Raw genomic sequence first — 88,577 nt, forward strand, 5'->3', positions numbered from 1 at the left:
GGACTCCCGAAGGTACACCGGAAGGCACCCCCGAAGGTACACCGGAAGGCACCCCCGAAGGCACACCGGAAGGAACACCCGAAGGTGAAGGTGAAGGTACAGTAGAATATGCCATTGTTCCTTATGTAATAGGAGAGACATTAGCATCTGCGAATTCACAGATTTTAGATGCTGGTCTTACTGTTGGAAATATTGTAGAAGCATGCAGTGATGATTATCCGGCAGGTACAGTTATTTCGCAAGCCCCGACTGGTGGAAATACAGCGGAATTAGGTAGTCCTGTAGATTTAGTCGTTGCATGTGGTCCTTGTGTAACTATCCCGAATGTAGTTGGCGAACAAGTTACAAATGCGTTATCAACAATAATAGGCTATGGATTATCTATTGGTGATATTATTTCTGTATGTGATAATACAGCTCCAATAGGTTTCGTGTTGTATCAAGACCCATTACCTGTATCAAATACCTGTGTGTCTGAAACGACACCATCAATTACAGTGGATTTGTATGTAGTTTGTGGACCATGTATGTCTGTAACCTTCCCGTATGTAGTAGGGAATACCGAAGGGTTAGCAACGAGTATTTTAACAGGACTTGGATATAGCATAGATGATGTAGTTTATGTTTGTGATGATGTTGTCCCAGCAGGATATGTGATAGACCAATATCCTCCATCTGACTTAAATACACCACCATTGATTAATACATGCAATCTAGATGTAGACCTACTTGTTTCGACAGGTCCGTGTAAGTAATAACAAACTTTAGATATACTGGGTCTCTGGCATTGCGAAATGTCAGAGACCTTTAGTTTTTATGGTAATAAATTATTTTATATGTTATAATTTAATAAACTTTAGGAAGAAGAATATCAATGAAGATGAATTTTTTCAAAAGGTATGGAATTATATTTGTTATTTTATTTTGTATTATTTCAAAAATTGCTTTTTCTCAGGAAATGCAAGCTCTTATTGCATACTCAAATGGAACGATAATTAAATTAACAGAAGACAATAGAAAATCTATCTTTGGAGATGAAAATTTACAACAAAAGGATTTATTTACTGCTTATGGTATTACATTTAATATAAGTTATCAAGATGTTAATACAGGTTTTAATGACCCAACATTAGGTTCGCAAAGAAAATCCGTGTTGCAAAATGCGTTAGAATATGTTGCAAGCGTATTAAATACACCGGGAGGTAGGGTAGATATAAATGTTTCTTCTACTGTTTTAGCAGGACAATATTTGGCGAATGCTGGTCCTATAGTAGTTTGGTATTTACCTTTAACTCCGGGTATTAATAATGGGTGTGTATTCCAGCATTTGTTAAATGGAAGTGTTGATCCTAATGGTTCAGGTTATCCAGATATGCAATTAACCGTAAACTGGAATTATGACTATTATTTAGGGACAGGGGACCCGGGTCCTATGCAATTTGATTTGTTAAGTGTTCTTATTCATGAATTTACACATGGGATTGGTTTTTTATCTTCTATTGCTTATAACGATTCTGTATGCGGTAGGGGCTCAAGGCCTAATGGAACAGGTTGGACAGGTTCTCAACCGGATATTTATTCAGCAATGGATACATATCTGGTTACAGGAAATAACAATTATTTCATAAATTCCTCATTTTATTATATAGGTCAAAATAGTTACTTTGTTGGTAGTGATAATGGAGTATACTGTGCTGGACCTGAAGCAACATCTGTTTGGGGAACAAGACCTCGAATTTATTCTCCTTCCACCTTTGAGTGTGGAAGCAGTATCAGTCACTGGAATTCTTTGGGTGCAATAATGGACCCCAGTATTGCTCCAGGAGTAAAGAAAAGAGAATATTTACCTTTTGAAGTTGCTTTCTTACGAGATATGGGTTATACGAACGCAAGTTTGCCTTCAGGGGAAGGAGAAGGAATTATTGAAGGAGAGGGTATTACAGAAGGTGAAGGGACAACTGAAGGAGAGCCAGTGATATGTAATTATATAACAGATTGTCCTGATTTTGTGGGCGAAGGAAATCTATTTTATGCAGAACTATCAAATAGATTGGGAAATCCAACTCTTAACTGGAATACTTCTGACTTAGATGGCTCTGGTATTCCAGATTCTTGGGAAATAGCCTTATTAAAGAAAGTGTTATGTCAACCTGTCGTCTACTGGCGTTTAGATGCAACATGTGTATATTTAGAAAATTTAACAAAAATCAGAACAGAACCACAATATGAATTATGGTTACAGCCTTATGAACATGTTATTGCAGGATTGTTATCAATAAGTAGCGAATTCTAATCCGTATTTTCGGTATTAAATCTTGTTAATGAATACCAGACAATAAAAAGTACTGAAAAAACGGTTGATGAAATCTTGTCGGGTATAGGTGATGCAGATAGAGATAACTATTCTAATCGGACAGAATATAATAACTGCATTAATTTTGGATTAGGACTAAATGATTACTTAATTGTAGTATTGCATCCTGATTTAGATGGAACAGAAGCCCCACAGGATGCATTATCGGTTAGCCAGGGAATACAAATATTTCTTTATTTTCTATCTATTCTGATTCTGGGATTCGTTTTACTATTCAGCCCTCGATTATCTTTACATCGCAAATAAGATGCTGTTAAAAGTATCTATTTCTTGTAGTTTCGCAAGATATTAAGTATTTCTTGGGCAGTATTTCCCCATGAAAATAATTTTGCTCTTTCTTTGCCTTTAATAGATAATTGGAATCTAAGAGATTCATCTGTTAAAATTTTATAAAGGTTTTTAGATATTTCTGATATATCATAGGGATTAATAAGAATACCACTATCAGCAACAATTTCAGGAATAGAAGAACAATTAGAGGCAAGAATAGGGGTTTCGCAGTTCATCGCCTCTATGACGGGTAGACCGAAACCTTCCCATAAGGAAATAAGAACAAGTACCGAAGCAGAACTAATCAAAGCAACCTTTTCCTCTTCATTTTCAAGGTATCCTAAATAATGAATTTTATAAGCATACTTGCTTCCTTTTATCTTATTTAATATAGGCTCATATAACCAGCCTAAACTACCAACTATTACAAGATGATGTAAAATTTCCGAATGATTGTCACATAAATCTTCGTATGCTTCAATAAGACGAATTATGTTTTTTCGAGGCTGAATTCTACCCAGATAAAGGATATAAGGATTTACTATTCCATACTTTTCTTTAGTTTTATTTTGTTCCTCTTCAGTTGCTTTTGATACCTTATTACTCACTCCTAAATAAACTCTGTGTAATCGAGGTTCAATTTCAGGAAATAGTTTAAGTATAGATTGTTTGGAAGAATCACTAATGGTTATGAATAATTGATTTGTTCTGACGGCAAGATTTAGTTCAAGTTTTGCTTTGAATCGTGCAGACCATGTGAATTCAGTTGGGAAATCATAATAGGCTATATCAAAAATTGTGCATGATTTTGGACAATTACCCCAGCACGGTGTTTGTAAGGAAGGGGAATAAAAAATATCAGGAGGATTCGCATTTAGTTCTTTCGGTAGAACTGTTTGAGTCCAAAATTTTTTCTTCGGTAAAACCTTAATTTCAATATTTTTATTTTCTTTTAGAGGAAAAAAAGGTTTTGGAAAAGAATCTAAATATATTACTAATTTATCATTATTTAGTAAAGGCTCAATGGCTTTTAATAATTCATAACAAAATTGACCACTACCTACCTTATGAATGTCATTTGCTAATCTACCATCAAAACCGATAATCATTTACAGCCTCTTAAAAAATATTTCATTTATCATACGAAAAATGATAGAATTTAAAATGCGAAAATTAATATTTGATATTAATAAATTGTTTACAAACAATATTACAATATAATATTATAGTTATGGTAATTGAAGCAATGAGCATATTAGTGAAATGTCATTCAAAAAGGATATGAAATGTTAAGTTGGCGAAAAGATTCAGAAGTAGAGAAAAAAAATGTCGGCAAAACAAAAGCTCCAGTAGAGAAAGAAACAGGAACGAAAAATAAAAATCAGGAGGTTCAGGAAACCCGTGGAGAGATAGCCCATAAAAGACTGGGAGATTTACTTCTTGAAGAGAAATTAATCACTTTAGAGCAATTAGCAGAGGCATTAAAGATACAGTCAGAAGAAGGAGGTTTTTTAGGGAGAATATTGGTTGAAAAAGGTTTTATTAAACAGGAGGCTGTATCGGCATGTCTTGCTAAGCAATGTAAAATACCGCACATCAATCTTGTCGAATATGATATTTCACCTGAGGTTATACATCTTGTTCCCGAAGAAATTTGTAGAAAAAGATATTTGCTTCCTATAGATAAATTGGGTCGAATTTTGACTGTAGCTATGGTTGACCCATTAGATACAGATGCTCTGGAAGAGGTGAAAAATTACTGTTCGGATTTAAGAATAAAACCGATATTGTGTAGTTGGGATGATTTAAATCGGGCTTTTGAGAAGGCTTTTCATAAAAGCAAACAAAGCAGTGGTATGATGTCTGTCCTGACCTCTGATTCATTAGGTTTGGGGATGTTAGAAACGGAAACATCAGAAACAGAAAGTCCTGTCGAATCAGAACCTATTCTTCCAGAATCTGTTCTGGAAGAAGTAGAGAAAATATCAGAGAAAACAGAGGATACATTTCTCCACGAAAATCGGGTTTCCCCCGCTATCCGAGAAATTGGAGAAAAAACTACACAAACTCCTATTACCAAGGAGATAGTTGTTGATACCTCTGTTGTACAGGCAATACGCGAACTTCCAAAGATTCTTTCTGAATCTATTCGCGAATCTCTTACACAAGTAAATATTAATATTCCAATGCCTCCACCAACGCACTCCTCAACGCCGTCTATTTCTGAAGAGCGATTTGCTGAATTGGTGCAGGAACTAAGTACTGTGTATAGAGAATCTATTACTCAGGTGGCTCAGAATATTTACTTAAAAATAAATGAAGATATGGTTCAAGGGCAGACCCAAATAGCCAATGTTATTCAGTCCAATATCGCCGGTGTTTTCCAGCAAGCTATCACTACAATGATAACTCAATTGAAGGAAGAAATATCTTTAAGAGAAAAGAATTTCCAGACAAATACGGAACAGTTAGCAATTGTAATACGAGATGGCATAAGTGAATTATCAAATCAGTTGCTCAATTCAGTATCGAATGAGATACAGAATTCAACTCGTGTTATAGTGCAAATTCCAGAAGAGGTAGCTAAGACTGTAGAAAAGATTGTTGAGAAAGTAGATAATACAGACCAAAAGATTTCTTCGCAGATGGTTACCCCTGAGAAGACACAAGAAATTCTTGTGGCTGTGAAAGATTCTATCGTGAATGGACTTCAAACTACTTTGGAATCCACAATATCCAAATTGGTAGAAGAATTTAAACAAGGAGAAGAAACAGGAGAACCCGACCCTATTTTATTAAATCTTACGGAAGCAATTAGAAAATTAGATGAAGCCATTCTTGAAAATCGTAAAGTTCAGGAATCGCAAGTGCAAAAATTTGCTCAAATTACGGAATCAGTCCTTCAATCCGTTCAGCAGACAACGACTCAGGCAATCAAGGAAATCATAAAAGATAGAGAACGGGAGCGTCTGGAAGTAAAAGAAGAAAAACCAAAAACAGACCCCCCCATCATTCCTGAATTAAAAGAAGTTGTAGAACAGTTGAAAGAATCCGTACAAAAAACACAGGAAATACAAGGTGTCCAGACAGAAAAGATAGCCCGATTAACAGAGACAACCTTGGAATCCGTGCAACAAACTGCCCAATTAGTAGAAACGCTAACCATAATGGAGGGGAAACGAATAGAAACATTAGAAGAGAAAAAACGGAGATTATCTGCCGTTTCTCCCTTTGGAAATAGTCAAACAGCACCTCCGGAGGAAGTGGAGGAATCAGACAAAGAAGTTTGGAAAGCCCTTGAATCCGAACAACCGCTGGAAACGCTTACCTTTGATAATTTTTTCCCCGGTACTGTGAATGCATTTACATTTAAATTGAGTAAAGCAGTTGCAGAAAATCCGGGAACCGAATACAATCCCTATTTTCTTTATGGAAATGTAGGTATTGGGAAAACGCATTTAATTAGTGCTATTGGTAACGGGATACTAAAAAAACATCCCAAAATGAGAGTAGGTTATGTATCTGCCAGCCATTTTTCAAGGAGATTAACAGAAGCATTAAAAGAAGGAGCCTTAGACCTATTTCGTGAGAATTATTGCCACTGGGATGTATTAATTCTTGATGACATTCAATTTTTAGGAGGAAAGGTTGAAGCCCAGGAAGAATTTTTCCATGTATTCAATGTCCTTCATCAAAATAAAAGGCAAATTATTATTGCCAGTGATAAAGCCCCCGACCGTTTGGGTATGTTAGAACAAAGATTGGTTTCACGTTTTTCCAGTGGAATTGTAGCCGAATTAAAATCACCCGAATGGGAAACACGAATGCAAATTTTGCGAAATCAAGTTAAGGAAGCAGGGGTTCAGGTTCCAGAAGAAGTGTTAGGTTTAATAGCCATGCGTGTCCCCAATGATGTTCGCAAAATGATGGGTTCGTTGAAAAAGATTATTGCCTTTGCAAAATTGGTTGGACAAAGCATTACCTGTGAGATGGCAGATGAAATATTAAGTCATTTAGGAGTTGTAGCGGCGTGAATTTAAAGAAATATATATGTTGTAGATTTCGTTTATAATATAAATATAAAAGACAATTAGAGTATTCATATATTTAGGAGATTGAGTGTGAGAATAGCTAAAAAGCGATTACCTGAAATGCTTCTCGATTTGGGAGTAATTACAAAAGAGAAATTAAATGAATGTATAAAGATTCAACAACAGACCGGGAAGAATCTTCAGGATATATTACTTGAAAAGAAATATATATCAGAGGAAGAACTGGTAGAAACGCTTAGTGAACAACTTCAAATTCCCCATATCCGTGTCTCTAATTATGCAATACCCAAAGAGGTGCTTGCCGAAGTGCCAGAAGGGCTTGCAAAACAATATCAAGTTTTACCCATATCCGTGACAGGGGATATTTTAACACTTGCAATGGCAAATCCCTTAAATATCCTTGCTTTAGATGATATTCGGATGATTACCGGAAAGGAAATTGAACCTGTCATTGCTATGCCATCAGAACTTCATGATGTAATAGAAAAAAATTATAGCGGTGATAGAGCATCGGAAATATATGCTTCTTTATTAGCCGAGCATTCACAACAAGAAGAACTTGAAGAACTTAAATCTTCATCTGAAGAGGTTGAAGATGTTAGTAAAATAGAATCTGTTGAGGAAGATGAACCTGTAAAAAAGATGGCACGCCTCATTGTTTTAGATGCCCTGGAAAGAGGTGCCTCTGATATACATATTGAACCTTTTGAAAAGATTATTCGTATTCGCTATCGTGTAGATGGTGCTCTCGAAGAAGCAAAATCTCCACCAAAATCCATGCAATCAAATCTTGTTGCACGATTTAAAATTCTATCAGGTTATCGAATTGATGAACATCGTCTCCCTCAGGATGGGCGTTTTCGAATTAAATTTCGTAATAGAGAGATTGACTTTCGTGTTGCCTTTCTACCCTGTAAATATGGGGAAAAAATAGTATTGCGTGTATTGGATAAGAGTAATTTGGTATTGAATCTCGAAGATATGGGATTTGAACCCCAACCTTTACAAGCATTGTATCATGCGTTAGATTTACCTCATGGGATGATTCTTTTAACAGGACCTACAGGAAGTGGAAAAACCACCACTCTTTATAGTTGTTTAACTCGTCTTAACACCATTGAATACAATATCGTAACTGTAGAAGACCCTATAGAATATGAATTGTTTGGTATAAATCAGGTTCAAGTGCAACCTCGAATTGGATTTACCTTTGCAGAGGCATTACGACAAATTTTGCGTCAGGACCCTGATATTGTGATGGTCGGTGAAATCCGTGATGGAGAAACAGCCGATATTGCAGTGAAGGCTGCATTAACAGGGCATCTTGTTTTAAGTACATTACACACAAATGATGCTGCAGGTGTATTCCCGCGTTTGATTGATATGGGGGTAGAACCTTTCCTTGTCCAATCTTCAGTAGCCCTTGCGGCGGCACAGCGACTTTTGAAATGAGTTTGTAAAGATTGCAAAGAAAGTATATCTGTAGACCGTAGTGTATTAGAACGAGTACAATTTAAAGGCTTTCCGCATATTCCAAATCCTCAATTTGTCCGAGGACGAGGTTGCCCGAAGTGTAAAGAAACCGGTTACAAAGGACGAATTGCTTGTCTTGAGGCTATGTTGAACTGGCCAGAATTACAGCCTCTGGTTTTGAATCGTGCTTCAGGTTATGAGATTAAAAAACAAGCCATAGCATGTGGAATGAAAACGCTACGACAAAATGCACTTGCTCTTGCCGCACGAAGTTTTACTACGATTGAGCAGGTTCTTGAACATACCATTGCTGATTAATATCTACTACTCAGTATAAAAAGGTGTTCAAATGGAAAGGGAAAATCTTTTAATAAAGGAAGTATTGAATTGTTTTTTGTTTATTTCCTTACTTATATTTTTATCTTCATGTGAAGGAATTTATACAATTCAAGGGAAAGTATTTGCTATTAATGGAGAAGCCCTCCCCGGAGTGTGTGTTTCCAGTCCTGAGATATTTAGCCATGTAGTAACAAACACGAAAGGAAGTTTTGTCTTTCGCCTTTCAAAGCCTATTAGTAAGTTAGAGTTTATAAAATCAGATTACCTCCCTTTTACTGTTTCGATACATTTTGCTGAAAAAAAATATATTACATTAACAGATATATTTCTTACCCCAAAACCTTCAACCCCCGGTGTGTATTTCCTTGATAATGCAAAAAACAGATATTTACCCTTGATAAAAGGAAAAATAGAAAGAACACAGATAGAAAAACAAAATTCTGTTCCTTCCATAAAATTAAGTGAGATAACACAAGTTAAAGATACCTTCCCCAAACTTTATGTTTTCCGATTGCCTCAATACGATGTAACTATGTATCAAATGAAAGAATATGTCCCCAAAGTGGATGAAATGAAATCAGATAAAAAGGTAGATAAAACGGAAAAACAGTCTGATGGAAAAGATACCCCAGTGCCTCAAGAAAGAAAAATATGGATTCCTGATAAACCCGTTTTAACCCATACCAAATTTCTTTCAGAAATGGATACAAGTTTATTTCTATTGAAACCTGTAAGTGAGTTGAAACCGGGTGTTTATTGTATAAATTGGCGAGCTTTTGAAATGCCCTTTCCACGAATAAGCGAATGCTTTCTATTTTCTATTGTAGAAGAGTCTGAAATAAAAGAATCTTCGACGGAACCTGCTACATCGGATACAAAAAAGGAGGAAAAAGATAAAATGACGGGGATAGTAAAAAAAATAGCAGATAATTAGAAAATAATATTTTTCGAGTTAGTCTTATAAATGGTAAAATAATGTATTATTTTCGGGACTAAGAGGAAAAGAATATATAACGGGAAAATGCTGTAAATATTTGGATATGTAGTAATGAAAAAAACAGATACCCAAAATAATATTGACGATATATTATCAAAAGATACCTTAAAACTGAAATTAGAACAGTTTGAAGGTCCTTTTGAAATACTTCTTTATCTAATAAAAGAGCAAGAGATAGATATTTTTGATATTCCAATTGTTCAGATAACGGAACAATATCTCGAAATTCTTGATTTGATGAAGGAAAGGCAGTTAGAAATTGCAGGCGATTTTCTTGTAATGGCAGCCACGCTTATCCAGATTAAATCACGAATGCTCCTTCCTCCGGATACGGACGAAGAAGAAGAGGTCGAAGAGGAAGACCCGAGATTGGAATTAGTAGAGCGTCTCTTAGAATATCGGAAATTTAAAGAACTGGGAAAAAAATTAGGAGAGTTAGAAGAACAAAACGCTGATTATCTACCGCGACAATTTCCTTCTTATTTAGAACCTTCTGTCCAAGAAGAATGGATTGAAGTTACACTTGCGGATTTGATGAAAGCCATAAAGAAAGTTTTGCGTTATCTATTGGAACCTTCTGTGCAATGGATAGAACTTGAAAAATATACAGTAGAAGAAAAAATTACCGAAATATGGGATATATTATCAACACAACAAAGTATTTCCTCTGTAGAACTTTTAAAAGAATGCAAAACAACGATAGAAAAGGTTTGTGTAATTCTGGCAATATTAGAGTTGTGCCGACAAAGAAAAATATCATTTCGTCAACAACAGCCCTATGGGCAATTTTTTTTGTATTTAAACAAAAACTATAAAGAAACCCCTATTGAAATAAATGGTTAATTGGTTACTGAAAATATTTCCTTTTATAAAAATAGATAGAGAACTTACACCTAAAGATTTGGGTAGAGAAGGGGAAAATGAGGCTGTCCGATTTTTAAAAAATCAGGGATTAAAAGTGTTGGGAACGAATATGAGAATAGGTAAATATGAAATTGATTTAATTGCACGAGATGGGGAAGAACTGGTTTTTGTTGAGGTAAAAACATGTCGAAATGATAAATGGAGTTATCCCGAAGATAAAGTTGATTATAAGAAAAGAAAAAATTTAAAGAAAGCAGGAAACCGATATATTACTCGATATGCCCCACAAACGAAATACTTTCGTTTTGATATTGTTGCAATAACATGGGAACCTTCTATATCTATTCATTGGATAAAAAATGCTTTTTAACTGTTAGGGTTTTTCTGTCCATGATAGCCATTCAATTTTTCCTTGAGTATCAATCTTAAATTTTCTTGCTCTTAAATTAGATGAAGGTCCTTCTTCATAATAAACAATAAGTATACTATCATCTTTTAATGTTACCATAGACGGGTATGCACCTATACATGGGTCTACCAATATCGGTTCGTTCCAGGAAATAGCATCGTCTGTGCTTACACTTATACAGGTTCCTTTATTAGGGTAGCGAATACCCATTAATAAAACTCCCGACGGTGCCCGATGTAGATAAGGACAATGTCCCGGGAAAGGTAGTGCCTTACTGATTTCCCATGTTTTACCGTCATCAGCAGATATTGAAAATCCCATAGGCAAATGGCTATGTCCTCGTTGAGCAATAAATAAATTTTGGTTCTTTAATACACATATATCGGGTTCTGCGTCAAGTTTTAATGTTCCGTAATCAATATCTACGGGAGTAGACCAGGTATTCCCTTTATCTTTTGAAAAAGATACGGCTCCACATCCTTCTTTTCGCTCATCTGCATATAGACTGATTATTAATGTCCCATCTGAAAGCGTTCGTATCGGAGAACTGCAATAGTACTCAGAAGAAATTTGTTTAGGCTCAGACCATGTTTTCCCCCAATCTTCAGATAAAATCATCCATGTTCCCAATCCTTCCCAACGACTTTTCTGATTTTCAAGGGGCTTTAAAGAAAAGAAATTACAAACCAACTTGCTATTATCAATTACTGCAATAGATGGGTCACGGTCATCGTAGGGACCATCATAAATAATAAATGGCTGCCCCCATGTTTTTCCTTCATCTTCTGAAAATATACCAGAAATCCGCCCTCCCTTAGGGTGCGCTTCATTAGGTAATGATACATGTTCATAGCCATCATAAAAGACACAAAGCAATCTTCCATCAGGTAGTCTGCATACATCGGGGAAAGCCTCATAAGCCCCTCCACCTCCATCTTTGCATATAACAAGGTAGTCTTTGCCCTCTTGCAGTGCAACAGATTGTCCCTGTGCATGAGATAAAATAATTAAGAAAGCAAAAAGCAATGAACATTGTATAAAAATAAATTGTAATCGTTTCATGTTATGCTCCTTCTATAGGGTTTTGATTATAGGATATGTTAATATTATTACAATAGTAGTTTTAACAAATGAATAACAACTGTAAGGAGGGATATTATGAACAATTTACTTCAAGTAATTAAAGAACGCAGAACTATTCGCAAGTATCAGAATAAACCTATCTCTGATGAATTATTAAATACTGTTCTGGAAGCAGGGAGATGGGCTCAATCATGGGCAAATACGCAATGCTGGCATGTTATTGTAGTAAAAGATGGAAAAATAAAAGAAGAACTTCAAAAAACGGTTCCTTCTGGCAATCCCTCATATCAAGCAATTGTAGATGCCCCTATTTTACTATGTCTTTGTGCTAAGAAAAATATTTCGGGATTTTACAAAGGGAATGCATGCACTCCTTTTGGTGATTGGTTGTTATTTGATATGGGTGTCTTTGCTCAAAATATAGCACTGTCTGCTCATTCATTAGGTTTAGGAACTGTAATTGTAGGACTTTTAGACCAAAAATCGGCTCAAAAAATATTAAAACTTGATGATGACAAAGAATTGGTTGCATTAATGCCACTGGGATTTCCCGCAGATGTTCCTTCGGCACCACCTCGTAAAGAAATAAAAGACTTTGTGCAATATATTTAATCTTTCATTTCTTCTTCAAGTAAATTACACTCAAAAACTTTTTTTAGTAAAGTGTCAATATAAAAAGTCTTTATTTCAAAACCCTGAAAAGAAACCGAAAAACTTAAATCAAGGGGAGGAATATTTATATCTGTTTTCTGTGTATTCCCTGTGGGTTCAAATAATCGTAGAATATAACCATTTTTCTTTTCTGCTTTTTTGAATGCAGAAAGTATGATAGAAGGATTTTCTATTATAATTGCACTTGAATAAGGTTTTCCTTTTTGTGTAGGAGTAAAAGAAAGAAACATAGGTTTCTCGTTATGTGCTAATGCTTCATTGTCTATTACTTGAAATCTTTCCTGTGCATTTCCACCTGATATCCAAAAACGGAATATCCGTTCTCCTTGCTCCATTCGGGGAGTGAATCGGTCCTGAGGTACTAAGGGACGGTTCTTAAAAGGTAAAGAGGAATAAGCAGGTGAATGGAGAAGTGTAAGACGAATGGTATTGTTTATAAAATCAGAGCCGTAAATGCCATCATTGATAATTGTTAATGCCATATTCTTATCTGGACTGTATCCTGCAACCCATTTTTGTGAAACAGCTTCGTATTGCTCTCCGGGTAATTTATCCTTTCCAAAGACAACCTGCCCTATATATTCGGTATCATTCCATGGTAAAGGAATAGAAAGTTTTAACATACGGTCTTTTTCAAACCAAAAAACACGAACCTATATTTCTATTTCCGGGAATACTTTCGGTATCTTATAGTGAATAACTATATAGGAGTTGTTATATTTAAAAATAGCCTCAACAACAGTTCTGACCTCTCCATCTTCAATGACATGTACAGGCGGATATTTGTCTTTTTGAATGCCGTATATTTTTGGGACTTCTGTTTCTTCTAATAGAGAAAAAACGCCCTCGATTTCTTTGTAGTTTAAAACTTCACTTCCCCAAGGGTCTTCATTATCTTTAATTACCATAGGTAAGAAAGCGGAACTTTGAAGAAAATCATCGCCATTTATACGATAAAAATCCATAAGCCCTGTTTGGGTATTTATCCCTATATGTGTGTTGTCTCCTTTAATTTCTATAATTTCATTTTTGATTTTCACATCGGGTTGAGGTCTTTGGGGGAGTATTGTATCTGCCTTTATATCAATCTGTGTGATTTGTGAGGGAGGCAATGTGGCCATAAAAACCATTCTTTTACGCCAATCTACGGCAACATTCCCATATTCTTTTTCTACCTGAGAAGGAATTGATTTCCCGCGGATAGACATTACCGGTAGAACAAAAGAATCTTCAAAGTTAAAATCAGGAAGGCAAAACTCTGCTTCAAAAATAGATTTTACAGGGAATGGATGGGGATTATATGCAAATAAAGGGACAGTATCTGAAGGAGAATCCTCATTTAATTTACATAAAGAGAAAAAACAACGGGCTTTAACACGGGAAATGATATTCAATCCATGGTCTAAAATCTGTAAGGCTGTATCCTCTACAGGAGGAATGGAAGAGCCGGGTAGTATATCATGAAATTCAGCAAATAAAAGATTTTCCAATGCTTGATGAAATTCATCAGTAGGATACTCTAACAGCCCTTGAATGGCACATACACTTGCCATTTTTTCAGTCATATATAAATCATTTTCTAATTTCCTATGTTTTTGTTTTATTCGAATTTGCGAAGTATAACAACCCGGAGCCCACGGATTTAAGTCTCGTTCTAATTGGGGAAATATCCTTTGTTCTTCTTGCAATTCTTTGAAAAAAGAATCTGTTGTAGAATGAAAAATCTCTATTTCATCGGTAGATTGGATAAGTTCCCTTAAATCTTTACAATCCTTAAAAGAGGGACCTCCGCCGTGATTCCCCACACCCCATAAAACAAGCCCTATGGGATGGTCAGGATGTTTTTTTATCCATTGTTCTACTTTTTCTCGTGCTTTCCCTAAGGGGGCATTATACCAACCCATAAAACGATAGGCTATTACCTCAGAACCATCATATCCTTTCCAGATAAATCCTTTTTCGGGTAAAGAAAATATTTCTGCATGAGGTCTTCCAAAAAGATAGTATTTATATCCTGATTTTGCAAGGATTTGAACCAATCCCCGCGAATGTCCAAAGGGGTCAAAATTTATTGCGGTATCAGGTTCTACACCAAATTTTTCTTTGAAATAATTTTTACCAACAAGGACCTGACGCACAAAAGATTCTCCAGATGGCATATTACAATCTGGTTGTAGAAACCATCCCCCCATTATGTTCCATTTACCTTTTTGCACCTGAACCTGAATTCTTTTAAATAGATCAGGGGCGTATTGCTCTACCCATTTATAAAGAACGGCTTCATTATGGTTGAAAATGAATTCATCAAATTGTTCACATAATTCTACAGCCGTTTTAAAGGTAGAGAGGGTTTCCCCAGCACCTTCTTCCCACTCCCATAACCAACATGGGTCTAAATGTGCATTACAGAGAAGATGTATTCGTTGTTTGGACATAGAAAAAAATCCTTATTGCTTTTAATCATTAAGATTTTGTAGAAATGTCTTTTAAGTTAGTTTCAAACTGTTTACGAACTGCTTCGAGATGTCGTGTTATGAGTAATTCTGCCAAATCACCGTCGCGTTGTTCAAAGGCTTCTAATATGCGTTCAGCAAGTCGATCTAATTCTTGTTTCCCAATTAGAACAATATCCACCATTTCATTGATTTTAAGAAAGGCTTGCCACATTGTGTTGTATAAAAGTTCGTAAATCTGGTTTCGTGTCGCTTGTGAGAAAAGACGGAAAAAGCGTTCATTTAGTTTCTGTAATTCTTCTGGATTGTATATGGTTGTTTTTCTTTTTTGAAATAAATAACGAAGTTCGTCCAATTCCTCCTGAGTATGTCTTTCCGCCGCAAGATGAACAACTTGACGAACCATATTATCTCTGAATTCAAGAATGTCTTTTAATAAAGGTAAATTGACCATTCCATTTTCATCACAGATTAAAGTATCAAATAATTCAAGTCCTCCAATCAGGTCAATATCCTGCACAATAATGCCCGAGCCCTGTCGAATCTTGACCAAACCTAATGCCTCTAATCTTTTTAATGCTTCTCGTATGCTATGTCGCGTTGTTTTGAACTGTTCTGCCAGTTCCCGTTCTGTAGGTAATTTTTCCCCCGATTTGTATTCTTTATTAGCAATTTTCCTGCATAGTTCATCTGCAATTTTTTTTGAACGGGTTGAAGAAGAATTTTTGTAATTTTTTTTACTTTCCATAATTGTTCCACCAATTCCAGTTTTTTATTTGACAAATAAGTAATTATTTGATATATTATATAAATTGGTTCAACCAATTATAAAATTTAACATTATTTAAGGAGAATAAAAAATGAAACGAACTGGTTTTACACTCATCGAACTTTTAGTTGTTATTGCCATTATTGGTATCCTTGCTGCAATTTTACTTCCAGCGTTAGCTCGCGCTCGTGAGGCGGCTCGCCGTTCTTCCTGTGCTAATAATTTAAAACAATGGGGACTTGTTTTTAAAATGTATGCCAATGAATCCCCCGGAGGAAAATTCCCCCCCAGTGAATTGGAATTAGGTTGTGGTGCTCGTCCTTGTATGGCATTTGGTCCATTAATTAGTGCTATATATCCGGAATATCTTACCGACCCGGCAATAATTTTCTGTCCTTCCGATGCGAAAGATAAATTAGATAACTTTATGGACCCTCAGACGAAAGAATTCACAATGTTACAAAAGATAGACGGAAATCGTCAGCAAGGTGTAGAAGGGATTGATGCGAGTTATACCTATGCGGATTTTGTGTTTGACCGTTGTGGAAGTGAATATCCTAAAAAATCTACGGCTTCATTGCAGGCATTAGCGACTATAATTGGAAATCCTCTTGACCCTTCTATTACAGAAGGAGCAGCCCAATTTATTGAAGTAATGGAAGATATGATTGATAAATTGAGACCTTATTTTCTTTCCGGAGATGCAAATGGATTTATGCGAGAAGCGGATAATGACAGACAGGTTTCACAAGGATTAGGAAATGGTGGTGGAACGATTGTATATCGTTTAAGAGAAGGTATAGAACGATTTTTAATTACAGATATTAATAATCCTGCTGCAAGTGCAAAGGCACAGAGTTCCATTTTTGTTATGTGGGATAATGTCTCTGACCAGGTAGCAAAATTTAACCATATCCCGGGTGGTAGTAACATTTTATATATGGATGGGCATGTAGCCTTTGTTCGTTTTCCGGGTGAACCACCCATGGTTGCTGAACTCGCTGCAATTATGAGAGTTTTCGATATTGCAGAATAGGCAAAGATAGTAACAGTTTGATAATTCCAATCAGCATACAGAAATTTTCTGTATGCTGATTTTATTTTTTACTTTATGCAATAACAGTGTTCTTCAGAGTTCCTATAGATGAAATCTCTATCTCAACAATATCCCCCTTGGATAGAGTTATTTTAGGAGAGCGTGCCCAACCTACTCCCGAAGGAGTTCCTGTAAAAATAAGAGTGCCTGCTTTCAAAGTTGTATCCTGACTTAGAAAAGATACTAATTCAAAAGGAGAGAAAATCATATCGGAAGTATTTCCCGTTTGCATAATTTGATGATTTACCTTTGTTGTAATCTGAAAGAAATCCTTATTTTTTATATCACTTATAGGAAGCACAAAAGGACCCACAGGGGCAAAGGTATCAAAACTTTTTCCTCGAACCCATTGTCCCCCTCCTAATTCCATTTGCCATCTTCTCGCAGAAACATCATTCCCGATAGTAAAACCCATAATATAGTTATGGGCTTCTTCTACTTTTACATTTTTTATATCAGATTTTATGATAATTACCAACTCCCCTTCATAATCTACCTCATTATTGCAAACCTCAGGAATTTTTATAGGGTCAAGATGAGCAGTAATTGCAGACGGATTTTTCATGAAAACAACAGGGTATTCAGGTATGGGTTTATTTGTTTCTTTGGCATGTCCCTTGTAGTTTAATCCAATACATAAGATAGCCGGAGGATTAACAGGGGGAAGCCATTTCTTGGGCAAAATTTTTTTATCAGTCATCTTTAATGAGTTATCAAATGGGTTCCCTTCAAGTTCATATAGATTATTATCTTCTGCAATAGTTATGTACAAAATATTACCTTGTTCATTAATAATTCTGCCCCATTTCATAATGGTTCCTTTCTATAGCAGGATTTCCTTTTTAGTTTCTTTCAATGATTTGTTTTGGATAGAATTATAAAAATAAATCATAATAGATGTGAAATAGCACTTTTAAATAACATCTAACTATAAGGAGAAACTCAATGTCCTTAACAAGACGAAGATTTTTAAAAGTTACAGGAATAGGTCTTTCGGCTTTCGGATTGTCCCATTCTCTATTCGGTGATGAAAGAAAGATAGAATACTCTTTTGCAGCATGTGATTGGTCCCTATGGACTGAGGGTCCTTCGGCTCTTGACCTAGCTAAACAAATTGGTTTGAATGGTGTAGAAATTTCTGCAGGAAAACCAGAAGATAAAATTGCCATTGCTAATTCAGAATTAAAGGAACAGTATAAATCAAAAATGCAAGAAACGGGAATCGTTATTCCTTCTATTGCTATGGGTCTTTTGAACGATGCCCCATTAGCCAGTGAACCCCGAGCAATAAATTGGATTCTGGATACCATTGATTCTGCAAAGGAGTTGAATGCAAAAGTAATATTGCTTGCTTTCTTTGGTAAAGGGGATTTAAGAGATAAGAATGGATTGAAGAATAATGATGTAGCAGAAGTAATAAACCGTTTGAAAGAATGTGCTCCAAAAGCAAAAGAAAAAGGGATTATTTTGGGTATTGAAAATACTTTATCTGCCCAACAAAATATGGAAATTTTAGAGAAAATAGGAAGCGATGCATGCAAGGTATACTATGATGTTGGCAATTCTACATATAATGGTTATGATGTTCCTGCTGAGATACGAATGCTTAAAGATAAAATATGTCAAATACATTTCAAGGATGGTGCTTTCTATTTAGGTAAAGGGAAAGTGAAAATGGAGCCTATTGCCGAGGCTGTAAAAGAAGTTAATTACAAAGGATGGCTTGTTTTAGAAACAGGATTACCTACAATGAATAAAGTAAATGATTTTAAGAAGAATTTAGATTTTCTTCGTCAATTATTCGGTTAACAATTAACAGAAAAGGATGTAAAAATGAAAACAGAAAATTTTAGTAACAGTTCAAGACGGGAATTTATTAAAACAGTAGCCTTAGGAACAGGTGCAATTACCCTTTTGTCTCCCAGAGTTGTTTTTGGAAGTGAAACTAACGAAAAAATAAAATTGGGCTTGATAGGTTGTGGAGGTAGAGGTCGGTGGATAGCACATTTGTTTGAAAAAAATGCACCTTTTAAGATAACAGCAGTCCATGATGTGTTTCGTAAACGGGCTATGCGAGTAGCAGAGGAATGCCATGTTGCTGAATCAAATGTTTTTGTTGGATTGGATGGTTATAAACAACTATTAGAAACCGATATAGAAGCAGTTGCTATTGAAAGTCCACCGTATTTCCATCCTCAGCAGGTTCTATCGGCTATAGAAAAAGGGAAACATGTTTATTTAGCCAAACCTATTGCCGTAGATGTGCAGGGCTGCTTATCTTTGATAGATATTTCAAAAAAATATCAAGGCAAATTATGCATGCTGGTGGATTTTCAAACACGAAATTATGAGCTATTTAAAGAATGTGTAAAACGAATTCATGGCGGTATGATTGGTGACCCCGTTATTGGACAATGCTATTATTATTGCAGTAGATTAGGAAAACAAGCAGAACCAGGAACTCCTGGGGCAAGTTTGAAAAATTGGGTTTTTGATAAAGTTCTTTCAGGGGATATTATTGTTGAGCAAAATATCCATGTGATTGATATGGCGAATTGGTATTTGAAATCACATCCATTAAAAGCCTTTGGCACAGGTGGTAGAAAAGCACGAACGGATGTGGGTGATTGCTGGGACCATTTCTGCGTTCAATTTACATATCCCGATGATGTTATTGTTGATTTCAGTAGTGGTCAATTTACTTATGGTTATGATGATTTATGCATGCGACTTTATGGCTCTCTTGGAACAGCAGATACCCATTATGGAGGTATTGTGACTATTGAAGGAAAATCCGATAGTTGGGAAGGTGGAAAAAGTTCAGATATTTACGAAGCAGGTGCAGTAAATAATATCAAGGATTTCTATGAATCAATCAAGAGCGGTAAATATTTAAATAATCTTGAAGAATCTGCATATAGCAATTTGACGAGTATTTTGGGTAGGATGGCGGCTTATCAAAACCGAACTGTTACATGGGAGGAAATGATAAACTCAGGAGAAAAATTGGAGACACAAATAGAAATTTCGGAAGAAATAATTAATTCATAATTTAAGTCTAACAAACTTAGAAATTTAATCCCCTTGAAATTTTTCGAGGGGATTTTTTTGTAAAAAAATGGGAATAAAATATTTTAATAAAATTATTATTTTCGACTTGACAAAATGGATTCTAAGTGATATTATATAGTAATTAATTAGTAATTCTTTAATAATTTTGTGGAGTAAAATAGTGATAATATATCAGTCGGAATATCATGTCACTCTGGATGATAAGAACAGGATATTAATTCCTTCATCCTTAAAATCCATTATGTCTGATAATAACCATACGGTCTGGTATCTGACACGCGGATTTGAAAATAATCTTTTATTATTCCCTTCACAAATTTGGAAAGAGATAACGGATAAATTAGAGCAATTGCCAACATTAAATCCTAAGGCTCAACTTCTACGCCGTCGTTTTATTGGTGGGTCTGTTCAGGTTAGACCTGATGGACAATATCGCATAACATTACCGGCACCATTTCGCAATTGGGCAGAGATTTTGGATAATGCTGTAATAGCTGGTTGTGGTATGTATCTTGAAGTATGGAATGAAAAATTATGGGACGATTTCTTTAAAAACAATAATGTTCAAGCAGATATGAAAATTTTTATGGAGGAATTATTTCCACTAACAAATATAAATCAAAACCTATCACAATAGGAGCAAGTGGCTATGGACATGGAAAAACTTAATTATGGGCATGTAATCCTCTTCAGGATTTCCGGTAGTCTTGATGAGGAAAATGTGTGTGAACTGCGACTTGCCATCGCTGATTACATCAAGCATAGGAAAAGTTGTGTGGTATTGAACCTGCAAGATGTAGAGATGATGGACCAGGTTTCGGCAGGGTATTTATTAGAATGCCTTCAAATGGCAAGAAGAAAAGGTGGAGACCTAAAATTGGTCAAACCGAGCATCTTTATCGAGCAGTTATTCCGTTTTCTGGGTATATGGCATTATTTTGAAATATATGCAACTGAAACGGGTGCCGTTGACTCATTCAAATTAGCCGCATAAAATCAACAATTCTTTCCAGTAAATTTATTTACTGGAAATTTTTTAACTTATCATGTCAAGAATTTATGACCAATGAAACATATCATATTCCTGTAATGGCAAAGGAGGTAATAAATCTCCTCCAAGAGAGAGAGAAGGGTATTTTTGTTGATGCGACGATAGGTGCTGGTGGACATACTTCTTGCATTCTCGAAGCCCTCTCTCCCCGTATGGTTATCGGAATAGACAGAGACCCCAAAGCAATACAGATATGTTCTAAAAAATTTGAAAACGAGAAACGAGTAAAAATATATCATGCCAATTATGCAGATATGGATAAGGTAATTAATGTGTTAGGTGTTCAGGAAGTAGATGGAATTTTAATTGACGCAGGACTTTCCAGTTTTGCATTAGATGATGAAGAACGCGGATTTTCTTTTCAGAAAGATGGTCCTCTGGACATGCGTATGGATACAAATGAAAAGGAAACCCTCAGTGATTTTTTAGACCATACGGACGAACATGCTCTTGCAAAAACATTGAAAGAGTATGGAGATGTTGTAAAGCCATATCGTATTGCAAAAAAAATTATTATGCGTAGGAAAGAAGGAAAAATCAAAAAAATTTCAGATATAGTTCAAACTGTGTTGGAAGAATTTCCTCATGTTAATCGTATTCCCGATGAAGTCCGTAAGGTATTTCAAGCATTACGAATTGCAGTTAATAATGAATTATTTTTTCTGAGGAAAGGTTTATGGGCAGGATTGAAAATATTGGCTATAAACGGACGGTTTATAGTAATTAGTTTTCATTCCGGTGAAGATAGAATTGTAAAATCTGTGTTTCGTTTTGTATCACAGCCATTGCGGATTTTATCTCCAGAGGGTATTTTAAGAGAACAAATTTCTCCTGTCGCAAAAATTTTAACGCCAAAACCGTTGTCGCCTTCATCTGAAGAGACAAGAATGAACCCGAGAGCGAAAAGTGCAAGGTTAAGAGCCATTGAAAAAATTTCGGATACATATATTCAACATTATATTTCAAGAGAGAGGATAAATGAATGAGTAAAAAAGTTATACAAACACGAAAAGAGGCATTGTTTATCGGTTCGTTATACCTCATCCCTGTATTTATTGTATTTGGAGTGCTGGCAGTAGATTTATATATAAATGTCCAACGCTGGCATTATGACTATCTAACGATACAGGCAAAAAAGAATATTACACGATGGGTTAAAAATGAGAGGGGCTTTAAAGAACACGATAAATTAAGGGAAGTAAATAAGGATAACAAAAGCGAAGCCTCTGTAGAGACAATAAAAGATGAAAATGAACAAACAAAAGATACGAGTTCTACATCTTTTTTCTCAAAGCTAATCAAGAAAATAGGTTTTTTTGCAGAACCTAAAGAGCAAAATCAAACGCAAGAGGAAGAAACAGATACACAAAAAGAAGAGGATATAAACTATGGACTACAGGCGATGATGGCAGAAATAGAGGCGTTAAAAGTTGAAAAGGTAAAATTGGAAAACTTGCAGAATTTAACACGATTGGGATACCAGTTGGGCTTGGTTACTCCAAAACCCGAACAGGTAGTTCGGATAACATATAGTAAAGACGAACGAGATAAATTGGTGCAAACCGCATCTTCAGATATGTTATTTCCACAAAAACCTAAAAAGATAGAGATACCTTCTTATGAAATTAAATATGCAGAAGAAGAAAAAAGTTTTGAACAAAAGATAAAGAACTTAATGAACAAATTTGGAAATACTGTATATGATGAATTTCTGAGCGAAATTGTTCCCCCAGTCAGTGCACAATCGAAAAGCGGTGTTGTAGAAGAATCGAATGAAGGCAATGTTCCAAAAACGGATAAAAGTGAAAAGAATTTACAGTCGGATAAAAATAATGGCGACATAGACATTGATTCATCACTGGAGTTCTTAATAGAAAAACTGTAAGGGATAAGATGGTAAGCGATATATTCAAAAAATCGCCTTTTGATGTAGAAGAAAAAATTCCTCAAACAATCGAAATAAAACGATTGGCTATTTTGCAATTATGCTTGTTCCTTTTACTCTGTATAATTGTTGTCCGTCTTTTTATAGTATCTTTTTTCCCCAAGCAGATTGTTAAAGATTATGCTACCAAACATGATGGGAAAATAATGCGGGAAAATCCGCGAGGAATGATATATGATAGGTCACAAAATCCTTTAGCGTATTCTGTTCTAATGCCTTCGCTATTTTGTTCTCCTGCGGATATTTTATACCCGGACGAAATGGCAGAGAAAGTATCCAAAAAATTAGGATTGGATGTTGAATATATAAAAAAGAGAATGACACTTACAAACGATAAAGGCGATAAGTTAAAGTATGTATTACTCCGCCGAGGAATTGACGATATCCCAAAAGCAGAATTAGAGAATTTTGTTTCAGAAATTAATAAATGGCAGAAGGAACAATTAAAAAAATCCACAACCCCACAAGAAGAGAAAAAACAATCTTATAAAGAAATGTTGTTGTCCTATTTTAGTAAAAAACTGGATAAATCGGAAGATAATAGTAAACCTAAAGGAAATCCATTGTTTATAAATTATGAATGGTTTCGCCAATATCCTCATCATGATGTAGGCGGGAACATAATCGGCTTTGTAGCCATGAACAATGAAAATCGAGTAGGGGGCATAGATGGGATAGAAAAAGATTGGGATAAATATCTTTATGCAGACCCCACTGAGATTTCTGGGCGGAAAAATAGTTCGGGGAATATTCTTCCATCTACTTCGCACGAACAGAAAGGACAGTATCCGGGAGCCAATGTCCATCTTACAATAGACTTAGAAATCCAGCATGTTCTGGAAAAAGAATTAGACCGAAGGATTGAAGAGTGCAATGCGGTAGATGGAATGGGCATTATAATGGACCCTTTTAATGGGGCAATTCTGGCTATGGCTTCTCGTCCATCCTATGACCCTAATGTTCCGGAAACAAGGCAGGGTGATGCCCTAAAAAATAAAGTGTTATATGAACTTATAGAGCCAGGTTCCACCTTTAAAATTGTTACCGCCTCTGCGGGGATTGAAAAAGGAGGTATCGAGACAAATACGATTATTGATTGTGAAGGGGGGAGGTTCCAAGTCGGAAGGAAAGTTATCCGAGATGTCCATGGTATGGGGGCTGTGCCGTTCTGGAAATGTTTTGAACAATCCAGCAATGTGGCTATGGTAAAAGTGGGAAGAAGTGTAGGACTGGAAACTTTACGCGAATATGTAAAAAAATTTGGATTTGGAACAAAAACGCTCCAAGATATCTCTACAGAAAGAATAGGTGCTATTTCCACAAACAAAGCCGAGACAACTTTAAGTTCTATGTCCATTGGCTATGCCGTTATGGTTACTCCCATTCAACTTGCGAGGGCTTATGCCGTAATTGCTAATGGTGGATATTTGATAGAACCCTATATCGTGGATAAGGTAACTCTTCCAGATGGTGAGGTTTTGTATGAGCATAAAGCAGATAAACAACCCCAGGTAATAAAATCTGAAACTGCAGAAATTTTGAGGACCTTATGCCATCAGGTTGTATTAAAAGGAACAGGAAAATCAGCAAATATTCCGGGATATAAAGTTGGAGGAAAAACAGGAACGGCTCTTTTGGCAAAGTCTCAAAAAGAAGGTGGTGGATATGACCCAGATAAGATTATCTCCGTTTTTGCAGGTTTTGCTCCTATTTCACATCCAAAAGTTGTAGCCGTGATTGTGATTCGTTATCCCATGTCAAAGATTCGTTATGGTGGATATGTTTGTGGACCCGTATTCAGAAATGTTGTTTATTACACTTTGACCCGTCTAAAAGTTCCCCCAGACCCTACCTTTTCCAATGATTTGTTGAAACAAGAGGGATTTATTGCGGAAGAGAGTGTAGAAAAAGATAATGACTCCTTATATTTTGAGAATATAGACCCTCTATGGCTTCATGAGTTAATGGATGAAGATTCAACAGAAGTAAGCAAAACTATGTCCGCAGAAAACAAATCGGATAGGAGTAATAATAAGGAGAAGCAAAGCAAAACGGAAAAAAATGAATCTAAAAAACCTGTTTTTAACCCAATGTCTGAGGAAGAAATTATTAATATTGCAAAACAAACGGAAACTTTACCTGACCTTTCAGGATTAACAAAAATGAAAGTATTACATGTTTTAAATTCATTAAAAATAGACTATGAATGTCGTGGCTACGGAAGAGTTATATCTCAATACCCTGTAGCAGGAACTCCCTTAAAAGAAGTGGATATATGTTTGTTAGATTTTTCTGAAGATTTCCACTCCCCAAGGGAAATGGTTTCATTAAAAAAAGAGGAATAGGAAATGACCCTTAAAGAAATGGTAGAAAAGTGGAAATTAAAGTATTTTTCCTCTATTTCTGATGAAAACATTTTTGGGATAACCGAAGATTCACGAAGGGTTCAGAAAGGGTTCATATTTACAGCAATACCTGGGGAACATTCACAAGGTTGGAATTACATCCCGGAAGCCATAGATAAAGGAGCCATTGCAGTTATTGGCTTACCTCAGTTGCCCGAGGAATATCTAAATCTATTAAAAGAGAAAAATGTCCCTTATTTTGCTCATGAAAATCCGCGTTATATTTTAGGCGAAGTAGCACATTATCTTGCAGGAAACCCCACTCAATCAATGGTTGTAATAGGAATTACAGGGACAAATGGGAAAACAAGCACTACTTATTTAGTGGAAAGCATTTTGAAGGAAAAAGGAATTGTCGCGGCACGGTTTGGAACATTAGGCTATACTATCGGTGAACAAAGTATCGAAGCAGTTCACACAACCCCTTTCAATGAAGAACTGGTTTCCCTGTTTTCTAAAGCGAAAGATGCAGGTGTTACGCATGTGGTAATGGAAGTGAGTAGCCACTCTTTAGCCCAGGACCGTGTTGCAGGAATTCATTTTACAGTAGGGGCATTTACAAATCTTACACAGGACCATCTGGATTATCATAAAACAATGGAGGAATATCTTAAAGCAAAACTGAAACTGTTTGAAAGTTTAGAGGGAGGAAATGCCTTTGGTGTTATAAACAAATCCGACCCTAATGCAGACCAATTCATACAACATTGCAAATCAAGATATGTTACTTACGGTATGAAGGGAGATTATTGGGCAAGTGATATAGAAGTATCCATGAAAGATACACAATTTATCTTGCATACTCCAACCGGTGAAGGAGAAATAAAACTGTCTCTGATAGGCAAGCATAATGTTTTTAATGCGCTATGTGCTTCTGCTATTGCAGGAGAAATGGGCTTTTCTTTGAAAGAGATTCAAAAGGGGTTAAAAAATTTAAAATCTGTTCCGGGTCGTTTTGAATTAATTGAAGAAGGACAGGAATTTACCGTAGTGGTAGATTATGCACATACAGATGATGGTTTAAATCATGTGTTACAAACGGCAAGAAGTCTAACTCGCGGTAGAGTGATTGTGGTTTTTGGTTGTGGGGGAGACCGCGATAAAACAAAACGACCAAAGATGGGAGCAGTAGCAGGGAAGTGGGCAGACCTTATCATTTTAACTTCTGATAATCCACGAACAGAAGACCCGAAACGCATTTTATTGGATATTGAAGTAGGTGTCCAAAAGATGGGTAAACACAAAGGGGATGATTATTATGTTATCGAAAACAGAGAAGATGCTATACAGTTTGCTATTGACAAGGCAAAATCAAATGATATAGTAGTAATTGCGGGGAAAGGACATGAACCGTATCAGATTATTGGAACACAGAAATTGCCTTTTGATGATAGAGAAGTAGCACGTAAATTCCTGAAAGGAAAAATATAGATGCCCTGGAAATACTGCTTAAGAGATTTGGCAAAAGTTGTCGCTGGAAAATTACAAGGAGATGAACATATTGAATTTACCGGTGTTTCTATAGATACCCGAACTATTCAACCGGGAGATGTCTTCTTCGCTTTACCAGGAAACAGAGTGGATGGACACCAATTCGTTCCAGAAGCATTCAAGAAAGGAGCAGTGGCTGTTGTTGTATCGAAAGATAATGGTTTCCCTTCAATATGTGTGAGAGACACTTTACAGGCAATTCAAAAATTGGCTCGTTGGCATCGAACCAATATAAAATCTCAGGTTTTTGCCATTACAGGTTCCTGTGGTAAGACTACTACAAAAGAATTAATTTCAGCCGTTTTAGCAAAAAAGTATAAAGTGGTAGCATCCCGAGGGAATTATAACAATGAATTAGGTTGTCCACTTTCCTTATTACAAATGGATGAAGATACCGATTGGGGTGTAATAGAAATGGGTGCTGGCAAGGCAGGAGATATTGCTGAATTGTCTGCTATCGCATATCCGGATGAGTCTGTTATTACCACTATTGCTCCTGCACATATAGAAAGATTAGGAAATTTGGAGGGTATAGCAAGAGAAAAATCCAATATTGCCAAATGCCTTCCTCCCTGGGGATATTTCTATGTCAATATGGATAATCCCTATTGTGTTTCCATAGGAAACCGAATTATTGCTAATAGAATTTATTATGGTAAAAAAGGGGATGTAAGATTAAAATCTGTCCGTAAAATTTCGTTAGAAGAAATGGAGGTAGAGATAGAACCTGTTGGCAAATTAAGATTGCCTTTATGTTCTTCATCTTTACTATCAAACTTTTTGCTCGCTGTAGCAGTCTCATTGAAGCATAAAATACCTATAGACGAACAGACACTTGCAGAGGCATATTATAAAGCGGGAAGAATAAAAACCTATCAAGTTGGACATTTTACTATTATTGACGATAGTTATAATGCTAATCCTGCAAGTATGAAATCTGCATTAGAATATCTACAATTAACTGGTGTTGAAGGCTATCGGTGTGCCGTTTTGGGAGATATGCTTGAGTTGGGAGAGGAGAGTGAAAAATACCATTATTTATTGGGGAAACAAGTAGGAGAATGTGGTGTAGATGTTCTATTTCTATATGGGAATTATGCACAGGAAGTTCAGAGAGGTGCTTTCGAAGCAGGAGTAAAATCAGTGACAGTATGCTCAAATCATGACGAAATTGTAAACAAAATTATTGAAATGCTCCCTCCGCTAAGTCGAATATTGGTCAAAGGTTCTCGCGGAATGACAATGGAAAAGGTTATTCAGGGTTTGAAAGAGAAAATAATGAATGAATAGATATAATTGTTATATAATTTTATTTTTTTATGAAGGAGAAGGATTAATAGAGGTATAAATGCTATATTACATTGCCATTTTACTACTACCTTATTTCGGATTAATAAATGTTCTAACTTATCACACAGTTAGGGCTGGGGGGGCTGTTTTTACCTCCTTTTTAATAACTCTTGTAATAGGACCCTTTGTTATACACAAATTGCAAGAAATGAAAATTGGACAGTATATCAAAAAGGAATATGTTGCAGACTTACACCAACTTCATAAAGGAAAAGCAGGAACGCCTACCATGGGCGGTATTTTAATACTTATCGCAACTTTTGTTTCTCTTTTAATATGGGGTCGTCTTACCAATCGTTTTTTATGGCTTACAATGGGTGTTTTTTGTGCGCTGGGGATACTGGGTTTCTTAGATGATTACATTAAATTAAAACGAAAACATAATGATGGTTTACGGGCAAGAGATAAATTAATAGGACAAATCCTTACAGGAATCGTTTTTGGAGTTTATTTGTATTTCAATCCGATAACTCCCGGTGCTATTTATTTAAATCTATCGGATGTAAAAGACTGGACAAACTTAAAAAATCAATTAGTTCAAGGTTTAAATAAAAACGGAGATGAACAACTTGTTTATATTTGTTCACAAATTCCGTTGTCCTTAAAAGAACATTTGTTGCAATTAAATATGAAAAAGGAATTGGAAGTAGAAGAACAGTCATTACTTATTCGAAGTCTTAATCAGGTAATTGATAGGGACGAATGGCAGTATAATTCGTTATGGAATGGAAAAGAATTACGAACAGAAATTCAAACATATTTAAATAACAAAAATAAAAATAAGCCTTTTCAAAAACAGCGTCTGGCACGATTATTAATTGAGGATACTTTCAAAGACTCCTTTTATCTTTCTACCTCTTCGTTGCACACGAAAGTAGGAGTACCCGGATTCAAAAATCTTTTTATCCCCTTAGGGGTATTTTATATTTTATTTGTAGCCCTTATTGTAGTCAGTGTGTCCAATGCTGTAAATCTGACCGATGGATTGGATGGACTTGCCATAGGTTCTTCGATTATTTCTGTTATGGCATACGCCGGTATTGCGTATATTGTGAGCCGTGCAGATTGGAGTCGGTATCTTTTTCTTACTTATGTCCCCGAGGCAAGTGAATTGTTCGTATTTGGCTCTGCTTTGTTGGGCTCGGGTTTAGGTTTCCTATGGTATAATGGTCATCCAGCAGAGGTCTTTATGGGAGATACCGGGTCTTTATCTTTGGGAGGAGCCATAGCATCTCTTGCCGTCCTTACAAAACAAGAGTTATTACTTCCATTAGTGGCAGGTATTTTTGTCCTCGAAGCCGGGAGCGTTTTATTACAGGTAGCATCATTCAAACTTACAGGAAAAAGAATTTTCCGAATGGCTCCATTGCATCACCATTTTGAGTTGTTAGGTTGGACAGAGACAAAAGTTACACTCCGTTTCTGGATAATTGCTTTGTTGTTTGCACTTTTGAGTTTGGGAGCACTTAAACTGAGATGATTACCTCTAATTTCACACCTGAAAAAGTAAAGTTATTAAATCGCGTGCTAATTATTGGCGCTGGGAAATCCGGTCTGGCTTCCGTAAAGTTATTAAAAAAACAGGGAAAGGAAGTGATTATCAACGATATAAAGAAAGAAGGAGAAATCCCAGATGCTATCGAATTATTTAATAAATTAGGTATTGATTATGTTTTAGGGCAGCATCCCGAAAATTTGCTATCCAAAATAGATTTTATAATTGTCAGTCCGGGAGTTTCTCCTCAAATTCCATTATTAAAATTAGCAACAATGAACAATATCCCTGTTATTGGCGAATTCGAATATGCTTATTATTTTACACAGTCGCCTATAATTGCAGTAACAGGAACCAATGGGAAAACAACAGTTACTTCATGGATACATCACACCCTGAAAGAATTAGGTTTCAGTAGTGTTTTAGCAGGTAATAATGATACTCCATTGTCTGAAGTTATTGCCGAAAATATTCAAAAGGATTGGATTGTAGCAGAGTTAAGTAGTTATCAATTGGAATATTGTTATTATTTTCATCCTCATGTTGCGGTTGTTCTGAATGTTACTCCAGACCATATAACACGCCATCCTACCATGCAAGAATATGCAAATGTAAAAAGTAGGATATTTCATAATCAAGGTGAAAATGATTATGCCGTGATAAATAAAGATGATAAGTGGGTTTCTTCGATGAGTATTCCTCCATCTGTAAATAAATATTATTTTTCCCTTAATCAAAAAGTATCTCCTGGAGCATGGATTGAGATAAGAGATAAACGCTATATATGGTTCGATGAAACAATTTTGGATAGCGTTGACGGATTACCTTTGAAAGGCATGCATAATTTATCGAATGCCCTTGCGGTGTTGACTTCTGTAAATGTGGTATATAAACAGCCCGCACGAGTATTAAACGCAATGTCTTCTTTTAAAGGAGTTCCACATAGAATAGAATTTTTAGGAAGCAAAAATAATGTAGAATTTTACAATGATTCAAAATCCACAAATGTTGAAAGTCTCCGTGTTGCTCTGGAAAGTTTTCAACAACCCATTGTTTTAATTGCGGGCGGTCGAGGAAAAGGTTCCAGCTATTTGCCATTACGGTCTTTAATACAGGAAAAAGTCTATTTTTTAGTTACAATCGGTGAAGATGCAGAAAACATCGAAAAAGCGTTTTCTGATTTGGTGAGAACAGAAAGGGTTACCACTATGGAAGAGGCTGTTAAAGTAGCATGGAAAAATGCAATTCCCCAATCTGTTATTTTGTTATCGCCTGCATGTGCGAGCTTTGATATGTATTCTAACTATGAGGCTCGTGGGGACCATTTTCGAGAATGTGTGCAGAAATTATTAGCAGAGGAGTTATAAGAAATGCATAAGGATTCATCCGTAATAATTGTTATTACTGTGATTTTAGCCATACTGGGTATTTTAGTAGGGTATAGCGTTGAAGGTTTGAGAACTAATTTGCAATCTTTCCTGATAAAACAGTTTATTTTAATGTTTATTGGAGGAGGCTGTTTCATAGCCTTACTATTTTATGATTATCATAAACTTTTTAAACCCGTAAATTTATGGCTTTTGACTATTATTTGTTTTCTGGGGTTAATAGCCGTTTTATTTTTCGGAGAATTAAGAAATGGAGCTCGAAGATGGTTAAATATTTTTGGAGTTTTTTCTCTTCAGCCTTCCGAATTTGCAAAGATAGCCGTTTTAGTTACTATCGCATGGTATTTATCTCGTTTCTATAATATGTTAAAAGGATTCTATTTTGGGATACTATTTCCTATTTTGCTTGCATTAGTTTATTGTATGTTCATTGTATTAGAAAATGACCAGGGAACACCTACCGTAATTATGACTACGGTACTGTGTATGATGTTCGTTGCAGGAATACATAGAAAATATCTGTTGATAGGGGCAGGTATCTTTGGAGGTATATTTGCCTTTTTTGTAATATCGAAACCTCATCGAATTGACCGAATTATATATACTTGGTTTCCGGAATGGGACCCTTCTGGGAAAGGATGGCATATAATCCAATCGTTAGTTTCATTTTATCGCGGAAATTTATTAGGTGTAGGTATTGGCGCGGGAGAACAAAAATTGGATTACTTGCCCGAAGCACATCGTGATTTCCCATTTTCAATTATTGGTGAAGAAATGGGTATGTTAGGTGCCATACTCGTTGTAATTCTATTTTTATTATTAATTTACTATGGCTTTGAAATAGCCCGAAAATCTCCTGATTTGCAAGGTTCCCTTCTTGCTATGGGGATAACATGTATGATTGGAATTCAGGCAATTATAATGATGATGGTAAATATAGGAATTCTTCCTGTAAAGGGAATGTGTTTACCTCTAATAAGTAGCGGGGGGTCCTCTTTCATTGCAAATATGTTTATGTTGGGTTGCCTTGTAAACATCGGTTTTCAAGAGGTGCGAACAGAATCACCTTCTTATTGGAAGGCGTTTATTTTTTTAAATCTAAGTAATCCCATAAAGTAAGATACCAAGTATTATTTTATGTTAACTGAGGAATTGAATTATTTCTTACCCGAAGAAAGAATAGCCCAACATCCTGTTAAACCTCGTGATTCTGCCCGATTGTTAGTGGTAAATAGAAAAGATGCTTCTATTAAAGAGGATTTATTTCGTAATTTATACCGATATTTTAATCAAGGAGATGTCCTTGTCCTTAATGATACAAAAGTAATTCCTGCACGATTATTGGGATATAAAGAAAAAACAGGAGGGAAAGTAGAGGTTTTTTTACTAAAACAGATAAGTAAACAGGACTGGATAGCCCTTGTAAAACCTTCGGCAAAAGTGCCCATAGCAACGAGTGTTGTGCTTCACGATAAAATAAAAGTTGAGATTCGTGATTTTTTAGGTGAAGGGAAACGGATTGTACATTATCCGCAAGGGAATCTTTTATCAATCATTCATAAAATAGGTTTAGTCCCTCTTCCTCCCTATATTCGTAGAGAATCCCCAGAACCTGATGACCGCATTCGTTACCAGACGATCTATGCAAAGAAATCAGGTTCTGTTGCTGCACCAACTGCAGGCTTACACTATACGAATCGTGTATTTAAGAAACTAAAGGAAAAAGGAATTGATACTTGTTATATTACTCTTCATGTAGGTTATGGAACCTTTAAACCTATAACTACGGAGAGGGTAGAACAACATGTTGTAGATGCAGAAGATTTTGCTATCAGTGAAGAGACAGCAACTTTATTGAATAAGAAAAAAAGAGAAGGAAAAAGAATAATCGCAGTAGGAACAACGGTCACAAGAGTATTGGAAACTCAATATATTGAGGGAAAATTTCAAGCAGGTTTTGGATCTACAACAAAATTTATACATCCCCCTTACCATTTTCATGCTATAGATGTTTTACAGACGAATTTTCATCTTCCGCGCTCATCCTTGTTAGCATTGGTTTTTGCTTTTGCTGGCAAAGAATTGATTATGAAAGCGTATAATTATGCTATAGAAAACAATTTTCGTTTTTATTCTTATGGTGATACAATGTTAATTTTATAGTTTGAGGTTAATTCATGTTACAAATATCGAAGTATTTATATTTTGATTCTGCACATAAAAATGAACACAAAGGAGGAAAATATGCCCAGTTACATGGACATACCTTTTATGCAGAAATAATTGCTGAAGGGTCTTTACATCCCGATTATGGCTGGATAGTTGATTTTAGTGAAATAAAAAAAAGTATTGTTCCTATCATTAATATGTTAGACCATTCCTATTTAAATGAAATCAGTGGATTGGAAAAGGATACAACTATCCCCGCAATAGAAAATTGGTTTCGGGAACAACTTCAGGAAAAACCATGGTGGTTTAAAAGTATTCGTATTGGAATTATAGGAGACCTTGACTTTAAGCCTTGCAAACTCCCAGCCGAAAAAGACCTTCCTGAATTATGGCGTTTTTCTTTTGAATCTGCCCAATCCTTGCCCCAACTGCCCAATTCCCATCCCTGCCATCATTTACATGGACATAGTTATTTTGTGAAAGTAGCCTCAAAAGATATGAATAATCTCCCCTCTGTTTTAAGAAAAATATATGATTTATTAGACCATCGCTGGTTAAATGAGATTCCGGGACTGGAAAAAGCAACAAGTGAAATATTAACTCATTGGATTATCGAAAAACTTCACGAATTTAATCACCCGCCTGATATTGTTATCGTTCAGGAAACCCCTTCTTCTTACTGTATATGGCGAGATAAAAAATAAAGATTAATAAGGACTTTGTGAACTATTATTCTCTGTCCCAGTCGGATAAGTATCTTCAAATACTAAAATAGGTTGATTCTTAGTATTTCGCGATTCGTTGGCAGTGGTTATACGAATAGCGGCTTTATCTTGAAATACACAGGACCATTCACAGAAACCACAACCAATACACAGGTTAGGGTCAACTTCCGGTTGTTTTATTTTAACTACCCTGCCATCTCTCAGGGTTACATCTCTTTCCACAAGATAAATGGCTTTGGGGGAAAGTGGACAATGTTCTTCACATACAAGACACTCTCTTCCATAAGAGTAAGGAATACATCTACCCTTGTCGAATGTTGCCAATCCAATTTTTGTTTTTTGCTTTTCTAATAAAGGAATAGGCTGGATTGCTTGCGTTGGACATACCTGACCACACATATTGCAACTGTAAAGGCAATAACCTATTTTAGGCACGAGTTTAGGCGTCCATAGGGCTTCCCAACCTCCTTCTATTCCCGCAGGTTGTATTGCGTTTGTCGGACATACCCGCATACACGCTCCACACTGAATACATCGTTGCAAGAACTCTCGTTCGTTTCTTGACCCCGGAGGACGAATCAATGTTTCAGGAAAAGGCTGTCCTTGTTTTGATTGCGGAGCAACACGGAAACCTAACAACCCTACAGTACCGGTTGCCATTGCGGTTAAAACTGTTCTCCGTGGATAATCAAGTTTTCCCGTAGCGATTGCTTTTTTACCGGGAATCTGAAATTGAAATGAAATAGAGTCAGAACGGCATGAGGCTACACAATTCCAGCAAACAAAACATTCCGTTGGCAACCAATTCCCGCGTTGGTCAGGTTGGGCTCCTGCAGGGCATGCTTTACTACATTGCCGACAGTTAATACAAGTACTTTCATCATTTTTTAGACGCAATAAAGGTTTTTGAGAAATCAGCCCCAATAGCCCTCCTAACGGACACATATAACGACACCAGAAGCGGGGACGAACAAAATTCAGTCCTATTACAAGAAGTAGAGTAAAAGTAATAATTGTCCCTTCTGTATAAAAGGTTTTTTGAGACATTTTAAATACATGAGTTCGTAATTTTTGATAGATAGGTTCTGAAATTTTTGTAATAGGAAATCCCAATATTTTAGGGTCTTCTTTATAAAGGGCAGTGCTGGATTCTTCAATAGCTATATGAAATGCAGGAAATATCCCTGTTGATAGGGCTCGATAGAAAAAAGAAAATGGGTCAAAAATTCCAAACCAATGACCTCCAAACAGACTCATACCTAACATGGCAAAGAGAATAAAATATTTAACACGATGAGCCGAAGTCCGATTTTGATATTCCTTTTTCTTTTTTCCTGATTGGGCTAACCATGTAAAAAAAGTATGAAGAGTTCCAAAAGGGCAAAACCATCCGCAAAATACCCTACCTAAAAGAAAAGTAATTATTACAGTAGAAATGCAAAGCAAGGATAATCCTGCCAGTGTCCATGTAGATAAAAGTGTGAGCAAGAAAATAAGAGGGTCAAGATGGAAAAAGATTTTATAAATTCCTGTTGAATTACCCTCATCTAAAAAGTGTAAATTCCATGCCAGAATAATGAATAAGACAAAAAACACCAATTGACAAAAGCGCCTTATCCACTGCATCCAAGAACGAGGTTTTTTAAACTTCATGATTTTATACTACGATTTCCTGATACTTTAGTTTGTTTTTATAATCAATTTGACCCAAACCTGCTTCAAAAGCCTTTTTAACAGTTCCTATTTGATTCGGGTCGTGATTTAATATTTCACATCCGAAAGCATCTAACGCTACAATGTCTGTAGATATGGCAACAGTATTTACTCTTTTTACATCTTTTAGGTCTCCACCTTGAGGACCATTTGCAGTAAGGACACGGATAGCATCAAGAATAGAAACCTTGGGTTTCATATATGCGGTTATGTCTTTAATGCAGGTAGGCAAATCCTGATGAAACATTCTACGATTTTCAATTACACCCATATAATTTTTCATTGCAAGGGTTACTGTAGTAGAAGCATGATGTTTGGTAACAGGAACGCTAATTACAATATCTGATTCGATTATTTCGGGATATAGAGGTATCTTTTTTACTCGTTCTCCTCCTATTTCCATTTCTTTAAAGCGACTACGGTCTACATATACAAGTTCTGCTCCTGTTTCTTTTACAACGGCAGAGATACCACTGGTTACATAAGATTTAGTCGCATCGTTTACGGTATTATCACCTACTTTAACTGTTTTTGCTCCTGCATTAAAGCACAGTTCTATCAAAGCCCTTAACAAATCTGGATTTGTATTTGCAGATTGTTCAGGAGTTCTATCCCATGCTATATTGGGCTTAATCCAGACGACATCTCCTTTCTTAACGAAGCGTTCCATTCCGCCAATAGCCTCAGCGGCTTTTTTCAAAAGTTTTTCTGCAATTTCTCGGGTAGGTTCTTCAGGGACAGGGTCTCCTTTCCATTTACAAACGACCATGTCTAACGGAGAATTTGTAGTCTGTGCATTGCCCATAAAAGGCTGAAAGGCTAATGCTCCTGCACAACAACCTGTTTCAATCAAAAATTGTCTACGTGTCTTTTTTTTCATAATTCATTCTCCTAATCTTAGGTTTTAGCAGGCTATAGGATGTATTACATTATACTACATTTCAACGGTTATTTACTCCATATATTTAGACATATCTACATAGAAAAATAGTTTCGATATTACAAATCCTTGCTATGCATTCAATCTTCTTAAGAACCATTTTCCTAAATATTCAAAATCAATAGACATTTCTTTCCAGATATGAGGTGCATTTTTTTTGATTATTAATTCACAGTCCCATTGTAATGTTTTGATTTTTTTATAAAAATTCTCCGATTGCAAGAAAGGAACAATCATATCTTTTGTCCCATGAAATAACAATACCGAAGGTGGATTCTCAATTTTTTCCATTGGAAAATATATAGGAGAAAGTTCTCTTAAATTTGTTTCCAGTTCTGTCGGAGGTAAATTTAATTCTTCTTCAAGAAAAGTTTTTTTCTTGCAAGTCGGTTAAGAATTTCTTTTATATCAAAAGGCAGAGATGATAATGAATAAAACGACAACAAATCAGTTGGAGAACAAAACAGGGCGATTACAGGGACATGCTTATAAAAAGGCTTCTTCTCTGACGGTAAACTACCTATAAATTTGGGTTCCTGGAACAAAGCATTAATAGCTAAATGTCCACCTGCGGATATACCCATGATTCCTAATTGTTTTTTATGAATACCGAATTGCTCTGTATGAGATAGTATGTATTGAATTCCTGCTTGAACATTACGAATCATTTGCATACCATTAAAAATCTGTATGGAGCCGGGCGATAAAGCAAAAACACAATACCCCTGCTTACAAAGAACATCGTAAACACCCAATCCCATGTGTTGGATAAGTTGATGGCGGTCAGAAAACCAACCATTAGAAACAACATCAATTATTCCATAACCATTAGAATTCTCCAAAGGCTGGAATACATCCATAGTCAACCCGACGCCGTAAGCTTCTGCAAATACAACATGAGGTTGATGTTTATACAATCCAGAGGTTTTGGGTCTTATAGTTAACTTGCTTGCTGGGTTATATAATTCCTGAACAGGTCTTAATTTGATAGACGGTTTTTCTTCCGGGTTTCTTTCCATTTCCTATCATTCTTTATTAATAATCAATTAAGTATTTGTTCATGATAAAGATAGTTTATTAAAATATCTTTACTTTTTTATAATTTGATTAGAAATTAATAATAATGTTTACGAGTATCTCTTTTTCAATTTGTATAATTACCCTTTTTTATATTCAGGGACAGGTTCCTGTGGAAAGTCCTTTAACTACCCCTTTAATTGCTGAAATAACAGCAGACCATCCCTTATTTCTTTTTTCTTGCAATACCCAATCTTCAGAGATAGAAAAAATAAAAAATCAGTGGGATACTCTGGATAATAACTTAAAACCTTTCTCTGCCTTGTGGATAGATTTAGGTTCCAATATAGTAATAGACCCTGGCAAAACAGAAGATTTATTGAGTACCCTATTTCAGGATTTTAAGTGTCCCTTTGTTTTAAAAATACCGCAAATTATGAATAAGGAAACCCGTCCAGAATACCAGGAACTGGAGTCTCTTTTTGCCCGTTTTCCGAATATGCTTGGAGTGTCTATTCATGATTTCACATTAAATATGTATCCTTCCCCAAAATATGGGATTACCCCGGATTATTCTCATGTCTTATGGGTATCAAAACTCATACAGGTACTTGCTTCTTATGGCAGGTTCTTATATTGGTGTATGGATTCCATAGAGTGGGCTCATTTCTTTACAAATCCAGCAGGAGAACCTTTATTTAACACGGTTAAAAAATATGCTGAGTATGTAATCCCATCGTATCGTTATAACGGCGATTTTTCGATAGTTGGGCTGGGTGAGATGTTGGGGCTTTATACTTCCAATATTGTAAATCGTTTTGGAATTGTTTGTAGTTCTTCGTGGTATCACGACAATTTTATTATTGAACCTTGTTTGTTGGGAAAATCTCCAGAAGGTGCAATAAGTATTCATAGCCCAATTTATCGAGCAATGATATTAAATGGGATGCTTGCAGGGGCTGTGGTTTATGCAATTGAAGACGAAAATGCTTTATGGGGTGGGAAAGAACAAATTCACTGGGAAAAAGCAATACAACCAGCATTACGGGAACTTATCACCGTAAATTCCATACCTCAAAAAAATCTGATTTTGCAACGGGTAAATACAGGGTTACAATTATTCCCTTCCACAAATCCACTTGAGTTCCAACAAAACTTAAAAGAAATAGATTTACAAAGAAATGAAGGAAGAATGATTCAAGTTATTTATGGGGATACTTCACACGGTAAGTTGCCTGTCATTGTCCCTGAAAATGGAAGTTCTTATATTATTCCTATCTTGCCTTCTTTTTTGTCAAAAGAGGAAACAAATTTTCTCCCGAATATTGTTGGTTATAGACCTTCCCATCCCGAATGGACATGGACTCAGGTTTTATCCAATACTTCTCAACCTGTGGGAGAAGGAACTGCCTTTATTGCCAGTATAGGAAAAACTATTTTTGTGTTTAACTCAAACGAGTATGAAAATAATCAACAAACCTTCCAAATCACCAATTTGCCTGCACCTGTCCGAAAGTTTAGTGCAAATCGTAGTGCGGAAGGAGTTTTAATAAAATGGCCCTTTAGGGAAGGGGATATTTCATATCAGGTTTATCGCCGAATTCCTCCTGAAACTTCATTCCAGTTATTAGCTCGGGGTCTGGATACGAGAGAATGGAAAGATACATCTATATTGCCTCAACAAACCGTTACTTATTCTATAACAGCATTAACATCGGAACAAGAACCCTTTTCGGGAACTATAAATTATGGGGAATATTTTGTGTTTAGTTCAGTGGAAAGCCGAATTGTGGAAGAAGTTGTCCTTGCCCCGGAAACTTTTGCAGCGGAAAGTGTTCCTATTATGCAATCAACAGCTTTATTGAATGAACAGGCAAAATGTAATGACCCCGCAGATGGTTTAGAGTTGCCCCAAAAAGAGCAAGTAGATGCAATTAAAAAAACAATGGAACTATTTGAATCCGCATTTATTGGTAAAAATGTAGAGTCCATAGTAAATTTGTTTGACCCATCATGCAAAGATACTTTGGGAAGAGGTGTGGATTATATTCGGGCAGGACTGGAATTCTTTTTTAGTCAATGTCAATATCCTAAAGTTATCTGGCAAATTCGTAGATGGCTTTTTATTACAACTCCGGAAAATCAAACGCAGGTAAAGATGGTGGTCTTTTTACGCATGAAAGGATATAAGATTTCCGATAGTGCGGGTGTTAAAGGGAGTATCCCTGTCGAAATATTAGCAGGAATTGATGGCGAAACTACTTTTACATGGACTCTGCAAGATAATCAATGGAAAATAATTCAAATAGAACCCAATTTCCTGGAAATAAAGCAATTCAACACAAGTATTGGTTCCCCTTATTCCGAATAAAAATCAAATAATTTTCTTTACTAATTTTTCAATTTCTGTATATTTGATAAGTGAATTATAATCAAACAAGCAATTCATTGCTTTAGAAACTACCTCTACTCCATTTTCTGCTAAAACAGCAATTGGATTTAATCCTGCCAGAACAAGAATACCTGTTCTACCATAGGGAACGGACATATCCAGAAGGGGTTGATTCGGCGTTCCAAATGCAAGAATCCCTCCTAATAAACATTTCTCAACTTCTTTTGCCAATTCCTTTGCTTTGTTAAGAGAAACAGAGGGTATTTCACGGAAACTAACACCAATAACCCCATTTCCTGTTTTTGTTGCAGAGCCTACATTTGTCATTCGCCCTCGTATAAAGATTTCAAGCGGGTCTATTGTAGTTCCATCATAACTTATGATTTGAGTAAATCGTTTAGGTTCTCCCTGTTCTAATTCAACAAGTGAGCCAAAACGAGAAGTCATGGGAATTCCATGCCGAAGAAATATTCCATTCAGACTAACACTACAAATAGTTCCAATAGCTACATGGTTTTTAGGAACACGAAAAGAACCCAATGTTTGTTCTTCATCAGCGATGGTTAATAATTTTCCCATGCCCAGATTTTTTTCATAAACTTGATAGATTTTATTAATATATTTGGATAGATATTCTTTTTTTAGATAACTAATGTTTAATATTATTTTCCCCTGTTTTTTACTTAAGTCAAAATCCATACGAAACGCCAAATCTTCCACTTTGGAAGAAACAAAACCTACTTTATCTACCACGAGTTCCGTTTCTAATTCTTCTCTACCCCGATTGGTAATTCTTCTCCCTTTTCTTCCTAAATTCTCCGTCCAACCCATGCTATCAGTTAGTATCAAATAATCGCGGATAGCACGGTCTGTTAATTCAATCCCTGATAATCGTAATATTTCAGAGATTCGTTCGCTACCAATAGATTCTTCACTATTTGCTAAAACATGAAGAATCGCCTGAAGTTGCCTTTTTATTTTTATGTCACGAAAACTTTTCATAATAATCTCCCAAAAACTAAAAGCGGAAATATTTCCGTTTCTTTATTTGTATCAAATATCGCATAAAAAAGAACTAATTATCAAATTATATGAATTTAACAACTTATAATATAATTTGCAAACACTAAATTATTTGTATTATAGTATTGCAATCGGAAGTGTGATTCCGTATAACTTAATGTATATTTTCCAATAACAAAAACATTTACATAAGGAGCATATCAAATGTCATACATTGATGATGTAATGGAACTTGTATTAAAAAGAAACCCTGCTGAACCTGAATTTCATCAAGCGGTGAAAGAAGTATTAGATTCTATTAAACCAGCAGTAGATAGACATCCGGAATTTAAAGAAAATAGGATTTTAGAAAGGCTGGTTGAACCTGAACGAGTTATTATGTTTCGGGTTCCATGGATTGATGATAAAGGGAAGGTTCAGGTAAATCGTGGATTCCGTATTCAATTTAACAGTGCCATCGGTCCCTATAAAGGAGGATTAAGATTCCACCCGACAGTTTATCTGGGCATACTGAAATTCTTGGCTTTTGAACAAATCTTTAAGAACGCTTTAACAACGCTACCCATGGGTGGAGGAAAAGGCGGCTCGGACTTTGACCCCAAAGGGAAGTCGGATAATGAAGTAATGCGTTTTTGCCAATCCTTTATGAACGAATTATTCCGTCACATTGGACCGGATACAGACGTTCCCGCAGGAGATATAGGTGTTGGTGGTAGGGAAATAGGATATTTATTTGGACAATATAAGAAACTTAGAAATGAATTTACAGGTGTATTAACAGGAAAAGTCCTCAATTGGGGTGGCTCATTAATTCGTCCAGAAGCCACAAGTTATGGTTGTGTATACTTTGCTCAAAATATGCTTAAAACACGCGGAGATAGTATAGAAGGTAAAACATGTTTAGTATCGGGTTCCGGGAATGTTGCTCAATATACAGTTGAAAAATTAAATCAATTAGGAGCAAAAGCCATTACTCTCTCTGATTCAGATGGAACTATTTATGACCCTGCTGGAATTGATGCGGAAAAATTGGCATTCGTTCTGGAACTCAAAAATGTTCGTCGTGGAAGAATAAAGGAATATGCAGATAAGTTCAAAGGTGTTCAATATTTCCCAGGTAAAAAGCCGTGGAAAGTTGCTAAATGCGATTGTGCTTTCCCGAGTGCAACCCAAAATGAAATAGATGCCGATGACGCTCAAGCATTAGTTAAAAATGGATGTTTCCTTGTTGCTGAAGGTGCCAATATGCCATCCACTCCCGCCGCGGTTGATATTTTCCATGAAAATGGCGTTCTGTTTGCCCCTGGTAAAGCGGCAAATGCAGGTGGAGTGGCTGTTTCTGGTTTGGAAATGGCACAGAATGCACAGCATACAAATTGGACTCGTGAAGAAGTAGATAGGCGTTTGCAGGAAATTATGAATGCAATACATCAACAGGCTTATGAAACTGCCGATGAATATGGCTATCCCGGTAATTATGTAATAGGTGCGAACATCGCAGGTTTTATGAAAGTAGCTACTTCCATGTTAGACCAGGGCGTTGTTTAATTCCCATTTATTGTAGGTAACTTACTATATGTTAATAAAAATCAGGGGCGTAATTCATATACGCCCCTGATAATTTTAAATAATGTGTTGTATTAACTAAAAAGGTTTGTCCTCGTCTTCCTCATCGTTATCTAAATCTTCTCCATGTTCCCCTTCATGTTCATCACTGTCTTCAACCTGGAATTCAATTTCACGACTTGCCGTATCCATAACCTCTTCTGCTACAAAGATAGGACATCCAATCCGTAAAGCAATAGCAATGCTATCACTCGGGCGAGCATCAATTTTTAATATTTGTTCTATTTGTCCTTCCGCATTCTTCTGTTCAATATTCATGTGAGCAAAAAAGGTGTCATTTTCTAACTTGTATATAGTTACCGATTGTAATCGTGCTTTCAGACCCGCAAGTAAATTGCAAATCAAATCATGAGTTAAAGGACGGACAGGTTTCTCTCCCATTTGTGCCATTTGAATAGAAACGGCTTCAGGAATTCCTACCAGAATAGGTAAAATTCTACCATCGGATTCTAATAAAACCAAAGCCCCACCGGAGTCATTGGGCGTTTTCGTTACCGCGAGTAATTTAACTTCTATCATCAAATTATCCTTTTCAAATTAGAATGTTTGTCTTTTCATTATAACATGTATCTTATCCATTTTTTATCAATATTTTTTCCTTTTTATTTAAAATCCGTGATTATGGTAGATAATAAATTTACTTGGATTTTTGACGAATTTCCTGAAAAAATTTTGTAAGAAGTGAGCCACATTCATTGGCACAAATACCAGACACAACAGTAGGTTGATGATTAAATCGAGTATCTGAAAGAAGATTCATCAAGGTTCCACAACAACCTGCTTTAGGGTCCATGGCGCCAAAATATACTTCTGGAATTCGGGATAATATAATAGCCCCTGCACACATAGGGCAGGGTTCTAATGTTACATACATTTTTGTATTTTCCAAACGCCAACTTCCCAATGCGGAAGAAGCAGAAGTGATGGCTAACATTTCTGCATGGGCTGTAGGGTCCTGCAACTTTTCCCTTTGATTATATCCGCGGGCTATAATCGAATTGTTATATACAATAACGCAACCAACCGGAACTTCTCCCTGTTCGTATGCTTTCTGTGCTTCTGATAGAGCCTGTCGCATATAATATTCGTGAGATATATGGAACATACGCTAATGAATATTATCTCCTATAATATCTATTTGTAGTAAAACTTTCATATTTTAACATAAAGAGTAACAGATGAAATATCCTCAACAATTAGAATTTTGTTTTGAAGATGCTGTAATAAATACCACAAAAGATAAATCTATTGCAATACCTGACATCATATCCGAGGAATCTCCCAAAGATACTAAACAGTTTGAAATATTTGAAAAAAAACTTGAAACAGTCCCGTTTATTAAAAAAGTGTCTATAAAACATATAGGTAAGAAAATAGAAATTAACATTAAATATTATAAGGGGAAAGACAAAACTTATTGGGCTTTCCCTTCTCTTTTGAACGCCAACAATGAAGAATTTGAAGTTATAAAAGGAATATTTACTCAAAAACACATACATTCTTCTCTCTCTACACCAATAATAAAAAAATATTTAATTTCTCGTCCCTGTCATTGGAAATTAAACTGGATACCTCAGGGAAAATATTATCATCTAGAACATTATTTTAATGAACTCAATCATAAATATTTTATGGGAAAATTGAATAACAAGATTTACTGGTCTAAAAGGAAATTTTCATCGAATAAAAGAAAAAATATCGGCAGATTTTGTTTGGGTTTTTTTTGTAAAGGTTGTTCGCAAATATTTATCAGTCCTTTACTTGATTCCATGAAAATACCTAATATGATATTAGAAGTAATTGTATATCATGAGATGGTTCATGCATATCTTTTTAATGAAGTTCCTTCCTGTAATAAATCACACGGCAAAGAATTTAAAAAACTGTATTTGCAACATCCCTATGTAAATGAAGTAGAAAAGATTCTTAAAACACATGAAATTTATAAAGTGCTAAAAAAAGAGGCTACTCAAAAAAATTCATAGGTTAATTTTAATAATGAAATATAAATTTGTACTATCTGTTATTATTTTACTTTCAATGATTGGTAGCGTCTATGGAGGATATAAAACTACAAGGTTTCTTTTTGCTAATTATGCCCAGCCTTTTTCTATACCTGCGGAAGAATTAAAAGATTACGAGGATTTGTGGATATCCGTATCAATTTTATGTGATATTCTGACAGAATATAATAAGCGTATGAAGGAAAGAGGGAGTAATTTTGTTTTGAAAGAGAGGGACTGGATAGTTCATACAGCCCAGCCGACGCTTCAAAAAATTAAGGAAAAATTATTGGAAAAAAAATATTCAAAAAGCCAACGCCAAGAAAAGGCAGAGATATTATTTAGACAATTCCAATATTTATGTGAGCGAATAAATACTATGTTTCAATTCCCCGGGGATGATGCATTAAAAAAAGCAGTTTTTGCTGATTTTTATCAATATCTTCAGTTAATGAATGAATATATAGAACAGAGGAAACTCCAGAAACTTATTCCTATAAGTAGAGTTATGGTAAGATTTCAAAAAATGTTATAGATTATGGAAGTCTTTATATGTAACGAATTTAAGTAATAATTGTATTTCTATGTAAAGAGAATATATATGGAATAACGAATGACAAAACCATCTGATAATAAAGCATTTGATAATACTCCCCGTTCTTCCTATTCGGATGAAGCACTAATGTCGCTTCTTGCCCGTGGAGAGGAGATGGCTTTAACAGAACTCGTTCAGCGGTATCAGAACGAAGTGTTTCGTTTCTGTTACCATTATCTACGGGATATAGAAATGGCAAAAGATGCTGTCCAGGAAGTGTTTTTGCGCCTTTATATTGCAAGAGACCGCTATGATAACGAAAAAAGTTTCAAGCCATGGATATTATGTATTGCCAGAAATTTATGTCTGAACGAATTGAAACGACAAAAATTAGTGCATTTTGAAACCTTTGAAGGATATGTTGAAAATCAGAATCGTGAGAACAAGGGAGAAAAGGAAGGAATAGAGGCTCCTAAAACATTAACACCGTTTGAGCAACTTATAATAAAGGAAAAACAGAAAATTTTGTGGGAAGAACTAAATGACCTACCCGAAGAAGCAAGAGAAATTGTCGTGTTGCGATATTTTGAACAGTTACATGCAAGAGATATAGCCCAAATAATGGGTTCTACAGAAGGAGCCGTACGAACGAGGCTTCACAGGGTTTTGAAATACTTGAAAGAGCGTCTGGATGCAAGGGGTGATTTTAATGAGTAGCGAATGTGAGAAATATAGAAATCTGATTTTAGAAAATCTTGAAAATAATTGTGAAGAGATTTATTTGCCAGAACATATCCATCTTTGTCCTTCCTGTTTAAATTTCTATAAAGGTGTGCAACAACTAAAAAACAATCTGGAAGCACTTGGACTTGTAATTAAAGAGGCAATTCCCAAAATAGATATTAGTGAAAATATAAAAAATGAGTTAAAAAAGATAAAGAATGGTGAAATAGTGGTTCGGGAAATTATAGAGCGAGAAGATAATATCCCGGAACTGGCAGAATGGCATTCCTACATTGAAAATGAAATGGATGAGGTAGCACGATATCGTTGCGAATTAAAAATGGAAAAATCTTCCTATGTAAAACAAGAAATAGAAGATTTAATAAATATCCACCATGCAATAGATGAAATAGGTAGTGTTTGGGAATGTCCTGAATTAGATGAAGATTTGATGCCCCGTATTATGGAGAAAATTCAGGAATATAAGTTATTCGCATCGGTAGAAAAAAGTTACAGTGAAATAGATGCCATCAAAGAAGAACTCTATAACCTTTCTCGAGTAGTTTCGGATTCTATTCAAGATATAGACCTTACCCTTAAAGTTACAAAAAAGGCGAGAGAGATTTCGCAAGAACAACCTAAAAAAGACAAATTACCTCAAAATATAGTTAGCATTCGTTCTGTTCGGGAAGAAAAAGAAGACAAGAAATATTCTTTCAAAAACTATGCTATTCCTATTGCTGTTGCGGCTGTTTTATGTCTTACTCTTGTAGGTGTTTATCTAAATAACTATTTTACTCAAGTTGCTGAAATTAAGCAGGTTCAAGTTGCTACGGGTGATTTAGGAAAAGACAGAGAATCTTCAAGGACGGATTTTTATGAAAAAACGCAACCTTTTTATATGAATGATAATTTGTCTTCCGAAGAAAAAGAACCAAATACAGAAAAGAGAACAAGAAATAGAAAAAATAATTATGCCGAAGGGTTATTAAGTAATTGGACAAAACAGTTGAAAGATAATGCATTAACAAATGCAGGTAAATTAATGAGGATGGGAGTTTGGGCGACTCTGACACCAGAAGAAGCCCGTGAATTACTTCAAAAATCAGGACTTTCGCCCGAATCCGTGTTGGGTGCTATTCAGTTTCTTCCCCCAGATGAAGCACGGGTTGTTCTTCAGGCAGCCATAGACAACAATCCTAATGACGCTTATTTAAGATATGCAATGGTCCAAACTTTGAGGAAGATGGATAATGTGTCTGAAGATGAATTGTATGCACATTTGACAACATGGAGCCAATTAGACCCGGGAAATGCTCTTCCTCATTTCATAGAAGCAGAGTTATATTTTCAGAATGGAGAAAAGGATAAAGCACTGACTTGTGTTACCGATGCGGGAAATACCTCTAATTACAATTCTTACGCGACAATAACGGCAAAAGCATATATGGAAGCATTATTGGCAAAAGGTGTAGACCCGGAAACAGCAAAACTATTGGCGTCCGCATCTATGGGACTTCATGAAGTTCAAACAATAGAGGAAATTGCGCAAACTTTAATGGATTACGGAAGGGCTTATGAAGAAGCAGGAGATTATAATACGGCCTTATTGATATATGAAGCCTTACGAAGTCTGGGAATTAAGGTGGATATGAGCTCTGCTTTAATTCAAGAGAGATTGGCAGGCTTAAAATATACTCAGGAGGCTATTAACGCTATGTTCCGACTGATGAATACTACAAACTCACTTTCAGATGCGCAATCTCTCATTGACTTTACCCAAACCCTTAGTGAAATGATAACTAATTACAATTTAGCAATGGATAGTTTTTATAATCTGTTTGATAGTTCAGACCCTACCGAAATCCTTCGAATATTGAACCTTTACCTTTCCAACGGGAATGTCTCTATTCCTGTCAGTCCAAATAATAGATAATCACCTAAGATTTTATGTATGGGGATAGCGCATATTAGGTCCCGTATAAATCTGGCGGGGACGATGTATCCTTGTATCCGGGTCGTTTCTCATTTCTAACCAATGGGCAATCCAGCCCGGTATCCTGCCTAATGAAAATAAAACGGTAAACATAGGAGTGGGAATGCCCATAGCACGGTAAAGTATTCCACTATAAAAATCAATATTGGGATATAGTTTCCTTTCGATAAAATACTCATCATTTAAGGCTACTTCTTCAAGATTCTTGGCAATTTCTAACAGCGGGTCATTTATTCCCATTTCCGCAAAAATAGCATCCACGGCACCTTTTAACAATTTTGCCCTTGGGTCATAATTTTTATATACACGATGCCCAAAACCCATAAGTCTGAAATCAGAGTCCTTTTTCTTTGCTAATTCAACATATTTTTTATAGTTTGCTCCATCTTTATAAATCATGTCTAACATTCTTAATACAGCTTCATTAGCACCACCATGCAAACGACCCCATAAAGCACTGATACCGGCAGAAATACTTACATAAAGATTTGCCATAGAACTACCTACCATACGAACTGTAGATGTGCTGCAATTCTGTTCATGGTCAACATGTAAGATAAGGAGCAAATCAAGAGCCTTTTCAAAAACTTTAGGAACAACATATTCTTCCGCAGGGGAAGCAAACATCATACGAAGAAAATTGGCACAATAAGAATGGTCTGTTTTAGGGTATATGTAAGGTTCACCAATAGATTTTTTATACGAAAAAGCGGCAATTGTTTTTGCCTGACCGATAATTCGAACAATAATATTATTTATATCCTCTTTTTCATAATTTGGGTAAAACGATGGCATAGCCGCTATCATAGAACTCAAAATACTCATGGGATGTGCATCAAAAGGGAAAAATGAAAAGAAGTTAACCATGCCTTGATGGATAAAACTATTTAATGTAAGTTGTCTTCTCCATTCTTTGGCTTGTTCAGGAGTTGGTAAATCACCATAAATCAGTAAATAAGCAATCTGAGAAAAAGGAAATTTTCCTGCAAGACTTTCTATAGGATAGCCTCGATACCTTAAAATTCCATTATCACCATCAATATAAGTAATACCACTTTTACAAGAACCAGTATTTGCATAACCCGGGTCGTATGTTAGGGCTCCTGTTGTATCTCTTAATTTTCGTATATCTATCCCGATTTCGTTTTCTGTACCTTCAAACACAGGGAGTTCGTATTCTTTTCCTCGAAGGATTAATTTACATGTTTCTGTCATAATTTTTCCCTTTCATTATAATTTTATTCAGTAATTATTGCATTAAGTTTTTTATAAAATATTTAATTTTTGATGTTAAATTTTCGATTGATTATTGATAAAATTTGTTTCATTTCTTTGATATTTAATGCCCAGGCGCTTACCAAATATGTCAGGGAACAAACCAACCCTGTAACGCAAATATAAAGACTTAATTCTATCACTCCATTTACATTTTTTTTGTTAAAAAGTAAGTTTACCAAAAAGAACATACAAATTACAATAAAAATTGAAATCCCGTATTTCAATATATCCAATAAATACTTTTCATTAACAAGGTTTCCTACTTTGAAACTGATAAGAGTAAGTAAGATGAAAAAGTTTGTCCAGAAGGATATTGTTGTGGCTATAACCAAACCAGAATAGTCTAAAGGTCTAACCAAAAGAATATTTAAGATAATATTTAGTATCATGCTAAAAGATGAAGTAATAACCGGGATGGTTGTATTGTTCATAGCATAAAAGCCCTGAGCCAATACTTTTACACCCGAAAAACCAATTACCCCAATTGAATAGATAAAAATCGCATTGGCTGTTTTCTGAGTTAATTCCTCTCCAAAATGTCCTCTTTCAAATAATAATTGAACGATAGGTTTTCCGAGAAGCATTAGCATGACCATAGCGGGTAATATCATGAATAAAGTTTGTAAAAGTCCTTCCTGTAAAGCCTCTCGAATTTTTTGATGTTCTTTATTAGCAAAATAACGAGATAACTCTGGTAGAATGGATACTGAAACTGCCGTACCGAAAATAGCCAGGGGTAGTTGTATTAACCGATTTGCATAAAAAAGAGCAGAAACCGTTCCTTCGGACAAAGAATACGAAAAAAAACTATCAACCAGTTTATTAACTTCTCCTGCTGCCTGTCCAAAGATTACAGGGATGAGTAAAATAAAGGCTTTTTTCACTTCTCTTTGTTTCCAGTCTGTAGTAAAGCCTAAACTTCCTAATTTTTTCCGTGCTTCAAAATATAACATTCCTGCTTGTAGTATTCCCCCTAACCAAAGACCAATCACCAGAGCCCATATTATATTTATGGCGAAAAAATAAGGGATAAAAACAGAAACAATTAAAGCAATATTAAGTAATGCAGGAGTTATTCCCGGTGTTTTATAATCTCCCAGAACAAATAGGGGAGCCATCATAAAAACAGCAATTCCTATCCAGAAAAGGTAAGGAAAGGTCCATTGCAAAACACGAACGGTTAATTGGAGTTGTTCTTCTGATTTTGGTAATTCTTGGGTTAATGTGCTTAATGACCCTAATAATTGTGGAACAAATGGCATAAGTAGGACACCTACTAAAGATACTACCAGAAGAATTAAAAACATGATGGAAAAAAGAGAACGAACCAAGTGTTTCATGGCATCTCTACCATGAGTCTCATCACATTCAGAGAGGATAGGGACAAAAGAAGCATTAACCGCACCTTCACCTAATAAGTCTCTAAATATATTGGGTAATCGAAACGCAAAAAGAAATGTATCTCTTGAAAAATCAGGGACAAACCAGCCTATTAAAATATCCCTGACTAATCCTAACATTCGACTTAACATAGTTCCCCCGGCAAAAATCAAAGCATACTTCCACCTTGAAATAGATGTTTTATCCGTTTGTTCCGTTTTCATTTGAAATTCTTCTTTTCTTTAAGAGAAGTAAAATGTAAATAATAAGTCCAGAAAGGCTTAAAAATAACGAAATCAAATCGGGATTAAAAGGCAACATATACTTGGATGGTTGTGGAACCTTATAAATTCCCCCTGAACGCAATCGGATACCAATTTCTGGATAATCCGACATGGGTTCATATACAAGAGTTTTATTTTTACCGATAATTGTATTTGCTGGAAAGAATGAACCAGATGGTGTGAACAATCCCGATATACCCGTATTCGTGCAATGTATAATAGGAAGTCGCGTTTCAATAGCACGCATTCGGCATATTTCTAACTCCTGGCTTAGTGCATTTGTTGCTCCGAACCATGACAAATTTGTTAAAACGGCTATAAGATTTGCCCCCTGTTTTCTTAAATTGTAAGCCATATTACTAAACAACACTTCAAAGCAGATAAGAGGTCCAACAGTTAATTGCTCATTGATGGTAAATACCTTTTGTTCTTTACCAGCAGTTACATCATAAGGTAGAATACTTCGTAAGAAAGGGAGAAATTGAGATAAAGGTAGATATTCTCCAAAGGGTGCTAAATGGACTTTATCATAAAAGTTTACAACTTCCCCTTCTGTATTTACCCAGATACAGGAATTATAATCATTTCCCTCTGAATCCATTCTTGTTGTGCCCGTAATAAGATGTAGTGATTTTTCACGGGTGAAGTTTTGGATTAAGGTTAATATTTCTTTATCTTTATAATCAGACATAATCAGTGCCTCAGGCCAGAAAATAACCTGAACATTTTTATTTTCAATCAGACTGTTCGTATACTGAATAGTCCATCGAACCATATCCTCGTACCATATAGGGTCAAACTTCATTTCTTGAGGAAAACAAGGTTGTACAATGGCTACATGGATATCATATTCTTTTTGATTTTTTGTATTTGCTAAAAGGTAGGAACCCAAGAAATGGACTAAAAATAGAATAGCTACTGCGTGAAATAAATACTTCCATCTTCCTTGTTTGCTTAAAATTGTAAATGAGATAAGCATATTTACAGTCAGGATAAAAAAGGAAAGAAGCGGGACACTTCCTATGGCTACCCATTGAGAAAAATAAATATCAGGGCCCTGGCTATAACCCAAATTGCACCAACCGAAACCTGTTAAGGCATGTCCCTGTACCCATTCCATTCCTACCCAGAGAAGTCCCGAAGTATATACTTTTGAAATAACCGATATATTTTTTCCATATTTTGAAAATCCGTAACCATATATAGCCCATAAAATAGAAAGACCTGCTGATAGGCACTGATACCCAATGAATGCAGGACCACCAACCCAAAACATATTTGTGATAAGCCAATTAAGAGTAAGCGAATGGAAAACCCATCCACTTATAAAGAAATATAATGATACCTTTGACAAACTTTGTTCAGGAATTACGATAACAAATAAAGGAACAAAAGCAATCCATATTAAGAAATAAAGATGAAATTTAGGAAAACATAAAAACAGAGTAATCCCTGTTAAAATAGAAAGGGAAAAAGGGTTCTTTATTATTTTTTTAATTTTTTGAATAAAAAATGGAATCTTATTCATGGGTAATTTTGATTAGTATGCTGTTAAATAAGATAAATTTTTTGTAAGTATACAACATATTATCAGAATAGGATTGGTTTTTTCAGACTGTAAATTATAAATCGTCCTGCATGGCTTTAATTTCTTCTTCAATTCGGTCTTTGTTTTGCCATTTATCACCTCGTTTTTCCCAGAACCGAATTGCACTTGACCCTTCTTCCGAAAGTGTTCGCAGGTCAACTACTGTAGGTTGGACAAATATAAGGAGGTGGGTGATATCTGATTGGGCTCTTCGGGAACGGAAAGGAATTCCCAATAAGGGAAGTTTTCCAATTCCCGGAACACGATTTTCAGATTTTCGAATATTACGGCTGGAGAGTCCTCCGATGACCAGAGTTTGACCGTTAGGAACGACGACAAAACCTGTTTGAGAACGTTTTGAGAATACAGGTAAATCAATTCCTCTGAGACGGTCAATGCGGCTAATATCGGTAACATCTAATTGTTTAATTTCCAGTTGTATCATGTTATTGGGTAATATGGTTGGGACTAATTCTAAATTTACTCCTATATCTCGCCATGCAACACTTAGATTGGGGACAGCAGATTTTGTAATTGATTGATAAGGGATTTGACCACCGGCTTTAATTACAGCAGGAGTTCCATTCGTCACTAAAATCTCGGGTTTGGAGATAAGGTCAACATCGGATTTCGTTTCCAATGCACGAAAAACCCCATCTAATGTTCCATAATCCCATGTAAGTAGACTGAATGTTAAACCTCCTCCTTGTAGAGATTGTATTCCGGGAAGTGATGCGTTTTCATCTCTTCGGATAGGTTTTTCACTGAAATCGGGATTTTTGTAAGGAACTGCGAAAGGCGGTTGAGAAGGATTTGCAGATGGCGCAGGTAAGGTAACAGAAGAAAAGTCCTGAGAAAAATCGGTTGTGTTTGTAGTTATTTGGGGAATTTTTAAATGTTCATTTTCTTTTTCTCTATAAAAACGGACAAAATTTAAATTGGTTCCTAATCTTCTCATTCCGTTTTCATTAGTTTCACTAATCCATACTTGAACCTGCACCTGACGGATATCCACAGGTGGAGGGGGCGTTGGAGGTGGTGGAGGAGCAGCAGGTTGTTGTTCGGCAGGGGCTGGAGCAGCAGGAGCGGGTGCAGGTTGTTGGGCGTCCTGTGCAAAGAGATGAGTTGTAAAAAATAAAAAAAGTGGTAATATAAAAAATATCATGAAATATATGTATGTAAAATATCTATTTTTCATTTTTTATTAATCCCTTTATCCAGGTCGGATTCCACTCCATTTTCATCTTTTTTAATTTGAACACCTGTTATTCCTTCGGCTATACCTTCGGGTATTTCCTTCAGTCCTCCTAAAACATTTGTAATGATTTCAGTGGGTGAAATTTTTGTGGATTTCTTTTCTTCTTCCGAGGTGAAGCCATACTGGTCTGCTACGGTATATGAGGGTCTCCATAATTCTGCTTTTAATAAAAATACAAGTTCTCTTCTCCCTTCATCTTTTTTCTTATTACCTATCCCCTGAGTTAAGGGTATTTCAGGTGCCTTAAAAGGTGTAACTCTTTGAATTAAACCATTGGCTAATTCCTCTCCCTGTATGAGCCAAGGAACAGAAGAAGATGTTCTTGTTCGGGTATTTCGATACAGTCCTCCTAAAATTAACACCTGTCCATGTCGAACCCAGATAGTAGTAGTAATACTACGAGAAATAAATTCGGGGACACTGATTGTGTTTGCAGTATTTCCTGCAACAGACACATTGAGGCGTTGTCCTTCTTCCGTAATTGCTGCGGTAATTGTTAATTGAATGTAAATATCCTCTGTTGTTCTTGGGTCTCCATCATCATCAATGACCTTATTTGCCTGAACGCTTAAATTGACGCCTGTGGGTTTAAATTCGGTTACTTGTTGTGTAACTACACCAACGACAATCGTATTTTCATAGGGTATTTCTTGAACCGTTTGTATTACAGTAGGGGCTGCAGCACCTACCGGAACTAATGCTTTGGGACGGGATAAAATGAAGGCTCGGTTTTGACTTACCAATGCTTGAAGTACCGCTTCAAAATCGCCCCATTTGCTTGTCATTCTATCCAGAAAAACGGTTATGGTTGGAGATTGTGTCGTTGGAAAAGTTAAGTCTCCGGTTGTAATGGCTGGATTTCCTAAGGATACTCTACCATAAGGACGCGGGTCTGTTTTTTGACGGAAGTAACCAGAAAGTCCTGTTTCACTCCCAATATGTGTTTGGAATTCAATGATTTTAACAGATACATTTATCTGTTGAGGTGCCGGATTTTGAGCTAAAGAATTAAAAGTCACGGTTAAAAAACAGATAACGAAGAAAAAAAGATATACCCTATATTTTTTGACATTAAAAATATTTCTTTTCAATAAATGATACATATATTTTCTGAGTGAGTTTTGTTTCATTTTATTCATCATAATAAGCCATATAATCATAATGGTCTATATTTTCTATATTATCAAAGTTTGTGAATTGAGCACTAAATGGTTTAATTTGCCCTGAATTTAAGTTTCCGAGTGAAATAGTTCGTGTGTCGTAAACTATCCCGCTAAATCCATAGATAGTTAACTGAACAGTTACATTTCGCAATGTTCTTGAACTACGATTTCGAACCTGCCCAGATACATTGTAAATATGATGTTTGAAGTCACTCGACCAGCCTAATGAACGACCACTTCGGAAAGAAGTTACATTAAAGAAAATAATAGGATTTTTTTCCGCTTCGCGTTTGAGTGCTTCTTGTGGTGTTAATATTATAATTTCACCATTTGCTCCTTTTTCAAGCCTACTGGAAATAACAGGGTGAGACCAATAATTGGAATCTAAAGAAATTATAGATTTGTATAGATTTCCCGCCTTAGAAAAATCTTGATTTATCCAATACCAATTGGCTAACTGTAACATAGTATCAATATTTTTTGGCTCTTGCTGTAATTTTTGTTCAAGAGTCCGAATCTGGTTTTCTATTGTATCTACCTTTTCAATTTGGTGTATTGGTGAGCCTATCAATGTCCCTATTTGTTTACGGGAATGTTCAGCATAAATGCCCTTAGGTGCTATTTGTAAGTATTTAATATAATAATTTAAAGCATTTTGAGGACTTCCTAATTCTTGATATACAACTCCCAAGAAATAATAAGCAGTAGTATCTTTCTCTCCACTTTCTACAACCGATAATAATTTAGGAAGAGCCTGAGCAAACTGTCCTTTTTCGATTAATTGCTGAGCCATTTTTATTTCTGAAAAGGTTGTATTTGTGTTGTAAAGATTTCTATGACTTAAATCTAAAGAATCCTTATCTCGTTTTGTGAAAGGGTTTCCTTGACAGCTGCTTAGATATAAAAGGAGGGTTAATCCTACTATTGTTTTATAAAAATTTGCCATGCATTACCTTTTTTATCTATATATAGAAAAAAACAATTATTTAATATTATAGACTTTGCAATATTATCTTTTAGCAAGTCGTTCTAAGACTTTGGATGTAATATCTTCTGCAGGAATTTGTTCACCAGTGTTTTGCCAATAATTAAATTCTGCCACAAGGTCGAACTGGCTTTCTTGAGCAACCTCTTGTATTGTTTTTACTGCCCGTTCACTGGCTTTGCTTAACATTATCCAGTATTTTGCTGTGCCTGCCTCTATTTTCCTTTCTTTAATACCTGTAAATTCTGGTGTTGCTTGAATAACTTCTTCAAATTTAACCAGACCCGGTTTATTAAATTTGGAGGCAGTTCCCCAAAAGATTTTCTGCTCATCTACCTTATCAGGGGATAAAGATAATGGGTCGGCTAACGCCCATACATTACTGCACAGAAGGGCGAGGCTTATTATTAAAGCTGTGCTTATCCGCATATTATTCTCCTTTCCTTATGTGCATGTTCTTATTTTAAATTTGTTTTACTAATTTACCAATATTAAACTATACTTATTTAATCTTTCTTCATATATAAAAAGTTTCATTTCTTTTGAAAAAAATTAAAAAATTTTTTTAAAAAATACAATATGTTGAGTATCGTTCTGTTTATAGTATATATATAGTATATCTTAGATTCAAGAAAAAACATAAGAAAGATACAAATAAACACAAAAATGGAACATAAGATTTATGACAATATAGTTTTTTCCATTTCCTGTACTTTTCAATAGGACTACTGGAGATAGATGTTTTATCATGTATAAGACGAAGTGAAATTCAAGTTATATCTAATAGGATTGTATAATATCATAGTAGATTATTCGTTTAATGATAGTTGTTTGTATTAAAATGGTGATAAATATTTTAATATCAAAAAAGGATAAAATATGGATTATAAGTTCTGCAGATTTTTTGTTTATGCTTTATTAGTTGGACTATTATTTTGCCTTTCCCCGTTTCCCTCTTATGGGGATGAAACAGGTGATGAATATTCTGCCTTTCGGTTGTTAAATAAATCAGTTATACCTGGAAAAAATATTTCATTGGAAATTTCTTTTGGTAATTTAATGGAAAAAGAAGGAGAATCATTAGTTCCTCTTATATGTGAGATAGAGGCTAAACATAGTTATTCTTATGTTGTTGCCTCTCTTGATATTTCAGAGGGAAAAGATAAAGAAACTCAAGTTCCTATTAATACTACTCAGACGGTTTCTTTAGTAAAGGGATATAATCGTATTCTATTTCTGTTACCTCTTCGAAAATTGAAAGATGGTATCTATTATGGAATTTTGCAGGTTAAATATACCACAGAGGAAAAACCTGCTATTGTTGAGTTCCAGATGGAGAAAATATCTTCTCAGGGACTGAAAGAGCAATTAAATGTTGTATCTCAAGAGGTTGATAATATTTTATCCTTAATTAAAGATAGAAGGGGTGATAAGGCTGTTGAACTTAGTTTAGTAAAAAATTTATTATCACAAGCCCAAAATGAATTTAACAATAAACATTGGGAAGATTTGTCAGATACACTGAATATATTGCAAGAGCAAATTTCGAAGGTAAAAGTTTCGCTTTCGGAAAATAGTGAAACAGTTCCTGCCCAACAAAAAGATAACCTATCTTTATCAATTACTGCTGAAGGCGTATTTTCAGGCAAAAAACCTGCAAATGTGATAGGGCTATATTTGAATGAACCAACAATAGATAATGCGAAAATGGTTATAGACTATGCAATTCCTGTGGTAGTTTTCCCAATTACACTGGATAAATTATTCCCGACGGAGACAGGAGAAGAATTTTTATCCGAAGATATTACAGGAGTATTGAATTATTTATTTGAGAATAAAGTTTATGTTTTAGTTCAGATGGTTCAGGAACAACTTCCCCCGTGGTTTTATGAAAAGAACCCGGACATACATAAAGATAGTTTTGTAGATTTATCTCAAAGGACTGTGTGGGACTTAATTGAAAAGGGATATAAGAAAATAATCAATTATTGTAAAGAAAAGCCATTTTTCCTTGGAATGAGTTTAGTAATTGAGCCCAAATTTAAATTTGATGGAGATTTAGTGCGTCAGTCGTTTATTGAATGGGTTAAGGTCAATTATCCGGACAGACAAACATTAAATCAGGTCTGGCATGCACATTTAGCGAATTATGATGAAATCACCATTTGGGATGAGGTCGCTCCTCATTGGAGTTATCAAAATCGAAGAGCCTATCAATACGATTGGCAGAATTTTCATCGCGAAATGATTTCCAATTTGTGTAAAGGGGTATTAGAGCAATTCCGCTCATACTCATCCAATATCCCTGTTTCAATTACCTTTCCATCAAAAGTTTTTGAATTAGATGAGACCCAATTTACCCCTAACCGTGAACAAATGATTCCTTATCTGGATTTTATTTCTATGAATGTTTCATACAGCACAGAAGATACCGTATATGCTCAAGGATATCCTGACCCTACAGTAGATATTATCTGGATGCGTTCTGTGTCTAAGGGGAAACCCATTGTTATATCCTGTGCTGATTTAAATTTCAAGGAAGGTATGACAAATTCTGAGAAATATAAACATACACGAAGTTTCTTATGGGAAATGGTATTAGCAGGGGCACAAATTGTTGCTGTTAATGTTGTAGGGGATTTGAGGGATAATGTAGAAATATGGAAAGCTATTAACGATACAAACTTTTTGTTTTCTAAAATTAGTTCGGAACTTAGACAATTCCAATTATCAAAATCAACAGTGCGTGTTTTGTTTAGTGATTCCTCTAAAATTTTAGATGGAGGGGCGCCTCATTTAAAATCGGCAAGGTTTGCTTATGAGGGTAGTTCCTTTGCAGGGTACGATGTATGTTTTGCAACAGAGAAGGAAATAGAATCGGGGATATTACAGGATACAAAAGTCCTCATTATGCCTCAAACATTATCTCTGGAAGATGATGTTTTCAATATGATTACGGATTTTATTCGTAATGGGAGTTATGTGATTCGCGTAGGAACACAGATTCCCTATGACCCCAAAGGAATGTCTCGTCGGGATGTAGTTCAACCTACCAGTAATACGGTGCTGGTGCGTGGAATGAATCTTCCAACAGAATACCTTCAAGGTATGGATGCCGTAATTTCTAAGAAGGCTTTAGCATCTATTCCGAGACCTGTAAACAAAGTCGGATATCCGTTGGAAGGAGTGAAGTCAAGATTTATCCCTACGGAAGATGGAGGAGGGTATTTATATTTGCTTAATTTAAGGAAAGAGGATGTTCTCTGCCGACTCACAGGATATTTACAGAAAGGTCTTAATTTGATGGACAACACAGAGGTTGAATTTCCAAAAGATTTACAACCCTTAGAATTAATGTTTGTAAAATTGGTTCCGCCAAACTATGAGAAAATTGTTCAAACAGAACCATCGCCTACAGAGAAAGTAGAAAAGAAAAAGCATAAATAAAGGAAAAAACAGCTTTGACAGGAACAGAAACAGGAACTACTTCACCATTCTCTCAAAATGTTATTGCTATAGTGTGGGATTTTGATTTTACATTAACCCCTAAAAATATGCAGGTGCCTCTTTTTACTGCTTACGGAGTAAATGAGGAAAAATTCTGGAAGGAAGTAAATGCTTTACCAGCCTACTATAAAAAGGCAGGGGTGCGGGTATCCGAAGAAACTGCTTATCTATGGCATATTATTTCTTATATACAGGCAGGGAAATTTCCCGATTTGACCAATCGGAAACTACGAGAATTGGGAAAAAAGATAGAGTTTTATCCCGGGTTACCCGAGTTTTTTCCAATGATTCAGCAGTTGTTAGAGAGAGAACCTTTTACAGAATATGATTTGAAGGTAGAACATTATATTGTAAGTAGCGGTTTAACAGAGATGATACGCGGGTCAAAGATTGCCCCGTATATTTCAGGGGTATGGGCTTGTGAATTTATAGAAGTGCCGGCAGGTCCTGATGAGGACTTTTCCCAAAATCCCAAGAGTGGATTAATTAGTCAAGTCGGGTATATTATTGACCACACTACAAAAACGAGGGCTTTATTTGAAATAAACAAGGGAGTTAATAAAGTGGAAGGAATTAGTGTTAACGATTCTATTCCCGAAAATGCAAGACGAGTTCCATTCAAAAATATGATTTATGTAGGTGATGGACCAAGCGATATCCCTTGTTTTTCTGTAGTGCAAAAACATGGTGGTTTGACTTATGCCGTCTATCCTAAAGGAAATGAATATAAATATCAACAGGTTATTGACCTTCTGGAATCAAAGAGAATAGACGCATACGGACCTGCGGATTATCGGGAAGATAGTGAAACTGTTCTCTGGATGCGAAAAAAAGTATTAAGTATTGCCCAACGGATTATTGATGAAAAGAAAAGTGCTTTATATTCACAAATAAAATCAGGTCCTAAACATACCAGTTAGTAAGTAAGATTTTTCCACTTACTTTGTTTTTTTACTCCAAATACCGGGGATAGATGTGTTGCAATAAGGGCATTTCCCGTCAGAGAGTTTATTAGAGTAAATAGAAAATCCTATTCGTTCGATAAGTAATTCATTGCAATGGGGGCAGTATGTATTTTCCATTGTTTTAACGGAACCAGGACGGTTACCCACATAAACAAAGTGTAATCCTGCTTCTTTTGCTATTTTATAGGCTTTTTCTAATTGATATGTGCTGGTAGGGAAACTGTCATTCATTTTGTAATTAGGATAAAAACCTGTTACATGCCATGGAATATTGGGATTTGTTTTTGCTATGAATTTTGTTAATTCATGTAGTTCTTCATCACTATCATTGAAACCCGGAACTAACAGGGTAACTATTTCTACCCAATAGTCTAATTCCATAAGTTTTTCAATGGTTGAGCATACAACCGAAAGTTTTCCACCTAATTTGTCATAATTTTTTTGCTGGAAGGTTTTCAGATCTACCTTGAATAATTGCATAACCGGTCGTAAAAATTTTAATACCCTTTCAGAAGCATGTCCATTGCTCACATATCCGCAAATAATCCCTTTTTCTTTTGCCAGAGAAAAAATTTCGTAAGCCCAATCGCTTGTTATAAGAGGTTCGTTGTAAGTGCTAACCATTACCGGACAATGATGTTTTAATGCGAGTTCTACTATAGTGGTTGATGAGATAGGTTCAAAACGAATAAGTGAATTAGGGTCGCGGAGGGTTTGACTGCTTAACCAGTTTTGGCAAAAGGGACAGTGAAAATTGCATCCTAACATGCCAAAGGAAAGAGCCGTTTCACCCGGGAGCACATGAAAAAAAGGTTTTTTTTCGATGGGGTCAATGGCCAGACCTGCTACATAATTGTAAGGGGCATAAAGGACACCCTCTTTATTAAATCTTAATTTGCAGATACCTGTTTTCCCCGGAGAAATAAGGCATTGATGTCCACAGGAATAACAACGGACTTTGTCCTTTTCCAATTGCTCATAGAGTTCCTGATGGGCTGGTCTTGAATATTGCTCTTTTAATATCTGTTCAGCATTTTCCATAGTTATCTATTCAAATATGTAAATTTTATCTTACTAATTATTGTATATCTCCTATGCCAGGGGTTTCATCAAAAAAAACAAATTTTTCTTCTATTTTTGAATATTCTGTCGATTCGGGAAGAGGTTCTTTAGGAATAGTTATTACAGGCCAAATTTTGGAATATCTTGCATTAAGAGAAATATAATGTTTCCATTTATCAGGGACATTCTTTTCAGGATATATTGCATGAACGGGACAAGGGTCAACACATGCTCCACAATCAATACAATCATCGGGGTCTATTACCAGCATATTTGCCCCTTCATGAAAACAGATAACAGGACAGTTACGGAGGCATTCTGTATATTTGCATTTAATACACGGTTCGGTTACGACATAAGCCATATCAATCCCTTTATTTTTATGATATATTATATAACGGTTTATTATTCATTTGAACAAGAAATAAAGGAAAGGAAAGGGATATGGTGTTTCAGAAAAATCATGTAGTAGAAACGAAAAAGTATGGTCAGATGACAGACCTAACACCATGGGTACAATTGGCTGTAGAGGAGTCCCAATTAAGAAATGGAATAGTAAATGTGTTTAATGTGGGGAGCACAGCCTGTATTGGAACAATAGAATTTGAGCCGGGATTGATGGAAGATTTGCCGGAACAACTTTCGCGATTATTTCCACCGGGGCGTCATTATGCTCATGAACAAACATGGCATGATGGGAATGGACATTCTCATTTGCAAGCAACTTTAATGGGTCCCGGAATTACAGTTCCATTTAAAGATAAAAAACTTGTATTAGGAGTATGGCAGCAGATATTTCATCTGGAATGTGATATAAAGCCTCGAAAAAGGGATATTGTGATTACAGTAATGGGTGAGTAGTTTTGGGATAAGAAGACGAATAGATATAAAAATGTTTATTGTCCCTATACATTTCTTTTTTATATAATTTTAACCTGTCGCCCCGATAGTTCAGTGGATAGAACAAGTCCCTCCTAAGGATTAGACCCGCGTTCGATTCGCGGTCGGGGCGCCATTTTTTTTTGGGGGAAGGTATGATTATTTATTTCTTCCAAGCAAAATGGTATGATAATAGTAAAAATTTTACGAAGGAGGAAGTGTCGTGGGATTTTCCGTAGGAATTGTAGGCTTACCTAATGTAGGTAAAAGTACTTTGTTTAATGCTTTAACACAAAGTAAACATGCGCAGGTAGCCAATTATCCTTTTTGCACGATAGAGCCCAACCATGCGGTTGTAAAAGTTCCTGACGAGAATTTGGAACATTTATCTGCCTTGATTAAGCCTAAACAGACTATTCATGCAACGATAGATTTTGTAGATATTGCAGGATTGGTAAAAGGGTCCCATAAAGGGGAAGGGCTTGGAAATCAGTTCTTATCCCATATTCGAGAGACGGACGCTTTAGTCCATATTGTTCGTTGTTTTGAAGATGAAAATATAGTCCATATTAATGGTAAGGTGAATCCAATTGAAGATATAGAAATTATTAATATAGAACTGGTTTTTGCAGATTTACAACAACTGGAACGAAAAATTGAAAAGTTACATAAAAATATTAAGGGTGATAAAAAATTACAGCCCTTGTTGGAATTATGTGAAAGGTTAAAACAACATTTCGAAAAAGGATTTCCAGCACGAACTTTTGCGGAAAGAGATAGTGAATTATTTCAGGAACTGAATGAAGAAATGCGGTTTACGACTGGAAAAAAGATAATTTATGTGGCTAATGTGGATGAAAAAGGACTGGAACACGAACCCCCTGTAATAAATGAAATTCGGCAACTGGCGGAAAAAGAAGGGACGGAAGTTGTTAAAGTTTGTGCTCAATTAGAAATGGACCTAGCAGAAATGAGTGAAGAGGAAAGAAAAGAATTATTAGCTATGGATGGGGCTATGGAATCAGCCTTAGAACAGGTTGTTCATGCAGGTTATCGTCTATTGAATCTGGTAACTTTTTATACAATGGCACCACCGAAGGAGATACGGGCATGGGCTATTAAAGAGGGCACGCATGTTGTAAAGGCAGCAGGAATGATACATACCGATTTTGAAAAACACTTTGTGTGTGCAGAAGTAATCCCTGTAAAAGAATTTCTGGCACATGGTTCTGAAGCAGGAGCCCGACAAGCCGGTGCCTGGCGTATTGAAGGTAAAGATTATATTGTTAAGGATGGAGATTGTATATACATAAAAGCAAACGCCTAAAAATTTAATTTGCAATAAAAATTATCAAAAAGGAGAGATGATTATGAAATTCACACTACTTACCCAAGCACTGGTTATAACTACTGCCTGTTTGTTTTTCGTTTCCTGTGGAGGTGAAGATGTCAATAAGAACGGAGGAACAAAAAAGGTTGTTTCTCAGCAACAAAATGTAGTTAAAGAAGCTCCAAAAACATCGGAACAGGAAAAACAATATCTGGTTCAAGTATCCCAGTATCCTTTGCCGGGTGACCCAATAGAAAAAAAGTTTATTTTAACCTTTGACAGAAATATACATTTTCCACCTGAAGTCCCAGTTGATGAATATATTAAAACCGAGCCGCCCTTGAAAGGGATTACAGAATGTGTAGATAACAAAATCATTTTTGATATATTGCAGGTTATCCCCAAAGATGTAGATGAAATAACTTTTCATATCCATCCGGAGTTACAGTCGGAAGAAGGGATAAAGATAAATCCTCAACAGTTGAGTTATCGGGTTCCTGTAATAGGAGTGCAAGTAGTAGAAGGGAGTTTCAGTGAGGTGAGTAAAGATTATTTCGTATTTTCTTTGGAATTTAACCGCTGTATGGCAGCAGATAGTATAAAACCTTTTGTTTCCTTAAAAGACCAGAATAATGCAGATGTTGAATTTGAGATACAAGCACCGGAACGCTATTCAAATATAGTTGATTTACATGTAAGATGGACAGGAACAGAGTCCTATAAACTTTTAATTAAACCAGGATATACGGATTGTAATAGGAAATACAAAGGGCAGGGAACTTATTTTGAGTTCCCCATAAAGGAGAAATTAGAAGTAGTAGAGTGTAAGAAATTAAACAATGCGCAATATCAAATTGTATTTTCCAGGCCGATTTCGTCCAAAGCAATTTATAAATGTATGAATGTAGCGTCAGCCGTTCAAAGTTCTATTTCTTACCTTGTTGTTCCTGCGGATTGGGGAACGTTTCAGGAAATGGCAATAGATACGCCACAGAATTTAGAAAAACTTGCAGAAGGAAAAAAATCTAAAGCATGGATGATATATTTGAGAAATCCATTATTTCCTATGTATTCGCTCTTAATAAGTTTAAAGCAGTTCACATGGTCTAACGATATGGCTTTTCTCCCTGAGGAATACCGATGGGAATCAAAGGAGGAGGACGGGGTTGGCTTTCGGGTTTCTTACTCATATTGGAGAAACGATGGTTTTAATGGTGTTGCTTGTGTTTTAAATATGACAAGAGTGAATAAAGAGACATTTATGAATTATTTTGAAGTCGTACCGCCTGTAAATAATCTTTCTATTCAGGATGGCCAATGGAATGAGATGGAGATAAAAGGGGACTGGAAATCGGGTGAAAAATATCTTTTAAAATGGAAAGCAGGTCTACAATGGGGGGAAAATAATGGAACTAATGAGAACCCTAAATATATGACTTTAGAAAAAGATTATGTATATACATTAAAAGAGGTCCCGAAATTTAAGACACTGGATTTTGATAATAAGGATAAGTTTTATATTATTCCTTTTCATGAAAAGAATTTTATTCGTATTGGTTCTCGTAATGTTCCCAAAGGATATATCCATGTTTATCAAGTTATACCTGAAAACCTTTCTGTTTGGTTAGGGAATGTTTCAGAGAATACAGTGCCTTTTGAAATTAATGAAAGGACTACAAAATATTTCACCTCTATCCCTGTGGAATTCCCCGATAGTAAAGATAAAACAAGTTATGTTGATGTGGATTTGACAAATTATTTATCCAATGTCCCTAAGGGAATATTTACATTATGTTTATCAGATAATAGTAATCCGGGTAGATTACGAGCAGGTTGGGAGCCGAAAAAGGAGGAAGAAGTATCCGAAACAGAAGATTATGATAATGAGTGGCGAGAGGAAGAATATGATAATTATGGTTCCTATGATAGTTCGGATGGTAGAGATTTGTTTTATCAGGATGTAAAAGGGACAAGAAGTGCAATCCGATATATATTGTGGACTCGTTTGGGTGTCGTTTCTCATTGGGATGATACAAGTTTAGTAGCCTTTGTTCATGATTTAATAGATTTGACTCCACAGGCGGGTGTTTTGGTATCTGCATATTCTATAAAAAATCAAAAAGTAGCGGAAGGGGTATCGGATAATAATGGTATCGTAAGGTTGGCGTTAGAACGAGAAGATTTAGGTTCTCCAAGATTACTTATTTTAAGGACAGATAAGGATTTTTCATTTATATTGTTAAAACCTAAAGAATTACCTACATTAAAAGACCTTGAAAAGTATGATAGTTTTGATAAAGATAAATACGAAGCATTTATTTATGCGGATAGAAATCTTTATCGTCCGGGTGAATTGATACACTCTCGCTGGATTGTTCGTAAAAATTATGGTGCGGAAATTGTTAATGCTCCTTTAGAATTACGCTTTATTAATCCACAAAATAAAGTTGTTCATCGCAAAGTTGTAAATTTGTCTGAATGGGGCACAGGAGGTGAGGATATAAAGACAGAGTCCACTTATTTGACAGGTGCTTATACTTTGGGTTTATATGTTCCCGGAGGAGAACGGTTATGTGGTTCTATCCCTATTTATGTAGAAGATTTTGTACCCGATAGGATTAAATCTGAAATAACGGTTCCTGATGAGTTCTGGGTTGTGGGTGATGAACAGAGTTTTGAAGTTTCCTCTCAATATTATGTAGGACCACCTGCAGTAGATTTACCTACTAAAGGAAAGTTAATCATTACGCCTACTGAATTAGAACATGAAAATTGGAAGGGATACCGATTTGGTAATGATGAAATATTAAAAACTATGGTTATGGATTTAGGTGTCCAGAATACGAATGAAGAAGGTAAATCTACTTTTAACTTTAATTTTAGTACCCCGGAACCTATCAATAAACCGGTAGAAATCTCTATAGTAAGCGAAGTTTCTGAAATAGGAGGTAGAGCCGTTTCATCCGTGAAAAAAGTTAAAGGATATCCAGAAAATGTTCTTTGTGGTCTGGGTATGGAAAAAGTTGAGGATAAGTTGCAGGTTGTCGCAGTGTTGGTTGACCAAAATTTTGCTCCTGCTGCGGATGAAGAAGTAAGTGTGTATTTAGAGAAAATAGAATGGCGTTATGTAAACCGCTATTATGGTCGTGGAAGAACTACCCCCCAATGGGACCGTTACTTTACATTAATTGAACAAAAGAAGATGAATACAAGTGGAGGGAAAGCCATTGTCCAGTTTAATATACCTCCGTATTATTCTACATATCGAATAAGGGCTCAGAGAACCAATGGAAAAACTTTTTCAGAAATTTCTTTTTATTGCATTCCGAACAAGATGATAAATCTTCAAGGAGGACCTTCGGAATTAATAAAAATCCATGTTGAGGATAAAAGATGGATAGCCGGGGAAGTAGTGCCCGTAAATATTGAGGTTCCTTTTGATGGGAAAGCCGTAGCGGTGATACAAGGGGATAAAATATGGGATATGAAAGTTCTGGATGTAATTTCCGGAAAAGGTAGTTTTTCTTTTGATGTTAAGGAAGAATATTTCCCGAATGTTTGGGTTGGAGTTTCTGCTCTACATGTTCCTACCAAAGAGGAAACGATTAGCCCTTATTCTACATTTTCCTTTACTAAGGTGGAGGTTGATAAACCCACCCTAAAGATGAATATTGCAATTTCGGATGTGCCGAAAGAGGTTAAACCTCAGAATACGGTAGATTTCGGAGTTAAAACAACCGATGACAAAGGAAATCCTGTTTCTTCAGAATTAACAATTGCATTGGTTGATGAGGGGATACATTCTATTTTAGGTTATACTTTGCCCAATCCGTATGGTTGGTTTAGCAGGTCACGGTATTCGCCCATTCGTCGTGTGCATTACTATGACCATGTAGCGTATGAGTATGACCCATCATCGCCATCAGGAGATATGATAGCCCGACAATTATCCGCTGGAAAACCAGAGATAGCCGAGTCATGGATAAAACCATTGGCATTGTGGTCGGGAATTGTTAAAACGGACGAACAGGGTCAGGCAAAAGTTTCTTTTAATCTCCCCGAATTTAATGGAACCGTCCGATTAGTTGCCGTAGGTGCAAATAAAGAGTTAGTAGGTTCTTCTGAAACAAAAATGTTCGTAAGACGACCCTGTGTTATTCAAACACATCTTCCCCGATTCCTGCGACCAGATGACCGTGCTGTGATTTTTGATAGAGGATTGAATTCACAGGATAATCCCTTGGATATAAATCTTTCGTTAACACATAATGATGTTGTCAATATTGAGCCTTCTCAGATACATTGGGAAGCCATTCCTAAAAATATTAGCCTTTCTCCCGAAATAATTTTGTCATGTTTGGCAGGGACAAAAAATGCGGAGTTAAACTGGAAATATAATGTTGTTGACAAATCAGGAAATGTTGTTGATGAGTATTCAGAAAATACAGTTATTCCCATTTACTTGCCATCTGTGTATGAACAAAGGTCTAAATCGTATGTTGTTCCTATCGGAGGAACCCTGCAATTAGATACATCGGAATTTGTGAATAATCCATTATTAGATACGGAACTCAAAGTAGGTAGCACTCCTTTCCTTCGAATAGAACCTGCTTTAAGATGGTTATGGAACTACAGTTATTGTTGTTGTGAGCAAAAAATATCGCGACTCTATCCTTTGTATATGTTCCGCAATTTTTTGATGGAGTCTATGGAAGATATTATTTCTAAGGAGAGTTATGACCAATTAATATTAACATTGGTGGATAGCTTATTTTCACATCAACAGGCCAATGGAGGCTTCTCACTTTGGCCCTATAGCAATTCTACAGATATAAAGGCCTCACTGCATGTTGCTTTCCTGCTTACGATGATTAATCGGGATAAAACATTGCCTTTACCTGAAAAACCCTATCGGCGAATGCTTGCATTTTTACAAGATGTATCTTCAAAGGGGAATGAAGAGTCTCCTGTTAATGACCAATTTAAGGCTTATGCTACATTAATCCTTGCATTGAATGGAGACCCTTCCGCATGTGAACGGGTCAATAATATGCTAAAAGCGGATTATCCACGAAATTTGAAGGTATTATTACTGTTAACCGCAGACATTTGCGGAATGCCTCGTGAAGAGTTGAAGAAATATGTTCAATTACTCCAATGGGAGACATCTGCAGAAATTAAAATAGGTTCGTGGGAATATGGTGTTTCAGAAATTCGAAACTCTGCATTAAAACTTATTTCAAAAGTAATTGGTGATGAGCCCCTGGAAAGTATTCAAGAAGCACAAAAACCCCTTTTAGATTATGTATCTGATTATACCAATTACACGACCTATAATTTATCTATGGTATTGCTGGCATTAGATATGAGTTTTAAGAAGATGAATATCCAGCCTTTAGAATGTCAGGCAGAAGTAAAAATAGATGATGATGTCCAGAATGTTAAAGGGACGAAATTGCTTAATCGAAAGAAACAAGGTCCTACGCGTATTGAAATAACCAATCAAGGGAATTCCCCGTTATTTGTTAATTGGATTATACGCGGGGTCTCAAACAATCCCCCCAAAGATGCCAAATCAAAAGACATAGAAATGTATCGGTCTCTTTACAATGTCCGTGATAAGACAAGTGCTGTAAGTCCTTATTCACAAGGTAATGTCTATATTATGGAGTATCGAATAAAACCCCAAAAAGATGCCCAAAACTTAATTTTAACTCAATTATTGCCAGCAGGATTTGAGATAGAAAATCCGAGACTTAAACAGGAACAAATGTCGGAAATATTATCAACTATATACAAAGGTTCTGTAAATATAATTAGTCCTGAACATGTGGAAATAAGAGATGATAAACTTATTATTGCTCTTCCGTCGTTAAGTTCGAATACAGAATATTTTTATGTATGTGCTGTTCGTGCAATAACAAAAGGCAGTTTTGAGTTTCCGGGTGCCTATATTGAAGATATGTATAACCCCGAAATTTTTGCCCGTCTTGCCACAGGACAGATAGAAATAAAATAAGTTTATATGAAAAAGAAATTGCCAAAATATTTTTATAAATATATTTTACCCGTCATTTTTATCTTTCTATTGGTGACCTATTATTTCTATATGTTATGGACCCAGGGTCCTGATAACCCGCGTGAGTTTCTGAATGGTTCTTACTCACCACAAGTTTTGTCGAGAGATGGAAAATTGCTGTGGGTGGGCTTAAATGAAAGTGATAAATGGTGTTTGCCTGTCAATATTGATAAGGTATCTCCGAACTTAATTCAAGCAACCATTGCTCTTGAAGACCAGCGTTTTTGGAATCATCGTGGTGTTGACTTAGTGGCAATATGCAGGGCGATTATTCAGAACGCACTTTCGATGCGAGTTGTTTCCGGGGCTTCTACAATTACGATGCAGGTAGTAAAACAATATTACCGAAATAACAAAGACCTTATTCCTGATTCTGTTTATCGTAAATATTACTTTAAACTGTTTCAGATAGTTCAATCTTTGCGTTTGGAGAGATATGCAACTAAAAAAGAAATATTGCAAGCCTATTTAAACAATGTTTCTTACGGAGCTAATTTAGTTGGCGTTGAATCGGCTTCTTATCGTTATTTTGGGAAAAGTGCAGAAATGTTGAGTATTAATGAGAGTGCTCTTCTTGCGGGTATTCCTAAGGCACCGGAGAAATATCGCCCTGATAAAAATCTTTCACAGAGCCTTCAAAGAATGCGGTTCGTATTAAAGAGAATGAATGAGGAGGGCTATATTGATGAAAAGCGATTTGTAGAAGTAGTGAAAAGCAGGGTAAATGTTAATTATTTTCCTTTTCCTGCTTATTGTAAACATTGGGCAGAGGGAAATGAGAAACTTTGGGACAAAAAAAAGACTATAAAGACTTTCATAGATTATGATATTCAGGTTCAGGTAGAAGATTTGTTAAAGAAGAAAGTTCAGCAGTGGAGTCCGGAGATTGCTATGGCTTCTGCTATGGTTGTGGATATTTCTTCTGGAGAGATATTGGCACGAGTGGGGGGTATATCAAGAAGACCAAGAATTCCCGTCAGTTATTTGGATTTTTGCAGTATACCGCGTTCTCCGGGGTCTGCGTTGAAACCTTTTTTATATTGTCTGGCAATGGAAAAAGGACTGTTGTTTTCTGAGGAAGTTCTATATGATTCTGATTTTGATGTAGGTAACTATACTCCTAAAAATTTTGATGAAATATTTCACGGTTTTATAGATGCAACTACTGCTTTGAGATACTCATTGAATATCCCCGCTGTTATTCTTATGCAAAGGACAGGAACGCTTCCATTCATAGATAAATTAGAGAAATCAGGGCTTAATTTACTGAAATATAATTCGAATATCTTTAAATCAGGCTTAGGGGTTGTATTAGGAAATTGTGAAGTAAATATGGAAAATATGATGCAAGCATATTTCTGTTTAGCCAACGAAGGACTTTTTAAACGGATTAAATATTTTGATGATGGGCAGGAAGATATATCTGTTCAAGTATTTGACCGTGGGACTGTTTCTGTGCTTTATAAGATGCTGGAAAACAAGTTAGTAGGTGAAGTATCAAAAGATACAGTTCGGTTATCAAGAGAGCCTGTTCGTATATGTTGGAAAACGGGAACATCTTCGGGACGGCGTGATGCATGGGCTTTTGTATTTAATAAACATTATCTTGTTGGTGTGTGGATGGGGAATCCCCAATTTACGGGAAGTGCAAAATTGGTTGGTGCTTTGACGGCATATCCTACTGCCTGCGATATATTCCGATTGCTTCCAGAAAAGAAAGGTTATGAGTTTCCCGATTTCCCAAATGAGGATGTTCGCCCTGTAGAAGTTTGTAGTTTGAGCGGATTGCCTGCAAATCCCTATTGCAAATCTAAAAAGACTGTTTATGTTTCAAAAAATGTGCCGTTATCTCGTATATGTGATGTTCACTATTATGATATGTATACTGCCCAAGTCAAAGAAAGGTTCCCCTCACAAAGCAAAAACTGGGATTTAGCAAAGGTAGGTGTTATCTCTAATGCGGGTGATGTTCTAGAGACGAAACTTCCCCTGAAAATAATATCTCCTTCGGATGGTTCTAAATTTATATATAGTTCCACTGCCAATCAGAATAGTATCCGATTGAGAACATCAAGGGATAGCTCTCATCAGATATATTGGTATGTGGATGACCGTTTTATTGGGGAAAGCACCTACGAACAGCCCTTATGGTGGAATTTAACACTTGGAAAACACAAGATTTATTGTCTGGATACTACAGGGGATAATGATACGGTATATGTGGATGTGAATTTGCCTGATGGGGTTATGAAAATCGCAGATGCAGATAAATAACTACCAATAGGTGTAGAATAAAGCTTCTGTTAATACCGTTTGAAAGATTAAGAAAAGAATAATCACGCCCAGAGTATTGCTATTGTTAAAACGATTATGCCAGAAGTGTAATGAGGGGACAAGGAAGAAGGGGAATACATATAAAGCAGAGCGTTCTCCTTCTCCGGGGGCAATGTATGCAAGAGTTAAGATTAGTAATGTAGTTAAAAATAAGACAACCTCATATTGTTCTTGTCTGTTTTTTGTCCCTATTTGTCTCAAAAAACCAAAGAGTATAGGAATTCCTGTGAAATATGCCCAGGTTAGAGGAGTAAATAACTTGAACCACCATAAAGAGTAACGAGGAGCAATAATTTGGAGAGATTGTATGTCTTCTTGAAACATTTTTTGTGCTTGAAAAAATACCTGAATAGGTCTGTAACCTGTAATGAAATAGAGGATAAAATAAAACGAAAAAAAGCCTATAAGCATACAAACAGCCCATATGATTAGTCGGGAAAAAGAAGATTGCTTTTTAAGAAAAACAATGATACCACGAAGAAGAAAGTATATCCCTATTGAAAGCAAAGTAAATTTGAAAAGGGATAAAATAGCAAAGGATATACCGGATATAAATATAAAAGGGATGGAAGATTTATTTATTGATTTTTCAAATGTCCATAAAGAGAGAAATAGAAATGGCATATATAAAATTTCGGTAGATGTGGCACAAAAGAGCACTAATGAAGGAATAAGAGTATAGAGAAATGTCCCTATGATTGCTGTTTTCGTATTATTGTATGTTAATTCTTTTATCCATAGGAATAATGGGAATATTGCCAGTCCACCAAAAAATATAGTAAAAAGCGAGAGGGACATCGGAGATTTTCCTATGAGATAAGAGCAAAACCAGAGTAAAGATAAAGGTCCCGGTGGTGCCAATCTTCCATGTAAGGATAAATGAGGTTGTATCTCATGATAACGGCTAAAAAGTTCAAAGATATTTTTGGTAATTCCGATGTCTCCAATATATTCATATTTTGTCCGTTGGTATGGTTGGGCTATTGCCGTTAATCCATCACGGATACTCGCTACTTCTATGGAAAATAAAATGTAAAACAGGTATATTCTCAGGAGAATAAGTCCTATTTTTTTATTCTCTTCTAAGTTTTTATTTGATATAACTTTTATGAAAAGTGACATGGAAACGGTTATAAGAAGAAATAAAAAAATATTGTTGAAAATTTGAAAAGAAAGTGTTTTATCCTGAATATAGGAGGAGCATAATAAAAAGATAGAGCAAAAGAGGGCAACCATTATTTTGTAGATTTTATGGTTTAAGTAGAGGACAGAAAAACCTCCAATTATTATAAAAAAGGGTAATTGTAATGAACGAAGAAGAGAGGGATAAATAGGTTTCCATAATGCATAAAAGGGCGTAATATGACGATAAATAGGCTCAATTCCCACTAAATAAAATAGAGAAACCATTAGGAAATAAATTAAAAGTAAGGACAGAAACATAGGGAGATAAATTATTTCATTCTCTATTTTCATATTTTGCCTTATATCCCAAATATATTTTTGTATTTGTTTCTAATAGGTGTCTATGTTTCACTTGAAATTTTTCGTTTATATAAAAATCATATATTGTGTTTTTATATACCGATAAGAACTTTTTTTCAGAAATAAACATAAATACTATAAAAGAAAAAAAGGAAACAAGTAAAAAGCAGTTATTTTATGATATTATAATGTTCCCAAGGAGGGAAGATATTATTAGCGATGCAACGGTTATATCAGGAATATTGGAAGAAAAACAAAGATTCGAGAAGAATTCGCCAGGCGTTTTTGTTCTCGATACTTTTCCATATTGTTATATTTGTTCCATTTTATTTTTATAAATTTAAGACACCAGAACCGATACCTTTAGTTTTTCAAGTTTCGTTAGAAAATCCTGTCCCGGATAAACCTATAACACAAGAAACCCCACCGGAACCTCCGAAACCGGAACCACCGAAGCCAGAGCCACCTAAGCCCGAACCACCGAAACCCGAACCGAAACCCGAACCTAAACCCGAACCACCCAAACCTGAATTAAAACCTGAACCCAAGCCAGAACCAAAACCTGAACCGAAGCCCGAACCCAAACCGGAGCCGAAACTGAAACCCAAACCAGAGAAAAAACCTCCTGAAGAAAAACCGAAGGAGAAACCCGAACCCAAGAAGGAGCAACCCCCTCCCAAAAAACAAGAGCCAACTCCTAAGCCTGAACCTACCACTGCTCCTTCTGCTCCCAAAGCACAGGTAGCCAATCCTTTACCTCCGGAATTAGAATGGTGGGCGAGACAGGTGCAAAGAAAGATAGAATATGCATGGGAAATTCCGAGTGGTGTGAAGATTGATAAGGAAAATAATGTTGCAGAGGTTTCTTTCTGGGTAAATAGGAATGGTGAACTGATTGAACAACCCGTGGTTACAAAACAAGCCAGTGACCCTGAATTAGGAGCATCCGGAGTAAGGGCCATACTACTTGCGGCTCCCTTTCCTCGTTTCCCAGATGGTTTTAACAAAGATGAACAACTCGTTGTTTATGCCTTTTCTTTAGAGTAGTTGAGATTATAATAGGGACACAAATCTTAAATGTAAACAGGGTTTATTTTTAGATATAATACTTCTGAATAATAATTTATTAGATTTAAGTAAAGGAGTTGCCAATGAGAAATAATCAATTATTTATCATAATGTTATTATCTTTTTTATTAGTTGGAATAATATTTGATGTAATGGCACAGGACGCAATTCGCCTTCAATCTGTTAGAGGAGTGGATAGAAGGATTTTGGTTGCGGTTCCACCTTTTTGTCCAGATACTCCTGATTTGAGTGGTGTTGCTGTGGAATTGTCAGAAGTAATGGCTTATGACCTTGAATTTTCAGGATTATTTATTTTACTGCCGCGGGAACGCTATCCAGTTGGATTTGTTGCTTTGGACAAAGATGTGGCAAGCATTAATTTTGATGCATGGCGTGCTACGAAAGCAGAATTTTTATTGTATGGTTTTGTCAAGAAAGAAGACGGGAAATATGTATGCCAATTTCGTCTATTAGACCTTCTTTCAAGTAATCAGGTGGTAGGGAAAGAGGTTCGTGTTGATATTTCTAACTCTCGTTTGGCATCGCACCGATTTTCTGAGGAGGTAATTGCTTTTGTTGATGGAATCCCCGGGTCGGGAACAAGTCAGATTTGCTTTACAGGTATTGTAGGGAAAAATAAAGAATTATTTATCGCAGATTATGATGGAGCCAATGTAAAACAAATTACAGAACATGGGTCTATTTCAATAAAACCTAAAGTTTCTCCAGATGGAATGAAGATTGCATATCTTTCCTATAAAGATAGGTATTCCTTTCTTTATGTCTTTGACCGTTTAACAGGCAAGGTTACGCCATTATCAAAAGAGGTGGGATTGAATTCAGCGCCATCATGGTTTCCTGATGGCAATCGGTTGGCGATGACTTTAAGTAAAGACGCAAATATGGAAATTTATATCCGTAATATGGATGGGAGTAATCCCGTTCGTATTACAAGAAATAAAGATGCAGACACTTCTCCGTGTATTTCTCCGGATGGGTCAAGAATTGCATTTGTCAGCGACCGGGGTGGAAATCCCCAGATTTATGTTATGGGCGTTGATGGTAGTGATGCCCGTCGTATTTCCTATCAAGGAGGAAATTCGTATGACCCCGCATGGTCTCCAGATGGAAAAATGATTGCCTATGTTGTGGAGCAGAGGGGTGAAGGTTTTGAAATTTATGTAATGGATGCGGATGGTGCTAATCCGCGAAGATTAACGAATTCCTATGGTAATAATGAGTCTCCTACATGGTCACCAGACTCGCGACATGTGATGTTTTGCTCTACAAGAAATGGACGATGGGAATTATGGGCTGTAAATGTGAAGACAGGGGAAGAACGACATATCCCTAATTTAAAGATGGAAGCCCAGGGACCGTCTTGGGGACCCCGCATGAAAAGCGATAGCAAATAGGATTGGTAAGAGATAATAAATAGTAAAGGTTTAGATTATGCCACGGCACAGTGGAGAAAAATTAATCGTTCAAAATCGCCGTGCTCATTTTGATTATGAAATATTCGAGCGATATGAAGCAGGAATTGCATTAAAAGGCACAGAGGTAAAGTCTCTAAGAACATCGGGTAGTATGTCCATACAGGATGCTTATGTGGATTATGAAGAAGGCGAATTATTCCTTGTTAATGCTTATATTCGTCCCTATGAACAGGGGAATATCTTGAATCATGACCCCCATCGTAAGAGAAAATTATTACTTCATAAACGCGAAATCCTTCGTTTAGGCAAGAGGATTGAAGAAAAAGGGCTAACTCTCATTCCGTTACGAGTTTATTTTAAGAATGGTCTGGTAAAAGTAGAGATAGGATTGGGGCGTGGTAAGAAGGTTATTGATAAACGAGAAGATATAAAAAAGAAGGAAACACAGCGAGAAATGGAACGGGTTGTAAAAAGATACCGATGAATGTTTGTTTGATGTTTTTAAACTGATGGAGGTTAACTATGGAAATAAATGAACAGAAAAGAGTAAATCCGATTAAGTGGGAACCTAAAGATTTCTGGGTTCAGTATATTGGTTCTATGACCCCTTCAGCATTCTTAAAAATCTCCGGAGTTTATAGCCCTTATAGAGCAGTTGAAAAACATTTACGGAAGTTATCTACTTTTTATGGTATTGTGCGGAGGAATACATGGAAAGAAACATTCAGTGAACCTTTGCAATTTAATTATGAAGAGGTGTATTGGGGTATTATTGCCTATTTAAAAGAGACGGAAAACGAATGGAAACAGGAATGGAAAGAGTTCTGGCTTGCTCAGGATGATGATGACCCGTTGAGTATTAACAATGCTCCTAAACCATCAGAAAACCCATAACTAAATAATATCAGTAATTAAAAAATGAGCCATCAACGACATCGGGGAAAAAACCCGGAAGATGAAAAATTATTTTCTCCCGAACAGATGGTTCTATTGAGAAAAGCCGTAAAAGACCTATCCTATCTCTATACACGGGGTTACTCAGAAAAAATAGCGGTGAAAGTAGTTGGTGACCATTATCAACTAAAAAGTCGACAAAGACTGGTAATTCAAAGGGCGGTATGTTCCGACACTTCTTTAGAAATTCGTAAAAGGAATGAAGTTGGAGAGTATGTTAAAAAAGGCGAGCAATTTCTTATTGACGGATATAATCTGTTAATTACTGTAGAAAGTTTATTATCGGGTGGAATATTAATTTGTGGGAGAGATGGTTGTATTCGCGATATAGCCAGTTTGCACGGTACTTATCACAAGGTTGAAGAGACTGTTCCTGCTATTCATTGGATAGGAGAACACTTATCTATTTTTGAGCCTTCCGATGTAATCTGGTTTTTAGATAAACCTATATCTAATAGTAAAAGATTAGCCCAGTTAATTGAAGGGAACTTTAATGAAAGAGGATGGAACTGTAAAGTAGAAGTTGTGAATAATCCGGATTACGAAATTGTAGAGAGAAAGGGTATTGCTATTTCTTCAGATAGCTGGATTCTTGATAGGGTTTCTTGTTGGTTGAATTTCGTTTCACGAAATATAAAAAATTTGTGGGGAGCATTAAGAATACTTGATTTTTCGACAGAATCTAAGTAGGAATGGGGTTATTTTAAATAATTTTTTAAATTTTTGATAAGAGTAGTGATATTATAGGGTTTTGTCATAAAACCTTGAATAGGGAAGTCTAAATCGCCTTCGTTGAGTGTATGATGTGAAAATCCTGAGCTTAGGAAAATGGGAAGATTGGGGAATTCAGAGCGAATGGTTCGGGCAACATCGGTTCCATCTAAATGAGGCATTGTTATATCCAAAATGACGGCTGAAAGTTTATTTTTATGTTTATTAAAGAGTTGAAGTGCTTCACGACCATCTCTGGCTGTAATTACAGTAAATCCAAGTTTTTCAATCATTTTAGTGGTAACTTGTAAAACAGTAGGTTCGTCATCTGCAAAGAGGATAAGCCCTGTTCCTTTCCATGAGGTTAAATCCTCTATTTCCTCTTGCTGAGGTTTTGCTATTTCTTCTATAACAGGGAAGAATAGTTTAAATGTAGTCCCTATTCCTACTTCACTATAAACCTTGATTGTTCCGTTATGAGAACGAAGAATGCCCAAAATAGTGGATAAACCTAAACCTCTACCCTTCTCTTTTGTAGTAAAGAAGGGGTCAAATATTTTTGATAGGGTTTCCGGAGACATTCCAATTCCATTATCAGATACTTCGAGGTATACATACTTTTTCTTTTCAATTTTTTCCTGAAACCAAGTGGTGCGAATATAACTTTCTGTAAAATCTATGACCCCGGTTTTTATTCGAATGATACCACTCCGATTTCCTATGGCATCAGATGCATTAATAACAAGATTAAGAAGCACAGAACGCAGTTGTCCCGTTTCTCCATTGATAAGGGGAATATCCGGAGCAAGAGATATATCTAATAATATTTTTTTGGAGATACTGACTTTTAATAAATTTTCAGATTCCTTGATAATAAAATTTAGGTTACAGGGTTGATGAGATTCTTGCTTTTTTCCGGCAAAAGTAAGTAACTGTCGGCATAATTCCCCTGCATTTTTTATGACTTCTTCCATGTGCAGGAGATAATTTTGGATGGCAGAGGGATTATTTATTTCTTCCTTGGCTAATTCCGCATGTCCCATAATTGCCATAAGGTAGTTATTAAAATCATGGGCTACAGAACTTGATAAGATACCTAAACTTTCTAATTTTTGTGTGTATTGAAGCTGCTTTTGGAACTGTTCTTTTTCTTCCTGCATTTTTTTGATTTCTGAAATATCCCTAAATAGTATAAGAAGCAGAGGACTTCTATTCGAGAAACGAATAACACGATGGATAACTCGCAAAGTCAACGGGTTCCCTTGTCTGTTTTTTTCTATTACTTCAATTTCTAATAAGGGATGGGTTTCTTCACTTTGAGAAATCTGTTTATTTAATTCAGGGGCAAAATTTTCTATAGACTTGGACATAACTTCGTCTATATTCCATCCTAATATTTCTTCACTGACTTTATTCCAGAATTCAATGTTCCCTTCTTCGTTGATTGCAATAATTCCTATGGGTGCAGAATCTATCAAAGTCTTTAATAATGACATGGTTTCATTGAGGGTATTTATTAATGATTTGAATTCTGTTATATCCTCATATATCCCTAATACGCCATAGGGGATACCTCCTGAACCTAAAAGGGGTATTTTACTTGTCCGTAACCAAATTTGTTTTCCATCAGGAGTTGTTTGTGGCTCTTCATAAAATATTTTAGGTTTACCCGATTCGATAACCTCACGGTCATCTTTTCGGTAGAATTCTGCTTCGGGTTTCCACGGTAATTCATAATCTGTTTTACCGATAATTTCTTCTGGACTTTTTTTACCTGCATCTTTTGCAAAAGCAAGATTACAACCTAAATAATGAAGATTTATATCTTTCCAGAAAACACGAACGGGTAATAAATCTAAAACAATCCGTATAAACTTCATTGTTTCTTCTATTTCATCATCTTTTTTTCTTCTTTCATCTAAATTCTCAAAACAAACGAAAAAACCATAAAGTGAATCCGAGTTGCTTTCTGGAATTGGGACTAAATGAACAAGAGCCCTAAAAGGAGAGCGGTCTTTTTTTATATAATATTTCTCGAATGTGAATGTTTTGTTAATGGATGAAAAAGGTTGATTGATTACTTCTTGAAAAAGAGTTAGTTCCTGGTCAAGATTTTCAGGTGTCGTTAAGTCTTGCCATGTAAGTTTTGATAATTCTTCTTTTGTATATCCAAATAAGGAACATAAAGCAGGATTCGCCTCAACCCAATAACCAGCTATATTAGTAATACCTATTGGGATATTAAATTTTTGTATAAAATTATATATTATGGGGTGTTGATGAAAGGGTTTTATAGGTTCTGGTAGAAGGTGAGTGTAATCATACAAGATAAAGTTTTCTTTTTGGGAATTTAATTCGGGTTTTGTAATAGATAATTGACACCAAAAATACTTGTTTTTTCTATTATGGAACCAGAACCCTAAATGTTTGTCAGATGGAATATCCTGATTTTTGTAACTTTGTAAGAACTTCTTAAATGTTTCTTTTTGGGGTTCAAAGACATAGTCTATAAGATAAGTATTTTCAAATTCTTTAAAATCTAAATTTAGAAAATCCGGTTCGTCTGATTTTATCTGCTTTATTCTTCCTTCCTCGTCTATATCTATCGAAAAGAATTTAGGTAAAAATGGAGTTTGCATAAAAAGCCAACTTATTTAATTGTGTTTCTTACTATTATATATGAATATAGGAAGAAAATTATAATTTTTATTTGATTTGGAATAGTTAAGTATTTAACTATTGACATAGGTATCAACTGCTTGTCGAAGTGTTTTCATAATCCAGTTTCGTTTGGTATCATCTGTTTCTAATAATGTTATTCGGAAGCCGGGGTAATTGGATTGGAAACCGCTAAGGGGAACAACTACAATGCCTGTCGAACCCATGAGATAATAAACAAATCGTTTGTCAGGGGGTGCTTTTTCTACAATGGTTTCTATGTATTCTTTAACCTTTTTGTTTTCGATAGGTAGGGTTTGATGACTATTCAAGACATTTTCTTTAAACATGATTGTTGCATAGAATGCACCGCCGGGTCTGTTTAAAACAATGTAAGGACACCCACGAAAATTTTCCATTAATTCATCGGCTCTGTTACTAAATATAGAAGCACGCTGACGGAGATGTTGGGGGTATCTGGAGTCGCCCATGACTTTGGGAATAACCATTTGAGGAAATGTTGTTGAACAAACTTCCAATCGTTTCGCAGCAAGTAAACTATCTACATATTCAGAAAAATTAGGGTCTTTTTTACGGTTTAAAACTTCAATCCATCCACAGCGAGCACCAGGCCAGGGAAATTCTTTGCTTATTCCTCTCATAGCAATTCCCGGTACATCTTCAATCCACTGACTTAAATGAATTTTGGGATAACCTGGGAAAACGATATGACTGTAAATTTCATCGGTAATAATAAATAAATCATATTCTCTGGCAATTTTTAAGATTTCTTCCAGCACACTACGAGGATAAACAGCCCCCGTAGGATTGTCGGGGGAGAGAAGTAGAATACCTGCAATAGAATCATTATATTTTACTTTGTTCCTTAAATCGTATAAATCAGGCATCCAATTGTTATAAGGGTCTAATTTATATGTCAAATGATTATAACCAGAATGGGCTGCTTCTGCGGAAGAGTGTGTGCTATATGCTGGGGAGGGACCTAAAACCCGTGCTTCTCTTTTTAAGAAGCCATAAACTTTGGCTACAGCATCACCAATCCCATTAAAAAAGATTATATCGTCAGGACTGATTTTTGTTCCACCACTTCTCTGATTTACCATTTCTGTAAGAAACATCCTTGTTTCGGGAACACCTGCGGTATCACAATAGCCATAAGTCCGAGAATCATCAATAGTTTCGTGGACAATTTCTTTAATCCATGGGGCAATTTCTTCCCCTTTTTCAATGGGGTCTCCAATATTTTCCCATGTGATAGGTTGTCCTAATTCTTTTACTTTATTGGCAATAGCAACAATTTCTCGGATTTCGTAACTTAAATTACGAGAACCTTCATGAACGATATTTCTACGCATATAAGCCTCACTTTAAAAATAAAAGTAATTGAATAAATTAAATAGATTTTTATTGGTTGAGGAAAGATTTAAGAATGTAATAGTTTACAACTTTGGAGAGTAAAAATTAAAATGCGCAAGCAAGGGATTTATCTTCTGCAATTGATACAGGATATGTATTCATAAAAGAATTACGACTTACAGTGGGTTTGTTTATTATAAACTCGTCTCTTTGAGTTCCTTCCTTATCAAAAGAACGATATATAAGCCGATTGCTTGTGCCTTTTTCTATAGTAATAATTTGATAAGTTGGGGTTTTTTCAAATGCTGTTTCAATAATTTCGGATTTCTCTTGTTGTTCATAGGCTTTTGTTCCCGAGACAGAGATTACATAATAGGTTCCTTCCGAAGGAGAAACTTTTTGGTCATTTTTTAATGGATAGGTTCGCCAATAAGAATGATCATGTCCTTGGAATACGATGTCTACATGGTATTGGTCTATTAATGGAAGCCAGGCATTTTTTAAGTGTTTGTTATCTCTTTTTGGAGCGGCACTATAAAGGGGTTGATGGAATAGCAAAAATTTCCATAAAGATGAAGACCCTGAAAGTTGTTGCTGAAGCCAGGAAACTTGCTGTTCCGGATTGTGGTTAGCATTTAGAATAATAAACTGTGTATTCAGATATTTGAATGAATAACAAAATTCACTGGTAATGTTTGTAGGCCCATTTTGAGGTAGGACAAAATAGTCGAGGTACATTTTAGGTAAAAGTGGGTTAGATTTGTATTCATGATTACCAATAGTTGGAACTATAGGATATTGAGCAAAAACATTATCTGCGTAGTGGAAAAATGCATCCCAATCGTCCCTTTCGTTTCCTCGATTTACAAGGTCACCTGCCATCAAGATGAAAGAACAATCGGGACATTTTTCAATAGATTTTTTTAGCAATTGTCCCCATTCATCCAGCCCGTTCTGGGCATCTCCTAAATAAATAAATGAAAAGGTTTTTGCCTGAGTAGGTTCTGTTTTAAAAGTATACCAATCGCTCCAAATTTCTAAATGGGGATTACCTACACGATATTCATAACTTGTATCAGGTTCCAGTGTATTTATTGTAACAAACCAACGATATATTTCTGGATTATTTTTTAATGGAGGGTCAATAATGGAAATGAAATTTGCAGATGTTTTTATAGTTGGTTCATTATTTTTTGCTGTTTTTTTATGCCATTCAACGACCCCTTCTTTGACATCCGATGATGTGCTCCATTGAATGCTCATAGAGGTTGATGGAGTTTCAGTAAGTGTAAGCGTGATTTGTGATGGAACTTGAGTAACAGGAAAAGGAGTTTCCCTATCAGGGGGAGTTTTTACATCTGCAAATATAGATAAGGTAGTTGTCAGAATAATGAGACAAAGAATGAAGGGAAAAAGAGAAATACTAACATTGAAGTTTTTGATTCTTTTCATGTTAAATCCTTTTCTATAAAGGTGGGAATTAAAATAAGAACTAACTTATTCATTAGATACAGGGCAGTTAAAAAAGGTTTCAAAAATTAATGGTAGTAATTGGGAATAGGCATGGAAAGAAATGTTCATTGAAGGAGGTTTTAAAATATTTTGTTTTTAAAAAAGTTGCGCACGGGCATTTTCTATCGGAACAGGCATAGGAGGGGGGGATAGCAGCCCGTGCGCTGGGAAGGGTACTGTGCAGGGTAGTGAGGGCTGTGTGTGTGGTAATAATTTGATTGTACCTGTGGTCTGGGTTGGGAGGAAGGCCAGATTTAGCAGGGCAAAGTTTAATAAACTCACCTCACTTTCCTCACAGGAAGATATTCAAATTTCAAAGAGCAATCATCTATTTTATTTATACAGTAAACGCCCAAAAAGTTTCAAAAGTTTACAAATATTTTGTGTAAAAATCCATAAAAATCAAATAACACTAATTTTTATTCAACTTTCACTCCATATTATAGCACAAAAAAATCATAAAATCAAATTTTTTAACAAAAATTTACATATCAATTATAGTAAAATAATTTGGTAGTTTATTCTTAAAAAACTTCTTATTTGGTTGAAAAATATGGTTGAAAATAAATTTATGATAGGAGATTCGTATAGGTCAGAAAGGCTTTATATTGAATTTAAGATGATGTTTATTCATTATTTTTGTTCAGCATTTAAAAACCCACACAAGACCTTGAAAGGAATATTAATAACATAGGGATAATAATCAAAATAATTGGATATAATAAAAATAGAGACATTAAATGAATGAATATTTTATAATCAATTTTATGACAGTAATTTATTTCAAAAATAGAGTAGTTTTTAGTTATAATCAAACAAAAGGATTATTATAATGGCAGATATTTTGAGCCAGGAAGAAATAGATTTGTTGTTAGGTTCCGTTACTACAGGAACTATTGATACAACAAAAAAGGAAGAGCAAGAGAGCGAGCAAAAAATCAGTGTTTATGATTTTCGCAGGCCGGAACGGGTTTCAAAGGAACAATTAAAGGGGTTGCAAAGTATATTTGAATCATTTGCTCGCGAACTTACAATTGTCCTTCCACCTTATTTTCGAACCATAGTCCGTGTGGACTTAATATCTATTGACCAGTTAACTTATGATGAGTTTATTCTTGCCGTTTCCCGTCCTACCTGTCTCATTGTAGTCAATATGTCGCCATTAGATGGAGCGGGAATTTTGGAATTAAGTCCCACAGCTGTTTTTCCTATCATTGACCGTGTGTTGGGGGGTAAGGGGAAGATAATACCCGAATTGAGAGAATTGACAGAAATAGAAGAGCGGATAATTGGGCGTATTGTGGAAATGATGTTAGGCTGTCTTAAAAGGGCGTGGGAACAGGTTATTGAATTGAACTCTCGTGTTGAGTCTATAGAAAGTGATCCATTGATAGTTCAAATTGTTACGGGTAGTGAAATGACCATTCTTGTTAATTATGAGATACATATTGGCGAAAATACAGGGACTATAAATTTTTGTATTCCTTTGATGGTACTAAATCCTCTTTTAGACCAAATTTCAAAGATGGCTCATTATGCCCATCGAGTCAGTCCCGAAGAGGCAGAGATGACACGAATTATGTTATTAAAACATCTATTAAATGCGCCTATTAAATTAGATACTATTTTAGGAAGAGTAAATATAGAGATGAATGATATACTTCAATTAAAAAAGGGGGACCTTTTAGTATTAAACAAAAATGTAGAAGAGCCTATTGTTGTGGAAATTGAAGGTTTACCGAAATTAAAAGGGATAATAGGTAGAAGAGGAGAAGAAATGGCATTGCGTATATGTTCCATAATTCGGGATGAGAAAAATCCTGAAAGTTATTTGTAAAGGGAGATTTTCAATGAAATTAAAAGAAATCATTGATTTATTTTTCAAAGGTTTTGATGATGTCCTGTTATCTTTAGGAACGAGTGGAAATAAGTATAATGTTCAGGAAACAAAAATTATCGGAATAGAGGATGTTAAATCTATTATAGAAGAACAGAATATTACACTCTGGGGAAAAATTGAAAAAAATCAAGGTGTTTTATTGTTATGTCTCCATAGTAACGATGCTCGGGCATTAGTAGGGTCTATTGAAGGAACAGTCCCTGAAGAAATAAATGAAACTGTTATCCGTACCTTAAAAGATTTAGGAGATGCTTTTTTAGGAGGCGCTTTAAGTTCCCTGTCGCAATCAGTCGGGAAAGGTGTAGTGCAGTTCGAATCTACAAGAATATTTAAAGATAAAGAGATATTTGATTCATCGGTTTATTCCCAGATTCAAGAACCCGTTATCTATGGCTCTGTTACTGTAGAAAGTAGTATAAATTTTTCGTTTCCTTGGATAGTATTATTAGATAATCTTCTGAAAGCATGGTTTCCTATAGATGAGGAAAAGATAGATGCCAAAGAGACAATGTTGACACAGGAAGAAATAGAATCGTTTATTAACAAGGAAGTTGTAAGAACAGCAACAAAGAACGAAACACCAACTACAGGAGTAAGCCCCGTGAGTAAAAAAACAACAGATTCGGGATACCGTAATTTAGATGTTATTTTAGATATTCAGGTAGAAGCCACAGCCCGGTTAGGGAGTGTAGAAATGCCTTTAGCAACGGTATTGAGTTTAGGTCCCGGGTCTGTAATCAATATCGGGCATGAGGTTGACAGTCCTATTGAGTTATATGTAAATAATAAGTTGATAGCCAAAGGAGATGTGGTTATTGTTGATGAAAAATTCGGTATTCGAATAACAGAAATTGTAAGTCCACAAGAACGGATAGAAAGTTTACAATGAGTATCAGCGAAGAAAAAATACTCTGGCAAAAATATAAAGAAGACAATGATGAATCAGCACGCGAGGCATTAATATTCAAATATATGCCTATGGTCCGATTTATTGCAGGCAGGATTGCCATTCATGTGCCTCCCTCCATAGATTTAGATGATTTGATTGGCTGGGGAATTGTGGGGTTGCTGGATGCTATGGAACGATATGATTACAAGCAGGAAACGCGGTTTAATACCTATGCGTCTATCCGCATACGCGGAACAATTTTAGACCAGATACGGTCTCTGGATTGGGCACCGCGTTCTTTGAGAAGCATGGCGCGTAGGGTAGGTGCCGTTTCTGAAAAGTTGAGACATGAAAAAGGAGGGGAACCTACAATCCAGGATATTGCTGAGGCTTTGGGAGTAAGTTCGGAACATATAGAAGAAACAGTTGCTAATTTGCAAACAGTTCAAGTCCTTTCTTTAGACCATTTTGCTATTTCGGAGGATGATGGAGCCGAGCGGACAAGAGAAATAAATACAGATGCGTTCTACCCTTCTCCGGAAGAAGTGGCTCGTCAAAAAGAATTACAGGAATTGCTTGTAGAAGCGATTATGAAACTCCCGGAACAGCAGCAAAAAGTGCTCCATCTATATTATTATGAGGAATTAACTTTGAAGGAAATTGGTGAAGTCCTTCAAGTTTCCGAATCCCGAGTTTGTCAAATTCATGCCAATGCCATTAAAACATTACGCGAATTAGTAAAATCGTGGGTGTGATTTTATGCCAATGCCTATAGACCCCAATACAGAGATTTTGCGAGCAAATCTCGCAGAACGAATTCAACAAATTTCCGACAGAGCTTCTTTATTAGGGCAGGTTCGTCAATCCTTAAATGAGGAACAACATCGGGTGGTTGACGAAACACAAGTGAAAGAGATGCAATAGAAAAGTGAACAGGTAGAGACAGAACTCAAGCGAAAAAATCCTTTTTTAGGTCGTAGAAAAAAACAGACCAAGGAGGAAAGGAAAGAATTATCTCCGAATGAAGAAGTTATGGAAACTTATGAAGATAAAAAAGGTGATGGTTATCATCTGGATTTACAAGCATAACTACAAAATTGAAAATACAGGTTAATAGTAATGACATTATTGGTTGTAATTACATGGTTGGGTGTTTTCATTGTTGTATTATGCTTATTTTACTATGTATATAACGACCGCCATACAAGAAGACTTCAGGAACATCGGCGGATAGAAATCAGCGAATTAGCCATGGTTTTCCAGACTTTGAGGGATGTGGTTTCGGAACAAAAAATCTTAGCAAAAGAATTCAATGGACAAATAGAAGAAAAATTATCATTGGTTCGGGGTGTAGTGAATGAAGCCCAGAATAAAATGAAGCAAATACAACAGGAAATATGTGAGCAATCTCAAAAACTTAAAGAATTGCAGGAACAAATTGATAGGATTGTCTGCCAAAAAAATGTATTATCAGATACTTCTATAAGAGATGTTAAATCTGTAGGAACAATTTCTATTATAGAGGCAGAATCTGTGTGTGAAGAAATAAACGAGAAAATAGAAGATAACAAAGACAAATTACAGGAAATTCCATCAGAGGAGATTAAAGAAATAAATGAGAAAGAAGATAATGAGATTTTAATAAGTTTAAGTAAAGAACAAGAAGATATTCAAAATGCATATCATTCTTTAGTAGGTTTGTCAGGTAAACAAAATCAGATAGAGGAAGAGAAATCACAAATATCTGTTCGAAATAATATGGATAGGAAGGATGAATTAACCCCTATTCAGAAAATGGTGCTGGAATATCATAATGCAGGAATGACTACCAGTGAAATTGCTAAAGAGTTGGGAAAAACCAAGGGGGAAGTTCGTCTCATTTTAAGTCTTGCAATTTCTAAAAGCAGTAAAGAATAAAGAAAGAGTAAAAAAAAATATTGAAATTATTTTTCAGGTATAAAAAATGCTGAATGAAATACCTCTTACTCCACTAAGTAATACACCATCTCTGTATTCGTGGATAAAAAATTTTGAAAATGAAGTGATACAGGGTATGGTCCGTAGTAGTAATGAGGGGAAATGGGTCGAATGGAAAGGTGTTCGTATCCCTTTGCCTAAAGATATAGAATTGGCTGAAGGTAGGTGGATTCAAATCCGAATTTTACCAAAATCTCGGGGATATGAAATGAAAATTGAGTTAATGGAAGAACCTGTAACAGATACTTTACCCACACAAGCCTCTGATATATCCTTACAGAAACCGATTGATTTTTCAGATAAAAATAGTGTTATTCAAGAACTTGTTCAAAAGATTATTAATCAAAATCCTGAACTAATAGGTAAGGCAGATTTTATAGTTAAACTATTTAATGAATGGTTTAGTGAAGAAAATACTGTAAGCCATTTGCTTTTTCGTATAAATAAGATTATTCAAGAGGCCGTAGATAAAGGAATTTTAGACTTTTCATGGTTGAAAGTATTTCCTGAATATGTTACTTTTTCCTCAGGGGGAAAGATAGAATGGCAAGTCATTAATGATTATTTAAAACAACAAATACAATATATAATTTTTGAAAAGCAGTTGT

At 35.7% G+C, this 88,577-nt stretch carries 74 protein-coding genes and 1 tRNA gene; 49 read left to right on the plus strand and 26 right to left on the minus strand.

The window, feature by feature from the left end; all coding sequences use genetic code 11:
- The 3 genes from PLA12_02720 to PLA12_02730 all read left to right on the plus strand — a co-directional run.
- On the plus strand, nt 1–755 hold a 755-nt coding region (locus PLA12_02720; protein HOQ31404.1), incomplete at its 5' end, for a PASTA domain-containing protein.
- Between the two features lie 119 nt (nt 756–874).
- Entirely contained in the window at nt 875–2,293 is a 1,419-nt protein-coding gene (locus PLA12_02725) for a hypothetical protein (GenBank protein HOQ31405.1), read from the plus strand.
- A 75-nt stretch (nt 2,294–2,368) separates the two neighbouring features.
- A complete protein-coding gene (locus tag PLA12_02730; GenBank protein ID HOQ31406.1) occupies nt 2,369–2,620 on the plus strand; it encodes a hypothetical protein in 252 nt (83 codons plus the stop codon).
- 17 nt (nt 2,621–2,637) lie between these two features.
- Here the strand turns inward: PLA12_02730 and PLA12_02735 are convergent, their stop codons facing one another.
- On the minus strand, nt 2,638–3,753 hold the full coding sequence (locus PLA12_02735; GenBank protein ID HOQ31407.1) for a glycosyltransferase family 1 protein: 1,116 nt from the start codon (nt 3,751–3,753) through the stop codon (nt 2,638–2,640).
- A gap of 177 nt (nt 3,754–3,930) precedes the next feature.
- On the opposite strand from PLA12_02735, the gene PLA12_02740 reads away from it, so the two are divergent.
- From PLA12_02740 to PLA12_02765, 6 genes are all read left to right on the plus strand, one after another.
- On the plus strand, nt 3,931–6,678 hold the full coding sequence (locus tag PLA12_02740) for a DnaA/Hda family protein (protein HOQ31408.1): 2,748 nt from the start codon (nt 3,931–3,933) through the stop codon (nt 6,676–6,678).
- Nucleotides 6,679–6,765: 87 nt separating this feature from the next.
- Entirely contained in the window at nt 6,766–8,148 is a 1,383-nt protein-coding gene (locus tag PLA12_02745) for an ATPase, T2SS/T4P/T4SS family (protein ID HOQ31409.1), read from the plus strand.
- 165 nt (nt 8,149–8,313) lie between these two features.
- The gene (locus PLA12_02750; GenBank protein ID HOQ31410.1) at nt 8,314–8,487 is read left to right on the plus strand and encodes a hypothetical protein; all 174 of its coding nucleotides are present in this window, start codon (nt 8,314–8,316) and stop codon (nt 8,485–8,487) included.
- A 31-nt stretch (nt 8,488–8,518) separates the two neighbouring features.
- Nucleotides 8,519–9,442 carry a hypothetical protein gene (locus PLA12_02755; protein HOQ31411.1) on the plus strand — a complete coding sequence of 308 codons (924 nt, stop codon included), beginning with the start codon at nt 8,519–8,521 and terminating at the stop codon, nt 9,440–9,442.
- Nucleotides 9,443–9,556: 114 nt separating this feature from the next.
- Complete coding sequence (locus PLA12_02760) at nt 9,557–10,348, plus strand: segregation/condensation protein A (protein HOQ31412.1); 792 nt, start codon at nt 9,557–9,559, stop codon at nt 10,346–10,348.
- Nucleotides 10,341–10,739 (plus strand): YraN family protein, encoded by a 399-nt coding sequence (locus PLA12_02765; GenBank protein ID HOQ31413.1) that lies wholly within the window; start codon nt 10,341–10,343, stop codon nt 10,737–10,739. The genes PLA12_02760 and PLA12_02765 overlap by 8 nt, the downstream gene beginning before the upstream one ends.
- A gap of 3 nt (nt 10,740–10,742) precedes the next feature.
- Here PLA12_02765 and PLA12_02770 read toward each other — a convergent pair whose 3' ends face one another.
- On the minus strand, nt 10,743–11,840 hold the full coding sequence (locus tag PLA12_02770) for a sialidase family protein (GenBank protein HOQ31414.1): 1,098 nt from the start codon (nt 11,838–11,840) through the stop codon (nt 10,743–10,745).
- Nucleotides 11,841–11,936: 96 nt separating this feature from the next.
- On the opposite strand from PLA12_02770, the gene PLA12_02775 reads away from it, so the two are divergent.
- A complete protein-coding gene (locus PLA12_02775; protein ID HOQ31415.1) occupies nt 11,937–12,473 on the plus strand; it encodes a nitroreductase family protein in 537 nt (178 codons plus the stop codon).
- Here PLA12_02775 and PLA12_02780 read toward each other — a convergent pair.
- Genes PLA12_02780 through PLA12_02790 form a run of 3 tightly spaced genes read right to left on the minus strand, consistent with a single transcriptional unit; the run spans nt 12,470 to nt 15,734 of the window.
- The gene (locus tag PLA12_02780; protein ID HOQ31416.1) at nt 12,470–13,156 is read right to left on the minus strand and encodes a glycosyl hydrolase-related protein; all 687 of its coding nucleotides are present in this window, start codon (nt 13,154–13,156) and stop codon (nt 12,470–12,472) included. The two genes, PLA12_02775 and PLA12_02780, sit on opposite strands and share 4 nt — an antisense overlap.
- Nucleotides 13,157–13,186: 30 nt before the next feature.
- Complete coding sequence (locus PLA12_02785) at nt 13,187–14,968, minus strand: alpha-mannosidase (protein HOQ31417.1); 1,782 nt, start codon at nt 14,966–14,968, stop codon at nt 13,187–13,189.
- Nucleotides 14,969–14,996: 28 nt separating this feature from the next.
- Entirely contained in the window at nt 14,997–15,734 is a 738-nt protein-coding gene (locus tag PLA12_02790; protein HOQ31418.1) for a FadR/GntR family transcriptional regulator, read from the minus strand.
- 112 nt (nt 15,735–15,846) lie between these two features.
- Between PLA12_02790 and PLA12_02795 the strand changes: the two genes are divergently transcribed.
- Nucleotides 15,847–16,791, plus strand: coding sequence for a DUF1559 domain-containing protein (locus tag PLA12_02795; GenBank protein ID HOQ31419.1), 945 nt, complete (start codon nt 15,847–15,849; stop codon nt 16,789–16,791).
- 73 nt (nt 16,792–16,864) lie between these two features.
- On the opposite strand, the gene PLA12_02800 is transcribed toward PLA12_02795, so the two are convergent.
- A complete protein-coding gene (locus tag PLA12_02800; GenBank protein ID HOQ31420.1) occupies nt 16,865–17,662 on the minus strand; it encodes a fumarylacetoacetate hydrolase family protein in 798 nt (265 codons plus the stop codon).
- A 134-nt stretch (nt 17,663–17,796) separates the two neighbouring features.
- On the opposite strand from PLA12_02800, the gene PLA12_02805 reads away from it, so the two are divergent.
- The 14 genes from PLA12_02805 to PLA12_02870 all read left to right on the plus strand — a co-directional run bounded on the left by PLA12_02805 (nt 17,797) and on the right by PLA12_02870 (nt 33,921).
- Nucleotides 17,797–18,660, plus strand: a complete 864-nt coding sequence (locus tag PLA12_02805) for a sugar phosphate isomerase/epimerase family protein (GenBank protein HOQ31421.1) — start codon at nt 17,797–17,799, stop codon at nt 18,658–18,660.
- A 24-nt stretch (nt 18,661–18,684) separates the two neighbouring features.
- Nucleotides 18,685–19,902 (plus strand): Gfo/Idh/MocA family oxidoreductase, encoded by a 1,218-nt coding sequence (locus tag PLA12_02810; GenBank protein HOQ31422.1) that lies wholly within the window; start codon nt 18,685–18,687, stop codon nt 19,900–19,902.
- A 181-nt stretch (nt 19,903–20,083) separates the two neighbouring features.
- A complete protein-coding gene (locus PLA12_02815; GenBank protein ID HOQ31423.1) occupies nt 20,084–20,560 on the plus strand; it encodes a hypothetical protein in 477 nt (158 codons plus the stop codon).
- 12 nt (nt 20,561–20,572) lie between these two features.
- Nucleotides 20,573–20,917, plus strand: coding sequence for an STAS domain-containing protein (locus PLA12_02820; GenBank protein ID HOQ31424.1), 345 nt, complete (start codon nt 20,573–20,575; stop codon nt 20,915–20,917).
- 65 nt (nt 20,918–20,982) lie between these two features.
- Nucleotides 20,983–21,960, plus strand: coding sequence for a 16S rRNA (cytosine(1402)-N(4))-methyltransferase RsmH (gene rsmH, locus PLA12_02825; GenBank protein HOQ31425.1), 978 nt, complete (start codon nt 20,983–20,985; stop codon nt 21,958–21,960).
- Entirely contained in the window at nt 21,957–22,859 is a 903-nt protein-coding gene (locus PLA12_02830) for a hypothetical protein (GenBank protein ID HOQ31426.1), read from the plus strand. The genes rsmH and PLA12_02830 overlap by 4 nt, the downstream gene beginning before the upstream one ends.
- 8 nt (nt 22,860–22,867) lie before the next feature.
- Nucleotides 22,868–25,264 carry a penicillin-binding protein gene (locus PLA12_02835; protein HOQ31427.1) on the plus strand — a complete coding sequence of 799 codons (2,397 nt, stop codon included), beginning with the start codon at nt 22,868–22,870 and terminating at the stop codon, nt 25,262–25,264.
- Nucleotides 25,265–25,267: 3 nt separating this feature from the next.
- Nucleotides 25,268–26,755, plus strand: coding sequence for a UDP-N-acetylmuramoyl-L-alanyl-D-glutamate--2,6-diaminopimelate ligase (locus PLA12_02840; protein HOQ31428.1), 1,488 nt, complete (start codon nt 25,268–25,270; stop codon nt 26,753–26,755).
- Complete coding sequence (gene murF, locus PLA12_02845; GenBank protein ID HOQ31429.1) at nt 26,756–28,105, plus strand: UDP-N-acetylmuramoyl-tripeptide--D-alanyl-D-alanine ligase; 1,350 nt, start codon at nt 26,756–26,758, stop codon at nt 28,103–28,105. It abuts the gene before it with no gap.
- Nucleotides 28,106–28,163: 58 nt separating this feature from the next.
- A complete protein-coding gene (gene mraY, locus PLA12_02850) occupies nt 28,164–29,645 on the plus strand; it encodes a phospho-N-acetylmuramoyl-pentapeptide-transferase (protein HOQ31430.1) in 1,482 nt (493 codons plus the stop codon).
- Nucleotides 29,642–31,027: a UDP-N-acetylmuramoyl-L-alanine--D-glutamate ligase gene (murD, locus tag PLA12_02855; GenBank protein ID HOQ31431.1), complete on the plus strand. Its 1,386-nt coding sequence runs from the start codon at nt 29,642–29,644 to the stop codon at nt 31,025–31,027. The genes mraY and murD overlap by 4 nt, the downstream gene beginning before the upstream one ends.
- 3 nt (nt 31,028–31,030) lie before the next feature.
- On the plus strand, nt 31,031–32,167 hold the full coding sequence (locus PLA12_02860) for a putative peptidoglycan glycosyltransferase FtsW (protein HOQ31432.1): 1,137 nt from the start codon (nt 31,031–31,033) through the stop codon (nt 32,165–32,167).
- Between the two features lie 18 nt (nt 32,168–32,185).
- On the plus strand, nt 32,186–33,211 hold the full coding sequence (queA, locus tag PLA12_02865) for a tRNA preQ1(34) S-adenosylmethionine ribosyltransferase-isomerase QueA (protein HOQ31433.1): 1,026 nt from the start codon (nt 32,186–32,188) through the stop codon (nt 33,209–33,211).
- A 14-nt stretch (nt 33,212–33,225) separates the two neighbouring features.
- Complete coding sequence (locus PLA12_02870) at nt 33,226–33,921, plus strand: 6-carboxytetrahydropterin synthase (protein ID HOQ31434.1); 696 nt, start codon at nt 33,226–33,228, stop codon at nt 33,919–33,921.
- A gap of 3 nt (nt 33,922–33,924) precedes the next feature.
- On the opposite strand, the gene PLA12_02875 is transcribed toward PLA12_02870, so the two are convergent.
- From PLA12_02875 to PLA12_02890, 4 genes are all read right to left on the minus strand, one after another.
- Nucleotides 33,925–35,595, minus strand: a complete 1,671-nt coding sequence (locus PLA12_02875; protein HOQ31435.1) for a 4Fe-4S binding protein — start codon at nt 35,593–35,595, stop codon at nt 33,925–33,927.
- A 4-nt stretch (nt 35,596–35,599) separates the two neighbouring features.
- The gene (locus PLA12_02880) at nt 35,600–36,535 is read right to left on the minus strand and encodes a DUF362 domain-containing protein (GenBank protein ID HOQ31436.1); all 936 of its coding nucleotides are present in this window, start codon (nt 36,533–36,535) and stop codon (nt 35,600–35,602) included.
- A gap of 132 nt (nt 36,536–36,667) precedes the next feature.
- Entirely contained in the window at nt 36,668–36,928 is a 261-nt protein-coding gene (locus PLA12_02885; GenBank protein HOQ31437.1) for a prolyl oligopeptidase family serine peptidase, read from the minus strand.
- A gap of 17 nt (nt 36,929–36,945) precedes the next feature.
- A complete protein-coding gene (locus PLA12_02890) occupies nt 36,946–37,614 on the minus strand; it encodes a hypothetical protein (protein ID HOQ31438.1) in 669 nt (222 codons plus the stop codon).
- A 170-nt stretch (nt 37,615–37,784) separates the two neighbouring features.
- Here PLA12_02890 and PLA12_02895 point away from each other — a divergent pair, with 170 nt between their 5' ends.
- Nucleotides 37,785–39,983 (plus strand): hypothetical protein, encoded by a 2,199-nt coding sequence (locus tag PLA12_02895; protein ID HOQ31439.1) that lies wholly within the window; start codon nt 37,785–37,787, stop codon nt 39,981–39,983.
- 3 nt (nt 39,984–39,986) lie between these two features.
- On the opposite strand, the gene PLA12_02900 is transcribed toward PLA12_02895, so the two are convergent.
- Nucleotides 39,987–41,006: an NrpR regulatory domain-containing protein gene (locus PLA12_02900; GenBank protein HOQ31440.1), complete on the minus strand. Its 1,020-nt coding sequence runs from the start codon at nt 41,004–41,006 to the stop codon at nt 39,987–39,989.
- A 225-nt stretch (nt 41,007–41,231) separates the two neighbouring features.
- Between PLA12_02900 and gdhA the strand changes: the two genes are divergently transcribed.
- A complete protein-coding gene (gdhA, locus tag PLA12_02905; protein ID HOQ31441.1) occupies nt 41,232–42,575 on the plus strand; it encodes an NADP-specific glutamate dehydrogenase in 1,344 nt (447 codons plus the stop codon).
- Nucleotides 42,576–42,671: 96 nt separating this feature from the next.
- Here gdhA and PLA12_02910 read toward each other — a convergent pair whose 3' ends face one another.
- Both PLA12_02910 and tadA read right to left on the minus strand, forming a co-directional pair.
- Complete coding sequence (locus tag PLA12_02910) at nt 42,672–43,172, minus strand: bifunctional nuclease family protein (GenBank protein ID HOQ31442.1); 501 nt, start codon at nt 43,170–43,172, stop codon at nt 42,672–42,674.
- A gap of 118 nt (nt 43,173–43,290) precedes the next feature.
- Nucleotides 43,291–43,758 carry a tRNA adenosine(34) deaminase TadA gene (tadA, locus tag PLA12_02915; protein ID HOQ31443.1) on the minus strand — a complete coding sequence of 156 codons (468 nt, stop codon included), beginning with the start codon at nt 43,756–43,758 and terminating at the stop codon, nt 43,291–43,293.
- 73 nt (nt 43,759–43,831) lie between these two features.
- On the opposite strand from tadA, the gene PLA12_02920 reads away from it, so the two are divergent.
- The 4 genes from PLA12_02920 to PLA12_02935 all read left to right on the plus strand — a co-directional run bounded on the left by PLA12_02920 (nt 43,832) and on the right by PLA12_02935 (nt 47,850).
- Nucleotides 43,832–44,638, plus strand: a complete 807-nt coding sequence (locus PLA12_02920) for a SprT-like domain-containing protein (protein ID HOQ31444.1) — start codon at nt 43,832–43,834, stop codon at nt 44,636–44,638.
- A gap of 13 nt (nt 44,639–44,651) precedes the next feature.
- Nucleotides 44,652–45,191, plus strand: a complete 540-nt coding sequence (locus tag PLA12_02925; GenBank protein ID HOQ31445.1) for a hypothetical protein — start codon at nt 44,652–44,654, stop codon at nt 45,189–45,191.
- Between the two features lie 78 nt (nt 45,192–45,269).
- Nucleotides 45,270–45,908 (plus strand): RNA polymerase sigma factor, encoded by a 639-nt coding sequence (locus tag PLA12_02930; GenBank protein ID HOQ31446.1) that lies wholly within the window; start codon nt 45,270–45,272, stop codon nt 45,906–45,908.
- The gene (locus PLA12_02935; GenBank protein ID HOQ31447.1) at nt 45,901–47,850 is read left to right on the plus strand and encodes a hypothetical protein; all 1,950 of its coding nucleotides are present in this window, start codon (nt 45,901–45,903) and stop codon (nt 47,848–47,850) included. Before PLA12_02930 ends, PLA12_02935 begins: the two co-directional genes overlap by 8 nt.
- Before the next feature lie 12 nt (nt 47,851–47,862).
- On the opposite strand, the gene PLA12_02940 is transcribed toward PLA12_02935, so the two are convergent.
- The 7 genes from PLA12_02940 to PLA12_02970 form a co-directional block, all read right to left on the minus strand.
- Nucleotides 47,863–49,125 (minus strand): citrate synthase, encoded by a 1,263-nt coding sequence (locus tag PLA12_02940; GenBank protein HOQ31448.1) that lies wholly within the window; start codon nt 49,123–49,125, stop codon nt 47,863–47,865.
- Between the two features lie 62 nt (nt 49,126–49,187).
- Nucleotides 49,188–50,792 (minus strand): murein biosynthesis integral membrane protein MurJ, encoded by a 1,605-nt coding sequence (murJ, locus tag PLA12_02945; protein HOQ31449.1) that lies wholly within the window; start codon nt 50,790–50,792, stop codon nt 49,188–49,190.
- Complete coding sequence (lnt, locus tag PLA12_02950) at nt 50,770–52,380, minus strand: apolipoprotein N-acyltransferase (protein HOQ31450.1); 1,611 nt, start codon at nt 52,378–52,380, stop codon at nt 50,770–50,772. Before lnt ends, murJ begins: the two co-directional genes overlap by 23 nt.
- A gap of 94 nt (nt 52,381–52,474) precedes the next feature.
- Complete coding sequence (locus PLA12_02955; GenBank protein ID HOQ31451.1) at nt 52,475–53,638, minus strand: type II and III secretion system protein; 1,164 nt, start codon at nt 53,636–53,638, stop codon at nt 52,475–52,477.
- Nucleotides 53,635–54,717, minus strand: coding sequence for a hypothetical protein (locus PLA12_02960; protein HOQ31452.1), 1,083 nt, complete (start codon nt 54,715–54,717; stop codon nt 53,635–53,637). Before PLA12_02960 ends, PLA12_02955 begins: the two co-directional genes overlap by 4 nt.
- Nucleotides 54,718–54,829: 112 nt before the next feature.
- Nucleotides 54,830–55,807 (minus strand): FxLYD domain-containing protein, encoded by a 978-nt coding sequence (locus tag PLA12_02965; GenBank protein HOQ31453.1) that lies wholly within the window; start codon nt 55,805–55,807, stop codon nt 54,830–54,832.
- A gap of 63 nt (nt 55,808–55,870) precedes the next feature.
- Complete coding sequence (locus PLA12_02970) at nt 55,871–56,275, minus strand: hypothetical protein (protein HOQ31454.1); 405 nt, start codon at nt 56,273–56,275, stop codon at nt 55,871–55,873.
- Between the two features lie 450 nt (nt 56,276–56,725).
- Here PLA12_02970 and PLA12_02975 point away from each other — a divergent pair, with 450 nt between their 5' ends.
- Both PLA12_02975 and PLA12_02980 read left to right on the plus strand, forming a co-directional pair.
- Entirely contained in the window at nt 56,726–59,293 is a 2,568-nt protein-coding gene (locus tag PLA12_02975) for a beta-galactosidase (GenBank protein ID HOQ31455.1), read from the plus strand.
- A gap of 14 nt (nt 59,294–59,307) precedes the next feature.
- The gene (locus PLA12_02980) at nt 59,308–60,273 is read left to right on the plus strand and encodes an HAD family hydrolase (GenBank protein ID HOQ31456.1); all 966 of its coding nucleotides are present in this window, start codon (nt 59,308–59,310) and stop codon (nt 60,271–60,273) included.
- An 18-nt stretch (nt 60,274–60,291) separates the two neighbouring features.
- Here PLA12_02980 and amrS read toward each other — a convergent pair whose 3' ends face one another.
- Nucleotides 60,292–61,359: an AmmeMemoRadiSam system radical SAM enzyme gene (gene amrS, locus PLA12_02985; GenBank protein HOQ31457.1), complete on the minus strand. Its 1,068-nt coding sequence runs from the start codon at nt 61,357–61,359 to the stop codon at nt 60,292–60,294.
- Between the two features lie 37 nt (nt 61,360–61,396).
- Nucleotides 61,397–61,744 (minus strand): DUF3470 domain-containing protein, encoded by a 348-nt coding sequence (locus PLA12_02990; protein ID HOQ31458.1) that lies wholly within the window; start codon nt 61,742–61,744, stop codon nt 61,397–61,399.
- A gap of 80 nt (nt 61,745–61,824) precedes the next feature.
- Between PLA12_02990 and PLA12_02995 the strand changes: the two genes are divergently transcribed.
- From PLA12_02995 to pbpC, 5 genes are all read left to right on the plus strand, one after another.
- Nucleotides 61,825–62,241: a secondary thiamine-phosphate synthase enzyme YjbQ gene (locus PLA12_02995; protein HOQ31459.1), complete on the plus strand. Its 417-nt coding sequence runs from the start codon at nt 61,825–61,827 to the stop codon at nt 62,239–62,241.
- A 79-nt stretch (nt 62,242–62,320) separates the two neighbouring features.
- A tRNA-Arg gene (locus PLA12_03000) sits at nt 62,321–62,395 on the plus strand.
- 87 nt (nt 62,396–62,482) lie between these two features.
- Nucleotides 62,483–63,586: a redox-regulated ATPase YchF gene (gene ychF / locus PLA12_03005; GenBank protein HOQ31460.1), complete on the plus strand. Its 1,104-nt coding sequence runs from the start codon at nt 62,483–62,485 to the stop codon at nt 63,584–63,586.
- 43 nt (nt 63,587–63,629) lie between these two features.
- Nucleotides 63,630–69,608: an MG2 domain-containing protein gene (locus PLA12_03010; GenBank protein ID HOQ31461.1), complete on the plus strand. Its 5,979-nt coding sequence runs from the start codon at nt 63,630–63,632 to the stop codon at nt 69,606–69,608.
- A 90-nt stretch (nt 69,609–69,698) separates the two neighbouring features.
- Entirely contained in the window at nt 69,699–71,942 is a 2,244-nt protein-coding gene (pbpC, locus tag PLA12_03015; protein ID HOQ31462.1) for a penicillin-binding protein 1C, read from the plus strand.
- On the opposite strand, the gene PLA12_03020 is transcribed toward pbpC, so the two are convergent.
- The gene (locus tag PLA12_03020; protein HOQ31463.1) at nt 71,943–73,124 is read right to left on the minus strand and encodes a glycosyltransferase family 39 protein; all 1,182 of its coding nucleotides are present in this window, start codon (nt 73,122–73,124) and stop codon (nt 71,943–71,945) included.
- Between the two features lie 582 nt (nt 73,125–73,706).
- On the opposite strand from PLA12_03020, the gene PLA12_03025 reads away from it, so the two are divergent.
- The 5 genes from PLA12_03025 to PLA12_03045 all read left to right on the plus strand — a co-directional run bounded on the left by PLA12_03025 (nt 73,707) and on the right by PLA12_03045 (nt 77,635).
- Nucleotides 73,707–74,534 carry a TonB C-terminal domain-containing protein gene (locus tag PLA12_03025; protein HOQ31464.1) on the plus strand — a complete coding sequence of 276 codons (828 nt, stop codon included), beginning with the start codon at nt 73,707–73,709 and terminating at the stop codon, nt 74,532–74,534.
- A gap of 104 nt (nt 74,535–74,638) precedes the next feature.
- Nucleotides 74,639–75,970: a Tol-Pal system beta propeller repeat protein TolB gene (gene tolB / locus PLA12_03030; GenBank protein ID HOQ31465.1), complete on the plus strand. Its 1,332-nt coding sequence runs from the start codon at nt 74,639–74,641 to the stop codon at nt 75,968–75,970.
- 37 nt (nt 75,971–76,007) lie between these two features.
- Nucleotides 76,008–76,475, plus strand: coding sequence for an SsrA-binding protein SmpB (gene smpB / locus PLA12_03035; protein HOQ31466.1), 468 nt, complete (start codon nt 76,008–76,010; stop codon nt 76,473–76,475).
- Nucleotides 76,476–76,513: 38 nt separating this feature from the next.
- Nucleotides 76,514–76,885 carry a hypothetical protein gene (locus PLA12_03040; GenBank protein ID HOQ31467.1) on the plus strand — a complete coding sequence of 124 codons (372 nt, stop codon included), beginning with the start codon at nt 76,514–76,516 and terminating at the stop codon, nt 76,883–76,885.
- 24 nt (nt 76,886–76,909) lie between these two features.
- Nucleotides 76,910–77,635, plus strand: coding sequence for a DUF434 domain-containing protein (locus PLA12_03045; GenBank protein HOQ31468.1), 726 nt, complete (start codon nt 76,910–76,912; stop codon nt 77,633–77,635).
- An 8-nt stretch (nt 77,636–77,643) separates the two neighbouring features.
- On the opposite strand, the gene PLA12_03050 is transcribed toward PLA12_03045, so the two are convergent.
- The 3 genes from PLA12_03050 to PLA12_03060 form a co-directional block, all read right to left on the minus strand.
- Nucleotides 77,644–80,295 carry a PAS domain S-box protein gene (locus PLA12_03050; protein ID HOQ31469.1) on the minus strand — a complete coding sequence of 884 codons (2,652 nt, stop codon included), beginning with the start codon at nt 80,293–80,295 and terminating at the stop codon, nt 77,644–77,646.
- 93 nt (nt 80,296–80,388) lie between these two features.
- The gene (locus PLA12_03055) at nt 80,389–81,690 is read right to left on the minus strand and encodes a pyridoxal phosphate-dependent aminotransferase (protein ID HOQ31470.1); all 1,302 of its coding nucleotides are present in this window, start codon (nt 81,688–81,690) and stop codon (nt 80,389–80,391) included.
- A 106-nt stretch (nt 81,691–81,796) separates the two neighbouring features.
- Entirely contained in the window at nt 81,797–83,143 is a 1,347-nt protein-coding gene (locus PLA12_03060; GenBank protein HOQ31471.1) for a metallophosphoesterase family protein, read from the minus strand.
- 892 nt (nt 83,144–84,035) lie between these two features.
- Between PLA12_03060 and fliM the strand changes: the two genes are divergently transcribed.
- From fliM to PLA12_03090, 6 genes are all read left to right on the plus strand, one after another.
- Nucleotides 84,036–85,040, plus strand: a complete 1,005-nt coding sequence (gene fliM, locus PLA12_03065) for a flagellar motor switch protein FliM (protein ID HOQ31472.1) — start codon at nt 84,036–84,038, stop codon at nt 85,038–85,040.
- Between the two features lie 13 nt (nt 85,041–85,053).
- Nucleotides 85,054–85,992: a flagellar motor switch protein FliN gene (fliN, locus tag PLA12_03070; GenBank protein ID HOQ31473.1), complete on the plus strand. Its 939-nt coding sequence runs from the start codon at nt 85,054–85,056 to the stop codon at nt 85,990–85,992.
- The gene (locus PLA12_03075; protein ID HOQ31474.1) at nt 85,989–86,747 is read left to right on the plus strand and encodes a FliA/WhiG family RNA polymerase sigma factor; all 759 of its coding nucleotides are present in this window, start codon (nt 85,989–85,991) and stop codon (nt 86,745–86,747) included. Before fliN ends, PLA12_03075 begins: the two co-directional genes overlap by 4 nt.
- Nucleotides 86,748–86,751: 4 nt before the next feature.
- Nucleotides 86,752–86,916 carry a hypothetical protein gene (locus PLA12_03080; GenBank protein HOQ31475.1) on the plus strand — a complete coding sequence of 55 codons (165 nt, stop codon included), beginning with the start codon at nt 86,752–86,754 and terminating at the stop codon, nt 86,914–86,916.
- Nucleotides 86,917–87,111: 195 nt separating this feature from the next.
- Complete coding sequence (locus PLA12_03085; protein ID HOQ31476.1) at nt 87,112–87,909, plus strand: hypothetical protein; 798 nt, start codon at nt 87,112–87,114, stop codon at nt 87,907–87,909.
- A 46-nt stretch (nt 87,910–87,955) separates the two neighbouring features.
- Nucleotides 87,956–88,577, plus strand: a 622-nt coding sequence (locus tag PLA12_03090) for a hypothetical protein (GenBank protein HOQ31477.1), incomplete at its 3' end; no start/stop codon positions are given.

The organism is Candidatus Hydrogenedens sp. (assembly GCA_035378955.1).
In the GTDB taxonomy this organism is placed as follows: Bacteria; Hydrogenedentota; Hydrogenedentia; order Hydrogenedentales; family Hydrogenedentaceae; genus Hydrogenedens.

Bases quoted from the DNA above. Each gene is read 5' to 3' on its own strand.
- PLA12_02725 (HOQ31405.1), top strand. From the start codon at position 875: ATGAAGATGAATTTTTTCAAAAGGTATGGAATTATATTTGTTATTTTA.
- PLA12_02735 (HOQ31407.1), bottom strand. From the start codon at position 3,753: ATGATTATCGGTTTTGATGGTAGATTAGCAAATGACATTCATAAGGTA.
- PLA12_02740 (HOQ31408.1), top strand. From the start codon at position 3,931: ATGTTAAGTTGGCGAAAAGATTCAGAAGTAGAGAAAAAAAATGTCGGC.
- PLA12_02750 (HOQ31410.1), top strand. From the start codon at position 8,314: ATGTTGAACTGGCCAGAATTACAGCCTCTGGTTTTGAATCGTGCTTCA.
- PLA12_02755 (HOQ31411.1), top strand. From the start codon at position 8,519: ATGGAAAGGGAAAATCTTTTAATAAAGGAAGTATTGAATTGTTTTTTG.
- PLA12_02760 (HOQ31412.1), top strand. From the start codon at position 9,557: ATGAAAAAAACAGATACCCAAAATAATATTGACGATATATTATCAAAA.
- PLA12_02765 (HOQ31413.1), top strand. From the start codon at position 10,341: ATGGTTAATTGGTTACTGAAAATATTTCCTTTTATAAAAATAGATAGA.
- PLA12_02770 (HOQ31414.1), bottom strand. From the start codon at position 11,840: ATGAAACGATTACAATTTATTTTTATACAATGTTCATTGCTTTTTGCT.
- PLA12_02775 (HOQ31415.1), top strand. From the start codon at position 11,937: ATGAACAATTTACTTCAAGTAATTAAAGAACGCAGAACTATTCGCAAG.
- PLA12_02780 (HOQ31416.1), bottom strand. From the start codon at position 13,156: ATGTTAAAACTTTCTATTCCTTTACCATGGAATGATACCGAATATATA.
- PLA12_02785 (HOQ31417.1), bottom strand. From the start codon at position 14,968: ATGTCCAAACAACGAATACATCTTCTCTGTAATGCACATTTAGACCCA.
- PLA12_02790 (HOQ31418.1), bottom strand. From the start codon at position 15,734: ATGGAAAGTAAAAAAAATTACAAAAATTCTTCTTCAACCCGTTCAAAA.
- PLA12_02795 (HOQ31419.1), top strand. From the start codon at position 15,847: ATGAAACGAACTGGTTTTACACTCATCGAACTTTTAGTTGTTATTGCC.
- PLA12_02800 (HOQ31420.1), bottom strand. From the start codon at position 17,662: ATGAAATGGGGCAGAATTATTAATGAACAAGGTAATATTTTGTACATA.
- PLA12_02805 (HOQ31421.1), top strand. From the start codon at position 17,797: ATGTCCTTAACAAGACGAAGATTTTTAAAAGTTACAGGAATAGGTCTT.
- PLA12_02810 (HOQ31422.1), top strand. From the start codon at position 18,685: ATGAAAACAGAAAATTTTAGTAACAGTTCAAGACGGGAATTTATTAAA.
- PLA12_02820 (HOQ31424.1), top strand. From the start codon at position 20,573: ATGGACATGGAAAAACTTAATTATGGGCATGTAATCCTCTTCAGGATT.
- rsmH (HOQ31425.1), top strand. From the start codon at position 20,983: ATGACCAATGAAACATATCATATTCCTGTAATGGCAAAGGAGGTAATA.
- PLA12_02830 (HOQ31426.1), top strand. From the start codon at position 21,957: ATGAGTAAAAAAGTTATACAAACACGAAAAGAGGCATTGTTTATCGGT.
- PLA12_02835 (HOQ31427.1), top strand. From the start codon at position 22,868: ATGGTAAGCGATATATTCAAAAAATCGCCTTTTGATGTAGAAGAAAAA.
- PLA12_02840 (HOQ31428.1), top strand. From the start codon at position 25,268: ATGACCCTTAAAGAAATGGTAGAAAAGTGGAAATTAAAGTATTTTTCC.
- murF (HOQ31429.1), top strand. From the start codon at position 26,756: ATGCCCTGGAAATACTGCTTAAGAGATTTGGCAAAAGTTGTCGCTGGA.
- mraY (HOQ31430.1), top strand. From the start codon at position 28,164: ATGCTATATTACATTGCCATTTTACTACTACCTTATTTCGGATTAATA.
- murD (HOQ31431.1), top strand. From the start codon at position 29,642: ATGATTACCTCTAATTTCACACCTGAAAAAGTAAAGTTATTAAATCGC.
- PLA12_02860 (HOQ31432.1), top strand. From the start codon at position 31,031: ATGCATAAGGATTCATCCGTAATAATTGTTATTACTGTGATTTTAGCC.
- queA (HOQ31433.1), top strand. From the start codon at position 32,186: ATGTTAACTGAGGAATTGAATTATTTCTTACCCGAAGAAAGAATAGCC.
- PLA12_02870 (HOQ31434.1), top strand. From the start codon at position 33,226: ATGTTACAAATATCGAAGTATTTATATTTTGATTCTGCACATAAAAAT.
- PLA12_02875 (HOQ31435.1), bottom strand. From the start codon at position 35,595: ATGAAGTTTAAAAAACCTCGTTCTTGGATGCAGTGGATAAGGCGCTTT.
- PLA12_02880 (HOQ31436.1), bottom strand. From the start codon at position 36,535: ATGAAAAAAAAGACACGTAGACAATTTTTGATTGAAACAGGTTGTTGT.
- PLA12_02890 (HOQ31438.1), bottom strand. From the start codon at position 37,614: ATGGAAAGAAACCCGGAAGAAAAACCGTCTATCAAATTAAGACCTGTT.
- PLA12_02900 (HOQ31440.1), bottom strand. From the start codon at position 41,006: ATGAAAAGTTTTCGTGACATAAAAATAAAAAGGCAACTTCAGGCGATT.
- gdhA (HOQ31441.1), top strand. From the start codon at position 41,232: ATGTCATACATTGATGATGTAATGGAACTTGTATTAAAAAGAAACCCT.
- PLA12_02910 (HOQ31442.1), bottom strand. From the start codon at position 43,172: ATGATAGAAGTTAAATTACTCGCGGTAACGAAAACGCCCAATGACTCC.
- tadA (HOQ31443.1), bottom strand. From the start codon at position 43,758: ATGTTCCATATATCTCACGAATATTATATGCGACAGGCTCTATCAGAA.
- PLA12_02920 (HOQ31444.1), top strand. From the start codon at position 43,832: ATGAAATATCCTCAACAATTAGAATTTTGTTTTGAAGATGCTGTAATA.
- PLA12_02925 (HOQ31445.1), top strand. From the start codon at position 44,652: ATGAAATATAAATTTGTACTATCTGTTATTATTTTACTTTCAATGATT.
- PLA12_02930 (HOQ31446.1), top strand. From the start codon at position 45,270: ATGACAAAACCATCTGATAATAAAGCATTTGATAATACTCCCCGTTCT.
- PLA12_02935 (HOQ31447.1), top strand. From the start codon at position 45,901: ATGAGTAGCGAATGTGAGAAATATAGAAATCTGATTTTAGAAAATCTT.
- PLA12_02940 (HOQ31448.1), bottom strand. From the start codon at position 49,125: ATGACAGAAACATGTAAATTAATCCTTCGAGGAAAAGAATACGAACTC.
- murJ (HOQ31449.1), bottom strand. From the start codon at position 50,792: ATGAAAACGGAACAAACGGATAAAACATCTATTTCAAGGTGGAAGTAT.
- lnt (HOQ31450.1), bottom strand. From the start codon at position 52,380: ATGAATAAGATTCCATTTTTTATTCAAAAAATTAAAAAAATAATAAAG.
- PLA12_02955 (HOQ31451.1), bottom strand. From the start codon at position 53,638: ATGAAAAATAGATATTTTACATACATATATTTCATGATATTTTTTATA.
- PLA12_02965 (HOQ31453.1), bottom strand. From the start codon at position 55,807: ATGGCAAATTTTTATAAAACAATAGTAGGATTAACCCTCCTTTTATAT.
- PLA12_02970 (HOQ31454.1), bottom strand. From the start codon at position 56,275: ATGCGGATAAGCACAGCTTTAATAATAAGCCTCGCCCTTCTGTGCAGT.
- PLA12_02975 (HOQ31455.1), top strand. From the start codon at position 56,726: ATGGATTATAAGTTCTGCAGATTTTTTGTTTATGCTTTATTAGTTGGA.
- amrS (HOQ31457.1), bottom strand. From the start codon at position 61,359: ATGGAAAATGCTGAACAGATATTAAAAGAGCAATATTCAAGACCAGCC.
- PLA12_02990 (HOQ31458.1), bottom strand. From the start codon at position 61,744: ATGGCTTATGTCGTAACCGAACCGTGTATTAAATGCAAATATACAGAA.
- PLA12_02995 (HOQ31459.1), top strand. From the start codon at position 61,825: ATGGTGTTTCAGAAAAATCATGTAGTAGAAACGAAAAAGTATGGTCAG.
- PLA12_03010 (HOQ31461.1), top strand. From the start codon at position 63,630: ATGAAATTCACACTACTTACCCAAGCACTGGTTATAACTACTGCCTGT.
- pbpC (HOQ31462.1), top strand. From the start codon at position 69,699: ATGTTATGGACCCAGGGTCCTGATAACCCGCGTGAGTTTCTGAATGGT.
- PLA12_03020 (HOQ31463.1), bottom strand. From the start codon at position 73,124: ATGTCACTTTTCATAAAAGTTATATCAAATAAAAACTTAGAAGAGAAT.
- PLA12_03025 (HOQ31464.1), top strand. From the start codon at position 73,707: ATGCAACGGTTATATCAGGAATATTGGAAGAAAAACAAAGATTCGAGA.
- tolB (HOQ31465.1), top strand. From the start codon at position 74,639: ATGAGAAATAATCAATTATTTATCATAATGTTATTATCTTTTTTATTA.
- smpB (HOQ31466.1), top strand. From the start codon at position 76,008: ATGCCACGGCACAGTGGAGAAAAATTAATCGTTCAAAATCGCCGTGCT.
- PLA12_03040 (HOQ31467.1), top strand. From the start codon at position 76,514: ATGGAAATAAATGAACAGAAAAGAGTAAATCCGATTAAGTGGGAACCT.
- PLA12_03045 (HOQ31468.1), top strand. From the start codon at position 76,910: ATGAGCCATCAACGACATCGGGGAAAAAACCCGGAAGATGAAAAATTA.
- PLA12_03050 (HOQ31469.1), bottom strand. From the start codon at position 80,295: ATGCAAACTCCATTTTTACCTAAATTCTTTTCGATAGATATAGACGAG.
- PLA12_03055 (HOQ31470.1), bottom strand. From the start codon at position 81,690: ATGCGTAGAAATATCGTTCATGAAGGTTCTCGTAATTTAAGTTACGAA.
- PLA12_03060 (HOQ31471.1), bottom strand. From the start codon at position 83,143: ATGAAAAGAATCAAAAACTTCAATGTTAGTATTTCTCTTTTTCCCTTC.
- fliM (HOQ31472.1), top strand. From the start codon at position 84,036: ATGGCAGATATTTTGAGCCAGGAAGAAATAGATTTGTTGTTAGGTTCC.
- fliN (HOQ31473.1), top strand. From the start codon at position 85,054: ATGAAATTAAAAGAAATCATTGATTTATTTTTCAAAGGTTTTGATGAT.
- PLA12_03075 (HOQ31474.1), top strand. From the start codon at position 85,989: ATGAGTATCAGCGAAGAAAAAATACTCTGGCAAAAATATAAAGAAGAC.
- PLA12_03080 (HOQ31475.1), top strand. From the start codon at position 86,752: ATGCCAATGCCTATAGACCCCAATACAGAGATTTTGCGAGCAAATCTC.
- PLA12_03085 (HOQ31476.1), top strand. From the start codon at position 87,112: ATGACATTATTGGTTGTAATTACATGGTTGGGTGTTTTCATTGTTGTA.